The sequence below is a fragment of the Marinirhabdus gelatinilytica genome (assembly GCF_003353425.1).
Lineage (GTDB): Bacteria > Bacteroidota > Bacteroidia > Flavobacteriales > Flavobacteriaceae > Marinirhabdus > Marinirhabdus gelatinilytica.
In genome coordinates, this window is record NZ_QRAO01000001.1 from 173,015 (window position 1) to 288,357 (window position 115,343).

Consider the following 115,343-nt stretch of genomic DNA (forward strand, 5'->3'; position numbering starts at 1 on the left):
TGAACAGCGTATTTCACAAGAAATGAACGAGAACCCTGCTCTGGAAGGCGGAAAAGAGGACACCGACAAACTGGATGATGAGTTTAACAATGAAGACGATTATGGCGATGAAAATGAGGTAATCGAAACCGAAATTAATGTAGACGACTACTTGAGTGATGATGAGGTGCCCAGTTATAAACTCTCCGCAAACAACTATAGTGCAGATGATGAGGAAAAACAAACTCCGTACGCATCGGGTACTTCCTTTAACCAATATCTATTGACACAGTTACGCACCTACCGCTTTGACGAGGAGGAAGAGGAGATTGCAAAGTTTCTGGTGGGAAGTGTGGATGAGAGCGGTTATATACGAAGGGATATAGCTGATATATTAGACGATCTCGCCTTTACCCAAAATGTATATACTTCCGAAGAAAAAATTGAAAAGGTACTTGAAGTGGTTCAGGAATTAGATCCCGCTGGAGTTGGAGCCAGGGATTTACAGGAGTGTTTATTGCTTCAGTTATATCGAAAGAACCCAACCAGTCCCGTTTCTTTGGCCATTGAGATTTTGGATGATGCGTTTGATCATTTTATAAAAAAACACTACAGCAAGCTCATTCAAAAATTCGATATTACCGAAGACGAACTACGTGAAGCTATTCACGAAATTGAAAGTTTAAACCCAAAACCCGGCGGCTCCTATGCTGGAAACACAAAAATGGTGGAGCATGTAGTTCCAGATTTTGCCATTAAGATCGTGGATGGCGAACTGGATCTTACACTTAACGGAAGGAATGCGCCAGAGTTGCACGTTTCCCGTGAATATTCCAATATGCTCAAGGGGTATAAAGCATCCAAGGAGAAATCGAAATCGCAAAAGGATGCGGTTATGTTCATAAAACAAAAGCTGGATGCGGCTAAGTGGTTCATAGAAGCTATCAAGCAACGCCAGCAAACGCTTTTTGTTACCATGAATGCCATAATGCATCACCAAAAGGAATATTTTTTAACAGGGGATGAGCGCAACTTGAAACCAATGATATTAAAGGACATCGCCGATAAAATTGATATGGACGTCTCAACCGTTTCACGAGTTGCAAACAGTAAATATGTAGATACTCCTTATGGAACTAAATTGATCAAGGAGTTTTTTAGTGAATCCATGAAGAACGATCAAGGAGAAGATGTTTCAACAAGAGAGATAAAAAAGATCCTTGAAATCACTATAAACGAAGAGAGCAAAAAGAAGCCCCTTACCGATGATAAATTGGCCAAAATCTTAAAAGAAAAGGGCTATCCTATTGCTCGAAGAACTGTAGCAAAATACAGAGAGCAACTGGATATTCCTGTTGCAAGGCTCCGAAAAGAAATTTAATGAACTATTTTTTACGTCTTGGCGCCTACCTACTCCATCCTTTACTTATGCCCTTATTGGGCACCTTGCTGTATTTTGTAGTCACCCCTCGTTATGTAGAGACAGAGTTATTACAATCCCGTCTTGTAGCCGTTGCTATAATTACTATATGCATTCCCATTGTAGTATTTTTCCTGTTGCGGAATTTGGGCACTATCAAATCAATCCACCTAGAAAATGTACACGAACGTAGGGTCCCACTAGCCATTCAATGCGGGTTATTGGTATTGATAATAAAATTGGTTTTCGATCCCATGGACTCTCCGGAAATGTATTTCTTTTTTATGGGAATACTGTTTTCTGCTATGAGTGCCTTGATCTTGGCATTTTTGAAGTTCAGGATAAGTTTACACCAAATGGGTATTGCAGGGGTTACAATGTTCTTGATTATTGTGAGCGTTCATTTTAAAATCAATATGCTCATTTGGATCTGTATTTTTTTTATAGGAAATGGGTGGGTGGCATCTTCTAGGTTACACACCAACTCCCATACCTATCCAGAACTTATAGGAGGCTTTTTTATTGGCTTTATGCCACAGTTACTGCTAGTTCCCCTATGGTTATAAAATGTAGAAAATAAGACCCACCTTAAACGTTTTAAAGCCTACTTCCTCTTGGGTATTTGTGGTTACTGCATTTTCAAAAAATGGGTTTATGCTATAATATGCATAAAAATTAACTTTACTATAGCCAAAACTTAAAGTGGCGGCCAAGCGGGTTTGATTGAATTCCGGAATATCTGTCTGGTTCACCTCATTTCCTTCTTGACTGAAATGTGCGCGGTACCAATAGGCATATCCTATCCTAAACCCAGCATATACTCTCCAAAATCCATACTTGGTGGGGGTAGAGTTTCTCCACCGAAATTCTATTGGTGCTTCAATCACCGCCGTGCTAAACCTGTTGAAATCATACTCATAATCATCGTTGGTCAATATGGTAAAAATACTTTCTTCTTCTGGGGTCTCTCCTATAAAGAGGGTATTTCCATAAGCGTCAAAACTTAATCCTGCTCCTATTGCAATGGCTATATTGCGGCGTTTGTTTATGGGCATATCACGTAGGAAGCCAAAATGGATGCCTCCAGAAAGACCACTTAAATTCACTGCAGAAGGTACATCGGACAATATATTATAGGTTATTCCCAAATAAAATTGGTCCTCTCTGTACTTGAGATCTACAATGGTATCAGTTTTTTTTTCGCTTTCAACACTAGCTATAGATCCATCACTATTGAGATCTTCTTGGGCAAAAGAAAACAGCGTACTACAAAAGAGAATTGAAAAAACTATAAATTGTATGGTTGCATGCATTGTGATAAAGATACTTTTATTTCAAAATAAAACATAAAAAAACGCCTTGAAGTATTTTCAAGGCGTCTTAAATATAATTCTGGAAAATTATTTAGTGTCCAACTCGCTACCTGGAGCGGCAATGTAGATAATCTTTACCATGTTCAGTTCTCTCAATTCTTCTTTAATGTCCGTCACTAAGCCTGTATTGGTTTCCTTGTCCACTTTTAAGGCTACTACAACTCTATCCTGCAATTCTGGACGGAGTTTTTCACGGGCTTCAGTGAGTGCAAATTGAAGGCTGGAAATGTCGGTAAACTTATCTCCTATCTGTATTTTACCTTCGGTACCAAATTTGGCTTGGTATTGCTTACTGGGTTTACCGGCGTAGATAAATACCGAACGGTCTTTCTTAAGCTTTTCAACTTCGTTTGCCTTAGGAAGTTCGTTCTTGATCATCAATTCGTTATTACGTAGTACCGTAACAACCATAAAGAAGAATAACAGCATAAATACAATATCTGGTAACGATGCTGTATTTACTGGAGGTAATTCCCCGCCTTTTTTCTTTTTAAATTTTGACATTTTTTATACGTTTTATTCTCCTCGTTTCTTAGGTTCAGCTTCTGAAAGCTTTAATGGGAAAAGTTCCTGTATTTGCTTCAGCTTTTCTTCTGCAGCTTCAACGTTCCCTTGGTATTTTCCTTCGTTTATGGCATTTTTAACGTCTGTATAAACAAAGTCTGGTCCAAACAACCTTCTTGACTCCCTGTTACGCAGGAAATTGTACGCACCTACCAATTCGTTTTGTACGGCAATGTACATTTGGTAAGAGGTTAACCTATCGTTTTGAACAGAGATTACTGCCTTGTTAGGATTATCTGAAGAACTTGGGTCTCTTCTACCTTGACAGTAGCTACAGTACTCTGGACTACCTGAGGGAGCGCCACCATTGTCCAAAAATGCGATAGCTGCGTCCTGAAGATCCTTCAACTCCATAAGTTCCTCTTCTACCAATAACTGATCGTTCTGGTTTACGTTCACTATAAAGATGTTTTTCTCCTTTAGTGGCGGAGGCGGTATGTTTTCGTCTTGCTTGGGAGGTAGCTGACGTGCTATCCCCTTATCCTTTTCAATAGTAGTGGTTACCAAGAAAAAGATAAGCAATAGGAAGGCGATGTCTGCCATGGACCCAGCATTAACTTCTGGTGTTGCTCTTCTTGCCATTATCTATTTGTTATTTTTTTGAATCCGCTAAATACCATTAATCCAACTGCAACTACTGCAAGGATATAAAAGGTATATAGTCCTGTCCCTACCCACTTAGAACCAGTCTCTGAGGTCATCCCTCCATCATCTGGAAGCTGCATAGGGGTATTGTCTGCCAAAACGTATGAGACCAAGATAATAGCCAGAAAAACACCTAATGATATTAATGTCTTCTTGATGTCACCTTGGAACACTCCCTTGAGCACGAACAATACTACCATTACCAATGTAACAGCAAATACAATGTACCCAATATATATCAAGTAATCTTGAGCGGATTCGTTTCCGGTCAAGAGCATTGCCATAAACACAACACCCAAGAGCCCTAGAACGATTCCTATGATTTTAAAAATTTTATGTAAAGCCATGGTATATGGTTTGTTTTAAATTATTTTCTGTTTTTGTAGTCAACCAACATATCTATCAAAGTAATAGACGCATCTTCCATACTGTTTACGATACGGTCTATCTTCGCGATAATATAGTTGTAGAAAATTTGAAGGATAATTGCCACGATCAAACCAAATACGGTTGTTAAAAGTGCTACTTTAATACCTCCTGCAACCAACGATGGATTCATATCTCCAGCTGCTGCAATTTTGTCGAATGCCAAGATCATCCCAATTACCGTACCCATGAAACCAAGCATAGGAGCCAAGGCGATAAACAATGAAATCCAAGATACGTTTTTCTCTAATTGTCCCATTTGCACACCACCATAAGCAACAACTGCTTTTTCGGCAGCGTCTATACTCTCGTCCGCACGATCCAGGCCTTGGTAATATATAGAAGCAACAGGTCCTTTTGTGTTTCTGCAAACTTCCTTTGCAGCTTCTACACCACCGCTATTTAGCGCATCCTCTACCTCTTGGGCCAATTTTTGTGTGTTTGTGGTAGAAAGGTTTAGGTAAATAATTCTTTCGATAGCAATTGCTAGTCCAAGAATCAAACAAAGAAGTACTATCCCCATAAATTCTGGACCTCCCTCTACGAAACGTTCTTTTAATTTTTGATGCCAACCACGGTCATCTGTTTCCACTGCTGCATCATCTTCTTGAACGAAGGTTACTGTAGCTGCTGTTGTTAATTGTTGAACGCTGGTTGGTGTAGTGTTAGCTACCGTTGCGTTTGCGTTTAACGATCCCGCAAAAACGAGTGCGGCAATTGCCAGAATTGAAAATAATTTTTTCATTGCTATCGACTTAAAGTTTGTTTTTAGTTAAAGGTTTAAAGATATAAAATTATTATGGTATTCTGCAACAATAAATTTGCGCATCACCAATAAATACTTGTGGTTCAGCAGTTATTAATTTATTGTATTGAAATATTTTAATAGTTACGGCATCACCTTTAGATAGTGACCTAAATATAAAACCGAGTGGAAAAGTACTGCTTTTAAAGGTATCCGCCAAAATTATTTAAGATACTTTAGTTGTATTGTTCTTTGGAAACGGTAAAATACATATAGCACAATGATTGCCAACTCTGAAAACTTATTTATGTAACAAATTCAGTATCTGGCGTTAAGATTTAATCAATGACAAATCGAGGTGCGAGTTGGCACACTATAATTGCTCCGTTCTTACAAAATGTTTCGCTTTTGATGATTTTTCAAAGAGAAAACCATTGTATGTGCAACCTACTGGGTTTTCACTCTAAACAGAGAGGAAGGATTAACTCGCGTTGATCCCAACAGGACAATCTTGGGCAACCATAGAAACCGACAAGCCCAGAAAAAGGGCTTGGGTTTTTCATTTTAAAAAGGTATGCTTCGAGCAACGGGATTAACTCGCGTTGATCCCAACAGGACAATCTTGGGCAACCATAGAAACCGACAAGCCCAGAAAAAGGGCTTGGGTTTTTCATTTTAAAAAGGTATGCTTCGAGCAAGCTCGGCCTACCTTTTTAAAATGAAAAACCAGCAACACAAGTTGCTGGTTTCCTTTTGCAGAGAGGAAGGGATTCGAACCCTCGATACGCTTTTGGCGTATACACACTTTCCAGGCGTGCGCCTTCGACCACTCGGCCACCTCTCTAGTACATTTTTAAAATCCAAATGCTGTTCTGGATTTGAATGGGGTGCAAATTACGGTATTTTTATACTTTTCAGAAATAAATTTTAGGTAAAAAATCAAGTCATTTCCCCACGCAGGGATGTTTCAAATAAAGTCTTAAAGCTATTTGCCGAGACATTGCGCCCTAGCAAATACATTAATTTTGTAAGGGCTGCTTCGGTAGTACAATCCTTACCAGAGATGACTCCCATTTTTTTAAGCGCGGTGCTGGTTTCATACAGCCCCATAGCGACACTCCCGCCCGAACATTGGGTGACGTTCACCACGGGTATCCTTTTTTTCAGGATGTCCTTCAAAATAGTGGTAAACCAAGTCTCGGTGGTTGCATTACCACTACCATAGGTTTCCAACACAAGACCCTTTAAGTGTTCGTAACCCAAAATATGTTCAATCGTAGCTTGATCTATGCCGGGGAACAATTTCAACAAAATCACCCCTTTGGACATTACCGTATGCACCTTGAACTTTTTACGCCTATTGGGTTTATAGAGTGCCGCTGTATTTATTTGCAAATGTACCCCGCTCTCGGCCAAGGCCGGATAGTTTAAGGATGCAAAAGCTTCAAAATGCTCGGCATTTATCTTTGTGGTTCGGTTGGCCCGATACAACTTGTATTCAAAATAAAGGCATACCTCAGAAATGCGCGGTCTTCCTTTTTCTTGGAGCGCGGCTATCTGTATGCTGGTTATTAGGTTTTCTTTCGCATCGGTACGTAGATCACCTATAGGTAATTGGGACCCGGTAAAGATGACGGGCTTCCCCAGGTTTTCCAACATAAAACTAAGCGCCGAGGCAGTATAGGACATCGTATCACTCCCGTGGAGGACCACAAAACCATCAAAGGCATCGTAATTAACCTCAATAAGGCTAGCGAGGTCTGCCCAATATTTGGGATTCATATTAGAGCTATCTATGGGGGATGCAAAGCTGGTGGTATCAATCTTACAGTCCAAGAGTTTCAATTCTGGGATGTGCTGCAACAATTCATTAAAATTGAAGTTACGCAGGGCGCCTGTTTCAAAATCCTTTATCATCCCGATGGTTCCTCCGGTATATATCAACAATATGTTTGGCACTTCGCTCATGGGGACTATTTGTGTTTAAATTCCGAAAACCTCTTTGGAGTTCCGGGTTGTGATTTGTGCTATTTCTTCTTCAGCAACTGAATAGATTTCAGCAACTTTTTTGCATACCAGCTCTAGGTAACTGCTTTCATTGCGCTTTCCGCGGAAAGGAACAGGTGAAAGGTATGGCGAATCTGTTTCCAGAACGATATGCTGTAGGTCAATTTTATTCAAGAAGGCATCTATTTTTCCATTTTTGAAAGTTACCACTCCACCTATACCCAGCTTCATATTAAACCCAATGGCTCGTTTTGCCTGCTCTAAGGTTCCCGTGAAACAATGGAAAATCCCAAAAAGGTTTTCATCCCTTTCGGTTTCGAGCACCTCAAAAATTTCGTCAAAAGCATTTCGGCAGTGAATAACTATGGGTAGCTTATATTTTTTTGCCAATTGTATCTGTTCCTTAAAGGCTATTTTTTGGATGTCCAGCGTGCTCTTGTCCCAGTACAGATCTATCCCTATTTCGCCTACTGCATAAAATTTTCTCTGTTCAAATTGGGAATACACGTGGGCCAATTCTTCTTTATAATTGGTCTTTACAGAGGTTGGGTGCAGGCCCATCATTAAAAAAACCTCGTCTGGGTATTGTGCTTCCAGCTCATACATCGCTTGGGTATGGCTGGAATCTATGGCGGGGATGAAAAAACGGGAAACTCCTGCTTCCTTTGCGCGTTGCATCATCTGTTCTCTGTCCTCATCAAAAGCATCGCTGTAAAGGTGAGTATGGGTGTCTGTTAACATAGCTTGCAAAATTACACATTTTGTTGCCTATCTTTACCAAAAAAAAGTTGGCAACACTTCGCACCCTTTTAGAAGCATCAGGATTTTATAGGATTTTCCTCACCAAGCTCGCTACGGGGCATTATAAATTTTCAGCAAGAATAAACGGGATCGATGGTAGCTTTATTCTTGATACCGGTGCCTCTACCAGTTGTGTGGGTTTAGATCGCATCCTGCAATTTTCACTGTTTAATGAGGCCAGCGAAATAAAGGCGGCCGGTGCTGGTGCCACTAATATGGAAACCCAAATTGCTAGGAACAACCTCTTTGAAATTGGCAAACTGAAACTCTCTACCACAGACTTTGTGCTTTTTGATCTCTCCCATGTAAACCTAGCCCTCTCACAAGCAGAGGAAGCACCAATTGATGGAATTATTGGAGCAGACGTTCTAAAAAAGTACCGCGCGGTGATAGATTATGGCCGCAACTGCCTCTATTTAAAAAGATAACATGAGTTTTTTATTATTTTTGGAGTATCTTTAAATAACTCAAATGTTACTTATCCATTGAAAAATTATTTTCTCTTTTTTGCCATTTCAATTTTTTCGCTTGCCTTACAGGCACAGGAAATATCTTACTACAAGAAATTGGCTGATACCACCAAGAGCAAACAGCTCAAGTTTGAGGCGATGGACTCGGTGATATCAAAATCCTTCCGGAAGGATGAAGATACCTTTATAAAATACAGCCAAGAATATATTGCACTTGCAAAAGAAATGGATAGCATAGAAGCTGCTGCCCGAAAAGCCATGAACCTGCAAGGTAGCCTCACGCACGTAAAGCACCAGCCCGAAAGAGCCATTACCATAATTAATAGCGTACTTGCCGAAAAATATAAAATAAAGGACAGCTTTTTATTAGGTGGGCTATACCTAAAAAGAGGTGGCGCAAATTTTGGCGTAGATCTGGACAAGGCGATAGAGGATTATACACTCGCTCTTAAAAATTTTGGCGCCAAGGACTCCATCTATAGAGCCGATGCCTATTTATTTAGGGGGCAAGCCTATTCCAACCAAGGAAAATTTGTTCCTGCGGGAGAAAACTTCGATAAGGCATACCGCATTTTTGAAGCTTTGCAAGACTACCAATACATGGCACACGCCCAACAGGGAAATATTACCATGTTCAGCATGAATGGTTTTTATGATAAAGCCAAGGAAGAGCGTGACAAGCTAATAGGTAAAATGCAAGAATTGGGGCTCCAACAATTTATCACTTCTGAATATTACAACCAGGCCCTTGATTATAAGAAGATGGGCAATAGCCCCAAACACCTGGAATATTTACTGAAAGCCGAAAACAATATTACCCCAGAGGAAGAAGGAGGAATAAACCACATTACCATCTTATCTACCCTGGTAGAACACTATTGTGCACAAGGCCAAACCAAAGAAGCCGCCAAAATATTGACCCATGTAGAGGCATATTCCGATAGAATTAACGCCAATGGCTATGCAAAATTATCGTATAACGATGCAAAAGCCACCTATTTAAACACTATAGGCAAGCCCCAAGAGGCACTTACGTTTGCACAGGATAAGCTAGTAACGGCACAACTTATGGGGTATGGCGAAGAAACCATGGATGCACACCTCCTCATGTCCCAGGTATATGAAAATCTAGGCGATTACAAAGCTAGCCTGGATTATAAAAAAGAATACCAAGCTAAGAAGGATTCGCTGTTCAATACTACATCTGCCAATGCCCTGGCGTACTATCAAACACTGTACGAAACCGAAAAAAAGGAAAATGAGCTGATCTCCAAAAATGCAAATATCCTATTATTGGAGAAGGACAACGATGCCTTTAAAAAACTTATCTTTTTTGTAAGTGTAGCGTTATTGCTCACTTTCGGTTTAATTTTATTGTACCGTAACCAGCTTCATCTAAAGAAGAAAAAATTACTTCAGGAAGAATTTAGCCAAGAATTGTTGGCCTCCCAAGAAGCCGAGCGCAAGAGGATCTCAAAGGACCTACACGACGGCATAGGCCAGCAGCTTTTGCTCATAAAGAACAAGCTTATTACCACTGGCAACACCGATGCAAAAGACATGGTAGATGCCACTATTGAAGAGGTACGTACCATCTCCCGGGACCTTCATCCGTTCCAGTTACAGGAGCTGGGGATTACAAAGGCCATAGAGCATACCATTACACAAATAGACGAAAACACCTCGCTCTTTATTTCTTCAGAAATTGAGAATATTGACAACCTTTTCACTCCAGAACAGGAAGTGAATATTTATAGAATTGTACAAGAAAGCCTTAGCAATACGCTGAAACACGCCAATGCCGAGGCCAGTAAGGTTTCAGTAAAGAAAATGGCAGATAGGGTAATTATCTCCATACGTGACAACGGTATAGGTTTTGAATTTGCCGAAAAGCTGAAAAATATTAAATCCCTAGGTTTAAAAACCCTTTTGGAACGCACTAAATTTTTGAACGGACAAATGAAGGTAAGGTCAAAAGAAAAAGATGGAACCCTTCTAGAATTTCAGTTACCTATTTAATGGAACAAACTACTATTATAACCGCAGACGACCACCCACTGTTGCTCAAGGGCCTAAACGACTTTTTGCTGGAGCGAGGATATAATATTATTGGTAGTGGAAAAAACGGCAGGGAAGCATACAACCTTATTATAAACGAAAATCCCAACATAGCCATCCTCGATATACAGATGCCCTTTATGTCTGGTATTGAAATAGCACAAAAGTGCAAGACAAACTGCCCAGACACCAAGGTGATATTGATCACCCTTCATAAGGAACGTGAAATATACGAGCAGGCCAAGGAACTGAACATTTTTGGCTACATCCTCAAAGAGTTTGCACTGGAAGAGATTGAGAACTGCCTCGAACAGGTAATACAGGGAGAACACTATTTTAGTCCTAATATTGGAAAAAAACTCCAGTCGCATGGTATAGATACGGAGCTTTTCTCCAAGCTTACACCCTCTGAAAAGAAAATACTCAAGCTTATAGGCGAGGATAAGACTAACAAAGAAATCGCGTCACTATTATTTATCTCCTATCGCACCGTTGAGAAACACCGAAGCAACATAATCAACAAACTGCAATTAGAACATAAGACCAACAGTTTGCTTATTTGGGCCAAGCAAAACTACTCCAGCTTCACATAAAAATAAATTTACGTGTATATACGTATTGTTTGGAATAAGGATATTTCACAATTTTACAGTATGGAAAATCTAGCGGAGCTACCAAGCACGAACAAGAAATTAACCCTTAAGCAAAAGGTAACCTTGGGGATCCTTACCACGTGCGTAGTTGTTGTTATTTCCTTGAATATATTAAGTCTTATACTAGCACTCTAGTATTCACCTTTTTCAACCAACTAACCAAAAAACCCAGCCTAACAGCTGGGTTTTTTCAATGTTATATCTAAGCGACGCATGTTATAGCTCTAACGCTTTTTTCACATCGTTGTCCATTAAGAGCTCTATTGGGTTTTCCAAGGCTTCTTTAACGGCAACCAAAAACCCTACAGATTCTTTTCCATCGATAATTCTGTGGTCATAGGATAGTGCCACGTACATGATGGGTGCAATGGTTACGCCACCGTTCTTCACTACTGGGCGTTCTACAATATTGTGCATCCCCAAGATCCCGGATTGGGGTGGGTTTATAATAGGGGTGGAAAGCATACTCCCAAATACCCCTCCATTGGAAATGGTGAAGGTACCCCCTGTCATTTCGTCAACAGTTATTTGTCCGTCACGAGCACGTAATGCCAATCTCTTTACTTCGGACTCTACGCCACGGAAACTTAAGTTTTCAGCGTTTCTTATTACTGGAACCATCAATCCTTTAGGTCCAGAAACAGCTATAGAAATATCCTTATAATCAAAAGTCAACATTTCCTTTCCGTCTATCATACTGTTTACGGCAGGATACATTTCCAAGGCACGCACTACCGCCAAGGTAAAGAAAGACATAAAGCCAAGGCTCACGCCGTGTTTCTCTTTAAAGGTCTCTTTGTATTCTTTTCTAAGATCGAATATTGCTGTCATATCCACCTCGTTAAAGGTAGTGAGCATAGCCGTTGTGTTTTTTGCCTCCACGAGACGTTCTGCCACTTTACGGCGCAACATAGACAGTTTGCTTCTTGAGGTTCCCCTATCGCCTGTCCCAGGGGTCCCCATGGATGGTGTTGCATTCTCAGCGTCATGTTTGGTAATGCGTCCGTCACGACCCGTACCCTTTACATCATTAGCATCTATCCCTTTTTCGGAAAGTATCTTTTTTGCTGAAGGTGAAGGAGTCCCCGTTGCATAGCTTTTACCAGAATCTTGTCCCTGTCTTTGTGTAGAACTTTTTGAAGGCGTTTCGGTTTTTGCTTCGGCTTTCTTGCCTGTGTCCTTATTCTTGGCATCTTGCTTGTCCAAATCTGGAGCTGCATTGTTGCCACCTGTTTCATCTCCTGGATCATCGTAGGTATCGGTACTTTCGTCTTCTCCTCCCGGTTTTTCGGCTTCTGTATCAATTAAACATACCACTTCACCCACTCCAACAGCATCGCCTTCTTCGGCTTTTAGGGTAATGATACCGCTAGCTTCTGCTGGAAGCTCCAGCGTAGCTTTATCGCTATCTACTTCTGCAATAGCTTGGTCTTTTTCTACCCAATCGCCGTCTTCAACCAGCCATTGTGCTATTTCTACTTCGGTTATGGACTCTCCCGGTGAGGGGACTTTCATTTCTAATGCCATAATTTTATTGATTATTGAATTTCAGAAAAACCGAAATTCTATGTTTAGTTTTGGTTCATATTTTTATCGAAGACACTTTCAATCACCTTCATATGCCTTGCCTTACTGCGCACACTACTTCCTGATGCTGGTGCGGCATACATTTTTCTGCTGCATACTCTCCAGCTCCTTGTTTCCTCGAAATGAAGCATTAAATGTGAATAGGCACCCATATTGCGGGGTTCCTCTTGGGCCCAGACAACATCGTCTGCATTTTTATATTTTTTTATGATAGATTTCATCTCCTCAACAGGTAGCGGAAACAACTGCTCCACACGCACTAGGGCCACATCGTCCCTTTTCTCTTCTTCTTTCTTTTCTAATAAATCGTAATAGAACTTACCGGTCACGAATACCAAGCTCTTTACTTTTGCAACCTTAGCATCTGGATCGTCCAGTACCATCTTAAAACTACCATTGGCCAGTTCTTGTTTGGTCGAAACCGCTTTGGCGTGACGCAGCAAACTCTTGGGTGTAAATACGATCAAGGGTTTGCGGTATTTGGTCTTTATCTGCCTACGGAGGAGATGGAACATTTGTGCGGGTGTGGTTACATCTGCCACAAACATATTGTCCTTGGCACATAGCTGAAGGTAGCGCTCCATACGTGCCGAAGAGTGTTCTGCCCCTTGACCTTCGTAACCGTGCGGCAACAGCATTACAAGCCCGTTTTGTAGTTTCCATTTATCTTCTGCTGAAGAAATGTACTGGTCTATCATTATTTGCGCTCCATTGCTGAAATCCCCAAACTGTGCTTCCCAGATAGTTAGCGTAATGGGGCTTGCCATGGCATATCCATAGTCGAACCCAACCACACCATATTCTGAAAGTAACGAGTTGTATATATAAAAATGTGCCTGTTCTCCTTTCAGGTTGTTCAACAATACTATTTCTTCTTCACTGTCTTCCACCTTGGTAACGGCGTGGCGGTGGCTAAAGGTACCTCGTTCCACGTCCTGCCCTGTCATGCGCACATCGTGCCCTTCTTTTAGCAAAGAGCCATACGCCAATAGTTCGCCCATGGCCCAATCCAGTTCATTGTCCTCAAAATACATTTTTTTGCGCGCTTCGATAAGTCGTGAAATCTTGCGCAGGAATTTCTTGTTCTCAGGAAGCTGGGTAATCACTTCGGCTATTTCGGTGAGCTTATCCAAGTTGTAGGTAGTATCTACCGTTTGGATCATCGTGTCTTCTTCGGCATATTCATAGCCCTCCCATTCGTCTTGCATGAATGGGGTGATCCTCGTTTTATCCTCTTTACGGGAATCTTCAAGGTTTTCTTCTAGTTTATCTTTGTATTCTTGTTCAAGCTGTTTGGTAAAACCTTTCTCTATCACACCTTCCTTAAAGAGTTTTTCGGCATAAATGTCACGCGGGTTGCTATGTTTGCTTATGGCCTTGTAGAGTTTAGGTTGTGTAAAGCGTGGCTCGTCCCCTTCGTTGTGACCGTACTTACGGTACCCCAACAAATCTATGAATACATCGCGCCCAAACTCCATACGGAAATCCAGTGCAAACTTCATGGCGTGTACCACGGCTTCGGCATCATCAGCATTAACGTGCAGTACGGGGGATAGTGTTACCTTTCCTACATCGGTACAATAGGTAGAGGAACGACCGTCCAAGTAATTGGTGGTAAAACCTACTTGATTGTTTACTACAATGTGGATAGTCCCTCCAGTTTTATATCCCTCTAGTTGTGCCATTTGCACGATCTCGTACACCAAGCCCTGTCCTGCAATGGCGGCATCACCATGCACCACTATGGGCAATACGGCTTTTGGATTGTCTTTATGGTGGTCGTCTTGCTTAGCACGGGCAATCCCTTGTACCACAGCTCCCACTGTTTCAAGGTGGGATGGGTTTGGAGCAATATTCAGGTTTATTTCCTTACCGCTATCTGTAGCGCGTTTACTGGTCCAACCCAAGTGGTATTTTACGTCACCATCAAAAATATCTTCGGCATAATCCTTTCCGTCAAATTCTGAGAAAATATCCTTGGCGCTCTTTCCAAAGATATTGGTAAGCGTACTTAAACGGCCACGGTGTGCCATTCCCATTATAAATTCTTCAACTCCTTGCTCTGCTGCATTTTCAATCAAAGAATCCAAAGCAGGAATTAAGCTTTCACCCCCTTCCAGAGAGAAGCGCTTTTGGCCCACGTACTTAGTATGCAAGAAATTCTCGAACGAGACGGCCTCGTTCAATTTCTTTAAAATCTGTTTCTTTTTTTCTGCTGAAAAATTGGGTTGGTTGTCGTTAACGTTAAGCTTATCCTGAATCCATTGAATTTCCTCAGGCTTGCGTATGTACATATACTCTATCCCAATACTATCGCAATAGATACTGTTAAGGTGTTTCAGGATTTGTTCCAACGTACTTGGCCCCATTCCCAGCACTTCACCTGCTTTGAACGTAGTCTGGAGGTCCTCTTTTGAAAGACCGAAATTTTCAATATCCAAGGTAGGCTCGTACTTTCTGCGCTCACGAACGGGGTTTGTCTTGGTGAACAAATGGCCACGAGTGCGGTACCCATCTATGAGTTTTATAACCTGAAATTCTTTTAGAACTTCTTCGGTAACTACGGCACCACTGGGGGCCTCGATGCCCAGCCCTTCAAGCGAACCGCTTTCAACCCCAAAGTCGAAACCTTGGAAAAAAGCACGCCAACTTGGCTCAATGCTATCTGGAAATTGTAAATACTTGTCGTAAAGATCTGCTATCTGTGCAGGGTGGACGGCGTTCAAGAAGGAATATCTATCCATAGTGGATGCTGAAAAGTTCTATTTAATAAAACGGTACAAAAATACAATAAATCCATGAACCACAGTGCTGGGTTTTTGTATATTTATAGTGCTAACTATTAAAATTTTCCTAATGAAAATGCTCACCCAAGGCTTTTTAAAACTTTTGTTTCTCTTTGTTTTTATTGCTTTTTTCCAAAAAACAGCCCAAGCACAAGAAACGCAAAACCTTTTTTGGCAAAAAGTTCAGATTGGTGGTGGGCTGGGCGTTAGTTTCGGGAATGGCAATTTTAGCGCTACCATCGCCCCGAGTGCCATTTATAATTTTAACGACTATGTTGCCATGGGGCCATCGCTCATCTTTAGCTACCAGAGCAATGATTTTTTTAAATCTACCCTATACGGCGGGAGCTGGATAACACTTTTTAATCCTATTCCAGAAATACAACTTTCTGCAGAGGTTGAGCAGCTGCGCGTGAACCAAGAACTTGAGTTTATAGACGGCACCACACAAAAGGACAACTTTTGGAACACGGCACTTTTTGCTGGAGCTGGCTATCGTGCAGGCGCAGTTACCGTAGGGCTTCGTTATAATTTGTTGTTTAGCGATGATGACCGTGTTTATGCCACAGCTTGGAACCCGTTTGTAAGGGTGTATTTCTAGTCCATCCCAGTCTCACAGAAGGGAAGGATCCATGGAGCACTATACTGTACGCTTCATCAACCAAGTACCGAACTCACGGAGTTTTTGTTTTTTATCTTCAGAAAGCTGAAGGGTTTCCAATACTTTATTTGCCTTTTGTGTATAGGTCTCAATTTCTGAAACAGTAGCGGTAGCGGCTCCACTGTTTATGAAGATTTCTTTTACTGTTTCAATTTTATCTTCAGGGTCCACAGGATGTATGCTGAAAAGGTGCTCCAGTGTTTCTACATCTCCCGGCACGCCATTTTGGAGCGCCGTGAGATATAAAAATGTTTTTTTGTTGGCAATGATATCCCCCCCAACCTGTTTGCCAAAAGTTTCAGGGTTTCCGAAGGCGTCCAAATAATCGTCCTGTAATTGAAAGGCAATCCCGAGGTTTCTTCCAAATTCGTAAATACCCTCACAACAACTTTCTGAAGCTTCAGCAACAATGGCTCCCATCTTCATAGCAGCACCAATAAGGACGGCGGTTTTGTAATCTATCATTTTTATGTACTCAGGAATCGTTACATCGTCGCGGGTTTCAAAATCTACATCGTACTGTTGGCCCTCGCACACCTGTAAAGCTGTTTTACTGAACAACTTTGCCAATTCTTGAAATTGTGCCGGCTCATAGGCTTCAAATAATTGGTATGCTAAAATAAGCATGGCATCGCCACTTAAAATCCCCGCATTTACATCCCACTTTTCATGTACTGTTTCCTTGCCACGACGCAGTGGGGCATTGTCCATAATATCGTCATGAATCAAAGAGAAATTGTGGAACAGCTCTACGGCAAGGGCTGCATTCATTGCTTCTTTGAAATTATCTCCAAAGAAATCGGCAGTCAATAAGGTAAGCACGGGACGCAATCTTTTTCCCCCCAGCGTAAGTATATATTTTATGGGTTCGTAAAGCTGAACAGGCTCTTTTACCGTAACTGCTTTGTGTAAGTGGGCAGACAGGGCGTTTCCATAGGTTGTGAGCAATTCCATTTTTTTAATTTGATGCAAAAATAAGCTTTCCAACTAACTGTTGCCCAAAAAAACAAGCTTTCTAATAGGCAATACCTCCACAAAAAGTACGCTCCAGTGTTAAATAATTGTAAAAACTAAGGAAACTTTTATTGTTTTTAAAGTTTCCCTGCCTATATTTGCGCCATTCAAAATAAAGAGTATCAGTTTTAAGATTTAGGTTGGATTTTTTTATGAAAGATAAAATAATTGAAAAAGCTTCGGAAATGTTCTTAACTCTTGGGTTCAAGAGCGTGACCATGGACGATATTGCCAGTGAGATGGGTATTTCAAAAAAAACCATCTATGCACATTTCAACAATAAGGAAACTATTATTGCGGTAGTGACAGATTCTATTTTTGAAGAGGTCTCAAAAGATATAGACTGTATATGTGCCCTTGAACAAAACCCTATTGAAGAAATTTATGAAATAAAAAAGAGGGTCCTGGAGCATATGCGCAATGAAAAAACATCACCCTGGCACCAACTGCAAAAATACTACCCAACTATTTTCCAAAACATTAAAAATCGCCAGTGCAGTTTCATGCAGGAATGTGTGGTGAAGAATTTGCATCGAGGAATCGAACAGGGTTTGTTCAGGAACAATATAGACGTTCAATTTGTGTCCCGCATTTATTTTAATGGGGTCACGGGCATAAAAGACAGTAATTTGTTCCCTATTTCTATGTTTAACGGTTCTCATCTTTACGAAATGTTCCTAGAATACCACCTCAGGGGAATTGTGACTCCAGAGGGACGTAAAATACTAAACAACCTAATTCACTCAAACCAAGATTAATGAAACAGTTTTTAATCACTGCTCTCCTTTTAACCTCGCTTGTAGCTACAGGTCAAAACAAGACCTATTCCTTCAGCTTGGAGGAGGCCATTACATTTGCACTGGATAGCAATTATACCGCTTTAAATGCACGTCGAGACATAGCAAAGGCCATAAAACAAAAATGGGAGACCACAGCCACTGGGCTGCCTCAATTGAGCGGAAACATTACGTACCAAAACAACTTGAAACAGCAAGTGACCCTAATCCCAGCCGAGTTTTCTGGTGGCGAACCGGGTACCTTTGTGCCAGTGATCTTTGGAACCAAGCAAAATGCCAGTGCCGTTGCCACGCTCAATCAGTTAATTTTTGATGGCAGTTACCTCGTGGGGCTGCAGGCCGCCAAGGCGTTCTTGGATTTTTCTGAAAATGCTGCCGAAAAAACCAACCTAGAGGTTCGGAAAGGCGTTATAAATGCCTACGGTAGCGTACTGCTTTCTGAAGAGCTTATCACCATATTTGAAAGGAACAAAGAAAACCTAGAAAAAAACCTCTACGAGACACGTAAGATTTTTGAAAACGGCCTCACAGAAGAAGAAAGTGTAGAGCAACTTGAAGTGACCTTGCTGGATATTGAAACACAGTTAAGCAACGCCCAAAGGAGCAGTACCATTGCCAGACAAATGTTTAATGTAGCGTTGGGAATCCCTGCTGAAAGTGAAGTTTTTTTCGAAGACAACTTGGGTACTTTGGCTGCACAGGGCAACAACCTCCAGTTACTGGACGAGAACCTGGATATTGAAAAAAATGCTGACTATAAAATTGCCTACAACCTCACCGAGCAGAGAAGTTTAGAGATGAAACTGGAAAAGAGTAGGGCATTGCCCAGTATTTCAGCCTTTGTGAACTATGGCACATCTGCCTTTAGGAACGATTTTGACTTTTTGGACACTAGCGAACCGTGGTTTCAATCGTCGTTACTGGGGGTGAGTATGAATATTCCCATTTTTAGCAGTGGGATGCGAAGCGCAAAGACACAGCGCGCAAGGATTGCACTGGATCAAGCCAAAACACAACTAGAAGAGACAAAGCAAAATGTAACCCTGCAACTAAACACGGCAAGGAGCAACTATCAATTTGCGATAGAAAAGTTTGAGAACGCCAAAAAGAACAAAGCCTTGGCAGAGCGAATCGAAACTAAAAACCAGGTCAAGTTTACCGAAGGCCTGAGCACTAGTTTCGATTTGCGCCAAGCACAAACACAACTCTATACCGCACAGCAGCAATACTTCCAGAGCATGTTGGATGTAATAAATGCAAAAGCCGAGATAGAAACCGTGCTCAATACGCCCGAATTGAGAATTGAGTCCGAAGAAATAAAGGGCAAATACTAAACCAACCATAATGCGAAAAAACATATTCACAACACAAAACACACCTTTTACCGGGTGTTTTATTGCCACCAAAAACAACCCTATTATGAAACAGCTATCATTATTATTCTTTGCAACCCTGCTGCTCACCTCGTGCGGCAATAGCGAGCCTTCTTCGGTAGACACTATAATTGCTTCTGGCAATGTAGAGGAGCTTCAGCAAAAAAGGAACGAGCTTACCACAGAAGTTCAGGAAATAAATGCCAAGATAAAACTGTTGGACGAAAAGCTAAAGGAAGTTAGCCCAGATGCCAACGTCCCCCTTATTACCTCCTTTATTGCCAAGGATACCATATTCAACCACTTTGTAGAATTACAGGGAAGCGTAGAAACAGACCAAAATATAGTGGTAACGCCAGAGATGGGCGGTGTGCTAACCAATGTTTACGTAAAAGAAGGACAACGGGTACGTAAAGGGCAAACATTGGCCAGAGTGGACGATGGCGGGATGAGCCAGCAATTGGCACAATTAGAAGTACAAGCAGATCTTGCAAAAACAACTTTTGAACGCCAAGAACGCCTTTGGAACCAAAAAATAGGCAGCGAGATACAGTACTTGCAAGCAAAGTCCAACTATGAGGGAATGCAAAAAAACATAAACTCCATGAAGCAACAATTGGCAAAAGCCACCGTAAGAGCTCCTTTTTCGGGAACTATAGACGATATAATTACCGAGCAGGGAAGCGTGGTCTCACCAGGACAAACACCTATTCTACGCATTGTAAGTTTAAACGACATGTATATCTCGACCAATGTCCCAGAAACCTACATTACCGATGTAGTTGAAGGGAAAGAGGTAAAAGCCTTTTTTCCAGTTTTGAACAAGACCATAGACGCTAAAGTGAGCCAAACGGCAAGCTACATTAATCCAGATAACAGAACCTTTAAAGCTGAAATCGATGTCCCCAACAAGGAAAATACCATTAAACCAAACCTTACCGCAAGGCTACAGATTAATGATTATACCAACAAAAATGCAATCCTTATACCACAGAGTATTATTAGCGAAAATGCACAAGGGGAGCAGTATGTGTATGTGTTGAAAGAAAAGCAGGAAAACAAAGCCGTTGCCAGCAGGGTAATTATTGAAACAGGTAAAACACAAGGCGACCAAATTGAAGTCTTGAGCGGTTTGGAAAATGGCGCAGAGCTTATTGAGGAAGGTGCTAGAAGTGTAAAGGATGGACAAACCGTAAAAATAATCTCCTATTAATCTTTAAAGCCCAATAATATCACTATCTACAACGGTGAGCAGCCTAAATTAACAGCACAAACTTGAACAACATGGCAAAAAAGAAAAAAAATACCGAAAAGGAGTTTAAACTCTCCTCTTGGGCCATTAACAATAAAACCACGATGTATGTTGCCATGGCACTTATCCTTTTTTTGGGGTACAGCGCCTACAATAGCATGCCCCGTGAGAGTTTCCCCGAAATAAAGGAAACCAAAATTTATGTGAGCTCTGTATTCCCCGGAAACACTGCCGAGGATATTGAAAAACTCATTACCGACCCACTCGAAGATAAATTGAAGATAGTGAGCGGCGTGGTAGAGCTCACCTCAACTTCGCAAGAAGACTACTCCATGATCGTGGTGGAGTTTGATGATGATATTCCTGTAGAGAACGCTAAACAGTTGGTAAAGGACGAAATAGATAGCGAGACCTCCAGTGAGGACTGGCCCACATTTAACGGCGCTAAAATTGAACCCAATGTTTTTGAATTGAGTATGAGCGAAGAAATGCCCATACTCAACATTAATATTTCTGGAAATTACCCTGTACCTAAACTAAAGGAATTCGGGGAATACCTACAAGACGAAATTGAGAACTTAACCGAAATTAAAAAGGTTGATATTCGTGGTGCACAAGAAAAAGAAGTTGAGGTAGCAGTGGACATCTACAAAATGATGGCAAGCAATGTTAGCTTTAACGATATTGCTGGTGCCATTGCCAATGGTAATATGACCATGTCCGCAGGAAACTTTAAGGCCAGCGGGCAGCGCCGTACCATTCGTATTTTGGGAGAAATTGAAGACCCACAGGAATTGAACAATTTTGTGGTGAAGTCTGAAAGTGGTAACATAGTGTACCTAAAGGACGTAGCAGAGGTTAGCTTTAAACCTGAAGATAAAACTACCTACGCAAGGGAATTTGGCGAAGATGTAGTGATGCTGGACGTAAAAAAACGTTCTGGCGAAAACATGGTGGCAGCCGCCGAAAAAATTGATGCTATCGTTAAAAATGCTCGAGAGAACGAGTTTCCGTCAGACCTTCAACTGTCCATCACCAACGACCAATCTTCAAAAACCATTGGCCAGGTGGACGATTTGGTGAACAACATCATCTTCGGGATTATTTTGGTAGTTACCGTTTTAATGTTTTTCCTGGGCTTTAAAAACGCCCTGTTTGTAGGGTTTGCCATCCCAATGTCCATGTTCATGTCGCTTATGATCTTAAGTTGGTTTGGCTACACTATGAACACCATGATATTATTTGGGCTTATTATGGGATTGGGTATGTTGGTGGACAACGGTATCGTAGTGGTAGAGAACGTGTACCGCCTTATGGACGAAGAGGGGCTTAGCCGTGTCGAGGCTGCAAAGAAAGGAATTGGCGAGATTGCATTTCCTATCATTATTTCTACAGTAACCACCGTGGCAGCATTTGTTCCTTTGGGGCTATGGCCAGGGCTTATGGGACAGTTTATGATTTATTTCCCCATTACACTTTCGGTTGTATTGGGATCCTCATTGTTCGTAGCAATATTCTTTAACTCGGTACTTGTTTCAAAATTCATGAGGGTTGAGGATAAGAACATGCCTAAAAGAAACCTGGTTATCATTTCAGCAATTGTAGGGGGTATCGGTCTAATCATCATGCTTATTGGTGGAGCCTATCGAGGTCTTGGAACGCTCATGATAGTAGTTGCCGGAATGCTTTGGGTATATAGGTTGGTACTTCGAAAAATGGCCAACAATTTCCAAACGGGCACCTTGGTAAGACTGGAAAATTGGTACGAGCGCAACTTAACAAGAGCCTTTAAAGGGAAGAGGCCATACCTTATTTCTGCCGGGGCATTTTTTCTTCTGTTTGCCTCAATTATTTCTTTTGGAGTTTCAGTAATACAGCAACGTACCAAGATTGAATTTTTCCCAGACAACAAACCCAATCAGATCATTGTCTATCTTGAATACCCGCAAGGTACGGCCATTGAAAAAACAAATGCCATTACAAAGGAAATTGAAAAAAAGGTCTTTGAGATTTTAAATGATGACATGTATATGGACAACGGCTATAACTACATGGTAGAGAGCGCCGTATCCCAAGTAGGTGAAGGGGCCGGAAACCCACAGACTGATGGTGGTAGTGCAGCCGAAATGCCCCATAAGGGAAAAATTACAGCCTCTATGCGAGAGTATAAGTACCGCCGTGGCAAGGATAGTGAGGAATTGCGGAAAAAAGTACAGGAAGCGCTGGAAGGTATTTATCCAGGGTTGCTCATTTCGGTTGAAAAAGACGCCAATGGCCCGCCACAGGGAGCACCTGTAAATATTGAGTTGGAAGGTGACGACTATAATGAGCTTATTGCAACTGCTGAAAATATGCGTAAGTACCTTAACTCAAAAAACATCCCGGCCCTGGACGAACTGAAGATAGACGTGAACAAGGACAAACCAGCCATGCAAGTGGAGGTAGACCGAGAGAAAGCAGGAGAACTGGGCGTGAGCGCTGGGCAAGTGGGACAGCAATTGCGCAATGCACTCTTTGGAACCAAAGCAGGAGTGTATAAAGAAGATGGGGACGATTACGATATTTATGTTAGGTTTAACGAAGAAAGCCGCTACAACACCAGTGCCCTGTTCAACCAAACCATGACCTTTAGGACCAATACGGGGCAACTGCGAAACATTCCAGTTTCGGCCGTTGCTACCAGAAAAAACAGCTCTGGTTTCAGTGCCATAAAGCATAAGGAGACCAATAGAGTGGTTACTGTATATTCAAACCTAAAGCCAGGCTATACCGATGCTGGAGCTGCAGTAGCCGAAGTACAAGAAGCCATGAAAGGTTTTGACGGTATGCCGGAGGACATAAAAATTGACTATACGGGCCAACTGGAAGAGCAAAATAAAGAACAAGCCTTTTTAATGAGTGCGTTCTTTACGGGGCTTGGTCTTATATTTTTGATTCTCATCTTTCAGTTCAATTCCATTTCCAAACCAGCTATAATTATGGTTGCGATTTTCCTGAGTTTAATAGGAGTGTTTGGCGGGATTGTAATTTCTGGAGCTCCATTTGTAATTTTAATGACCATGATGGGAATCATCTCCCTTGCCGGTATTGTGGTGAACAACGGGGTGGTGTTGCTGGATTATGCACAATTACTTATTGATAGAAAAAAGAACAAGTTAAACATTGATGAGGATGAATATCTTGAAAAAAACGATCTTTTGGAAGCTATCATCAAATCAGGAAGAGCGCGATTGCGTCCCGTACTGCTTACTGCAATAACCACCATTTTAGGGTTAATCCCGCTTGCCACTGGTCTTAATATCGACTTTTTCTCGCTCTTCAGTGAGTTTGATGCCAATATCTATTTTGGTGGAGATAACGTGATTTTTTGGGGACCCCTGGCGTGGACGGTAATCTATGGATTAGTGATTGCCACTTTCCTTACCTTGATTGTGGTGCCGCTGTTATTTTACATAGCAATGCGATTGAAAATGTGGGTACATAGCAAACGCAAACAAAACGAAGTGGTTTCTAACGCAAAAGACGAGCCTATAGTTATTGCAGCCGCAGAGTAAGGCTTCAATAATTAACGAAAACCAAAAGCCCTTTCAGCAAGACTGAAAGGGCTTTTTTTCTGATGGCTTATTCAAATAAATTAGTTGCTCTCAGAAAGTGGAATTGGGAGCACATTAAAAATTTGGTCTCCTGGTCTATCTATAGGTAACGTATTGGAACGTCCGTATCTTCTAAGATCGAACATCCTATGGTTTTCTGCCCATAAAGAATAGCGTCTTTGCATTAAAAGCTCGTCTACTAGTTGCTCTGAAGTTGGATTACCACCATAATCCTTTGCTTCAAGGCCTGCAGAAATTCGTATAACATCCAGAGCATTTTGTGCAACGCCCAAGTTACCTGCTATAATGTTCGCTTCGGCAAAGAGTAATATAAGCTCTTCATTCCTCAACAAATCTATAGGGGATACATTAGATTCATATAATGTACTTTCAAAATTACTGGTTAGGCCGTCCTGAGTGGATGGGTCCGGTCGTTCAGCAGTTTTATTTTCAACTCTCAAATCTCCGTCTTCGGCATCATCAATAAAACTAGGGTGTACAATTATCTGGTCACCGTTGTTTGGATTGTCTTCGGTAGATGCTGGTCTAAAAACTGGGTTTGCCTGATCCCCACTACCCAATCCAAATATGTGTTTAGGTCCTGTATTTAAATCCCCTGCAATATCGAAATATGAGTTAGAGAACAAATTCAAGGAGCCAGAACCATCACCATCATAAACTGCTGCCATAGCTGCAATCGCTCTATTGTATTGTGCAAATGTTGAAGGGGTATCGAAGCCTGAAAACCCTTCACTCAAAGAGAAAGGAAATTCTCCTCCTGCCCCATTTAGATCGTCCAAGGCGTCATCCAGCATTCCTCGAATGGCATCCATAGCTGGTCCAAAGTCTAAAATTGGACCAAGATTGTCCGGATCTTCTATATCAATTCTTGCCATACCATAGGATTTGAGTACCTGTATAAGCTCATAGGCCATCATGGTTTTTGCATATCCTGTATAAGCATTAGCCTCGGCAGCGGTAACTGCGCTTGTGTTATTTGCTGCATTTATAAGTATGCTTGCATTTTTAACACATCTATAGTTTCCGTTCCATTGTGCAACACTGTAGAACGAGTTGTTGTCTAATCCAATTCCATTTTTACCTAAAAGGTCTCCAGTATTCCTAGGGTCTGCATCAAACAAATACAGCTCTCTTGCCATAGTTCCACTAGCGGTGGTTTCAATACCCAAGCCATTTCTTTTGGTGGCCTCGATACCTACCACTAGTTCATTAAGCTGTCCTTTGGAAGCTTCTTCCTGTACACCGTCCAAACTTGGCCCATTAGGGTCTATCACCTCTTCAAAGGTACAAGATGAGAAAATTGCTAGGGAGAAAGCAATCAAAGTCAACTTTGTTATATTCATTATAGTTTTTTTCATCATCAATTATTTTTAAAAGTTAACATTAAGGTGGAAATACACCTGTCTAGAACTTGGGAAAGGAGTAACTTCAATACCGCTTGAAAGCCCGGCACCTCCATTTACAGAAACTTCTGGGTCATAACTAGAATAATCTGTTACTGTAAAGATATTTCTTCCTGAAGCTCCCAGTTTAACGCTTTCTACATTATCACCAAAAACCCTGTCAACAAATTTTGAGGGAACCCTATAATAAAGGGCTGCTTCCCGCAGTTTCAAATAACCTGCTGGCTCTACAAACCTAGCCGCATTTGCTGGTGTTTCTAAACGAGCTTGTCCTTCTGGAGTTTCAAGATCGGGAGTTGTTTGCCCCAAGTCAGTTAAGAATTTTGACAAGTTCAGGTTTTCGCCACCTTCTTTAAGCTGAAATAGAAAAGAAAGATCAAACTGTCTAAAGAGAGTAAGAGTATTGCTCATTGCCATTTGAAAATCTGGCTCGACATCTCCTACTTGGGTAAGCTCTCCATCAATATTACCTACCAATTGGGTTACTGGTTTCCCTTCTTCAATAAAGAAAGTTCCCAGGCCTGTTCCAAATCCTGCTCCCGGCTGGGCAAAGGCTGGTACATCTAAACGGGTAACTTCGGACTGGTTTTTATAAAACTGAACTCTCGTGTTCCAGCTAAAACGTTCTCCGCGTATAACATCTGCCGTCAGGGCCAGTTCAATACCTTTGTTCTCTAGATCTGCCAAGTTGGTTGTTTCTTGGGTAAAACCAGAAGCGGCAGGCAATGCTCTTGTAAGTATCAAGTCATCTACTTGTTTTTTGTAGTAGGTCGCCTCAAGTGAAATACGGCTATTGAACAATCCTACATCCAATCCAACCTCAAGCTCTCTTGCTGTTTCTGGCTCAATGTCTGGATCACCTTTTGCTCCTAACAAGGATTGACCAATGTCTCCCCCAATATTTGCTGTAGTGAGACTGGTAAAAGTCGCTCCAAAACCAGCAGGGTTTCCAGTTTCACCATACGCACCTCTTAATTTAAATTGGTTTAGGGCATCTAAGTTCCAAAAGTCAAAATTTGCTAAGTTAAGTGCTAACGAAGCTTTTGGGAACCCATAGAGTTCATTTGGATCTCCGTTTCTTGTAGATTGGTCTAAACGATAACCAACCGTAGCGATAATCTGGTCTCTATAGTTTCCTTCAACTTGTCCAAAGTATCCAAAATCCTGCTCTTCACGCAATGTTTGTCGAATGGTTTGGTTTACTGAATTTGAAACATTTGTCTGGCCAGCAGCCAATTGTGCACCTGTGCTCAACACAGCATCTGCATCCTGGTATAAGTAGGTAAGACCTGCTTGGGAGGTTATTCCTAAATCATTGTCCAATGCATCGTGGTTCCAAACGAATATGGCTTGTGAATTAAACTGAGTAAAGTTGTTTTTCCCAACACCTATAAAGCCTTCTTGACCATTTATTTGTGCTTGGTGGGTTTCTGGCACATATACGTATGTCTCGTTGGATAGATAATCTATACCACCACTGGTTATAAGTTTTATCCTGTTCTTATCAGTGTTAAGAAGTTTTGTGGTCAAGGATAGACCTTGGACAAACCTGTTGTTGTCATCTTCATTTTTTGCATTGTCCCTTACAAAAATGGGGTTTCCAGGATAATTTGGATTGTTGGGATAGTTTCCTTGTGCATCGGGGAACAAATCATTCCAGGGTCTTGTAAATGCGAGGGTATATCCGTAACTTAAACCTCCTTCGTTCTCATTACCCGTAAAGCTTCTACTTGAGCTGCTTCTCACGTAATTAGAATTAGAAGAGAAACTAAATGTTTCAGAGATTGTATGATCTATATTGGCCCGTAACGAAAGCCTTTCAAAACCAGTATTTTTGATTATACCTTCTTCATCTCTATACCCAACACCTGTGTAAAACTTTGTTTTTTCGTTTCCTCCAGTTACACTTACGCGCGTCTCAGTAATAAAACCATCGTTACCGTAAATTATATCTTCGAAATCGTATAATTCGCCTCTGGAGTTAATAGTGTTTTCATATTTTATTCTTTCATCTGTACCAAACACCTCTTGCACGCTCTCGCGTGTCCATGGTCTGTTACCCAATCTGTTTTGGATTGTATTGATACCAGTGTCTTGACTAAAACTAACCTTGGTCTTACCTCTCTTACCTTTTTTCGTAGTAATAATGATAACACCTGCATTTCCTCGTTGACCATAAATAGCCGCTGCTGAAGAACCTTTGAGGATTTCTATATCCTCAATATCGTTAGGATCAAGGTCTGCCAAACGGTTCCCCGAGTTTTCTTCGTTACCAGCATTGGCACCAGAAGCAAAACGCAGACCTGACGGGATCTCTACATTGTTATAGTAAACACCATCTACAATAATCAAAGGTTGGTTGTTACCATTAATAGAGGATACCCCACGCAGTCGAAGTGCAAAGCCACCTCCAGGTGCTCCAGATGATGATGTAATATTTACACCCGTCACTTTACCATAAAGTGCTCCATCCACTGTGGCCTGGGCGGTTGTTCCTACCAGTTCTTCGGCACTTACGCTGGATACTGCATTGGCAGCATTCTCACGTTTAATAGAAGTTCCAAGACCCGTAATTACTACTTCATCCAATGCCTGAGCAGATTCTTTAAGGGTAATATTGGTAACCCCTAATACGGTCACTGTTTCCTCCCAAGTAGCGAAACCTAAAGAAGAAAAAACCAAGGTTGTGGGAATAGATGGCACATCAATAGAGTAGTTTCCATCAATATCAGTAGTTGTACCCACTGTGGTTCCTTTTACTATTACATTTGCAAAGGGAACTGTCTGCCCACTTTCATCTGTTACCTTACCAGAAATAGTGTTCTGTGCAAAAACAAAGCACGGTAACAAAAATAAAAACAGCAGGAGTCTCCCGCGATAAAAGTTGTTTTGTTTCATAGTTTATGATTTAAGTTATAGTTCGTCTAAATTAATGTTAAATAATCAAAGTTTGTAGGCTTTTTTTATAAATATTTCAACATTAACAATATTGCATTAAATATTTTTATCAATATCTCTGAAAATCACAACTATACAATATTTTATAGTCCATCCCATATTATCTTCCTAAATTTGCACCTTTAAATTTCAGCAGAAATGTATAGATCACACACCAACGGAGAGTTACGTGAATCGCACGTAGGGCAACAAGTTACATTAGCAGGATGGGTACAAAAAACCCGTGATAAAGGGTTTATTGTATGGGTAGATTTAAGAGATAGATATGGCATCACACAACTTGTGTTTGATGAAGAGCGAACCCCTAAAGAAATGATGGAAACCGCCTCAAGATTGGGTCGAGAGTTTGTAGTACAGGTTTCTGGGGAAGTTATTGAACGAGAGTCCAAAAACCCCAATATACCTACGGGCGCTATTGAAATTTTGGTGAAAGAAGTAGCCATACTAAACCAATCCCTTACCCCCCCTTTTACTATTGAAGATGAAACCGATGGCGGTGAGGACCTACGCATGAAGTACCGCTATCTGGACATTCGCCGCAACCCTGTGCGCGAAAATCTAGTGTTTCGCCATAAAGTGACCATGGCTGTGCGCAACTATCTGTCCGAGAAGGATTTTGTTGAAGTTGAAACTCCCTACCTCATAAAATCGACCCCAGAGGGAGCACGTGATTTTGTAGTGCCAAGTAGAATGAACGAGGGCCAATTTTATGCACTCCCCCAATCACCACAAACCTTTAAACAATTGTTGATGGTGGGCGGAATGGACAAATATTTCCAAATCGTAAAATGCTTCCGCGATGAAGACCTACGTGCCGATAGACAACCTGAGTTTACACAGATTGATTGCGAAATGGCCTTTATAGAGCAAGAAGATATCCTGAATACATTTGAAGGCCTCACCCGCCATTTGCTGAAAGAGATAAACGGGGTTGAAATAGGCGAATTCCCAAGGATGCAGTACGACGATGCCATGCGCCTGTACGGAAACGACAAACCGGACATTCGCTTCGGGATGGAATTTGGCGAGCTCAATGAAGTAGCACAACACAAAGATTTCAATGTTTTCAACAAAGCCGAGCTGGTAGTGGGTATTGCCGTGCCAGGTGGAAACAAATACACCCGTAAAGAAATAGACAAACTCATTGATTGGGTAAAACGTCCACAAGTAGGTGCATTGGGAATGGTATATTGCCGTGTGAACGAAGATGGAACCTATAAATCATCAGTAGATAAGTTTTACGATCAAGAAGATTTGGCTTCATGGGCCGAAGTCACGGGTGCAGAGAGAGGCGACATCGTTTTTGTGCTTTCGGGCGAAACCAATAAAACGAGAGCGCAACTTTCAGCCCTACGAATGGAACTGGCAGAACGTATGGGCCTTCGTAGAGCAGACGAGTTTGCACCCCTTTGGGTGGTAGATTTCCCGTTGTTGGAACTGGACGAAGAGACAGGTCACTACCACGCAATGCACCACCCCTTTACTTCTCCAAAACCGGGGCAACTGGAATTGCTGGATACAAAACCCGACGAGGTAAAAGCAAACGCCTACGATCTGGTCTTGAACGGAAATGAGATAGGTGGTGGCTCCATACGTATCCACGATAAAAAAACACAGGCTATCATGCTGAAACATCTTGGCTTTTCTGAAGAGGAAGCAAAGGCACAGTTCGGCTTCTTGATGGATGCTTTTGAATACGGCGCACCGCCCCATGGCGGTATCGCATTTGGTCTGGACAGATTGGTCGCTATTTTGGGTGGCCAAGAAACCATACGCGATTTTATTGCTTTTCCAAAAAACAACGCAGGCCGAGATGTAATGATAGATGCACCAGCACCTTTGGATCAAGAACAACTGCAGGAGTTGAACTTAAAACTGGATTTATAATTGTTTTAATTTGAGGTACGTACTTATTATATTGTTCATATTGATCGCCGCTTCGGTAGGTTTTGGCTTTTATATTAAGTCCGAAGATCTTAAGACAGGGGAGTTTTGTATTGGTATAGGCATTGTTGCCTTATTTTTTGTGTGGATGCCACTTTTTATCTACCACCGCTGGCGAAAACGGAGTTTTAAGGACTATATGCTCACCAAGGAAAACTTAGATAAAATGCGTGAAGCAGGGAAAGACAAAAAGCTGTAAGTTGCTTGCCCTTAAAAGGTTCTCTCCGTTTTTTCAATAATGAAACCTATTGATTTTCAAAGAGTTTTTTTTCAAATAGTTACAATTTCATAACCTGTGGTTCCATAAAAAACGTAACTTTGCCACTTATTAATTATATTTTTTTATTACAATGGAAGGAACAGTAAAGTTTTTTAACGAATCAAAAGGTTACGGATTCATCACCAACGATGAAACTGGAAAAGACATTTTTGTACACGTAACCGGACTTAATGGCGAAGCCCTTAACGAAGGTGACAAAGTAGAATATGTTGAAGAAGAAGGAAGAAAAGGAATGGTAGCAGGTCAAGTACGCGTGCTCCACGACTAAGATATATATTCGTACAACCAACCATCAAATCCTCCAAGGCCTTACGCTTTGGAGGATTTTTTATTGAGTTTTATTTTGCCCTAGGCTTAACACCCCCTAGTCCCCTCAAGGGGACAATTCACCCCCCCTTGAGGGACTTTAGGAGTGTTCCTTCACTAGTGTCAATTCAAATTCCGTTTTTCTATAAAAAAGCGTTTTAAAAGCGTTGAGGCCTCCTCAGCCAAGACACCGCCCTCCATTTTTGTTTTGGGATGTAGTTTGGTCCCCATCTCAACACAACCCCTTTGCTCGTCTCTTGCACCATATACAATTCTGGAAATCTGGCTCCAGAACAACGCTCCGGCGCACATTTGGCAAGGCTCAATAGTTACATACAGGGTACAATCCAGTAAATACTTTCCGCCCAGATAATTGGCAGCAGCTGTGATGGCCTGCATTTCGGCGTGGGCAGTCACATCGTTTAGTGTTTCCGTGAGGTTATGGGCCCTGGCTATAATCTGGTTCTTCACCACGACCACAGCACCAATGGGTATCTCGTCTTTATCATAGGCTGCTTCTGCTTCTTGAAGCGCTTTTTTCATAAAGTAGGTGTCGTCGAAGGGTTGGATCATTTTTTGAATCGTTTAGGGGTTTAACGCCAATGTGTTTAGCCTCATTACAAAACTTTAATTCATTTGCCACTACGTTGGGATTTGTACAACCCGTCTAACATAGCTGTAATATCCGTAATGGATACTCTAATTTCATTATAATCTGAAGCATCCAATAATTCCAGATCGTTTGCTAAAATTGATTGATTTAATAATTCTAATGCCGAGCTATAAGCTATTTCCGTAAACCTAGCTTTATCTTTTGAGGAGTGCCTTCCTGTACCTTCAGCAACATTTGAAGAAATTGAAACAGCACATCTTCTCATTTGACTTGTAAGCCCAAATTTTTCTTCAGAAGGGAAACCCTTGGTGCATTTATAAATTTTAACAGCTAATTGTCTTGAATGTTGCCAAACCCTCAATTTTTCAAATGCATACAGTCTCATAATAAAATAATCTGGTGTTAAAATAACTAAACTTTTAAACACTAAACGCCTTAACCTTTGCAATTTCTATAAAAAATCAAACTCTAGATAGCAAAATGATTTTAGCAAAACAGGAGAAAAGCTAATTAGCTTCGGAGTACGTATGGCGTAACACTATAAAAGGTCTATAGGATTATAGTAAACAAATCTAAAATCTAAAACCCTCATTTGGTATCTTTGTTCCAATGCCTAAAAACCTGCTACATACCATACAACTTCCCAAAGACCTTCGGAAACTTCCTGAGGACCAACTCCCGCAACTTACACAAGAATTACGCGATTTTATCATCAACGCCGTAGCCACAAAAGAAGGGCATTTGGGCGCTAGTTTGGGCGTTGCAGAATTAACGGTTGCGCTGCATTTTGTCTTTAACACACCCAAGGATCTATTGGTGTGGGACGTGGGACACCAAGCCTACGGACATAAAATATTGACCGGTCGTAGGGATAATTTTCATACCAATAGGCAACTTGGAGGATTGAGCGGTTTTCCAAAACGTTCCGAAAGTGAGTACGACACTTTTGGCGTTGGACACAGCAGCACGGCAATCTCGGCAGCGTTGGGCATGGCCATTGCCAATAAGCTTAAAGGCGACACCACTACACAGCATATTGCCGTAGTGGGCGATGCGTCCATTGCCAGCGGAATGGCCTTTGAAGCCCTGAACCACGCTGGGGTTACCAATACCAATCTGCTTGTAATACTGAATGACAATGCCATTGGGATAGACCCTAGCGTTGGTGCATTAAAAAACTATTTGACCCAAGTAAATCTGGACGGCGCCCCTGAGACCGATACCATTTTTGAAGCCTTAAGTTTTAATTATTCGGGACCCGTAGATGGGCACGATCTTTCAGTCTTGATTGCTGCATTGGAACGGTTGAAAAACATTGAAGGTCCCAAGGTGTTACACGTGATCACTAAAAAAGGAAAAGGCTTGCGTCAAGCCGAAGAGGACCAGGTAAAATACCACGCGCCAGGAAAGTTTGACGCCAAAACAGGCGATTTGCATCCAAGATCCAATGAAGTACTGCCTCCAAAATTTCAAGATGTATTTGGAAAAACATTGGTGGAACTCGCTGAAAAAAACAAGAACATAGTAGGAATCACCCCCGCCATGCCTACGGGCAGCTCCTTAAAGTTTATGATGGAAGCATTTCCAGATAGGGCTTTTGACGTGGGTATTGCCGAGCAACATGCCGTAACATTTGCGGCAGGGTTGGCAACACAAGGAATGACCGTGTTTTGCAACATCTATGCTACCTTTTTACAACGCGCCTACGACCAAGTGATCCATGATGTTTGTTTGCAAAAGCTACCGGTGATTTTTTGCTTGGACCGTGCCGGAATCGTTGGCGAGGACGGCGCAACGCATCATGGTATATTCGATTTGGCACATTTACGTAGCATCCCAAACCTTATTGTTTTTGCGCCGCGAAACGAAATTGAACTTAGAAACATTTTATATACGGCCCAACTAGGATTAGAGCTGCCCATCGCCATTCGGTATCCGCGTGGGAGAGGCAACATTTTGGAATGGGAACATCCTTTTCAAACCATTGAGATAGGGAAAGCGGCCCCGTTAAAGAATGGTGGTGACATTGGCGTTTTAAGTATTGGCACAGTGGCAAACAATGTAACTGAAGCTATTACTGAAATCGAAAGTTCTTCAGCAGAAAAAATTGCACATTACGACATTCGGTTTTTGAAGCCTTTGGATACTGGATTAGTACACAAAATTTTCAGCAACCATAAGCACATTATCACTGTAGAGGATGGCGTAAAAAAAGGAGGATTGGGAAGTACCATTCTTGAATTTGCCGCCGAAAACAATTATGAGAATCCCGTCAAAATACTTGGTATCCCAGATGAGTTCCCTGAGCAAGGGACTGTTGAGGAATTGCAGGATATGGTTGGGATTTCATCTAGTAAAATCGTTGAAGCAATTCAAAGCCTACTTCCAGCAGTGTGATTTCTCGCTACGCTTCGAAACGACTACTGAAGACACTACAAATTCCCTTTAATTTTCTGAAACAATTGTAGTGCCTGTCCATCGGTCAACATGGAGACGTGGTTGCAACACAGCATAAGATAACCGTATGTGCTGGACGGAATAGGGGTCCCCTCAAAACTCTTCAACATCAATTTATCATAGTGACGCAGGGTGCCGTTTGCTTCGTTTTCAAAAGCTGCTGTATAAGCATCCAATAACGTGGAGAGAATTTGATATCCCGCCAACTCTTTTTCAACAACTTCTGGGCTTTGGTAAATCTTGGAAATACTTTCTTTTATAATGTCTGTAATCTGTGCCCGGTAACGGCTCCTGTCCAACAATGCTTCGGTAAATTCCCCTTTTAAAATGCTTTCTTCATTTTCAATAAAAATTTGGACTGCTTCAGAAATAAGGGTGTTGATGGCGAGCGACCTGAGATATGCCAACCTATCCTTGGATTGCGAGAGGCCTGCATATTTTTCTTTGTTGATCGAGTCTTTTACCAATTGAAGCAGATATTCCAAAGCGGTTTCCTCGGGAATCCAGCCCAGGTTTATACCATCTTCAAAATCTATGATGGTGTAGCAAATATCATCTGCGGCTTCCACGAGAAAACACAGTGGGTGGCGGTGGTAGCTCATGTTTTCTTCGGCCCCACGTTTCATAAGCCCTAAAGTTTCAGCGACCTCTTTAAAAAAGGCAACATCATTCTGAAAAACTCCGTATTTTTTATCTGCTATGTGCTTTGTAGGTTTCTTGGGAAGGCTTTCTTTGGGATACTTCATAAAAGCACCCAGTGTTGCAAAAGTAAGCCTAAGTCCGCCGTACACACCGTTCTTGCTTTCGGTCAAAATTTTGAACCCGTTGGCATTTCCTTCAAAATCTACAAGATCTTGATACTGTTTTGGTGTGAGTTTGGACTTGAACCGTTGCCCCTCCCCACTTAAAAAATAGGTGCCAATCGCCTTTTCACCACTATGCCCAAAAGGGGGGTTTCCAATATCGTGTGCCAAGGCTGCCGCTGCCACGATGGCACCAAAATCGGTAGACTGGTACCCGTGTACCTTATACAAATGTGGGTGTTTTTCCAAGATCGCTTTACCCACTTGCCTGCCTAAGGAACGTCCCACAACACTTACTTCCAAGCTGTGGGTAAGACGGGTGTGCACAAACGATGTTTTAGAGAGTGGGATTACCTGTGTTTTGTCCTGCAAGCTCCGAAATGCCGATGAAAATATCACCCTGTCGTAATCTACTTCAAACCCTGTGCGGGATTCGTTTTCTTCTATTCGTAATCTTTTTTTAGTATCACCCTGCTTTTGTAGCGAGAGTAAATCTTCCCAGTGCATCATTGTGTAACATTGAGCAAGCAAGATACCAAATTAGCTAAAATTTCAGACTACAAAAACAGATCAATTCCTTAATCTGAAATGAACACTTATCCTATAAAACCGGTATAGTTTTGATGTGCAAACCGTATGTAAACTCCATAACATTAAGGTAACATAAACCTTACATAATGCTAAAGGAACGGTAACATTCAGGTAACTGCATCTCGCAATAATGTGGGTTTATTTGCATCATAAAATTGAAATAACACTTAATTTAAAACTAAAATGAAAAAATTCTTTCTTTCCCAAGTTGCTCTTGTAGCATTCTCATTGTTACTTATAGGATGTAGCAGTGACGATAATGACCCTATTGACGTTAGCGATGACGTTGACCCTGTAGATAGTGTAATTACAGGACAAATAACTGAAGACATAACATTAACCAATGATGTTATATGGACCTTGGATGGTCGTGTAACAGTAGTAGATGGGGTTACCTTGACCATTGATCCTGGAACTATCATCAAGGCATTGCCAGGACAAGAGGCAAATGCTTCAGTATTGATTATTGCCCGTGGTGGTAAAATCCAAGCGAACGGAACTTCAAGTGCTCCGATTATCTTCACGTCTAGCACAGACAATATTGAACTTGGACAAACTGCCGGAACCAACCTTGACGAAAACGACAGAGGTCTTTGGGGTGGCGTTATCGTTCTTGGACGTGCAAGAGCTTCTTTATCAGGTGACGCTCCTGAGAACCAAATCGAAGGTATCCCTGCAAGTGACACTAATGGATTGTATGGAGGCACAAACGATGCTGACGATTCTGGAGCTATGAACTACGTTTCTATACGTCACGGAGGTACGTTGATTGGTGAAGGTAACGAAATAAATGGTCTTACCCTTGGCGGTGTAGGTTCTGGAACCACTATTTCAAACATTGAAGTAGTAGGAAATGTAGACGATGGTATTGAGTGGTTTGGTGGCGCTGTGAATAGCTCTAACCTTTTAGTCTGGGCACAAGGTGATGATGGTCTCGATATAGATGAAGCCTACTCTGGAACTATTTCAAATTCTTTGGTGATCGCTGGTGATGTTTCAGATCACGCCCTTGAAATAGACGGTCCTGCCGGATCTTTTCAAGCAGCTTTCGAAATTGACGGATTGACCCTTATAGGAAATACCACTACTGAAAACGGTGAGTATGCAGATTTTAGAGATGGTGCCTTAGGAACCGTAAGAAATGTATATGCAACAGGTTTCAAAGCTTCTGCAGATGTAGAGTTGGACAACAACGAGGTATCACAAAATTTCTTGGATGGATTGATCACTTTTGAAAACTGGGTATTGAACGGAGCGGACAACACCATTTTTGTTGAAAAAGTGGCTTGTATCGAAAACTGTGACGATAACGACCCCAACAACGATGTTACCGAAGAAATAATCATCCTAGACCCTACTTTTACCGAAAGAGCTGCTAACTGGACTACAACTGGTACCAGCGGTGGTGCTAACACAGGGGTGTTCTCTTGGACATACGCTAGTGCGAAGGGAGCTTTCTAAACAGTATATTCTCATAAATATACCACATAAATATCAAAATTAGCCAAACTTGCTCGTCTCGTAAATTTTACTAGGCGAGCAAGTTTATATAAAATACAACAATGAAAAATTTCCCGCTTTTATTATTAAGCATTTTCTTTTTCCAAGCCACTTTTGGCCAAACGGGAGTAACCGGAACCATTAATGATGGTGAATTTAACGATGTACTTCCTTTTGCAAACATTCTGGTAAAGGACACCCAAAAAGGGACCACTTCAGATTTTGAAGGAAAATACACCCTAGAATTGGAACCTGGAACCTATACGCTGGTCTATTCCTTCGTGGGATATCAAACCAAGGAGATTACAGATATCGTGGTAACCGAAGGCCAATTAACCAGCACCAATGTAACCTTGAGTGCCAGTACTGGCCAGCTGGACGAAGTGGTAATTACTACCACGGCACGCCAAAATACCGAAGCTGCTGTATTGAGTTTCCAAAAAAATTCGGTGAACCTACTCGATGGACTTTCGCTAGAAACCATAAAAAAAACTGGAGCGAGCGACATCGCTACTGCCGTAAAGAACGTTCCCGGCGTATCAGTACAGGGAGGGAAATTTGTGTACGTAAGAGGATTGGGAGATAGATACACCAAATCTATCTTAAATGGTGTAGATGTCCCTGGATTGGATCCAGACAGGAACACCCTTCAGCTGGATATTTTCCCAACCCAAATATTGGAGAATGTTATTGTAATTAAAGCCGCTACCGCAGACCAACCTGCTGATTTCACGGGAGGTGTTATAGACATTGTAACCAAGGACATTCCAACTCGAGAGGAATACAGCCTTTCCGTTGGTGCTACGTACAATTCAGATTTTCACTTTAAGGATGATTACCTAGCTTCAGAAAAAAGCCAGACAGATTTCCTTGGCTTTGACGATGGTTTACGGGACAACCCTTTAGCCAGCAACCAAGTTGTACCATTACCGCAAGAAAATGGTGAAATCGTAGAATTGATCACCCAACGTTTTGAAGAACGTTTGGCAGCACAGCGCGAGAACAGTTTTATGGATTTCAACTTCTCTGCCACCGCGGGAAATCAATATGATATTGGCGAAAACAAATTTGGCTATCTGGCTTCACTTTCTTATCGTAACGAAACTACGTATTACGACGAATATATTGACGGACAGATTTTCAGAAAAGATGAAGCAGACAAATCCAACTTCGACTTGCTTGCAGACCGTACCCAAAACGGCGAACTAGGAAGCAATAATGTCCTTGTAAGTGCTTTGGCCGGTTTATCGCTGAAATCTGAAAAATCGAAATACCGTTTCAACGTATTGCACGTACAAAATGGCGAGTCCCAAGCCTCCATTTTCAGGCAGAGTAACTTTATTATAAGCAGCAACAACATTAAAAAGGACAACCTGATCTATACACAGCGTTCTATAACCAATGGCCTTTTAAGTGGTAAGCACAGTCTTGGTGAAGAAAGCGACTGGACTGTGGAATGGAGCTTGTCCCCAACCTTGGCGCGTATAGAAGACAAGGATTTTAGAGTGACCCCGTTTAGAATAACCACAGACCCTGATACCGGTGAAGAAACATTTACCATAGAGCCCAGCGAGTCCGGAATTCCTTCGAGGTTCTACAGGGATTTGGAAGAAATAAGCCTGGCCGGTAAGTTGGACATAGAAAAGAAACATTCTCTTTTTGGCTTTGATGCAAAAGCTAAGTTTGGCGGAGCCTATACCTTCAAGAACAGAACCTTCGAGGTGCTAAAGTTCTCGATCCCTTCGTTGAATTTCCCTTCTGCAACACTCAATGGAAACCCAGATCTTCTCTTGGCAGACGAAAATGTGTATGATCCAGATACCAATAGCGGTTTCTATATACGCCAGGACTCGAACGATTCCGATTCGTTTGACTCGGATATGTCGATAGCTGCCGGGTATGTTTCGGAAGAATTTAAGGTTACCGATTGGCTCAACTCTATCGTTGGGGTTCGTTTTGAGCAATTCACACTAAATTATACTGGTGAAAGACAAGACGGTTCCTCGCTTGACAATGCTGAAATCTTGAACACACCGGATTTCTTCCCTTCAGTGAACTTAATTTTCGATCTTAATGAGGACGGTGACAAAAAAATACGTACGTCCTATTCTCGTACCACGGCTAGACCTTCGTTCAAGGAAGCCTCGCTGGCAGAAATTTTTGATCCTATAAGCAGTACTACATTTATTGGAAATATAGATCTGCAACCTACGTACATCAACAACTTCGACCTGCGTTTTGAAAAGTATGGGGAGTCCGGAGACTTTTTTGCCCTGAGTGGTTTTTACAAATCGTTCAAAGACCCAATCGAGCTTTCGTTCATTAGGAGGGCCTATGGCCAGTTCACACCTTTAAACCTTGGTGATGCCACTGTTTTTGGAGGAGAGATCGAAGTACGAAAGAACTTAGGGTTTATTAGAGGTCTTGACAATATGAACTTTAACGTAAACTTCTCCCTAATTGAATCGCAACAGGAATACAGCGAGGACGAACGGGAAGGAAGGCTGGACAACTTAAGGGAAGGTGAAACCCTGGACGATACACGACAGTTACAGGGACAGTCCCCATTTCTTATCAACCTTGGCCTGAATTACGAAGATGAAGGTTGGAACGCCGGTTTGTTTTACAACTCGCAAGGTAAAACTCTGCAAATTGTAGGCGCGGGTGATGTAGGAGATGTATTTACATTACCATTTCACAATGTTAAATTGAATCTTTCCAAGAGTTTTGGGGAGAACAACAATTCAACTATTTCCCTGAAGTTTGAAAACCTATTGGATGATGATATTGAGAGTGTATACCAATCCTTCGGTACCGAGGACGAGCTGTATTCCAGATGGAATCCCGGACAGGACATTAGCTTAAGTTATAGTGTGCGGTTTTAATTGTTTTAATTGAATAAAAAAAGGGCGGTCAAAATTGTTTTGACCGCCCTTTTTACTTATAAAATGTTTAATTATTTATAGGAAACCACACGGGTATCTTTTGCCTCCCAAGTGTTTACTTTAGCAATTTTTGAATTTGCATAGGTAACCTCTTTCATTGTATCTCCCTGGTAAAATTTCCAGGTTCCTACTTTGTTACCATTGTCGTATTGGGCTACGGCCAGTTTTTTTCCATTGGCGTCGTAGCTTACCCATTCCCCATGTAATTTATTTTCCTTGGTATAAAATCCAGTTTGGGCTATGGCACCGTTATCATGGTATTGTACGGTTTTTACAAGCGCTCCATCAATAGTTAGTTTTTCTTTATTATCAGTCTGTGCTAGCGCTATTGAAAGGCTAAAAAAACAAACTAAAATTAATACTGCATTTTTCATATCGGGACAATTTATTAATGTTTACGTTACAAATATATGTTATATTATACATTAAAGCAACTATTTGGTAACATTAAGTTAACATTAAGACTTTATTAATCTAATAATCAAGTTTTTATACTGACAGTCTTAATGTTAAGTTTTACAGAGATTATGGTTTTGCCGTTAGTATAAACTGCTATCGTTTCAATTTATTTATCTGAAAGTATCACTTCATAACATTTTGGTAACATTTGCTTCAAAAATAAATTTCAATTTTGCCTGTACCGTATTTTTCTCCTATGGATAACATTTATTTGATTATGTTGATAGCGCTTGCCGGACTTGCTATTGCAGATTTGGTAGTGGGCGTGAGCAACGATGCCGTTAATTTCTTGAATTCGGCTATAGGTTCAAAAGCTGTTACATTCAGAACCATCATGATCGTTGCTAGTATAGGGATAGCCTTTGGAGCACTGTCTTCTAGTGGTATGATGGAAGTAGCCAGAAAAGGTATCTTTATGCCAGAAAAGTTCTATTTCGATGAGATCATGATCATTTTCATGGCCGTCATGATTACCGACATCCTCTTACTGGACTTCTTTAACAGCATCGGCCTCCCAACCTCCACTACCGTGTCCATCGTATTCGAACTATTGGGGGCGGCAGTTTGTATGTCGCTTATCAAGATATCGAACAACAACGACAACATCCTTCAGCTTGGTGAGTATATAAATGGCGACAAGGCAACCGAAATCATCGTAGGGATTTTGCTGTCGGTCGTCATTGCCTTTACCGTAGGTGCCATTGTACAATTTATATCTCGTTATTTGTTAAGTTTTAATTTTCAAAAAAAACCGAGCTGGGTTGCAGCATTTTTTGGAGGCGTATCCATCACTTCCATTGCCTATTTTATCATTATCAAAGGATTAAAAGGGGCCGATATCCTTCCAGCAACTTTTAGTGCTTGGGCCAGCAATAACCTATGGCAATTCTTAGCCGCGAACTTTATTGTATGGTCGCTAATTTCGTTTTTAGTTATTTCAGCTTTTAAGACGAATATCTATAAGATAATCATTATCCTAGGAACATTTGCCTTGGCCATGGCATTTGCGGGCAATGACCTGGTAAACTTTATAGGGGTACCTATCGCTGCTCTTAACTCCTACGAAAGCTGGGTTGCCTCTGGTGTACCGGCCTCAGAATTCAGCATGGAAGGCCTAGCGGCCAAAGTGCCCACACAACCCCTGTTGTTGCTTTTGGCAGGTGTGATTATGGTACTCACGCTTTGGTTCAGTGAAAAGGCACGACGGGTTGTAAAAACATCTGTAGATCTTTCCCGACAGGACGAAGTAAAAGAGCGCTTTAAACCCAATTGGCTCTCACAATATCTGGTACGAGGTGTTAAGTATATAAACATAGGCGTTTCCAAGATATTGCCAGACACTGCCAAACGAAGCATCGAAAAAAGGTTTGCGGTACCCACGGCAAAGCGCATCATTGAAAAAGACGCACCAGCTTTCGATATGGTACGCGCTGCAGTAAATTTAATAGTAGCCAGCGTACTTATCTCTATTGCCACAGGAATGAAACTGCCCCTTTCCACTACCTATGTAACATTTATGGTGGCGATGGGAACATCATTGGCCGATAAGGCTTGGGGCAGCGATAGTGCAGTATATCGAGTAGCGGGCGTAATCAATGTTGTTGGAGGTTGGTTCATGACGGCCATTACTGCATTTATATCAGCTGCAATATTAGCATACCTTATCTATCAATTCGGAGCTGTAGCCCTTGCAATTCTCCTCCTGGCAGCACTATTTTTTATCATTCGCAATTTTGTTAAAGGGAAGAAGAAAGCTACAGAGCTTAAAGAAGAAATGAATTTCAAGAAAGCTGAAAGTTCCTCTTTGATAGGGGTGATAGAAGAAAGCTCCAACAATGTAGCGACCGTAATGAAGCGTGGTACCAAATTACTCTCCTACAGTATAGAGAACTTGGGCAAACAAGATCTCTCTGGGCTTAAAAAGGGACAAAAGCAGGCCTATAAGCTGAGTGACGAGATGGAGGATTTGGGCAACCACGTATTTATCTACATGAGGAATCCAGATGAAACACAAGAGGGCGCCAGCCGTTTCTATCTTTTGGTACAGGATATTTTGCAGGACATCGTACAATCGCTCACCCTTATTAGCAACAAAAGCTACAAACACGTGAAGAACGGGCACAAAGGTTTAAAGTACAACCAAATTAAAGGATTAAAACAGGTTGAAGAAAAGCTATCCGCCCTTTTCGAAAAGGTACGGGTTGAATTTAGTAACAACACGCTAGAAAACCTGCCAAGTATCATAGACGAAAAGCAAGCCTTTTTGGACTATATAGGCCTTGAGATTGAAAAACAGATACAGCGCACCAAAGAGGGTGATTCCAGCCCAAGGAACAACTCGTTGTACTTCTCTATCCTACTAGAGTGTAAAGATTTGGTGGAAAGCACTACCGAACTTTTAGAGCATTACTACCTGGAGAACGACAAGGCAAAGAAAGCGGATTTATTGTAAAATACATTATCTATGTTTTTGTAGTCTAGCATTAGTAGCCATAGTGAAAATTATTAGTTGAAGTAAATATCCCAATAAAAAAAGAGCCCTTCGGCTCTTTTCCAATATTGCTTATAAAAACTATTTAAGCTACGGTACTCCAAAGGGTTTTGATTTCTTTGCAACTTTCTTCCAACTCACTCATCATTTTGGATGTGCGTTTCGGAGCTATTATATTTGTATTTTGAAATACGTCTACCATAACACACATTTCTTTCGTTACAATTTCACCCTCCTTGGCGACAATCTCATCTAAATATTTATAAAGTAGTGTGGCTATTCTTCGAGACTGCTTAGTGGTAAAAGATGTGCTTTTAGCAATTCTTATTTTTAACGCCCCCAAATAAATTCTTCCGTCAATTTTTACACGAACTATAATATCTGGTGACACTATAACTCTTACTCCTTCAATGCTAATTGAGGTGATTTTTGGTCTCTTAACTATTTCGTAAGAATAATCTTCTAGAAAATCTGGTAGCTTCATCCTGAGAAACCTTGTTAGAGCCTCAATCGATACCAATTTGTCATTTCGCTTCCAATCTGTATCTGGCACCTTTTTCTTCAACTCTTTTATCCCTTCAAGTATTGGAGCCAATTCTCCAGAATTCGAATAACTTTTTTTAATTCTCGAACGTGCCATAGAATATCGTGCTACAATAATTGGATTTGGTTTTTTTTGTTGAAGTATTATTCGTCTTTTCCTTGCATCAGATCCCTCAGGGAATGTAGCTAACTGATTAGCTGAAATTTTAATATCTTTCATTTTACTGATATTTTGTTATTAAAAATTGTGAATAAGTGTTGTTAATTACTTGTTCACTATATTAAAAAATACAGAACATTTTGTCTTGTTAAGAAAGATTCATTTAGCTACTTTTGAAATAGCAAAATGGAGATAGAAATTACTTCAATCTTTCATATTTGTTGTTTAATGGGGATACTAATCCATAAACTTTTACAAAACGAGGGATGTTCTGCAAAACGTCCCTTTTTTTATTCTCTATTATTAGCTTTTACTCTTATATAAATTCCTGTTTATTCTTATCTCATAATAAATGTGGCTCTTCAAATAGAGCCACATTTGTATTAACACCTTCGAAATTTTACGATCCGCACATCAAGCAATCTTCGTCATTCTCGGCCGCGTTCTTGGATTGTTCCATGAGATCGCGCAGTTCTTTTGCCGTGAGTGGCTTGTCGTTTACAGCCTTGGTTGCCGTAACCGTTGCCGTAGCAGCTTCGGTTGCAGGTACAGGTTGTTCTTTTTTGTTGTTCTTGAGCGTAAACTTAATCGCATCTACAGCGCTCTTGGTACGCAGGTAGTACATTCCTGTTTTTAGGCCGCTCTTCCATGCGTAAAAGTGCATAGAGGTCAACTTTGCCATATTCGCATTTTCCATAAACAGGTTGAGCGATTGTGATTGGTCTATAAAGTAGCCTCTGTGGCGGGACATATCAATAATGTCCTTCATACTCAACTCCCAAACGGTTCTGTACAGTTCTTTCAAATCCTGTGGTATGGCCTCCACACCTTGGATAGAACCGTTGGCACGCATAATTTCCTCTTTTAGGTCGTCGTTCCATAGGCCTAATTCTACCAGGTCTTCCAACAGGTGCTTGTTCACTACAATGAACTCACCAGAAAGTACACGCCTGGTGTAAATGTTAGAGGTGTAGGGTTCAAAGGCTTCGTTGTTCCCAAGGATTTGAGAGGTAGAAGCAGTAGGCATAGGTGCTACCAACAGGGAGTTTCGTACTCCATTCTTTTTTACGTCCTTACGTAATTTTGCCCAGTCCCAACGGCCGCTCAATTCTTCATCTTTTATGTTCCAGAGATTGTGCTGGAACATGCCTTCTGAAATTGGAGACCCTTTGTAGCTCTCGTAAGGGCCATCTTGTTTGGCTTCTTCCATAGAGGCAGTAACTGCTGCGAAATAGAGCGTTTCAAAAATCTCTTGGTTCAGTTTTTTGGCCTCGTCGCTGGTAAACGGCAACCGTAGCTTAATGAACGTATCGGCCAATCCCTGAATTCCCAAACCAATGGGGCGGTGGCGCATGTTACTGTTTTCGGCTTCTTTTACAGGGTAATAGTTTCTATCTATCACCTTGTTCAGGTTTTTGGTCACCCGCTTTGTTACCTTGAAGAGTTCTTTATGGTCAAACTCTCCATTCTTAATAAACATGGGCAACGCAATGGAAGCAAGGTTACATACCGCTACCTCATCTGGTGAGGTATATTCCATAATCTCGGTACAGAGATTGGACGAACGGATGGTTCCCAGATTTTTCTGGTTGCTCTTACGGTTTGCCGCATCTTTGTACAACATGTAAGGCGTTCCCGTTTCAATTTGGGATTCTAAAATTTTCTCCCACAATTCACGAGCCTTGATGGTCTTTCTTCCTTTGCCTTCAGCTTCGTATTTTGTGTATAGTGCCTCAAACTCTTCAGAATGCACATCGCACAGCCCAGGACATTCGTTAGGGCACATCAAGGTCCATTCCCCGTCTTCCTGTACGCGTTCCATGAACAAATCTGAGATCCACATAGCGTAGAAGAGATCTCGGGCACGCATTTCCTCCTTACCGTGGTTTTTCTTCAAATCGAGGAAATCCATGATATCGGCGTGCCAAGTTTCCATATAAATAGCAAAGGACCCTTTACGTTTTCCACCCCCTTGGTCTACATACCTTGCCGTATCGTTGAACACACGGAGCATAGGTACGATACCGTTGGAAGTACCGTTGGTTCCGGCAATGTAAGACCCCGTTGCGCGAATGTTGTGGATAGACAACCCGATTCCCCCAGCAGATTGTGAAATTTTAGCCGTTTGTTTCAGCGTGTCGTAGATACCGTCAATACTGTCGTCCTTCATGGTAAGCAAGAAACATGAGGACATTTGTGGTTTTGGCGTCCCACTGTTGAACAATGTAGGCGTTGCGTGTGTAAAGTACTTTTTGGACATAAGCTCATAGGTTTCTTTTGCCGCAGCGAGATCGTTCATGTGAATCCCTATGGAAACACGCATGAGCATGTGTTGTGGACGCTCGGCTATTTGTCCGTTCAATTTCAGCAAATAAGAACGTTCCAAGGTTTTGAAACCAAAATAATCATACCCAAAATCTCGATTGTAGATAATGGTAGAATCCAGCTCGTCCGCATTCTCCTTTATTACTTTGTACACCTCATCACTCAACAAAGGTGCTTTTTTTCCGGTACGTGGGTTTACATATTCGTACAGGTCTGTCATTACCTCAGAGAATGACTTCTTTGTATTTTTATGTAGGTTAGAGACGGAGATACGTGCGGCAAGACGGGCATAGTCCGGATGTGAGGTGGTCATAGTGGCGGCGATCTCTGCGGCCAGATTGTCCAATTCGCTGGTTGTTACGCCGTCGTACAATCCTTCTATCACTCTCATGGCCACCTTTACGGGGTCTACGAGTTCGTTGAGGCCGTAACACAGTTTACGTACCCGAGAGGTAATCTTATCAAACATAATGGGCTCTTTGCGGCCGTCTCTTTTTACTACATTCATTGTTCTTGCTTTTTAGGGTTTCTTATTGTTTATTCTGAAAAAGGGTGCTTGTGCGTGTTTTATAGAACACACATTATCAGCATATTAATGTCGAAAAGCCGCTTGTTGGGGAGCAAGCGGGACCTTTCTAAAAATCTGCGTCGAAACTAATCTTGTTACTTTCTTTGTCTTTGTTTGTCACGCCTGCTTTTTGATACTCAGAAACACGCTTCTCGAAGAAGTTGGTCTTTCCTTGTAGGGAAATCATATCCATAAAGTCGAATGGATTTGTGGCGTTATATTCTTTCTCGCATTCCAGTTCTACCAAGAGTCTATCGGTAACAAACTCGAGGTATTGGGTCATGAGTTTAGCGTTCATCCCTATTAAACTTACCGGGAGGGACTCTGTGATAAACTCTCTCTCGATATTTAGGGCATCTACTATAATTTCACGAATGCGCTCTTTAGGTACTTTGTTCACCAAATGGTGGTTGTGCAGGTGTACGGCAAAGTCGCAGTGCACGCCTTCGTCACGGGAGATCAACTCGTTGGAGAAGGTAAGTCCTGGCATCAGGCCTCTTTTCTTTAACCAAAAGATAGAACAGAATGCTCCAGAAAAGAAGATTCCCTCTACCGCTGCAAAAGCGATCAAGCGCTCTGCAAAGCTTGGGCTGTCTATCCATTTCAGCGCCCAGTCTGCTTTTTTCTTGATGGCCGGGAAGTTTTCTATGGCGTTAAAGAGTTTATCTTTTTCGGCTTCGTCCTTCACGTAGGTGTCGATAAGGAGCGAATAGGTCTCGCTGTGGATGTTCTCCATCATGATCTGGAAACCATAGAAGAATTTTGCTTCGGAATACTGTACTTCGTTCACAAAGTTCTCGGCCAGGTTCTCGTTTACGATACCGTCGCTGGCAGCAAAAAACGCAAGAATATGTTTAATGAAATAACGTTCGTCGTCACTCAACTTATCTTTCCAGTCTGTAAGATCTTGGTGCAGGTCTATCTCTTCGGCCGTCCAAAAACTGGCTTCCGATTTCTTGTACCAGTCCCAAATGTCATGGTGCTGAATTGGGAAGATTACAAATCTGTCTTTATTCTCTTGTAAAATGGGTTCTACTGCGCTCATTGTCCTTTCGTTTTTAAAATTTGGAAAATTTTCCCGTTACTAGGGACTAACAAATATGGAAAAAAATGCTTCCAAAAACTGAGGAATGCGATCATGGTTTTCAACAAAGTTTTCAACATCACGGTTTTACGGCTGTTCTTATTGTTTTGTTAATTATATGTCTTAAACAATTGATTTTCAATTTATTATAATTTTAAAAAACGGTTATCAACAAAATTGGATTTGGCCGTTAAAAACCCTCGAGGGGGTATATAGAATAGTGTCTGGATACGGTTTTTGGGTTGAAATTATCAACAGTAATTTTCAACAAATTTTAAGGTTGAAAATTTTGAAAAAAAAGTTTCAGAAAAGCAGATTGAGGTTTTTTCTTACGCTAAAAAATTAAAAAAGCGGACCGGGAATTACTCCCCGATCCACTTTCAGCAATTATTATGAAAAAGGATTAACTACTGTTTTACTACTTTATAGGTTCCAACTTGCGATCCTGCTATGACCTTGAGCACATAAACGCCCGAGGCCAAATTGCTAGTGTTCACCGAAATAGCATTGGCGTTGTCGTTGTTGTGCATCGTGAGAACCTTTGCTCCCGTTATGCCGTATATCTCTACGCTATCCAACGGTGTGCTGGCCTGTACGTTAAGTATATTGCTTGTTGGGTTGGGAAAATATGTAAGACCGATAATAGTGTTTTGAGCTACGGTCAATACCTCCGCACGAGTGTCAAAAAACAGTCCATAGCCAAAACCACTGTTGGTACCGGCAAAGGCCATACAGGGTTCTTGGTCTGCCGTTTCGGCCACGACCGAAGGGAATCCATCAAACACATCTACAGTTGTATCTGCCACTGGTTCAAAAGTATCGAAATTGGCACCGTTGAAATTTAGGTGCCTGTTCACGCTGTTTTCAGAATTATCAATATTATCCCTAACATACGTAAACCGTATATCTTCAACGCCTACTTCTCTCCGTATCCAACCATCGGTATGCGCAATGTTCCAATTGGAACCGCCAGAAGAAAAATTTGAGAACACACTGAATGCACCGCCACTTTCTTTTAAGTAGCCTACACCACTAAAGTTTCCTGTAGAGCCATCTGCCCTATCGCTGGCCCACACTACTACTTTCTCACCATCTGCTATGGACAACCTTGCTGCCCTAACGGTTGGGTTTAAGGTTTCCCTTACGTTACCCATCTCCAATGTTTCGCGAGGATTCCAAGCGGTAGGATCGTTAAATACCTCGTTTGAGTTTACATATAAATTTCCTGTAACACCTCCTGTATAGGTTACAAAAGCGTCTCCGGCCCTAGCGTAAGCAAAGTCTACTTGGTCGCCACAAACTCCATCTACAGACACCTCATCTACCCAGTTAAATCCATATTCGCCTGCGGTACTTCTTGCTGAAAACACTTCCGTGGGGCAAAATCCGTCTTTCAAATAGGTTGCCAATGCACGCATACTAGCGGTATCGGTTGGGAAATTTCTGTCCACGGCAAAATCTGCCACATCGCTCGCCACCGAGTCGAAAGTAAAGGCTGCTGTAGCCATATCCCATCTACCAACTTGAAACAATCCGTTATCGAACATAAGGAACGCCAATATATATTGGTCTCCCGTACCATCGAGTGAAAGGAGCTGTATCTTACGAATGGGATCGAAAGCTTCTTGTGTATCGAACAGTGACCATGTAAGGCCATCATCGGTAGATCTATAGATATATATCTTATCTGAAGTCCCTCCAAAGTCTAACTCATTTTCGTACATACCTATGTACAGATCGCCTGTGTTTAGGGTAGCCGTCATATCCAGTCCATCCACAAAATCATCTCGAATCAAGATATCATCTCCCCAATCCCTGGTTGGCAAAAGAGGCTCAGGGCGCTCTATAGTTTCACTGGCCACATAAGGTGTTGGCCCTTCTCCCAGTCTTTCGTATTTAGGGGCATTTGTAGGTTTGTACAGGGCACCAATTTCTGGGTCTACAGCGGTCCAGCCATCCTTTATGGCAAGCCTGTTTGCCTCAATTTGTTGGGCCGTACCGTTCTCAGCCAAATAGCGTTCTTGCTCAAATAGGTTTTCTAAGTGAGCTGTACGTGCCGGGATTTGTATGGTTTGGCCAGCAGCATCTGCATTTACTTGTTGTGCTGTCGTGGCCAAAACGCCTAACAAGCACAATGATAATGTAATTAATTTTTTCATGATTTCTAAAAATTTATGTTTTAAATGTCCCTACTCTTTGTTGGGCTTTTCGGGTTGCGCCCCAGTAAGCTGCATTGTGGGTTCAAAAGTAGGGTGGCACAATATTTTAAATCGAAGGTTTTCACTCCAAAAAACCAGGTGGAACAGCTGTTTTCCAAAGGGTTAAAACACCCTCACTTTTAAAAACAAGCTTAGATTAGAGCGCTATCCTACTCAATGAACATGCTAAAAGTAATAGCGATAGTGGAGGGGGGATGAGATATATGTGCCAAACAATACAACAAATGTAACAACACAAAAAAACCGAAAGCGTTTAACTTTCGGTTTGGTTATAAAAAGGGGTGTCGTTGTGGCTATCCCAGATCGTCAAGATCCAGATCGTCAATGGCGTCCCAGGTTTCATCTACATCCATATTGCTGCCATTGGCCTGTATGTAAAATCTTTTGCCATACATTAACTGTATGTTGGTCCTATTGTTGTTCTTTCTGTATTCTTCAATAGCTTTAATGTCGCCTTTTTTTACGGTTCGCTTGGTCTTGTTCTCGTCTTCTTCTTCCATATCCATAGACAGCATCATACGTATCCCTGCGGTGGCAGATGCGCCCATCTCGCCCGCACCATCCAAAACGTTCACTTTAAAAGTCTTGCTTTTGTCCTCGTTGCTATAGGTGCCCTCAATACTAGCTATTTTAATGTATGCGGTTTGTCCTGCCTTGTAGCCAGTACGTTTCATTCCATTAATCTCATCTGGAAGCCACTCTTTCATTTCTTCATTGGTAAGGGGCTCTACGGATTGCAGTTCTTTTATATCATCGCCCATTTTGTTGAGCTCTTTAGTAGCCTTCACGGTATTGGAGACTCCATCTTTGGCTTCCTTTATTTTTTTGGAAACGGGATTCTCGCAGGCAAAAAGAGTTGCAAGTACTAAAGAAAGGGTCAGTAATTTTTTCATTGTAAAATATATTTTGGTTACTATTTACAGCTAATATACTAAATATCAAATACATGAAATCTACCCAAATGGGTAATTTCATTCATAGTAGTGATTTGTCGTGTAGTTACTGGATGTGCTGCGCCACCTTTTCCAATTCGGCATACCAATGTTCGCCAAACCTGCGCACCAGGGCGTCTTTTACAAATTTGTACACAGGGACTTGGAGTTCTTTACCCAAGGTACAAGCATCGTTACATATAGGCCATTTGTGGTAGTTCACTGCTGCAAACTCACTATAATCCTGTACTCGAACGGGATATAGATGGCAGGAAATGGGTTTCTTGAAAGTTACCTCTCCAGCGTTGTAGGCATCCTCTATACCACAACTGGCGGTACCATTTTCGGTAAATGTAACGTAGGCACATTCGGCACCGTTTACAAGAGGTGTTTCAAGTTCGTCCTTTGGTGAGACTATGTGTGTTCCCTGCGCTTCTATTGCAGCAATTCCCTCAGGACGGAGAAAGGGCTTCACTTTTGGATAAATTTCCTTGAGGGTAACCACTTCTTCCTGGGTTACAGGGGCCCCAGCCTCTCCCTCTATACAGCAAGCTCCTTTACATGCGCCAAGGTTGCACACAAATTCCTTCTCGAGGACATCTTCTGAAACTATTGTTTTACCTAGTTGAAACATGCTGCAAAGCTATGCTTTTTGAAATCGAAATCGAAATCGAAGCTGAAAATGAATCTGAAATGAAATTACCCCTTAAAGGGGGGGGGGTTAGAGCAATGTTCGCCCCAATTCCAAAAATAAAACAACCTTTAACACACTTTAAGTACCTATAACTTTAGACACTCTACTAAAAAGACTAATTTTGCAAACTGAAACAACTTATAAAAACCCGTGCTTGACGGATTCGTATGGACTTCAATTTTAAGGAAATAGCAACGGCCACCATGGTACTTTTTGCGGTAATCGATATTATTGGGAGCATACCAATTATCATTTCGCTCAAGGAGAAATCTGGCACCATAAAGAGCGGACGTGCCTCTATTATCGCGGCTATCGTACTTACTGTGTTCTTGTTCATTGGTGAGGAGATCCTGAAACTCATAGGCATAAACGTTTATGAATTTGCCGTAGCGGGTGCCTTTATCCTATTTTTTATTGCGCTGGAGATGATCCTTGGTATAAAACTGTTTAAACAGAACGACACCAACCTGGAAATGGCCACGGTGTTCCCCATTGCTTTCCCCATTGTAGCAGGGCCGGGTAGTTTGACATCGCTGCTTTCCCTACGTGCCGAATTTGAACTACAGAATATCATCGTTGCCATTATCATTAATGTAATTGTAGTGTTTATTGTGCTAAGAACTTCTGGGAGCTTACAGCGTTTCCTGGGGAAAAACGGAATTGCGATCATAGAAAAGATTTTTGGGGTTATCCTATTGGCAATTGCCGTAAAGCTGTTCACATCGAACATTCAGGAATTGTTCAACTAATACCCCGATACAACTTTGTGGTTTGACTATACTCAATTTCCGTGTTACTTTTGCCTCAAAATCAAACGGCAACCTCGATTACCCAAGTAACACTAGTCGAGCAAATAGTTTTCAATTAGCTAAAAAAAGACTACATCACTATTAAAAAATAAAGCTTATACCTATGAAAATCTTTATTTACATCCTTATGGCGTTGGCAGCTGGACTGCTCGTGTATAACACTACCAAAATAGATTTTGAAGCACCGCTGGAAGGTGACAGTACCGTGGCGGTGATTTGTGTGCTGGCAGCCGCCTGTGTTATCGTATTGCTCTGGATATTGATAGCCTCTAGAACAATAAAAAAAAAGATGAAGTGATTTTGATTGGGTGGAGTTTATGAAAACCTTTACACAAAAGCATGGCTTTGAAAAACGCTCATACACTATCCATCAAGAAGAAGGGGTTGTTGATGTGCACCATAAAGACTTAAAGAAACAGCAAAAGTTTCAAATTGAACTTCTAGACATAGGTAACAAAATACAGTATGAGCAAGACAATACCCTCCCTGGCAAAATAACCCTTGTCATTTTCATCGCAATCGCGCTGAGTTGCACCATATATTATTTTTATGCCCCGCCAGACGATAAAGGCTCCATGGTAGTGGGCGGCATTGTGTTCACGGCCCTTGCCCTCTTCGGGTATTTTAAGCCCCATACGGACGATTTGATAATTGCCGGCGGGAATAAAACAATACGCCTGTTCAGAAAACAACCAAACCAAAAGATCGTTCTGGATTTTGCTAACTCCCTTATTGCTTCAGCAAATGAAAAAAGGAAAGAAATTGCAATAAACTTTACACTGGAAAAGTATGAGTTCGAGGCCAATTTAAAGTGGTTGCTTGCAAATAAAATAATTGACCAAGAAGAGTACGAGAGTTTGTTGCAGGATTACGAGATAAACAGGATTATAATGCGTCCGGGCAATTAAGAGATTAATACAGCTGTACATTACTCCCCTTCTTCTGAAATAAGCAACCCTTCCAACTCCAGTACTTTTTGAAGCATAGGATCGCCTTGGTTCAAGATAATCTCGAAGGCATTAGGGCCATACAATTGCTGTGCTATGTTTGCTTTAATAGCTTTTTTAAGGTCTTCTGAATAGGCACTTAAATCTATCCTTGCTTCCCCCAAACGGGCGTATTCAACAAAATCTTGGGCCAGTTCATCATCCACCTCGTAGCTTCGGTTAAATTCCTCGAAAGAAGCATTCTTGAAAAAATCCCTGTTCTCTTCCAAGAACTCGAACACAAAATAGCCCATATACCCACTCCTGGACACAAACTGAAGCGTCTCGTTGGCTATACTGGTATCCTTGGGTACGAATACATCTGGGATAATGCCACCACCACCATACACCACTTTACCTTTGGGCGTAACGTATTTGAGGGAATCTGCCACTTGTATGCTATCGGCACTAAGTAGTTCGCCGTTACGGTATCGTTTTTCGTAGTCGCTATAGTAGGCTTCGTTACCGTTTCCGTAGGGCTTTTGGATGGAGCGTCCCGTGGGGGTGTAGTAGCGAGCAATGGTCAATCGCACGGCACTACCGTCTCCCAAGGCCATCTCGCGCTGTACGAGCCCTTTTCCAAAAGAACGGCGCCCAATAATGGTTCCCTTGTCATTGTCCTGTAAAGCTCCGGCAACTATTTCGCTGGCCGAAGCGGAGTTTTCGTTTATGAGCACATAAATCTTTCCGTCCTCAAAATCGCCTCTTCTAGTGGCATAGCTCTTGGTTTCCTCGCCTTTTTTGTTTCGGGTTATGAGCAGTAGCTTGTCTTTACCCAAGAACTCATCCAGGATTTCTTCGGCTGTGTAAATGTAGCCGCCAGGATTGTCGCGTAGGTCCAGCACCAATCTGGAGATTCCTTGATTGGTCAATTTTTCCAAGGCATCATCAAATTCTTCGCTAGTAGTTTCGGCGAATCGGTTTATTTTAATGTAGCCCACATCATCGGCCAACCTATAGGAAGCATCTACACTTACCAAGGGGACATCCTTTCGTTTCACCTTAAAGGTAAGCAGGTCTTTTTCGCCTTTTCGGTACACCTTGAGCGTAACCCTACTGTTCTTTTCGCCTTTTAGGTATGCTGAAATACTATCCCTATTAAAATCCTCACCAAACAAAGGCCTGTCATCTGCGTACAAGATACGGTCGCCACCACGAATGCCCACACGGTCTGCAGGGCCATCTTCCAAAGCGCGTATCACGGCAATGGTATCGTTATAAGGGTAAAAGCTTATGCCTATACCTACAAAATTACCACGCATATCCTCGGCATTTTTTTCGTAGGCATCAACCGGAATGTACACCGAGTGCGGGTCCAAGTTTTCCAAAATTCCGTTTACGGTAACATCTACAATGCTATCGGTGTTCACTTGGTCTACGTACTCGTAGTCTATATAATCTATAAGGCGGTTAAGTTTGTCTTTTTTACTGTTGGTGGCAAATATTTTCTCGGTAGTGTCTTCAAAATTCAGTTTTGAGCCAATAACTACCCCCATCGCTATTGCGATCCCAAAAAGCAGGGGAAGGTAGTTTTTGTTAATGCGCATCTTTTATAGATTCAATTCTGAAAGGTGTGTTATTGTAACGCCAGCTTTCTTTAAAAATTTTACACCAGAGTTGTCTTTGTATTCGTGGTGGTACACCAATCTTTTTATACCTGCCTGGTGTATCAATTTACTGCATTGCTGGCAGGGCGACATGGTGATATACAAAGTGGCCCCTTTGCAGGATTGTGTGGAGGATGCCACCTTTAAGATAGCATTTGCCTCGGCATGCAGGACGTACCACTTGGTGTAGCCCTCTTCGTCTTCACAAATATTTTCGAAACCGCTGGGTGTACCGTTGTACCCATCACTTATTATCATTTTATCTTTAACAATAAGCGCGCCAACTTGCCTGCGCTTGCAATAAGAGAGCTTGCTCCACTCGTATGCCATGCGTAAGTACGCAATGTCGTACTGTCTTTGTTTGCTTTCCTTCATAAAAGTAGTTGAAAATGCTAAAGTAACGGGAACTAATTAGCTGATAAAAGATTGGTTGTTAAATCTTACTGAAAGTTACAGCAATGCGTTAAAAATTCCGATTTTCGATAAGCATGGGGGTGGCGAGCACCATCACCAATATTGAAACTGCGATAACCCAATACTTCTGTTTCAGTTTAAAGGTACGCTGAAAAATGTACCCAAAAACTACTACCGCTAGTGCAATGATTACCTGTGCCAGCTCAATGCCCAATGCAAATTCCAGCAGGTGTGCAAGGATATTTCCATCATTTATCATATTGAAATAACCCGCAAAGCCAAAGCCGTGGATTATTCCGAAGAAAAAAGTAAGCAGGCTGAACACCACCCCTGTCCTAACCAATGTCCCCTTAAGGGCATTACTTATGGACACCAAAGCGGTTACCAAAATGGTTGCGGGAATTAAAAATTCTATCCACCCGCTGTCTACAGAGAGTACATTGTAGCTTGCCAGGGCGAGGCTCACGCTATGGCCCAAGGTGAACATGGTAACGTGCAGCACCATCTTTCGCCAGGTTTTAAAAGTGTGGGTGGCACAAAGGGCTACGATGAAAAGTGTATGGTCGTACCCGTTCCAATCCAAAACGTGTTCAAAACCAAGGGTTACGTAGAGCCAAAAATCGGACATATTCGTTTTTTTTGTAAATTTAAGGGTATTTCAAAAAAATTACGGTTATGGGGAGAACTTTACTTTTACTTGTTTCACTACTTTTCTTTTCAAAAAGCTTTGGGCTAGATCCAGATTTAATCAATAACCAATGGCACCTCGAAAAGATAGTAGTTTCAGGTGAAGAAATAGTTCCTCCCGTAAACGAAGAACTGCCCAATGTTCTATTGTTTTTTGAAGATTCTGGCACAGGACTTAATTTTTGGTCATTCGTTTGCAATGTACTCAATGGTGTTCCTGAGTTTAGCGGTGGAGATTCTTTTTCTTTTTCAGAATTATATCAATCACTAGGGGGTTGTGACGATCCTACAAATACCCCTTTTGAGTTGCAATACTTTCAATTTTATTTCTCGAATGACATAGGCGAACCGTATGTATATGAAATTGTGGATGAAGGGATTGGCGGAATGCGTATGACAGTAACTGTGCAAAATGGAGACGTTGCTTATTATCAAAATTCTGTTTTAGGAATACACAGTGTACAAGCTATACCAATACTTATGTATCCCAACCCTGCCAACGACCAGATATATATAGAAACAGATTTGCCCTTAAACAAGCTTGAAATATACACGACAACGGGCAAGCTATTGCACTCTCAAAACAACCCGACACCGTCACTGGATATCTCGACATTGCCCACGGGACTATATTTCATGAAGGTGTACCAAGGGGACCGCGTGTCGACACAAAAATTTGTAAAAAGGTAAAATATAGAGCTCATGAAAAAATTATTACATTTTGTTTTTGCAACCTTTTTTTGCTCTACTCTATTTTCGCAAAGTCAAGGTTTTTGGTATCTTACTCATTATCTAGATTCAAATGGAAATGTAAGGCCGCTTACTTTTGTAGACCCCTATATAACTTCAACTATTGAAATAGACGCAAACACTAATTTCACTGGCACAGCAGCGTGTAATACGTTTATTGGCACGGTATCATATAATCCTACAACTTTCAATTATACCTTAACATCATTCACACATACAAATACTATATGTGAACATCCATCTCACCTTGTTTTTGAGGATGACTATTTCTCTTATTTTAACAATGCAATAGGTGATGAGATTAGTGTAATCCGCCTTTGGGATGACAATTTCGAATATGTAGAGATTGATTTTGGAAATAATAAATTGTACCAATATCGAGACTCGCCGTTAGAAATATTAAATACAGAAAAGTTTAACTCAAAAATCTTCAAAATTGTCGTTAATCAAAATTTAAAACAACTTTTAATTTTTTCAAATGCAGAAGATCTAATTGACAGTTTTGTAATTTTAAATGCTTCGGGGCAGACATTGATTCAAGAAACTGGAAGAAAATCAAGTATTGACGTGTCAACGCTCACATCAGGAGTCTATTTCTTAAAAGTTCTTTCCAAAGAAAATACTCTTTTAAAAAAATTTATAATTCTTTAATTCTTATAACAAAACATTTATATAAAAAAGCTCCAGCATAAAACTGAAGCTTTAAGATAGGGAAACTACGTAGGCTATAACTTTTCAAAGGTGAGGAAGTCTGTCCCTCCGTTACCTCCGCTTACGTCGGTTAATTCAATTTTGTTTGCGGTTACGGAGATAACATCCCAATCGTCGTTCAAATCTTCAAAATCGTTGTCTTCCGGCACAGGGAAAAAGATATTGAAATCGTCATCGTCGCTCGAGTTTCCATCGTCGTCGCTAGACGAGTTGCTATTGTCATCCAGTATCGACCAATCTCCTGTTACCGTAGTAGACCCGTTGGTTGCGGTTACAATGCCGTTTTCGCCAAAGGTAAATGTATACCCGTTAAAATTTGAAGTTTCGTCCTCATCGGTATCAAAAAAGTAGGAGATGCGCCACGTACCATCGGTTGCTATTTGCCTAATTTGGTCTGCACTGTTTTGGTTATTGGTATCGTCATTGTTGCCATCGTCTTTTGAACAGGAAAAAGCAACAAGTGCTATGGTTACCAATACTGCAATTTTTTTCATTCTTTTCATAGTTTTAAAAATTAATAGTTGTTGAAATCTTGGGTGGTAGCCAGCCTCTACAGTTTTTATTGATGCAACATTTCTCTTTCATAGTTACCTGCTCTCCAACTTGTGGGGACAATTGGGTCTCTGCACGGATTTACACGTGTTGCTTAGCACTGTTTTGAGACTGGCCTATTACACCAACCAAAAGCTTATGTATCTTTTTATTGTTTTTCAAAAATGAGCACATCGGTGCCACCGCCTCCGCCACTCACATCTTGTAATTCTACCCGAGTAGCAGATACCATAAGCACATCCCATTCGTCATTAAATTCGTTAAAGGGAGTACCGCTGAAATTGAGTAGCAGTTCATCGCCTCCAGCTAATACTTGCCATGTCCCGTTATTGGTATTAGCCCCATTGGTAGCCACTACGGTACCGGCACTATTCCAGTCTAGTGTATAGCCGGCGTAGGTTGCCGTTTGGTCGTCACCATCGTCAGTATAGGTTTCTACGAACCATATGCCTTCTGGAAGGATGGTTTCTAAATCTGTACCTCCGCCTCCGGTGAAAGGCGTTCTCTCAAAGGTCAGGAAACTCTCAGAGCCATTCCCGCCGCTTATATCTTTTAAGCGAATGATATCATTGGTCACTTCTAATACGTCCCAATCGTCGGCCAATTCGTCCAAAGGCACCGTAACGCCAAAGTTTAGGTTGAGTTCAAGCTCGGTCTCATCTCCAGCTCCTGTAGACCAGGTTCCGTTGGTGGTTCCATTGGTATCTGTAGCAGTAGCGGTGTTGTCGCTAGCGAAGTTGAAGGTATAATCTGCATAGGTTGCGGTTTCATCTACATCATCAAAAAAGTAGGTTATATACCAATCTCCCATGGTAAGGGCGTTTACTAGAGCAGCATCATTTATTCCGCCACCGCCAGTAGTACAATCACTCTCAAAACGTAGGCGGTCATCGCCCAAACGCAGATCTACTTTGCTTTCTCCAGGTGCTTGCTCAATTTCGTGGAGGTTCCAAGTATCGTTCACATCAGGTAAACCTGGAATATTAATGACCACTTCAATATCGTTTCCTGTTCCTGAAGCAGACCAAGTTCCATTAAATGTGCTTCCGTTGGTTGTTGCCACTAAATTCCCCGAGGTATCAAAATTAAAGGTGTACCCAACATACACGTCCTCAAGATCCTCATCATCCCGTTCTAGTTTATCAATTGTCCAATCTTCGCACCCTGTTAGCACATCGGTGAGCTGCTGTGGTGTACAGTTGTTACAATCATCATCGTTAGGATCGTTATTATCATCTTCGTCACAAATATCTTCGGCATCGGCTATTGCTGTTGCCAATTCAGTAAAATTATTTACTTGTATGGTCGTTCCATCAAAGAGGATTAGGGTAATAGGAAAATCGAAAGTAACTACTGTACTTGGGTCTAGATTTTCAAGAAAACTGTACAATTCCTGATCGTTGTTCAGCACAACGGTTTCAATAATTTCATTGTTTTGGTTAAAAACCGAAGCAGTAATGGGGTATACTATATCAATACATTCTATATCATCATCGGTCACATTTTCACCAGGGCACTGGAGCGCGGCGTTTTCAAGTTCCGCTTGGCTGGTAATTAAGACTTCTGTGTAATCTTGTAAAATAATGGTGATGGGGAATAGAATCTCCAAGGTGTCTATATCATCATCAAACTCATCAAAAATAGCCTCTACAATAGCTATATCGGCTTCGGTCTCTATCACTACTTCAACACCATTTGCTATTACGGTAACAGGCAGTTTTATATTAAAACAACTAGCACCGTCCAAAATATTGTCGTACGACCCATCGTTTGTTGCCGTTCGTAACAACAGGTTTGCTACAGTCCCGGCAAGCACTTCTTCCTCAGGTGGTTCAATAATTTCCATTTCCTCCTTTCGGCAAGAAAACAATGTAAGTGTAAGCAATAATGCTATTACAAATTTGTATCGTAGGATTCTCATAGTTTTTGGGTTCTCTGCTAATAAAACAACTGTGAATGTAAATATCCTGAAAAAGAGTTTTAATTTCTTTGTAGCTTTGTTCAAAATTAAGTTAAGTGCCTAAAGAATTACACAAAAATGTATGCCAGGAATCGGTTTTTGCAAAGCTTTATGAGCAGTATGCAACCAGCCTGCATGACTTTTTATACTATAAGTATGGGTTGGGCACACAAGCTAACGACATGATGCAAGAGGCGTTCGTAAGCCTTTGGGAGGCATGTAAAAAAGTCGCCCCATCCAAGGCAAGATCGTTTCTGTTTACAGTGGCCAACAATAAGGTGCTGAATGAGCTGAAGCATCAAAAAGTAGTCTTGAAGTATCAAAAAATAGCTCCAAAAAACTACACAAACGAAACTCCAGAGTTTTTACTTCGTCAGGAAGAATTCCTACAACAATACCAAACAGCGTTGGGCAATTTAACCGAAGAACAACGTGTTGCTTTCACCTTGAGCAAGATAGAAGGGAAAAAACATCGAGAAATAGCCGAGCTTTTGGATGTGACCCAAAAAGTTGTAGAATACCGAATTTACAGTGCTTTTGATGCTCTTAAAAGCGAACTGAAAAATTTCAAGTTAAAATAGTCAGGAGTTTTTAAAGGTAAGGTGTTTTATAAGTAACAATACCGTCATGGAAAAAGATTACCTACTTAAAAAATGGTTGCTCAATGGGTTGACCGAAGAGGAACAACGCACTTTTGATGCGTTGGAGGATGCGCCTCTTTACAAAGCAATAGCAGCAAGCGCATCCCACTTTAAAGCATCTCACGTTTCTTCCCCCGAAGCTTTTGAGACACTAAAGGAAAAGCTCCCCAAGCAAGAAACCGCTATAAAAAAAGTATCATGGAAAAAAACCTTGTTGCAAATCGCAAGTGTTTTGGTGATCGGTCTTGCAGTGTATTACGGCTTTTTTAATACCCAGGCAACACACATTAAAACGGTTGCCGCCCAGAAAACTACTATTTCCCTACCAGACAATTCAACAGTATTGTTAAACACAGCCTCCACCATAACCTATCACGAAGACAGTTGGGAAAAAGAACGTGAACTGCAACTGGACGGGGAGGCTTTCTTTAAGGTTGCCAAAGGGAAAAAGTTTGATGTTAAAACTTCCCAGGGTATTGTATCGGTATTGGGAACACAGTTTAATGTTAAACAGCGGGGCACCCTTTTTGAAGTAAGCTGCTATGAGGGTATAGTACAGGTCTCATACGCCAAAACAGTTAAAAAACTTCTCGCAGGAGATACTTTCCGCATAGATGCTGGAATAGAATACAGCGGCACCACGAACCATGAAGCTCCACAATGGACAAATAATAGGAGTAGCTTTAAATCGGTTAAGTTCCAATATGTTCTTGAAGAACTGGAGCGGCAGTATAACATCAAGGTGGTTTACGAAGGAGATAAACAGACCCGGTTTTTCACAGGTGCCTTTGTACAGGACAATCTAGAGAACGCCTTACAGTCGGTTACCGCCCCGTTAGGGTTAACCTATACATTTGAAGGAACCAACAAAGTGATCATACTCGATTAGTGAAAGGTATTAAAGCCCATACTTGCTTCGTTTTCCTTTTTTTATGGGGCAGCCTTTGCTTTGCACAAGACAAAATATCCCTTAAAAAAGCTATTGATGAAATAGAGCAACAACATGGTTATACGTTCAACTATGCCGAAGAAACCATTTCGGGCTATACCGTAACACAAATAGATCCTTCCCTATCTTTTGCTGAAAAAATCACACAATTAAAATCGCAAACCAAGTTGCTTTTTACCCTCTTGGGCAATAAGCTTGTTACCATTTCCTTACCAGAAAGCAATTTGGTTTGTGGAAATGTGAAAGACGAAGAGACCGGACTTCCCATCGCTTTCGCAACAGTTCAAGCTGCCAAAAAGGCCGTTGTCACAGACGAGAACGGCTACTTTAGTATAGACGCTCCACCAACCGAAAACATCAAGATCCGGTTTTTGGGTTACAGAACAGCTGAAATAACCATCAACAATCTTGAAACCGAAAATTGCAACCCTATTTTTTTATCGCCCTTGCGCGAGCAACTGGATGCAGTACTTCTTTCCTCATACTTGGTACAGGGTATGAGCAAAATGAGCAATGGTGCCGAAAGAATAGATTTTAACAACTTTACTGCGCTACCAGGGCTTATTGAGACCGATGTGTTACAGTCTGTCCAATCCCTCCCAGGGGTGCACAGTACAAATGAAACGGTTTCAAATATTAATATCCGTGGTGGCACTAACGACCAAAACCTAGTGCTGTGGGACGGTATAAAAATGTACCAGACGGGACACTTTTTTGGGCTTATTTCAGCCTTCAACCCACAAATTACAGAGCAGGTTAGCATACAAAAAAATGGAACGAGTGCAACCTTGACAGATGGTGTTTCCGGAACTATTGCCATGGAAACCGAAAAAGAAGTGAGCAATACATTTTCAGGGAGCCTTGGTGCAAGCCTTATTGATGCAAATGTGTTTCTGGACATTCCTTTGGGAAAAACCTCCTCTCTCCAAATAGGTGGAAGAAAATCCTTGAGCGACGTAGTAACTACCCCTACCTACGATGCCTATTTTACCCGTATTGCACAAGACACCGAGGTTGAGACAAATGTCGAAACTGTAAGAAACACAAATAGGTCTTTCGATTTTTATGATGTCTCGCTACGCTGGCTGTATCAAATTGGCGAGCGCGACAAAATTCGTGTCAACTTTTTGTATGTGGACAATATTCTCGCATTCAACGAAAACGCGACCATAAACAATACTGCTTTTTCTAGGGAAAGCAGTGTTGCACAAAACAGCTTGGGTGCTGGAGCACTATGGCAGCACCAATGGGGAGAGCACCTAAACACCACATTACATGTGTATGAGTCTGACTATACCTTAAGGGCGATCAACGCAAATATCTTGGACCAACAACGTTTTTTACAGGAAAACAGTGTTTCTGAAACAGGTATCAAAACCGCTGGTATCCTCTCCTTAAAGGAAACCCAAAAACTTACCTTTGGGTATGAACTTATTGAAACAAAAGTGACCAATCTAGATGATGTAGATGTCCCACTAGTACGCACCTTAGTTGCCGAAGTGGTACGAACCCACAGTGGTTTTGGGGAGTATTCCATTCGGTTTAATGATTACAAGAGCATACTAATCGCTGGATTACGCTATAATTATTTGGACAAGTTCAACGAGTCTATAATAGAACCCAGATTGCAGTTTTCCCAAAAATTCTTGGAACATTTCAGCCTTCAGGTTGCGGGCGAATTTAAACACCAGATCACATCGCAGGTAATTAATTTCCAGAATGATTTTTTAGGGATTGAAAAGAGGCGCTGGCAACTCTCCAACAATTCCACAATTCCTATCATAAAAAGTAAACAAGCATCCTTAGGTTTTAATTATAGCAACAAAGGATGGCTGTTAAGCATAGAGGGCTATTACAAGTTCGTAGACGGTATAACAAGCCAAGAGCAAGGATTTCAAAACCAATTTGAATTTGTTAAGACCAGTGGCAGTTATGAGGTTCTGGGGGCCGATGTGCTTTTCAGAAAACGGTTCAGGGATATTTCCCTATGGATAAGCTATTCTTTTATGGACAATGCCTATTCTTTCGAAAGTCTTTCCGAAACCGCTTTCCCAAGCAATTACGATATTCCGCACAGCGTAACTTTTGGTAGTACGTATGTTTACGACACGCTAAAGATAACCGGTGGGTTTAATTGGCGCTCCGGCAATCCTACAACATCTCCTGTGGAAGGGAACGAAGTTGTAGGTGGAGCCATCAATTTTGACCCACCCAATAGTGAACGTTTTGAAGATTATATAAGGGTGGATGCTTCGGCATTGTATGAGGTTTCCCTTGTAAACGCAATGTTTGAGGCTGGCATTTCGGTTTGGAATATTTTGGACCAGACCAACACCATAAGTACTTTTTATAGGGTAAATGAAAATGGCGATATTGTTGAAAACAAACAGACGTCATTGGGTTTTACACCTAATGCTGTATTAAGGGTGATTCTATAATGAAACCTCTCGTCCTTTGTCAAAGAAATAGTACTATTAACAGCATATTTTTAACATACGCCAAGCTATCTTAATTTTTTTGAAATATGAATACTGGGGTGGTGTTAAGCTATATTTATATTATATTAAAATTATCTGTTGGCTTTCAAATACAATTTCCATCTATGTACGAATAAGAGATGTTTTAAACCTAAGAGTAAAAATATAGACCAAACCAAAGGGATAGCTATATTACCGTTAAGCAAGAAAGCGGTGGAGATATTATAAACCAAGAACCCGGAAACAATTGCTACCAAAACGAAGCCAATAGCTATTTGGAAAGGTGACCAAAATTTTACTTTTTTTGGTTGTATTGCATCATTTTCAATGTTAGCCATCACTTTGTCAACAAAATACCTATCCGTTTTCACTTCGCTTCTCTCTACAATTTTTTTTAACTTTTCTTCTTTCATAGCAATGTATTTATTTCTTCTCCCAATAATAGCTTGAGTTGTTTTTCCATGTTTTTTCGGCCTCTGTGTAAATCTACCCTGATTTTAGAAACGCTATAACCAGAAATGGTCTCTATTTCCTTTAAACTCATTTCGCAAAGATAGAACAGCCGCAATACCAATGCTTCATCTGTCTTTAATTGTGCCATAGCCATCTGGATATATTTTTGTTGGTCTTTATATGCTAGTGTCTTGTCTCTGGTCTTGGTTACGGCTTGTTCTAAAATATTGGATGCTTCAATAGCTACTTTCGGTCTCTGTTTTTTTAATTCATTATAGCAGCTGTTCACAACAATACGGTACAGCCACGTTGAAAACTTTGATTTAAATTTAAACTTCTTGATGTTTTTGTAGACCTTGATGAAAACATCTTGAAGAATGTCTTCAGCCAATGGTTCGTCTCTTACAATAGATACTGCCAAAGACAATGATTTGTCCTTGTACAAATTCACCAAAATGCGGAAGGCACCTGTATCACCATCCCGTACCCTGTGAACAAGTTCAGTATCTTTATCCTTTATCCTAGTTACCAAACTTATCTCCCAAAAAGTTTGCGACAATAAGCCCTAAGCCCCCAAATAGTACAATGGTTCCCCAAATAAGCAGATCGGCTGTGGTTTCGGTTAAATCCAGCATTGTGAAGATTGATGAGACCATCAATCCTATGCCGAGGCCAATCAATATACCGCCAAAATGTAGTAATCGGCCTTTTGTAATGGCCTTTGGAGTTTGCAGTCCATTTTCTGCCATAGCTTTTCGTATAAGGTAGGTGTAGCGGGCTATAATAAATATCACTGTGGTAATGAGCAAAAAAAATACTACCCCAAAAATCACTTCCTGTGTTATTGTATTCATAACTTGAGATTTATAGTTTTTAAAAAATTGGTCCAATGATGGTGTTCAACCCCTGGATAAATGGAATGGCTTTATTACTGTTAGTAAAGAAAACTATTCCAAATTTTTTTTCTGGCAATACCATCATATACGCTTGAAAATCGTGGTTGTTACCCGTGTGCATATGCATCATTCCGTATTCAGTGGGCTTCTGCGCCATTCCTAATCCCCAGCCTGTTTGCCCTATTTGCTGCTTTAAAGGATTATCGTCCTTGAAGCGAGTATGTTCTTTCAACATTATAGCAAGGGTTTCTTTTTTCAATCCTTGCTGTTGCAGCAAAGCAACTAAAAACTTGGCATATTCCTTTGCCTCACTATGCAAGCTGGAATATGCATTGAAGCTCTTACCACTCCAACCACCATAGGAAGGATTGTTCTGGGTGGGTTTTCCCTCGTCATCGTGGCCAAAAGCTTTGTGCTTTTCAATATATGAATTCCAAACGAAGGTAGTGTTGGGCATACGCAGTGGTTTGGTAACTTCTTTTTGAAACAGTGCATTAAGATCACTTTTATACCCTACACCATTTAATTTTCCAATAACAGCGGCCAAGTACTGAAATGCCTCTCCTGAATACATAAAATCGGTATCCGGTTTAAATGCGAGCTTTATTTTCTTCCCCTTTGAGTGATTGGGAAACCCTGTTCGATGGGATAGCACCATACGTGCTGTAATCAACCTGTAATCTTCTTTTGAAACCTCCGCTATTCCTGGATGCGCTAAATATTTATACAGTGGCTCGTCAAGATCCAGTATGCCCTTTTCTACCATTTTCATCACAAAATAGGCGAAGATGGGTTTGCTCAACGATGCGCCCTCAAATATGGTCTTTTTATTGACAGGCTCCTTTGTTTCAGAATTAATTACACCAAAAGTATTGTGGTACACCAACTCGGAATTATTGACTATTGCAATGGACAGTCCTGGCATATCTATGGACTTCAGGATACTGTCAATCTTAGTGTCAAGTACGGTTGATGGAACTGTATTTCCTGAAACTGAAGTTATCAAGGTTTTATTTTCTTGGGAGCAACAGCTAGGAAAAGAAAACGAAATGAGCAGTAGGGCAAATAGTGATTTGATTTTTGTTTTTGATTGAATCATCTTATTGTTTTTTATTGCGAATTAATCTTTTGTAATCTGTCTTGAGCGCGTCGAAAGGCTCACATTATTTGGACAAGATGACTTTGAAAAATGTTACAAAAAATTTTTGGGTCGCTCTAGAGTACTTTCAATATATACTTCGAGATCATCTTATTGGGTGGTGTGCTTTTTCCATAAAGTTGATATGAGTTATAGTTTCCGAGGCAACCATCTGGATTTCCTGTCCGTTAAAGTATTCGTAATAGCCCTCGTGTGAGGGTTCAAGTTTATATTCTTCTTCTTTTTATGGAGAAGCGCATCCAATGAAAAACAGAAGTAGAAATAGAAATTTCTAAATACAATTTTTGGTTTCTTAAAAAACGAATGATATTAAAAATGTGGCAAAAGAAAAGCTCCCTAACAGAAACTGCTTGGGAGCTTTGAAGTACCTTGGGTGGGAATCGAACCCACACGACCGAAGTCACTGGATTTTGAATCCAGCGCGTCTACCAATTCCGCCACCAAGGCATAAACGGACGGCAAAAATAAGAAATTCTCCCAATACTCATCTACTTTTTTCTGTGAAATTGCCAAAACCACTTTTTGGTGACAAAATGTTAACTACTATTTTAGGATGCATCGTTGTATTCTTTATTTTTGTGGCACATAAATAAGCCAATCATGTCCGTTCCAACACCAGAGTCGAAGATATTTGCCTGTAAACAATCCCAACATCTCGCTGAAGCCATTGCAAAAGCCTATGGCCAGCCTTTAGGAAACGTAATCACTTCTACCTACAGCGATGGCGAGTTTCAACCCTCATTCGAAGAATCGGTTCGCGGGAGCAGGGTTTTTATTATAGGATCCACACACCCCAACAGCGACCACCTTATGGAAATGCTGTTAATGCTGGATGCCGCCAAGCGTGCTTCGGCTAGACACATAACAGCCGTGTTACCTTATTTTGGTTGGGCTAGGCAGGACAGGAAGGACAAGCCCCGTGTTCCCATTGCTGCGAAACTGGTGGCAAAAATGTTGGAGACCGCTGGAGCTACCCGTATTATCACCATGGATTTACACGCAGATCAAATTCAAGGCTTTTTTGAAAAACCTGTGGACCATTTGTTTGCCTCCACCATATTTTTACCCTATCTCAAAAGCTTAAATCTAGATAACCTTACCATCGCCTCGCCAGATATGGGAGGTAGCAAAAGGGCCTATGCCTATTCCAAAGCCCTGGAAAGCGATGTGGTAATTTGCTACAAACAAAGGGAAAAGGCCAATGTGATTTCCCACATGGAACTCATTGGCGATGTAAATGGAAAAAATGTAGTCTTGGTAGATGATATGGTAGACACAGCAGGTACCCTCACAAAAGCCGCAGACCTTATGATGGAACGTGGAGCCCTTAGCGTACGTGCCATTTGCACTCACCCTATTCTTTCAGGAAATGCTTTTGAAAAGCTGGAAAATTCAAAACTGGAAGAATTGATCGTAACAGACTCCATCCCACAAACCACAAGCCATCCAAAATTAAGGGTGCTCACCTGTGCCAATCTCTTTGCAGACGTGATGCTACGGGTAAACGAGAACCGAAGTATCAGCTCCAAATTTTTAATGTAGGGTAGGCACATCAAACGAGCAGGTTCCACGCTATTTCAGCAAGGTATTTCTTTTACCTTTCGTACCAAGAACACGATTTTTAATTTAACTAAAAAGTGATTGTGCTTGAGTGGTTTTTTCAAAAAAGCTTCATTTTTCAAAAAATGTACCGAAGGCACTTTGTTCTATTTCCCAAAAGCATTACATTTGCACCCCTCAAAATGAGGAATTTATTAATTTTTAAAAATCAAGATGAAATCAATTACAATTAACGGATCTAAAAGAGAAAGCGTGGGCAAGAAAGCAACCAAAGCCCTACGTAATGCTGGAAAGGTTCCTTGCGTCGTGTACGGAGGAGATGAGCCTATTCACTTTTCAGCAGATGAACTGGCCTTCAACAAACTAGTGTACACACCAGACGTGCACACAGTTGTGGTTGAGCTAGAAAATGGTACCACTGTGCGTGCCATTTTGCAAGACATACAATTTCACCCTGTGACAGACAGGATTTTACACGCAGACTTCTATCAAATATTTGATGATAAGGAAGTAATGATGGAAATCCCTGTACGTATCACAGGAAATTCACGTGGTGTTAGAAACGGTGGTGTACTTCGTGTAGTTAACCGTAAACTTCGTGTAAAGGCAGTACCGGACAAATTACCAGATTTTATTGAGGTAGATATTACAGAGATGAAAATTGGAGATATCCGTACCGTGGCATCTGTACTCAATGACGATTACAAGATTCTGCACGAAGAATCCAGAACCATTTGCCAAGTAAGAACATCTCGTACCGCAATCGCAGATCTTGAAGATGAAGACGAAGAAGAAGGAGAAGAAGGAGAAGTGGCTGCAGACGAAGTTCCAGCTACCGAGGTTAGTGACGAAGCTGCAGTAAAGGAATAATACTGCAAAAACATAAAGTTTCAACAAAGCATCCTGTACTTCGGGATGCTTTTTTTATTTTTACTGAAGTTTAAATGAACTTATGATTTCTTTCCTTCAGAAGTTATTTGGAAATAACCAGAAAAACAAACAACCCCTTTTGGAAGGTGACGACGCTATGAAAAAATTCCTAATCGCCGGTCTTGGAAATATTGGCCCAAAATACCACAATACCCGCCACAACATAGGCTTTAAAATGTTGGACTTTTTAGCAGAAGAAAACGACCTAACTTGGGAATCGGCCAGGCTTGGAGATATTACCGTACACAAAAAGAAAGGCCGTTCGTTTTTGTTACTGAAACCTAGCACCTATATGAACTTGAGCGGAAAAGCCGTTAAATACTGGATGGACCAAGAAAAAATACCGCTGGAAAACCTCTTGGTAATCACGGACGACCTTAACCTCCCCTTTGGCACCCTACGAGTAAAGACCAAGGGTAGCGATGGCGGCCACAACGGTTTAAGGGATATCCAACAGGTGTTGCAAACCACAAAATATCCGCGGTTCAGGTTTGGGATAAGCGATGCCTTCAATAAAGGACGGCAGGTAGATTATGTACTTGGCGAATGGTCTCCCGAAGAGGAAGCAAAACTCCCCGAAAGACTCAAAAAAGGTTCAGAAATCATCGAATCTTTTGGATTGGCCGGCATAAACAACACCATGAACACCTATAACGGAACCTAAATGCAAGAACACCGTCCCGCTTCAGCATATACTAACGAGACACCTTCGGTACTTACCATTGGCACTTTCGATGGCGTACATATTGGGCACAGGGCCATTTTGAACCGTTTGGTTACTTCAGCACAAAAAGAGGGGTTGCAATCGGTTTTGCTCACGTTTTTCCCACATCCCAGAATGGTGCTTCAAAAAGACACCAACATACAAATGCTCAACACGCTTTCAGAAAAAAAAGCATTACTGGAACAAACTGGCTTGGACCATTTGGTCATACATCCGTTTACCAAGCAGTTTTCAAGAATGACCGCCGTTGAGTACGTTCGGGATTTCTTGGTAAATAAGTTAAAAGCAAAAAAAATAATTATTGGCTACGACCATCGCTTTGGCCGCAACCGCACCGCAAATATTGTAGACCTCAAGGAAATGGGCATAACCTATGGTTTTGAAGTGGAAGAAATAAGCGTACAGGAGCTGGACGATGTGGCGGTGAGTTCCACAAAAATCAGGAAAGCACTCTGGGAAGGAGATGTCACTACCGCAAACAACTATTTAGGCTACCCGTACATGATTACTGGAACCGTGGTAAAAGGTAAGGGAATAGGAAAAACGTGGCACTATCCCACCGCAAACCTACAACCGTCCCAGGAGTATAAACTCATCCCAAAAAACGGCGTGTATGTTACCAAAGCACTTATGAAAGGCGAAAAGAAATACGGCATTACCAGCATAGGCACCAATCCCACTGTGGGTGGGAAAAAAAGGACCATTGAAACTTTTTTCTTGGATACTGAAGCAAATCTGTACGGGGAAGGTTTACAGCTCGAATTCCTTAAATTCATTCGTAACGAAGCCACTTTTGAAACTGTGGAGAAACTAAAAGATGCCATTAAAGAGGACGAAACGTTTGCCAGGAAATACATAGCCGAGAATGGATAAATTTCTCTTCAAACATATTGACAATACAGGACTCGTTCTTTGGCGAGTAGTGTTTGGTGCACTAATTGCCATCGAGGCATTTGGGGCCATTGCTACCGGATGGTTACGGCGCACCCTTATCGAGCCTACGTTTACCTTCAATTTTATAGGTTTGGATTTTTTGCAGCCGCTTCCTGGAAATGGGATGTATTACTACTTCGTGCTTATGGGAATCTTTGGGCTGTTGGTCTTGGTGGGCTACAAATATCGCTTTAGCATGGCCTGTTATGCCCTTATGTGGAGTTGTGTGTATCTCATGCAAAAAACCTCTTATAACAACCACTATTATTTAATGATGCTGTTATGCTGGCTTATGGTGTTTCTACCGGCCAACCGTTGGTTTTCCTTGGATGCAAAACTCAATCCGGCTCTAAAATCGCCTTCTGTCCCACGGTGGACATACCTGGTCGTGATATTTCAGGTGTGGATCGTGTACACCTATGCATCGGTAGCCAAGTGGTACCCAGATTGGCTGGATGCAACCGTAACCGAACTATTTATGAAAGGCAAAGCGGACTATTGGCTCATTGGTCCGCTATTGCAGTTGGATTGGGTACACTGGGCCATTGCCTATGTGGGTATATTCTTCGATCTGCTCATCGTGCCACTCATGCTCTGGAGACGTACCAGACTGCTCGGTTTTATTGTTTCGGTGTTTTTTCACCTTTTCAACTCCATTGTTTTTCAAATTGGTATTTTTCCGTATATGAGCATGGCGTTCGCCCTATTCTTTTTCTCTTCTGAAATTTTACAGAAACGTTTCCTTCCAAAGAAACCATTATATACTGCTGGCGAGGTAAAAGTGCCCAACTACAAACCGCTGCTCATTAGCGTATTCTCCATATTCTTTATAGTCCAGATAGGACTGCCCCTGCGCCACTGGGCATTTAAGGACGACGTGCTCTGGACCGAGGAAGGTCACCGTTTGAGCTGGCGCATGATGCTGCGTAGCAAAGGTGCCAGCCTCATCGTGTACACAAAGGACAAAAATGGCGGGGAGAGAAAAGTATACCCCTACCAAAAATTATTGAGCAAAAAACAACGCCGTTCTGTAAAGAGCAAACCCGATATGCTGTGGCGCCTGGCACAGGAGGTCAAAAAAGCCGAGGCAGAGGAAGGCAGGGACGTGCAGGTATTTATGGATGTAAAGCTGAAGGTAAACGGAGGCGTATACCACCAATTTATAAAGCCCGATGTAGATATCGCCGCGCAAGATTGGCACCCCTTAAAACACCACGAATGGCTGGAGCCTTCCCCTGCAGATTATCACAAAAAATAGGACAAAAAAGAACGGCATTGAAAATTGCCTTAAAACCTCCAATTTAGCTAACTTTACACCCTTAAATTCTTTCTGAAAATGCTACAAGTACACGACATACGCGCAAATAAAGATGCTTACATCAATGCTCTAAAAAAAAGAGGGCTGGATGTTTCCGAAGACATTGAAAATATATTGGAGGCAGACGAAAACCGTCGTGCTACACAAACCAAGTTGGACGAAACCCTTGCCCAGAGCAATACATTTTCCAAAGAAATAGGGATGCTCTTTAAAAGTGGCGAGACCCAAAAAGCAAACATCCTAAAAGAAAAAACCAGTAAACTGAAAGAAGATTCCAAACGTTTTCAGGAAGAACTGAATGCCGCAGTAGAAACATTGGACAATTTGCTGTACACCATTCCCAATATTCCCCACGAGCTGGTACCCGCTGGCACGGACGAGAACGACAACGAAGAAGTCTTTGCCGAAGGGGACATACCTACACTTGACAATGAGGCCCTACCACACTGGGAACTGGCTAAAAAATATGATCTTATAGATTTTGAATTGGGCGTAAAGGTAACGGGTGCAGGCTTTCCAGTATACAAAGGAAAAGGTGCTCGCTTACAACGCGCTTTGATAAGCTATTTCCTGGACAAAAACACCGAAGCGGGCTACACCGAATACCAAGTTCCCCATTTGGTGAACGAGGATTCTGCCCGTGGCACAGGACAACTGCCAGATAAAGAAGGCCAAATGTATCACGTAACGGGAGACGATCTCTACCTTATCCCTACTGCCGAAGTGCCGGTGACCAACCTTTTTAGGGGCGATTTGTTACCCCATACCCAACTGCCCATTACCTGCACGGGCTACACGCCCTGTTTCCGTAGGGAAGCTGGCAGTTACGGCGCACACGTAAGAGGGTTGAACAGATTGCACCAATTCGATAAAGTTGAAATTGTACGTATTGAGCATCCGGACAACAGCTACAAAGCCCTGGATGGAATGGTGGAACATGTAAAGAACATACTACGCGAACTCAAACTCCCGTACCGTATCCTTAGATTATGTGGAGGGGATTTAGGGTTCACCTCAGCACTCACCTACGATTTTGAAGTGTTCAGCACTGCGCAGGATAGATGGTTGGAAATCTCTTCAGTATCTAATTTTGAAACGTTCCAGGCCAATAGATTGAAGCTTCGTTTCAAAGATGGGGACGGAAAGAACAAACTGGCACATACCCTTAACGGAAGCGCACTGGCACTACCAAGAGTATTGGCCGGGATCCTAGAAAACTACCAGACCGAGAATGGTATAAACATACCGGATGTATTAGTGCCCTATTGTGGGTTCGATAGGATTGACTAGCTTATTTTAAAGCATAAATTAAACAGTAGTATACATACCATTTCAAAATTTATACCGTAAAAAGGTTTGGCGCAATAGTTGTAGCTTCAAAGAAAGTTTTACTAATCTCTAATTCCTCGCATCTCGTACCTAAATTTGTATATTTACCCCTATGCGTATCCTATTGTTCATATTGTTGTTAACCTTTTCAGTGGGTAGCTTTGCCCAAAGTGAGGCTTTGGCCAAAAATTATTTTGAGCAGGGTGAGTATGAAAAGGCACTCTCCATCTATAAAAAACTGTTGAAATCCAATCCCGAGAGGCTTAACTACCTTACTGCAACTGTGGAGATTTACCAACAACTGGAGCAGTTTGAAGAAGCCGAGATACTCCTGCGCGACCAATTAAATTCAAGACGAAGGCTCCCACAGTTATACGTAGAACTGGGACACAACTATACATTGCAGGACAAAGATTCCCTAGCAACCCAAGCCAATAAACAGGCCATAGCCTTTTTACAGCAAAACCCCCACTACGCGTTCAACATTGGCAAAGCGTTTGAGTCGTATAGCTTGTTGGACGAAGCCGTACAAACCTACGAGATTGCCATGCAGTTGGAGCCGGGGATCAACCTCAATCCGCAGTTGGCAAGGATCTATGGCGAGCAGGGCGAACTGGAAAAAATGTTCAGCGCCTATTTGGATTTAATGCAGGAAAAACCTTCCTACCGAAGCATTGCACAGCGTAATTTCAGCCTCTACGTTTCAGAAGACCCCAATTACGAGGCAAATACGATCCTTCGGAAGACACTGCTGGAAAGGCTTCAGGAAAATCCTGATATACTCTATAACGAGTTGCTAAGTTGGTTGTTCATTCAGCAAAAGGAATACAAGAAAGCATTCATCCAAGAAAAGGCGATTTACAAACGAAAGGGCGAAGATCTTTCGGGCATAGTGGATTTGGGTTTTATAGCCTTGAATGACGAAGATTATAAAAATGCCGAAGTTGCCTTTAACTATGCCATAGAGAACAGTGCCACACCCGAGGAAAAACTGCGCAACAACCAATATTTAATGAAGATAAAGCTGGAAACAGCAACCGAAAAAGAGTATCCAGCCATTGCACAAGGGTTTGAAGCGCTGCTGGATACCTACGGAAGGGGAAAACAAACCTATATGCTCCAAATAGATTACAACCACTTTCTGGCCTTCAATATGGGTAAAAAGGACGACGCCATCGCCAACCTAAAAGAACTGGCAAAGGAACCCATGAGCAGGTATCAGGAAGCCCGTGTAAAGATGAAACTGGCAGATATCTTGGTGTTCAGCGAGCAATTTAACCAAGCACTCATTTACTATTCACAAATTCAGAACAAGGTTAAAAACGACGTGCTAGCACAGGAAGCCCGCTTTAAGGTAGCCAAAACAAGTTATTATAAAGGAGATTTTGAGTGGGCACAGGTACAACTGGACGTACTTAAAAAATCGGCATCACAGCTCATTGCAAACGATGCTATGCAACTTAGCTTGATGATTCGCGACAACTCACTGGAAGACTCTACACAAACCGCATTGAAGAAATTTGCAAAAGCCGAATTACTTTCCCTACAGAACAAAGACCAGCAAGCCATTACAGCCTTGGCCGATATCCTGGAAAACCACAAGGGTGAAAAAATTGAGGACGAAGCCTTGCTGAAACAAGGAAAAATGTATGAAAAGATTGGCGTACTGGACAAGGCAGAGGCCAATTACCTAAAGCTCATTCAGTTTTACAAGGAAGATATCCTCGCAGACGATGCCTATTATGCCCTCGCAAAACTTTACGAGAACAAGCTCGCTCAACCTGAGAAGGCCAAGGAATACTACGAGCAGATAATCTACGATTTTGCCGATAGTATTTACTTTGTAGAAGCTCGTAAACGCTTCAGGACGCTTCGGGGCGATGCTATTGAATAATACGTATAAATCATTTCCTATTTTGTAACTTTAACCCATGCGGGGAACCAAAAAAATAGACTGGCTGAACCATTTTCTCGAGTTTATCGTTGTGGTGATTGGTATTCTGTTGGCATTTCAGCTCAACACCTGTCGCGAGGCAAAAAAGGAGGATAATCTTGTGGAAAGCCACGTAAAAAATGTGGTAGAAGAGACACAATTCAACAAACAACAAATAGAGGGGAGCCTTGAAACGTCTAAAACCCTGTTGCAAAAGCTAGACACCCTTATCAACTTAACAGCACAGAAGGAACTCGACCGAAATTCAGCACACATCCTATCCATGGAACTGATGTCGCTGGACTATATGTACTTAAAGAAGAACGCCTACAACTCGTTGGTGGAAACTGGGGATATCCGGTTTATGGATAATTCACAACTTCAAAAAGACATTATTAGCCTGTATGAATATTATACTTGGCTAGAGGGATTGGACACTTCCACCAGAACTTCATATCTTGAAAATTACCTTCCCTACGCCACCAAAAATTTCGATTTAATACACTACCAAGCCCAAGCTGCAGAGGTGTACACCAATAAGTTGTTCCGTAACTATCTTTCGGTTTACAGGTATTCGCTTCGATACAGGCAACAAAAGCAAGAAGACCTCTTGGCCATTGTGGATGAATTTTTGATAAAATACACACCCTAACAGTACCTTATGATTATATACAACGTAACCGCAAATATAGATGCCAGCATTCATGATAGATGGTTGGAATGGATTAAAGAACACATCCCCCAAGTTCTGGCTACTGGTCACTTTACCGAAGCAAAGCTCACTAAAGTATTGATAGATGAAGAGATGGGCGGGACCACCTACTCCATTCAGTATAGGGCAAAATCGAGAGAAGATCTTGAAAACTACTATAAAAACCACGCCGAAAAACTTCGAAATGAAGGGCTTCGTCTATTTGCCGACAAAATGCTGGCTTTCCGTACCGAGCTTGAGGTACTCGACGAATATTCAGTTAATTTTCCTTCTTAAATGAGCGTTAGAGCAAAAAAACACTTAGGGCAACATTTCCTGAAAGATGAGAACATAGCCCAAAAAATTGCCAATACACTTACCTTGGACGGGTATAGGCATGTACTGGAGATTGGACCCGGAATGGGCGTACTCACAAAATACCTCATTGAGAAACCTGTTGATGTCGTGGCGATGGATCTGGACAGCGAGTCTATTACCTACCTCATCGAGAAGTATCCAAACGAAAACTTACAGATACTCGAAGCAGATTTTCTGAAAAGAGATATTTCTGAAATATTTGGCGACCAGCCCTGTGCCATCACGGGTAATTTCCCGTATAATATTTCTTCCCAAATTGTTTTTAAGGCGATCGAAAACCGTGCGAAAGTCCCTGAATTTACAGGGATGTTCCAAAAAGAGGTCGCCCAACGTATCTGCGCCCAGGAGGGTAACAAAACCTACGGAATCCTTTCAGTATGGGCACAGGCGTTTTATGATGCCGAATATCTCTTTACCGTAAAACCTGGGGTTTTCAATCCGCCACCCAAAGTAGATAGCGGAGTGCTTCGGTTAACCCGAAAAAAAGATTTCAAGCTTCCCTGCGATGAAAAACTACTGCTCAAAGTACTCAAAACCGGATTTCAACAACGCAGGAAAACACTTCGCAATAGTTTAAAAATCCTTAAACTTTCAGATAAACTGAAAGAAGATAGTATCTTTGGGCAACGACCCGAGCAGCTTACCGTTGCCCAATTTATCTCGCTCACCCAAAAGATAGAAAACGATGCAGTTTCAACTCACGACTGATTTTCTCTCCACCATAGAACAGCTTATTAGCGTCAAGGACGGGAACAAGCTGCGCGAGCTATTGCAGGAACTCCACTTTGCCGATATTGCTGAGATATTAGAAGAACTGGGCAGTGATGACGCCACCTATCTTATTAAATTACTGGAAAGCGACCTTACTTCGGAAGCGCTCATGGAATTGGACGACGATGTGAGGGAAAAAATCCTGAACCGTCTCTCCCCCTTGGAAATTGCCGGGGAGCTCCAAGAAATGGATTCCGATGATGCCGCCGATGTGGTAGCCGAACTGGATGACGATATCCAAAAAGAGGTGATAGACCAGATTGAAGACGAGGAGCTAGCGGCAGATATCGTGGACCTGCTCCGATATGACGAGGATACAGCGGGTGCCCTTATGGCCAAGGAGCTCGTGCAAGTAAAGGAAACATGGACCGTCGCCGGTTGCGTACGGGAAATGCGCCGCCAGGCCGAAAATGTGACGCGGGTACATTCCATTTACGTAACCAACAAAGAAGGAAAACTTACGGGAAGACTCTCTTTAAAGGACCTCCTCACCGCTGGCGAAAAAACGAAGATTGCCGAGGTATTTATACCCAAGGTAGACTACGTGACCGTGCACACCGAAAACGAGGAAGTAGCCCGAATCATGCAAAAATACGACTTGGAGGCCATCCCTGTTGTAGATGAGGACGGTGTATTGGTAGGCCGGATAACGATTGACGATATTGTAGATTTTATTAAAGAAGAAGCCGAACGTGACTACCAGATGGCGGCCGGTATCTCCGAAGACGTAGAGGCAGACGATAGTGTGTGGCAACTCACCCGCGCCCGCCTACCTTGGCTGGTGCTGGGACTGTTTGGAGGACTGGGCAGTGTGTATATCATGAAAGGTTTTGAAGAGGCTCTCAACTCCTTTCCCGTATTGTTTTTCTTTACACCGCTTATTGCAGCGATGGCGGGGAACGTTGGGGTACAGTCCAGTGCCATTATCGTGCAGGGACTTGCGAATGATAATGTAAAGGGGAGTTTGTTCAATAGGCTTGTAAAAGAAGTTGGCCTCGCTCTCATTAACGGTTGTGCGTTGGGACTGCTCGTAATTTTGTTTGGATACGCCGTGGGACAAGATGATTTGGTGAGCATAACCATTGCCGTTTCCATGCTATCGGTCATCATTGTAGCGGCGCTCATTGGTACCTTTGTGCCTATAATTTTAGACAAGCGCGGCATAGACCCCGCCATTGCCACAGGGCCTTTTATCACTACGAGTAACGATATTTTTGGGATTTTCCTGTTTTTCTATATCGCAAAACTCATCTTAGGATTTTGAAGGTTTTTTCAGAAAACATTACGGTACCCAAGACGGCTATTGACGAGAACGGCCACGTAAACAACATTATCTATTTACAATGGTGTATTGATACTGCTGAAAAGCACTGGTTCGCCAAATCCCCACAACACTATCAAGAGAGTCATTTTTGGGTGGTGCTGGAACATACTATTACCTATAAAAACCCAGCGTTTGAAGGTGAAGAACTATTGGTGGAAACCTGGGTAACCGTTGCCGAAGGCGTAAAGAGTGAAAGGCATTACAAAATAAGCAGGCCCAAGGATGGAATGGTTATGGTAACCGCAAAAACACTCTGGTGCTTCGTGGAGCTGGACACACAAAGGCCGGCAAGGATTCCGGAGGAGATTTGTAGGTTGTTTGTGTAATGGTCCCCTTGAGGGGGGAATAAATGTTTTAATAAACATATCTATCTGAAAGCGTAAAACATTCTTTCGCACATTTTTTCGGTTTTCCAGTTTTGATTTTCTACTTTTAAGAAATGAAAATCCTCCACCTAGACCAAAACCATCCGTTACTCCTAAAACAACTGGAGCAGGCAGGGTTTTCGAATACCGAGAACTATACGGGAAGCAGGGCCGAAATTGAAGGAATCATTGCTCCCTACCACGGGATCGTGATCCGTAGCCGCTTTAAGATTGACAAACAATTTCTGAACGCTGCCAAAAACCTGAAATTTATCGCACGTGTGGGCGCAGGGCTGGAAAGTATCGATATCCCCTATGCCGAAAAAAAGGGCGTCCAACTCTTTGCTGCCCCCGAAGGAAACAGAAACGCCGTGGGCGAACATACATTGGGGATGCTATTGTCACTCTTTAATAAACTGAATGCGGCAGACCAGAGCGTAAAATCTGGGCAATGGCAACGCGAGGCACATCGTGGGATGGAGCTAGATGGCAAGACCGTGGGCATTATTGGCTATGGAAATATGGGTAAAGCGTTTGCAAAGAAATTAAGCGGTTTTGACTGTACGGTACTCTGTTACGATATAAAGGAAGAGGTGGGCGACCGCAACGCTACGCAAGTTGCACTAAAAACCATTCAAGAAATGGCCAATGTGGTGAGCCTGCACACCCCGTGGACCCCACAAACCGATAAGATGGTCAATTCCAGTTTTATCAACAGTTTTCAAAACCCTTTTTGGTTTCTTAACACCGCCCGTGGCAAGAGTGTGGTGACAAAAGATTTGGTTTCGGCCTTGGAAAGCGGTAAAATTTTGGGGGCGGGACTGGACGTTTTGGAATATGAAAAATTGTCGTTCGAGTCGCTTTTCAGCAATGAGATGCCTTCAGAATTTAAAAAATTGATCGCTATGCCCAACGTACTGCTCACCCCACATGTAGCGGGCTGGACCGTGGAGAGCAAGAAAAAACTCGCAGAGACCATCGTAGAAAAAATAACCGAACATTTTCCTAACCCATAAACTAAAATTCATGCAATACCAAGCAGAAACCGTAGACGACTACATAGACCAAATCCCCGAAGAACGGCAAGGACCCGTACAAAAGTTCCGTGAGATTTTTCAAAAGAACCTCCCCGCAGGGTTCGAGGAAGGAATCCTTTACAAAATGATAGGCTTTTACGTGCCGCATTCCCTGTACCCCGATGGCTACCATTGCAACCCTAAAGACCCGCTACCCTTTGTGAACATTGCCTCACAGAAAAATTTTATAGCATTATACCACAGTGGGATTTATGCCAAAAAAGAACTGTACGATTGGTTTGTAGCTGAATATCCCAAGCACTGTAAATACAAGTTGGATATGGGCAAGAGTTGTGTGCGCTTTAAGAAAATAGACGATATCCCCTACCAACTCATTGAAGAACTGGCTGGTAAAATGACGCCACAGGAATGGATTGAAATTTATGAAACAGCCATAAAAAAGAAATAAATATGAAAAATAGAGTTACGGGAATAGGCGGTTTGTTCTTTAAGACCAAGGACCCCAACGCTACAAAAGAATGGTACAAGAAACATTTGGGCTTTAATACGGACCAGTGGGGCTGCACTTTTTGGTGGCGTGACGAGGAAGGCAACAAATGTTCCACCCAGTGGAGTCCTTTCCCGCAGGATACCAAGTATTACAAACCCAGCAAAAAGGATTTTATGTTCAACTATCGGGTGGAGAATTTGGTGGAATTGTTAAAAGTGCTGAAGAAAGAAGGCGTAGAGGTTATAGGCGAGATCCAAGAGTTTGAATATGGTAAGTTTGGTTACATTATGGACAATGATGGCAACAAGATAGAACTTTGGGAACCCGTAGACAGTGCTTTTGAGTAATACATGGATTATTACGTCCATTTTAAAAATTATTTATACATTTAACCCTCAACCAAATACAAACAATTATGTCTGAAAACAACACTGAAGGTTACGATAGCACGAAGAGCAGTGCCGAACGTGCCGCAGAAAACCTAGGAAACGAAGCCAACAAAGCCGCAAACGAATTCAAGGAAGGGTGGAACCAAGCAACCCATACCGAAGAGAACAAAAAAATGCTCGCAGGTATTTTGGGAATTGTAATAGGTTCTTTGGGGATTCATAAATTTATTTTAGGGTATACCCAAGAAGGGATTATCCAAATAGTAATAACAGTTGTTACTTGTGGCATAGGTGGAATCATAGGATTGATTGAAGGTATCATCTATCTCACCAAAAGTGACGAAGAGTTTTACCAAACCTACCAAGTAGGTAAAAAAGGATGGTTCTAAACTAAGTCTATGGAAAATCAACAATCAAATAGTAGTTTCGACAATACCCCACCAGTAGAGAACAAAAAGATGCTGGCTGGACTATTGGGAATTTTTCTTGGCGGCTTTGGAGCCCACAAATTTGTTTTGGGATATACACAGGAGGGACTTATCCTGTTGGGCATATTACTGCTCTCTTTCCCGCTTATGTGTATCGTTATTGGCGCATTTACTATGTATATACCCATAATTATAGGTCTTGTTGAAGGCATCATCTACATCACCAAAAGTGATGAGGAGTTTTACCAAACCTACCAAGTGGGCAAGAAGCCTTGGTTTTAAAAGTAACCCTATCACCTGATTTATAGTTACTCGAACGATTAAAGCTTTCAGAAAAAACACTGAAAGCTTTTTTATTTCATAATTACATCGTAATATTGCAATAACAAAATTATATATCATGGGCGTAACAAAAAGACATATCCATCCAATGCAGGCCAACAAGCTGGCAGACTATGCAAAGGTGCTTAGCAATCCCGCACGCGTGGCCATTCTCAACTATATAGGCGACTGCGAAGGTTGTTTGTGCAAGGATATTTCAGAAAAAATTAGACTATCGCAACCCACCACCTCCCAGCATTTGCAGGTAATTAAAAAGATAGGCCTGCTTAAAAGTAAGTTTGAAGGCAAGAGCCAATACTACAGAATCAACGTGGACAAACTGAATGAGCTAAAATCATTGTTTCAGGAATTTTTTGAAACTACCGAATCCAAATGCTGTTAACACAACCTTAAAACAAATCATTATGAATATCTCACAATTTTTAGAACTGCTACAACAACACAAAAGCAAATCGTTGTTGTTTCAATACGCACCCCAACAATTGGTGGGGGCCAACTACCATATTACCGAGGTAAAGCACGTGCAAATAGACTCGGTAGATTGTGGTGCACAAACCGACTCGTGGAACGAAACCATCATTCAACTTTGGGAAAGTCCTTCTGAAATAGGGAAAACCGAATATATGTCCGTCACTAAAGCATTGGGCATCCTCAACAAGGTAGGAAAAATGAAGTCTTATGATACAAGCAGCGAAGTTAAGTTTGAGTACAGCAATGCGCTCTTCCACACTGCGCAATTGTTTGTGAACGATTACGAAATCTACGGAAACAACTTAGTGATGAACCTCGCCATCCAAAAAACCGATTGCAAGGCCAAGGAGCTCTGTGGTGTGCCAGAACCTGCAGCAGCTAGTGCGGGAAATTCTAACAGCTGTGCACCTGGAAGTGGGTGCTGCTAGTTTCTTTTAACAACAAAAAATAAAACTATGAAAAACGTACTCGTACTGTGTACCGGAAACAGTTGCCGAAGCCAGATGGCACAGGGTTACCTTAAAAAATTTGCAGATAACAAAGCCAAAATCTATAGTGCAGGGATAGAGACCCACGGACTCAACCCAGGTGCTGTGGCCACGATGCAACGTGATGGGATAGACATTTCAAACCAAACCTCTAACCATGTAGATGAATACGAAGGCATTGATTGGGATTACATTATTACCGTTTGCGACCACGCCTACGAGAACTGTCCGTTTATTCCTGCCCCCAACGCCAAACGCTTGCACCACAATTTTTACGATCCTTCAAAATTTGAAGGTTCCGAAGAAGCGACCAAAGCTGCTTTTGACAAAGCGAGGGATGAAATAAAGGAATATTGTCGTAGCTTTACAGAAGACCATCTGTAAACTATGTCGCTTGTTGTAAACATCCTAATTGCCGTAATCGCTTTGCTGCATCTCTACTTCCTATATTTCGAGATGTTTGCCTGGACTACCAAGGGACCTAAGATTTTTCGAGGATTTCCCAAACCACTTTTTGCGCAGACCAAAGCCATGGCGGCCAACCAGGGATTATACAATGGTTTCTTGGCGGCAGGGCTCATCTGGACATTTTTTATTGAGAACGAAGCCTGGCGCCTGTACATTTCAATTTTCTTTTTAAGCTGTATTATGGTCGCTGGTATATACGGTGCATTCACGGTATCGAAGAAAATTTTCACGATACAGGCGCTTCCAGCAATCATCGCTTTGATTTTGCTGCATCTGTAAAGATTATTTTGTATCTTTTCAGTAGAAAAATTGCCCGATGAAAACCCCCCAAAGATTTGAAACGGCCATACATAAATTGTACACTGCCTTCCACAACAACAGCTTGCATCCACAATGTTGCAAGCAGTGTGCCGTGGGAACCTTGTTGGACGGTAAGGAATTCTGGAAACATTTAAGTGACGACCATGGGAGCTACCAATTAAATTATGTGGGCCGCGTACACGAAGCAATGGGTAGGACGTTCAATGGGTATTCGCCTTCACAATTGCTTCAAATTGAAAGAGCTTTTTTACGTGGCTGTGGGTACCAATTACCATTGCACCACTCCCATTTCACACCAACCCAACCCAAGGACACAGATGTTCTTTTCGAAGGGCTCCAGGCAGCTATACAAGTATTGTACGCTATGGAAGGGTTGGACTACGACACCTCTCATCTCTATGGTATTCCTTCAGAAAAAATTACTGCCAAGGCATATTCAATACAGTAATACAGTGGTTGCGCCAGTATACCAAAACACATACGTTTAACAAAATTTTGTGCAAAACCCAGCCTATTGCTTTGTATATTAGTAATGTAACAAAAAACCATACATTCTCATGAAATATTTAGTACTATCGCTCCTAGCCATTTCACTTGTTTTTACATCTTGTGAAGACAAAGAAAAAACCGACCTGATGGCGCAATACGACACCCTTTTGAACCAACGTGATAGCATTATGACACATCACGAAAATTTTGTGGAAATGCACGAGAGTCTCTCTGCTGCACACAAAAAACTGAGCCAACAATTGGAAGGCATGACTATAAACGACTCCACAGTTCTGGAAAAACTAGCACGACACGAAGCTATTTTTGCTGAACACGAAGCCAATATGAAAGGACATGCTTCCTTAAAGGACTCTCACAAAGACCTAAAATCCAACTTTATGGACGGGACCATGAGCAAAGATGCAATGAAAGCACAAATTGATGAAATGAAAGAACAACATGGAACAATGATGAACCATCATGATAAAATGATGCGGGAGCATGAGGCCATTAAAGAGGAGCATGAGGAAATCATGAAAAACCTGAATAGCTACGGCACCAAAGACGAAAGCTAGATTTTAAATAGTAAAAATGATAACTCTATGGACAGTTTAAAGTTACAAACTGTCCATTTTTAATATAATTGATATGGATAAACAACCCAAATTCAGTAATTTAAAAGCATTGTACATTAACTGTACCCTCAAGAAAACACCCAGAATGAGCCATACCAAGGCATTAATGGATGTCTCTATAAACATCATGCGAAGCGAAGGTGTAACGGTAGAGTATTTACGCTTCGTAAACCACGATATTGCCTATGGGGTATATCATGATATGACGGAGCACGGCGCCGATAAGGATGAATGGCCCGAAATCTGGGAAAAAGTGGAAGACGCCGATATTTTGGTAATCGGGACCCCTATCTGGTTGGGTGAAAAATCCTCTGTGGCCACAAAACTCATTGAGCGACTCTATGCCGAAAGTGGAAAACGTAACGAAAAAGGCCAGTATTATTTCTACGGAAAAGTAGGTGGATGCATCATAACCGGCAACGAGGACGGTATTAAACATGTAGCTATGGGAACACTCTACGCACTCCAGCACATAGGCTACAGCATCCCCCCACAAGCCGATTGTGGATGGATTGGCGAGGCAGGGCCAGGCCCCAGTTACAATGATGAAGAAAGCGGAGCCAAGAACAACGATTTTACCAACCGTAACACTACTTTTATGACCTATAACCTATTACACTTGGCCAAAATGTTGAAAGACCAAGGAGGCTATCCCTCCTATGGAAACTCCCGTGGCGATTGGGACGATGGCACCCGCTGGAATTTTGAAAACCCAGAATATAGATAAGTTTTTAAAAAAGATCGAATATGTCTAAACGAAACAAATTTGCCCGCATAGGGATGGCAACCAAAGGATTGGTCTATTTACTATTGGGTGGGCTCACGGCTTTTTCGGCATTTGGTTGGGGTGGTGAAAAGGCGGGCAGTAGTGCCGCTATAGACTTTCTATCCAATAGGATATTTGGGCAAGTACTCTTGGTAGTTACCGCCATAGGGCTGTTGGGATATCTGTTTTTTCGTTGGAGGGAATCTTTTATTGGTGACTTTGAAGACAAGAACAAAGCCGTGGCTATCGTTACCAGGATAGCATATTTTGGAAGCGGTCTGTTTTACGGTCTCCTTGCATTTTCGGCACTTAAAAGTGTTATTGGTATGCAAAGTTCAGACAAGAGTAGTTTTGGTTTAACCGACCTACTCAACTCAGAATACGGATTATATATAGCTATTGTAATTGGGGTTATAGTGACCGTAAAGGCTGGTTATGAATTTTACCGTGCATTTTCAGGTTCTTTTAAGGAAAAAGTGAGTAAGGCAGAACTTTCAAAAAGCGAACATGACAAAGTGTTGAAAGCTGGTTTAGTGGGCCATACGGCAAGGGGTGTTGTTTTTGGGATTTTGGCTTTTCTTTTCTATAAAGCGGCGTTTTCTAGAAGCCGTGACGGTATGGGGCAGGAAGAAGCATTTTCTTTTATTGAAGATACTTTCGGCTGGGTTATCTTGGCGGTTATTGCTTTGGGTGTGGTTATCTATGGAGTGTTTATGATGATTTCAGCAAGATATAGCGCTATTGAATAGTTATTCCTCTTCTGAAGATTTTGACCCATTGCTATATTTTTTCTCCAATTCGGCCTGAAACTCCTCCATCACAGGTTTAACGGTACTCTCGGGCAAATCGGCAATACGAATGTACATCAACCCATCCACCGCATTGTTGAAGAGCGGATCTACGTTGAACGCCACCACTTTTGCATTCTGTTTTATGTACTTTTTAATGAGCACGGGAAGCCGTAAGGCACCTGGCTCTACCTCATCGATGAGTTTATCAAATTTGTTGAGGTCTGCTTCACTTTCGTCAAAAATAAAGTCCTTGTCGGCATCCTTCAGCTTTACTTTATATTCCTTTTTCGGTTTAATGTACTGTGCTACATAGGGATCGTAATAGTTGGATTTCATAAACTCGATCATCAAACTCTTACTGAATTCTGAAAACTTGTTGCTTATGCTCACCCCGCCAATTAAAAAACGGTGCTCTGGGTAACGCAAAGTGGTATGTACAATACCCTTCCACAATAGGAACAACGGCATAGGGCGCTGTTGGTATTCCTTGATGATAAAAGCGCGGCCCATCTCAATACTTTTGCTCATCATATCATGCAACTCTGGTTCGAAACGGAACAGATCCTGCAAGTAAAAACCATCTATCCCATAAGCGGCATAAATCTTAGAACCCAAGCCCATGCGGTATGCCCCAGCAATTTTCTTTGCATCATTGTCCCACAGGAACATATGGTGGTAGTGGTTATCAAACTTATCTATGTCTATTGCATTGTTGGTCCCTTCACCCACTTCACGGAAAGTAATCTCTCTTAAACGACCTATTTCCAAGAGAATATTGGGAATACTCTCGGTAGCGGCAAGAAAGACTTCATAATTTTTACTCTCTAACAATCGCTTATCATTAGAGCGGAGTACCTTTATCTCTGCTTCAATATTGGTAACAGGAACGGGACCAGCTATTTTTTTAGGCAGTTTGGGAAGTTTTATGGTTTTGGGGAGGGTATTGAGCAGTTTTTTCTTTTGGAATGGATTGGCGAGTACATACGTTTTCTTCCGCAAAAATTCTGTATAGCTTTCTAAAGACTCATGTTCTTTTTGGTCTTGGATTGAAATAGGGTTACCAATGCGCACTTTTAGGGTTCTTTCTTTTTGGGAGAGCAGTTCGCTAGGTAATTTTGCCGTGCGCAGGGTATCGCTCACCTTGGCCCAACGATAAAAGGACTTGCTGTTCCTTCCGTGGAAATAGATGGGTATTACCGGAACTTCTGCTTTTTTTATAAGTTTCATTGCAGCTGGCTCCCAAGACCTGTCTATAATAATATGGTCTTCCTTTTGTGTAGAAACCTCCCCGGCGGGAAATACCCCAAGGGGTTGTCCGTCCCCTAAATGTTGCAGTGCCGTTTTAAAGGCCATTATACTATTATGTGCCTCTTTGTGGTCCTCAAAAGGGTTCACGGGCATTACATAAGGTTTCAATGGCTCGATGCGGTGCAATAAAAAATTTGCTATAATCTTATAGTCCGGACGGTGTTCCAAAAGTAGTTTCAGCAATAAAATCCCGTCAATTCCCCCTAAAGGGTGGTTGGAAATGGTGATGAACGGACCGGATTTTGGAATACGCTTTAAGTCTTCTTCGGGAATTTCAAAATCTACTTCAAACTCTTCCAAAAGTGCATCTATAAATTCAAGACCGCTTAAATGCTTGTTGCGGTCGTAAATTTTATTACATGTGGAAATGTTCAGCACCTTCATGACGGACCAGCCCATTAAGGTTCCAAAAAAGCCAAATTTATCGACTTTTAATGCTTTGGCAATTTCTTTTGAAGTGACTAATCCCATCTGGTTTGGTTGTTGTGCGTAACAAAGATAGCGAAACGCCCGCTATTCTTTAACAACCAATTGTACCGTGCCACGGCTTTCCTGTTTCAATAAAAGCTCCTTGTCCTTGACCAGTGCCTTGATTTGTTTTGGCTGGGCATGCCGTATGGTGTAGAGTGTCACGTTTTCGTTCCACCGTACCTTAAAGGTGCTGCGCAGTTTATTCAGCAAAGGTTCTAAGGTATCGTATTTATTGTCCACACAAACCGAAAAACTGATCGCAGAATTCTGGATGAGCTCTACCTTCATCTTAAATTCGTGCAACCATTTAAAAACGTTACCAATATGGTCTTCCATCATAAAATTAAAATCCAACGAGGACAGTGAAATAAGCACTTGGTTTCGTTTTAAAATGAAACAGGACACCATAGGCTCCAGGGTAACGCCCTTCCCTACACAAGTACCCTCATCCAACGGATTGAGAAACGATTTTACAAAAAGTGGTATTTCCTTTCGCTGGAGCGGTTGCAACGTTTTGGGGTGAATTACCGAGGCCCCGTAGAAAGCCAACTCTATGGCCTCACGATATGAAATCTGGTTTAAAAGTGTTGTCTTGCTGAAATATCTCGGGTCCGCATTGAGCACCCCAGGAACATCCTTCCAGATAATAACACCGTCCGCATTTAAGCAATAGGCAAAAATGGCCGCTGTGTAGTCGCTCCCCTCACGCCCAAGGGTTGTAGTAAAGTTATTGTTTCCCTCCGCACCCAAAAAACCTTGTGTAACGGTGATTCCCTGTTTTGAAACTTTGTTTGAAATATTCTGTTGTGTAACCTCCCAATCTACCTTCGCGTCCCGGTATTTGTTATCGGTAATAATACAATTACGCACATCCAGCCAGGTATTTGCAATACCAACGTGGTTTAAATATGCTGAAACAATAGAGGTTGAAATAAGCTCGCCAAAACACACTACTTGATCGTACACAAAAGCATGGTTTGTAGATTTGTTCTGCTGAAGGAACTGGCCTAATTCGGTAACCAATTCTTGCAATCTAGAGAAGATAGGGTGTGATGCATTGTTGAACAACTCTTTCAGGATAGGTAGGTGATAGTCCAGTAAGAGTTGTTGCGATTCTCTATAAGAACCAGGCTCCTTAAAATATCTGGTCACCACGCCTTCTAGGGCATTTGTCATTTTACCCATAGCCGATACTACCACTACTAGATCCTCTTCTTCTGTCTTTTGTAAAACAGTAGCCACGTTTTTTACACCCTGGGCATCCTTTACCGATGCACCACCAAATTTAAATACCTTCAAGAGTTATATTTTTTGAGTTCTTGTTCGTTCATTTCAACCAGCCACCAATCTTTATGAAAAATGGCTTTGTGTTTTTCATACATAGCAATAGCTCCCTTGTTCCAGTCCAACACAATCCACTCGGCTCTTCGTACGCCTTGCGCTCTTGCATAGCCCATCACTTTTTTGAACAGTTCACTACCTATTCCGTTACCACGATACGCCTTATTAACCACCAAATCTTCTAGGTGTACTGTTCTTCCTTTCCAAGTAGAAAACCTAAAATATACCAGTGCCATCCCAACAATATTGTTTTCAACCTCAGCTACAAAACAAGTAAAAAGATTGTTCTCAAAACCTTCTCGTTCCAGTTCTGCAACGGTAACTTCAACTGCATTGGGTTCATTTTCAAAAGCTGCAAGTTCCTTGATAAGCTCCAAAACCTGGGGCATATCCTGTTTTTCGGCTTTACGTATTGCAGTGTTCATTTGTTGGTTTTAGAGTGCAAATATCGGTTGTATTTCTTAAAATTCCCGATATTTGTGGCAAATCTAAGCATCACGGGCACTCATGGGAAAACAAAACAAAACCTTAGGCGAATTTATAATTGAAAATCAAGAAGAGTTCAAGTATTCTTCTGGTGAGCTTTCAAGATTGATCAATTCGATTCGGCTGGCCGCAAAGGTGGTGAACCACGAAGTGAACAAAGCAGGCCTGGTAGATATTTTGGGTGCCGCCGGTGAAACTAACATCCAAGGAGAGGATCAGCAAAAACTGGATGTATATGCAAATGAGGCCTTTATAAAAACACTTACCAATAGAGAAATTGTGTGCGGTATTGCAAGTGAGGAGGAAGACGATTTTATTACCATTACAGGTCGAAACCAAAAAAACGACAACAAATATGTAGTGCTCATAGACCCGTTGGACGGTTCTTCGAACATTGATGTAAACGTATCGGTAGGGACCATTTTTTCAATATACAGGAGAGTTACACCCACAGGGACTCCCGTTACTTTGGAAGACTTTCTGCAGCCCGGGAAAAATCAGGTAGCGGCAGGCTATATTGTATATGGCACCTCTACCATGATTGTGTATTCCACAGGGCATGGGGTAAATGGTTTTACGCTAAACCCAGCAATTGGCACCTATTATCTTTCGCATCCCAATATGGAACAACCTGAAGATGGTAACATCTACTCAGTCAATGAAGGCAATTATGTGCATTTCCCACAGGGGGTGAAAAACTACATTAAATACTGCCAAAAAGAAGAAGACAATAGACCCTATACAGCACGCTATATTGGTTCTTTGGTTTCCGATTTCCATAGAAACCTAATAAAAGGGGGCATTTACATTTACCCGAGCACTTCCAAGGATCCTGAAGGAAAGCTCCGCCTTTTATACGAGTGCAACCCCATTGCCTATCTTGCCGAACAAGCCGGTGGGAGCGCCAGTAACGGATTTGAACGAATCTTGGACATACAGCCCACAAAATTACACCAACGCGTTCCTTTTTTCTGCGGAAGTAAAAATATGGTATCCAAGGCCGAAGAATTCATGAAAAATTCATGACCTCCAAGTTTATGGGGAGCCTAAGTGTTTTTTTCTTACATTTAACATAATAAATTAAACCAAATGGCAAAGAAAAATACTCCTACAGAAAACAACAATCCTCTAGACTCAAACTCAAAGATCGAGGCTATTAAAAACCTCATTTTTGGAGAGAACATCCAAGAAATCGACAGTGAGTTCAATACCCTAAAAAAAGCGGTAGACGAGCAAAAGGCCCAACTTGAAAATTATATAGACGAGGTTCGTAACGAGCTTATGCAATCCATAGACTCGCTTAGCACAGACGTTAACATACGCATTACAGATGTTGAAGATGCAATGACCGCCAAAACTGAAGCGCTGGCAGAGAGCAAGGTAGACCGCAAACAACTGGGACAGCTCCTTATCTCCCTTGGGGAAAAGATTAGCAATTAAAAAATCTTACACAATATGGTAAAGGAAGAGGACAAGCTGCAAATGCTACGTGACATCCTGTTGGTGGACGACAGGCAGGTAGCCAATGCCGTGAACCAGCGCCTCGATGTAATTACCCAAACCATTGAAGAACGTGCAAAACTGTCTGAAAAAGTAGACCCAATTATTCAGGAAAAGCTAGATGAATTTGTTGCCGAAATCCCCGTTACCCTAGGTCCCACAATTACAAAAACACTTAAAAAGGAAATTGCAAACTCACAGGATGCCGTGGTGGAGGCCCTCTATCCCATTATGGGAAAGATGATAAAACGGTATGTGCAAAACGAAATAAAAGTGCTTTCCGAAACCATCAACAAAAAGGTGAACAATACCTTCTCGCTCATTAGTCTAAAGAGAAAGATGCGGGCACGTTTTACAGGTGTAAAGGAAAGCGACCTCATCCTTGCGGAAGCAAATCCCCCAGCAATAAACGAAGTCTTCTTGATACAAAAAGGCTCCGGTATTCTGTTGGGCAACCATAGCACTACCGAGACGGTGGACAAGGATATGATCTCTGGGATGCTCACTGCCATTAAGAGTTTTGTCGAGGATGCTTTTACCGGGGGTAACCAAAACCTCGAGAATATTGAGTACGAACTTTATACAATACACATTCAAAATTTTTATAATTTCTATATCGCCGTGGTGGTTTCAGGAAATTATACCCGCTCTTTCGAGAGCCAATTGGAAAACAAATTATTTAAACTTTCAAAAAAACTCTCCCCTAGCGTTTCACATCTCTCAAGAGAAGAAACCGATTCTTTTTTGGAAAAATTCTTCAAAAAATGAAAATTTCAAAAAAAATAGTGCTGCTGGGGCAGTTTGGAGTAGGAAAGAGCTCACTTTTACGTAGGTTCTTGGAAAATGTATTTGAGACAGATTACAAGCCCACGCTAGGCGTGCAGATAAAGAAAAAAATGCTGGATTTACCAAGCGGTGACAAACTATCTATGATAATTTGGGATCTAGAAGGGTTTATGGCCATAGCAAAGGCAAGAGCATCCTATTTATTGGGATCAGAAGGTTTTATATATGTATTTGATGTAACTAGACCTATCACGTACGAAAACCTTGAACAAGAACTAGATTTCATAGCACTTAAATATAACAATGTAGCATTACAGGTTATTGGAAACAAGTGCGATCTTGAAAATCATGACATAGCAAAAAACCATCTTGAAAAAAAAGGAATAATGGTACACAGTTATGTTAGTGCCAAAACAGGGGAGGGTGTCCAAGAAGTATTTACAGACCTAGCCAAAAAACTATCGAAATGAGCAACCAAAAGTCATTTTTCTCGAAGAAAATCCAAGAAATCCACGCAAAACCCGAAGGAGAGATTCTAGAGAGCAGTAATACCATATTTAAATTAAATACGGCAGAAAACCTCTATGAGCTACACCCCTTTTTCGAGAGTTTGCAAACCGAGCTGCAAAACCAAGAAGTATTTGGCACAAATCTAGCATTCCCGTGCGTACATTTAAACATTAATGGGAAAGAGGCAATCTGCGATATTACCATAAAAAAAGAGCCAGAATTTCTTGCCATATTACTGTTTGACTACTCCCAACATTATGAGCATTTACACGAAGCGGCCCAAGAAAAGAAGTCTGCCATATTACAAGAGCAAGAACACAACCTGAGAAGAAAACACCTTGAAGAAAAAGAGGCCTATTTAGGTTTCATGAAAGAACGAATAGACGATAAAATAATAGGAGGGCTAGAATACATAATCTTAAAATTAGGAAAACTAAAAACTAGCGAGCCTACTCCAGAACAACTACAAATGATTGAGGAAATAGAAAAAAGTGTAGGGAAATTCCATTTAAAAGCTATACAGATAAGGGAAGAATTGGATTTCGATTTTGATTCTTAAGACAGTTTGTCTTCAATAAAGATTTTTTTAGCAGATCAATCTCTAACTTATGGCGCCTATTTCTTTTATATTTGTGGCCAATTTACTGAAGAATGTCTCAATCTAGAAAAATAGCACTCGTTGGTCACTTTGGCGTTGGCAAGACTAGTCTTGTACGCCAATTTGTGGAAAGTGCTTTTAGTGAGGATTATTTGGTAACGGTTGGTGTGCACATCAAGAAAAAAACAATAACCATAAATGCCCAGGAAATACAGTTGTTGCTTTGGGATTTAGAAGGTAATACTTCTTTGAACAAAGCACGAAAGAGTTATCTGTTGGGGACACACGGTTTTATATACGTATTTGATGTTTCGCGCCCAGAAACCTATGAAAACCTAGAGGATGAAATGGAATTCCTGTCCCAAAACTTTCCTGATGCACCTGTATGCCTCATAGGGAACAAGGCCGATCTATTTACCAAAAATTTCAACAAAGATTTTTTTAAAGGCGAACTTTTTAAGGAATGCTTTTTTACGAGTGCCAAAACTGGTGACGGGGTTGATAATGCATTCGAGAGTCTTGCCGTAGAAACGCTACTAAAATGAGCAGCGCAACACAACTTAAAGAAGAGTTCCTTCACACTAGGATACAGCAAATAGAAATAAGCGATCATGGCGAGGTTATTGCCAGCGATGATGTTCTGTTCAGCATTTCCGCAACGAAGAATATTTCAGAATTCCACCCCTTTTTTGAAACCCTCGTAAGTTTGATCCCCTCCATCTCTGGGACCCTCACCTATCCCTGTGTAAATATTTACGCAGAAGGTTCTAGCAAGATTCTCGATATTACCATAGTACAAAGAGAAAGTTCCGTTTACATTTTATTGTTCGATTTTACCGAGCATTACCAGTATGCCCACCCCTTGGTGCAGGAAAAAAACGAAACCGCCATCGCTAAGAACAAATTGGCTTTCGAGAAGAGATTGTTGCAGGCAAAGGAACAGTTTAAAAATAATTTTTTGGCAAATCTCAATCACGAGATACGCAACCCCTTGAACAACTTATTGGGCTTTATGGAGCTGCTCAAAAAAACCAAACTCTCCTACGACCAGAACGAAACGCTTAAGGTCATGCAGCGAACAGGGCAACAAATTAAACTGCTCATGGACGATATGCTGGACATCTCTAAAATTGAACGCGGTGCGATAAGGATACAAAGCGTACCCTTTAACCTAGGGCACATAGTTAAAAACCTCCAGCAACATTACAAACTGAAAATTGGCAAAAACAACGTAGCGTTCGAAACCGTTGTAGAAGAGGATGTACCCAAAAAACTAATTGGAGACCCTGTACGGTTAAATCAAATACTTTTCAACCTACTCGAGAACGCCTACAGGAATACCGAAAGCGGTACTATTACTCTCAAAATAGTGCTAAAGGAAAAGATAAAGGAGTCTTTTGTGCTTCATTTTTTTGTCTCAAATACCGGTAAAGAGATTCCAACAGAAGAAATAGATCGTATATTCGATTCGTATTACCAATTTAAAGAAAATACCATTAGTCCAATTGGTGAAGGCTTAGGGCTCAAGATCGTAAAGGAACTTGTTGTGCTGCAAGAAGGAAACGTCTCGGTAAACAGCAATGCAAACGGCACCACCTTTAGTTGCGAACTGCCCTTTAAGAAAAGAGTTAAAAAAACTAAGAGAAGCACGGTCCCCAAAGGTTCTGGCGTGCTGTTGAGCAAACGTATTTTGGTGGTTGAAGACGAGGAAACCAGCCAAATGCTTTTTATGCGCACCTTTCTTAACAACGACAAGGGATATATTCTAGAAATTGCTAAAAACAGCTCACAAGCTTTCAAGTTACTTGAAAAGAAAAATTACAGTCTGGTCATTATTAAAAACGCAATGCCAGATAGTTCTAGTGTGGATTTTATAAAAGAATTAAAAAGCAACAAAGATCTTCGGGGCATTCCCATTTTAGTTGCAAGTGGCAGCACACTATTACAGGAGCAAGAAGAAATTCTAAAAGCAGGTGCTAATGCCTTTTTGCCAAAGCCCTATACGCAAAAAGAGCTTTTCGACAGTATCGAAAAGCTCTCCACATAACACTTAAAATATAAATTACTTTTTATTCAAAAGGTAACGGTAATCTTCTAGGTCCAAGCCGCCACTATAAATCTCAACAGATCTTTTTATGAGCTTCTGGGCCAGCTCGGTAGTATACCCCAGGCCAATGGCATAACGCTCAATTAAAAATCTTTCGTGGTCGTCTATCTCGTGGTCTGCAAAGATCATCTCGAACAAATCGTGCATACGCTCCAGTCTTCTGTCCGCATCATTAGGAGGGTTGATTGGATAATTCCCTGGGTTTTTAAGTACCTTTTCGTACTCATCCTCATTAATATCAAGCTTTTTCGCAAAACGGCGCAACAACTTTTCCTCTTCGGCATTAAGCTCCCCATCTATCGAAGCTATGTTCGCAATGGATGCAAAGTGGCCAAGGTTTCTTTTGTGTTCCCCACTCTCAAATAAATCTGTAAATGACATAGTTCTAATTTAGACTACAAATATAATCCAAGTGGTAAAAATTTCCGAAGAAAGAACAAGAATCTTTTTTCTGCAAACTGTAAATGCTACCCTTTAAACTTTTCTTAATTCTGAAATTTTAAGCGTTCAATCCTGTAATTTTAAAAGTATTTTCCTAAAACCTGGATTGAACCTTTAACCTTGCACCCTACAATGCCCAAAATACCACTACTTCAATTTAACACCAAAGGTCTGTACTGCAAGCAAGCAAATGTGTATATAGATGCTTGGAAGCCCGTAGATAGGTGCATCGTTACCCATGGCCATGCAGACCATAGCCGTTGGGGACACAAACAATACATTACCCACCACAATAACGTACCTATTATAAGGCACCGTTTGGGCGATATTGAAGTTAGTGGAAAGCAGTGGGATGAAACCTTCAACATAAACGGTGTTACCTTTAGTCTGCATCCTGCCGGGCATATTGTAGCATCAAGCCAAGTTCGTGTGGAGTATAAGGGTGAAGTCTGGGTATTTACGGGCGATTTTAAAACCGAAAACGACGGTATTGCAGAGCCATTTGAGCTTGTAAAATGCCACACATTCATTACCGAATGTACCTTTGGCCTCCCAGCCTTTAAATGGATACCACAGGCTGAAGTTTTCCATGACATCAACAACTGGTGGGCTACCAACCAAACTGAGAACAAAACCTCAGTTCTCTTTGGTTACAGTCTAGGAAAAGCACAACGTTTACTAAAACACCTCGACACCAACATTGGAAAAATATACACTCACGGAGCCATTGAAAACATGACCAATGTGCTACGGGAAAACTACAATTTTCCTGAAACCATACGAATTACCCGAGAGACCAAAAAAGAGGAACTACTGGGTAATATTGTGTTAGCCCCACCCAGTGCCCACGGGGGTACGTGGATACGGAAAATGGTGCCCTATGTTACCGCGAGCGCCAGTGGTTGGATGACTTTTCGCGGTGCGAGGAGGCGCAGGGCCATAGATCGTGGGTTTGTTTTGAGCGACCATGCAGACTGGGATGGATTATTGCACACCATAAAGGAAACGGGCTGTGAAAAAGTAATTGCTACCCATGGTTATACCGAAATTTTTGCAAGATACCTCCGTGAAGAGATGGGCCTAGATGCACGTACCGAAAAAACCCAATACGAAGGAGAACAAGGTGAGTTGGAAACCAAAAAAGATGAAGAAAAAGAATGAAGGAATTTGCTGCGCTCATAAAAACCCTGGACAGTACCAATAAAACCAACCTAAAAGTTGCTGCACTTGCCGAATATTTTAACCAAGCAAGTGATGACGATAAACTCTGGACCATCGCCATCCTTTCGCACAGGAGGCCCAAACGTCCGGTAAATACAACGCTGTTACGGCTATGGGCTACAGAAATTAGCGGAATCCCGTCATGGTTATTTGAGGAAAGCTACCACATTGTGGGCGATTTGGCCGAGACCATTGCGCTTATTCTCCCAAAGACCGAAAACACCCTTACAGCCGCCCTCGAGGGGGAAGTAAGAAGTGTGTCCCAGTCTGTAACCCAATTAAATACCCAAAACGAAAAAAGTTTATCAACTTACATCCAAGAAATCATCACACTCCGCACACTAGCTGAAGAAGAGAAAAAAAACTATCTCCAAGAAAACTGGCTGGCAATGAGCTATTTTGAACGGTTTGTTTTCAATAAGATAATTACGGGTGGTTTCAGGATTGGGGTGAGCCAAAAATTGATGACACGCGCACTCTCCAAATCCACGGGGATTGACGAGGATATTCTTGCTTACAAGCTAATGGGCGATTGGACACCCGAGAAAACCACCTACCAAAAATTGATTCTTGAAGAAAACCCCGAGGACTACCTCAGCAAGCCCTATCCATTCTACTTGGCCTATGCCGTGGAAGATAATTTTAAGGAAGAACTGGGAGACATTGGCAATTGGAGCTTTGAGCATAAATGGGATGGTATTCGTAGTCAGGTGATCATTCGTAATGATGACGTGTTTGTGTGGTCCCGGGGTGAGGAATTGGTGACTGATAAATATCCTGAGTTTCAACGGTTTCTTTCAAAAATCCCCAACGGGACGGTGTTGGACGGTGAGATCTTACCTTTCGGAAATAATGAAATAGGAAACTTCAACGACCTGCAAACCCGCATCGGGCGCAAAAACCTTACAAAAAAATTATTGGAGAAAACACCCGTGATCCTCAACGCTTACGACTTATTGGAATGGGAAGGAAAGGACATACGCAAACGTCCTTTTTCAGAAAGAAGAAAAATTTTGGATACTCTTATTTCGGAATGCGATTGTGATGAAATTGGCTTGTATCTAAGCGCTACCATGGAATTCCAAAACTGGGAAGCAGCCGCCAAAGAACGCAAGATGGCACGTGAAAAGAGAAGTGAGGGCTTAATGATAAAGCGTAAAGACTCTCCCTATCTCGTAGGCAGAAAAAAAGGCGATTGGTGGAAATGGAAAACCGACCCTTTTACCATAGATGGCGTACTCACCTATGCAATGCGCGGACACGGAAGGAGAGCCAATTTATATACCGATTATACCTTTGGCCTTTGGGATAAGGGTGAATTGGTGACTTTTGCCAAAGCCTATTCTGGATTGACCGATGCCGAATTTAGACAAGTAGACGCTTGGATTAAAAAGAATACCTTAGAAAGGTTCGGTCCAGTGCGCAGTGTAACCCCGCACCACGTTTTTGAAATCGCTTTTGAAGGTATTGCAGAGAGTAGCCGGCATAAAAGCGGAGTGGCCACACGGTTTCCACGGATTTTAAGGTGGCGCAAGGACAAACCTATCGAAGAAGCCAACACACTGGATGATCTAAGGGCGTTGATTCCTAAATAATGAACCAAAAGGAGCTACAACATATCGCAGAAGATTGGTTCAATAATCAAAATTGGAAGCCTTTCCCTTTTCAAAAAAAGACCTGGAAGGCTTTTCTCTCGGGTAAGCATGGTTTACTGAACGCCCCTACCGGAAGTGGAAAGACCTATGCCCTTTGGATACCTATCGTACTACAATACATTAAGGATAATCCACAATACAAGACCAAAAAGGAGAAAGGCCTAAAAGCGGTATGGATTACACCTCTCCGTGCACTTTCAGTCGAAATTCAACAAGCCGCACAACGTTTTGCAGACGATCTGGGAACAGGGATGACCGTAGGAATACGAACGGGCGACACCCCCCAAAGCGAGCGGGCCAAGCAAAAACGAAATATGCCGGACCTGCTCATTACCACTCCCGAGAGTTTAATGTTATTGCTGGCCAGCAAAGGCTATGACAAAATCTTCGGTAAACTTACAGCTGTTGTAGTGGACGAGTGGCACGAACTCTTGGGAAGCAAGCGCGGCGTACAAATGGAATTGGGTCTCTCACGATTAAAGACTATTTCGCCACAGTTGCGGGTTTGGGGGATCTCGGCAACCATTGGTAATTTGGACCAAGCACAAGATGTGTTGTTGGGAATGAGCGAGCAATTGCGCAAAAACGCAGTGCTGGTGAAAGCAAGGCTGAATAAAAAAATAATCGTAAAATCAATAATCCCAAAAAAGATGGAAACCTTTCCATGGAGAGGACATTTGGGATTACACTTGCTGGATGATATTATACCAATTATAAAAAGTAGTAGAACAACGCTCATCTTTACAAATACCCGAAGCCAATGTGAAATTTGGTTTCAGAAAATACTGGAAAAATATCCTGAGTTTGCCGGTGAGATTGCGATGCACCATGGAAGTATCAATAAAGAAACTCGTTTATGGGTAGAGCAAGCAATTCGGAATGAAAGCCTGACGGCGGTTGTGGCTACTTCCAGTTTGGATTTGGGAGTAGATTTTGCACCTGTTGAGACCATCATACAGATTGGGGGACCAAAGGGGATTGCCAAATTTATGCAGCGTGCTGGGCGCAGCAACCATAGACCGGGAGAGGCTTCAGTAATTCACTTCTTACCCACGCATGCGGTGGAATTGATCGAGGCCTCAGCATTAAAAAAAGCTGTGAAAGGCGATGTGATGGAAGACCGAATCCCGTACCTGCTAAGTTTTGATGTGTTGATTCAATATCTCGTTACATTGGCGGTAAGCGATGGCTTCTATCCCAAAGAGATTTTCCCCGAAATCAAAAACACCTTTTGCTTTCAAGGAATAACCGAAGCACAATGGCATTGGTGCCTCAATTTTATCACATTGGGAAGCCAGAGCCTACAAGCGTATGATGAGTACAAACGTGTTTTGGTAAACGAAGATGGTAGGTTTTACGTGGACAGCCGCCAAACTGCTATGATGCACCGTCTCTCTATTGGGACCATCGTGAGCGATGCGATGGTTCAGGTAAAATATGTTTCGGGTGGGTTTATTGGTACAATCGAAGAATTTTTCATAGGCAAGATGAAACCTGGCGATGTGTTTGTATTTGCAGGACGAACCTTGGAATTGGTACGCGTGCGCAATATGGTAGCTCAAGTACGAAGAAGCTCTAAAAAAACCCGAAACGTAGTTAGCTTTATGGGAGGTAGGATGGCTCTCTCCTCACAGATGTCCGAAATTTTACGAAACGAATAGCAGAGCAGCTCCGATTACAAACGAAAAACCCCCGAACTAAAAGCACTCTCCCACATTTTTGAACGACAGGAAAAGGAAAGTATCGTCCCGGCAAAACACGAATTTTTAATTGAGACCTTTAAGACCCGTGAAGGCTATCACCACCTATTCTATCCGTTTGAGGGACGTTTTGTACATATGGCAATGGGCGGACTTTTGGCCTACCGTATAAGCCTGCTTTCGCCCATAACCTTTTCGCTTGCCTATAACGATTATGGGTTTGAACTGTTGAGCGACCAGCCTTTGGACATCCAAAATGTGCTGGACAACAATTTATTTTCAACTGAGTATCTTTTTGACGATCTTCAAAAAAGTTTGAACAGCACCGAACTCGCCAGAAGAAAATTTCGGGATATTGCCGTGATAAGCGGGATGGTATTTACGGGCTACCCAAGCAAGCAAATAAAGACCAAACACTTGCAGAGCAACTCGCAACTGCTTTTTGACGTGTTCCGAGACTACGAGCCTGACAATTTACTTTACCAGCAAGCCTTTCGTGAGACTTTCGAGCATGAAATGGAAGAGGGCCGTTTGCGAATGGCACTGGAGCGTATCGCCACCCAAGAAGTGGTTTGGAAACAATGCGAAGAAGCAACCCCCTTTAGCTTCCCTATTATCACAGATAGGTTGCGGGAAAAATTATCTTCAGAAAAATTAAAGGATAGAATCAAGAAAATGACGTTGAGACTGATGAAATAGCTTGTTATCTTTGTAGGGTGACCCAGCAAATTTCAGTAAAAAAACAATTCTTCACCCTCCACCCCAGCGGGGCACTATTTTGGGAAGCACAGTCTATGCTCCTTATTGCCGATGTACACCTAGGAAAAGTGACCCATTTTAGGAAACACGGTGCCGCTATTCCAGCACACGTAGCCTATGGGAATCTAGAAAAATTAACACGGGTGACCAATCATTTCAACCCAGAGACCGTTTGTTTTTTGGGCGATCTTTTTCACAGTAAGCTCAATACCGAGTGGGAAGATTTTGCAAAATGGGTGGAGTACGTTCCGGCAAAAGTGATATTGATTTCGGGAAATCACGATATCATTCCGCAGTATTTGTTTGAAGATCTGGGCGTTCAGGTTTTTGACGAATTAAAAATCGGCACATTTTTATTAACCCATCACCCAACTGAAACAGAAGGATGCTTCAATTTTTGTGGCCACATCCACCCAGGTGTAAAACTGAAGGGGGTTGGAAGGTATTTTCTCAAACTACCCTGCTTCTTTAAATCCAAAGATCAACTCATTCTCCCTGCTTTTGGAAATTTTACTGGAAAATACATTTTGAACCCTTCTAAAAATGATGCCATATACGCTATTGCCGATGGCGAAGTGGTGGAAATCTCAGCAACATAATGTAAAATATTTTACATCCTCTACATACTTTATGCAATAAAACCATGTTGTTTAAATCAAGTCCTAATATATAAGTTGTTAAATTTCAATATATTTAACTGTTCTAACGCTACACATTTACTATGGAAACGCTGCTTAATCCATCCTGTAATACAGCTACATTAGCTCCTTACACCCCCACGGGACAGAACCCTTGGGATGTTTCAAAAATTAAACACGCGTACAGGCGTCTGGGGTTTGGCGCTACTATACTGGAGATTGACGATGCCCTTGGACTAACCCCCGGACAATTTATAGACAATATTGTAGATACTGCCGAAGCCCTGCCTCCCACTCCCGCACCGTTTTGGGCAAATTATGCCATTTCAAGTTTTGGTGATTTTGAAACGGAGAATGAGCAGTATATTTTCAATTGGCGTATACAAACAGGTAACGATATTATTGCCGAGCAATTAAGGGGACGTTTGGCCTTTTTCTGGATGAACCACTTTGTTACTGAAATAGAAAGTGTATTCTACGCTCCCTTTATGTATCAATATTACAACAAAATGCAAACCTTTGCATTGGGTAATTTTAGAGAATTTACCCGTACCATGGGACTGGATAATATGATGCTCTTGTACCTCAATGGTTTTGAAAACACCAACAACAACCCCAACGAAAATTACGCGAGAGAACTTTTTGAACTTTTTACGCTTGGCGAAGGAAACGGCTATACACAACAGGATATCGTCGAGGCTTCCAGAGCATTAACGGGCTATAACCACTGGCTGGAACCCGGAGCCGATATTTACTTCGATGCCAGCACGTTTGACGATGGGCAAAAAACCATTTTTGGCCAGATGGGTAACTGGGATTATAACGATGTTATAGACATACTTTTCCAAGAAAAAGAAACTCTAATTGCAGCATATATCTGCGAAAAGCTCTACACTTTTTTCGTAAGTCCAACAGTAGACGCTCTTATTAGACAAGATATAATAGCTCCATTGGCACAAACCCTGATAAATGCAGATTTTGAAATGGTCCCCATGCTCAAACAATTGTTCAAAAGCGAACATTTTTTCGATGAGCGGGCTTTGGGCGTGGTTATTAAAAGTCCTATAGATACTATTTATAATTTCACGACCGAAGGTTCCTTCTTCTACGATGATACGCTCATAGAAGCATTTTTATACTATGCGGGCTTAATGGGACAGGAAGTATACGACCCACCGGATGTAAGTGGTTGGCAGCGGGATGAAACCTGGATTAATGCCTCTACATTAACCGGACGCTGGCAGTTAATTGAACTGTATATTGACTATCTCTTCGGAAATGGTTACGATACAACTCTCGTTGACCTTGCAAGGGAACTTTCCAACGACAGTAATGACCCTGCCTATATTACAGAAGTGGTTATAAACCATTTTGTTGCAAAAGAATTGCACACCACAACCGATTATGATGTGGCAACCGACATCTTTAAATGGGAAGTGCCACAAAACTATTACGACACAGGACAGTGGAACCTCAACTGGACCTCGGCAGCCTTTCAAGTTTCATTGTTACTGAAGCATATTGCAAGAATGCCCGAATTTCAACTTAAATAACTAAGCCAATGTGCCATCACGATACGTTCCCCAAGAAATCTGCTACCCGTGTAGATAAAAAAGAAGCTTCAAAAGAAGAGAAGCACATTCACGATCAAGAACACGCCACCTGGAACCGTCGCTCGTTTATACAAGCCCTTGGATTGGTAGGTGGAGGAAGCATGATGCTTGGCTCTGCTGCTGTTTCGGCAACCAAGGCATCCCCGCTTTCTGTTGCCTTGTCTCAAAGCGAGAACGATAACATTCTGGTAATTGTAAGACTTAAAGGAGGAAACGATGGTCTTAACACCATTGTCCCCAATTACGATTATGCTACCTATGCAAATTTAAGACCCACTATACGGCACCAACCAAACGATTTAATTAATCTAAGCCCGGATTTTGCCATCCCTGATTTTATGGAAAGCCTGGAATCTATGTGGGGTGACGGACAAATGAAAGTGGTTCATGGTGTTGGGTACCCGCAACAAAATTTGTCCCACTTTACCTCGTCAGACATTTGGGCGAGTGCCTCAACCCCAACTTATGAACCAACAGGGTGGTGGGGACGTTATTTTGAAGACCTATACCCAGATTATTTAACCAATCCGCCAGAAGTTCCACCAGCAGTACAGATAGGAAGTGTAGGAAATCTTGTTTTTGAAGGTTCCGAAAGTAATTATGCCTTTTCAGTAGCTAACATAGACCAACTATCAAATATTGTAAACAACGGTGCTGTTCACGATGTTTTAAACCTACCAGATTGTGTATATGGCGATAAATTGCTGTTTATGCGCGCCACTACAAATACAACATTTACGTATGCGCAGGTAATTAACGATGCCTATTTAGCTTCCAGCAATAACGCGAATTATACAACCGAAGAACTTTCAAAACAGCTTGCCTTAGTGGCCAGATTAATTAAGGGGGGGTTAGGGACCAAAGTATACATGGTAACCCTTAATGGGTTTGATACACACGCCAACCAGGAAATTACCCATAGAACACTTTTGGAAGATCTCTCAAATAGCATGAAAGCTTTTTATGAGGATATAGGTGCTGTTGGGATGCAGGACGAAGTGCTAACAATGACGATTTCAGAATTTGGTCGCCGTCCCTACGAAAATGGCTCCAACGGAACAGATCACGGTGCAGCATCTCCCGTAATGCTTTTTGGAAATGGCCTAAACGGTAGTAGTTTTGTAGGCGAACACCCAGACCTAAGCAATTGGGACAATAACGACAACCTTATCCCTACATCCGATTTTAGGGATGTGTATTCCACTGTGCTTACGGACTGGTTCTGCCTTGAGCCAGGCGTTGTAAACGATATTCTATTAAACGAAACTTACGAAAACCTGGATCTTGGCTTCTCTTGCGAAAGTTTAAACACACCAGATTTTGGAGATGTTACCCGCTTTACCCACGTAGCAACTTACAATAACAACACCACCCATATTGAATTCAATATGCTCCATACGGCCCATGTGGATATAAAGCTTTACGATATCATGGGTAAGGAATTAGGAACCCTAAAAAACGAGGTGATGTTCCCCGGAAAGCACAAAATAGATGTCAAAGCCACTATAAACACAAGACTGGCCTACGGGCAATATGTATACAGGATTGCAGTGGGAGGACAGTTTTATAGTCGTTCTATCTTGATAAAGTAATAACCAACATTTAATTTTTTATAAAGCCTCCTGTTGGGAGGCTTTTTGTTTTCTATAAATGTTCCAAAGCATTTATATTGTTTATTTTTGCAACTATTCTAGCGCTAACGGTTTTCAAAAATTACTATGAAGCAAGATCCTAAACGGTACACCATCACTGCCGCACTTCCTTACACAAACGGTCCCGTGCATATTGGTCACTTAGCTGGCGTGTACGTGCCTGCCGATATCTATGCCCGCTTCCAACGCCTACAAGGAAAGGACGTTGCCTTTGTTTGTGGTAGCGATGAGCACGGTGTTCCCATTACCATAAAAGCAAAAAAAGAAGGTATTACACCGCAGCAGGTCGTGGATAAATACCACGTAATCATTAAAAAAAGCTTTGAAGATTTTGGGATTACGTTCGATAATTATTCTAGGACTTCAGCAAAAATTCACCACGATACGGCTTCAGAATTTTTTAAGAAGCTATACGAGGACGGGAAGTTTATTGAGGAAGTAACCGAGCAATTGTACGATCAGGAAGCCAACCAGTTTCTGGCAGACCGCTTTATCGTAGGGACCTGTCCAAAATGCGGTTTTGAGGAAAGCTACGGAGACCAGTGTGAAAACTGTGGAACCTCCCACAACGCGACAGACCTTATAAATCCTAAAAGTGCAATATCGGGCAACAAACCTGTGTTGAAAGAGACCAAGCATTGGTTCCTCCCGCTAGACGAATACGAGCCATTTTTAAAAGAATGGATTCTCAAAAACCATAAAAAGGATTGGAAAACCAATGTGTACGGCCAGTGCAAAAGCTGGATAGACGACGGGTTGAGACCTCGAGCCGTAACCCGCGATCTGGATTGGGGCATCCCCGTTCCCGTAGATGGTGCGGAGGGGAAAGTACTCTACGTTTGGTTCGACGCGCCCATTGGATATATTTCTGCTACCAAGGAGTGGGCCCAGCGTGAGGACAAAGAGTGGGAACCGTATTGGAAAAGTGACGACACCAAATTACTTCATTTTATAGGTAAGGACAATATCGTTTTTCACTGTATTATTTTTCCCAGCATGCTCAAGGCAGACGGGGGTTACATACTGCCGGACAATGTTCCTGCCAACGAATTTTTGAACCTCGAGGGCAACAAAATTTCCACCAGTAAAAATTGGGCGGTTTGGTTACACGAATATCTGGAAGAATTTCCCAACCAACAGGATGTGTTGCGTTATGTGTTGACGGCCAACGCGCCAGAGACCAAGGACAACGACTTTACCTGGACAGATTTTCAGCAGCGGAACAATAGTGAACTGGTGGCCATCTTCGGAAACTTTATCAACCGTGTGACTGTATTGACGCATAAATATTACGAGGGTGTTGTACCAGAGCCATCAAGCTTTTCAGAAATAGACACACAAACATTAAACGAATTGCGCGCTTATCCCGCTGTTATTGAAAGCTCCATAGAACGCTATCGTTTTCGTGAAGCACAAATGGAACTGATGAATGTTGCGAGATTAGGAAACAAATACCTGGCAGACGAAGAGCCTTGGAAAACTATCAAAACTGACGAAGAGCGCACCAAGACCGTAATGTATGTCGCACTTCAAATAGCTACCGCCTTGGCAGTATTGAGCGAACCCTTTTTACCTTTCACTTCAAAAAAGCTGAAAAATATCCTGAATGTCTGTTCGAGTGATGCGACGCAGGAGCATTGTATCGAGAACTCTTGGAAAGACATTCAAATTAAAGAAGCCCTCCTACCGCCAAAACATACCATCAACAAAAGCGAGCTCCTTTTCAGCAAGATTGAAGACGAGCAGGTGCAGCAACAACTTGATAAACTACAGGCCAGCAAAAAAGCGAATGCTGCTGAAAATACAACTAAAAACACCACTGTAATACCACAAAAGGAAATGATTCAATTTGACGATTTTACCAAACTAGATATGCGCGTAGGTACCATCCTAGAAGCCGAAAAAATGCCCAAGACCGATAAGTTGATGGTGCTGAAAGTGGACACCGGCATTGATGTACGTACCGTGGTTTCGGGGATTGCCGAAAGTTTTACCGCCGAGGAAATCGTTGGCAAACAAGTAACCGTGCTGGTGAATCTTGCCCCGAGAAAACTACGAGGTGTAGAGAGCCAAGGAATGATCCTGATGACCGAAGACGCAGAAGGGAAATTGGTTTTTGTGAATCCTGCAGTCCAAGGCGTAGCAAACGGTGCGCAAATAAGTTAGCTTGTTACAAATAGCCTACCATCCCATCTACAAATATTCACTGCCAGAAGGACACCGTTTCCCTATGGCGAAGTATAATTTGCTCCCTGGGTATTTACTAAAAGAAGGTATTTGTACCCAAGAAAATTTTTTTGAGCCCGAGAAAATTCCAGCAAAGATTATTACACAGGTTCACACAAGAGACTACTACAATCGCCTGTTGGACTTGAAACTTGACAAAAAGGAAATCCGCAAAATTGGTTTCCCACTGCGTGCAGATCTGGTAGATCGCGGGCATTATATTATTGGCGGGACCATTAAAGGCTGCCACTTTGCAATAGAAAATGGAGTTTCTTTAAACATCGCCGGCGGCACCCACCATGCATACGCAGATCGTGGCGAAGCTTTTTGTTTGCTGAATGATCAAGCTGTTGCGGCGCAGTATCTTTTGGACACCAAAAAAGCTTCAAAAATATTAATTATAGACCTTGACGTACACCAAGGGAATGGTACCGCAAAGATTTTTGAGCACAATCCTTATGTCTTCACATTTTCCATGCACGGTGCCAAAAACTATCCTTTTAAAAAAGAAAAAAGCGACCTTGACATTGGCCTAGATGATGGTACGGGTGATGAGGAATATCTTGAAATCTTAAAAAACACCCTCCCTAAACTCATTGAGAAAGTACAGCCCGACTTCATATTTTACCTAAGCGGTGTAGACATAATAAAGGGCGATAAATTGGGAAGATTGGCATGCACTTTAAAGGGTTGTAAGCATCGTGACCGTTTTGTATTTGAAACAGCCAAAAACCATGACATTCCTGTACAAGTGAGCATGGGTGGTGGGTATGCTCCCGCTATTGACAGCATTATTGAAGCACATGCAAACACCTATAAGATGGCGCAGGAGGTTTACTTCAGTTGGCAAAAATGAGATAATCTACATTTTGGTGTCTATAACAAAATTGCGCCTTTTTTATAGATTGTTTATTCAATTCATAACCAGGACATTACAATAGATTCGTTGAATATCGCTAAAAATCTACTATAGAAAGGTGGGTAAATACCATATATTTATGCAACGCGTATTAACCATATTTACTATATACAACACTGTTTTATGACTAAAAAAATATTCCTGTTCGCTTTCTTTGCCATTATATTCACTTCAGTTTTTTCGCAAGAAGCTGTTTTCAGTCTCGATAAGTTAGAAGACCGAAAAAAAGACCCTGAAGGCACCTCATTCTTGAATCTGCCGGGCACAGAGAAAAATCTAGTTTTGGTAAAATATAAAAAGGGAGTAGATGCCTACCTGTTGTCCCCAGATAATGAAGTGGTTGCAAGTCTAGGAACCGACGATATACCAAGACGATACGATAAATTGGTAGGGCAAACAGTACAAGGCGATAAAATTAAGGTGTTTTTATTCAATGCTTTAGGACGCTATGCGTCTCTTTTAATAGATTTCGATACCAATACGGTAATTGAAGATCAATTCAAGATCGATTTGGGGAAAGAGTACGTAATAGGCCACACTAGCCGAGGAGACAAGTTTTATATCTTTTCATTGCAAAAGAAAAGCTCTAAAATAAATGTTCACGTTATAAACCACAACGGTACTGTCGAGAAAAAGGAGATAGATTTTTCTTCACAAGTTTTTATAGATTTTGATGGAGACGAAGGTACGGTTTACGACATTGCCAAGGGTTTCTGTGTAAATGGCTTTAAAACACTAGAGGCAGGAATTGTACAAACACAATATGCAAACCCATTGGAAACCACCAGCAAAGTTGTCAAACTATATACCGAACAAGACAACGTACGTATTACGCTGGATCCGTATGCACACACATACGTTCTAAATGTATCCTTGAGAGATTTTTCCCATGACGTACAGGTTTACAAAAAACCCATGCTTAACGAAAAAGAGTACTATAGCAGAACAAAATCGTTATTGTTCAACGACGTTGTGTTACAGTTTATGGCAGATAGGGACAAAATGGAATTCATTGCTAAAGACAGGAAGGATAGAAGTGTCATAAAGTCTTATTCCATTAAGCAAAACGAAAAGCTTACCCTGGCCAACACTCCCATACTTATGGAGGGGGGCACCTACAATCAAAACAGAAAAAGAAGGATTGAAAGAACCAGTGTGTTCTTAAAGAAAGTTGTGAAAGGAGATTTGGGAATTTCGGCTGTAGAATCCGAAGGCAATTACCAAGTTACATTTGGGAGCACTAAGCCATTGCCCAACCCCGCAAGCGGTGGTTCTATGATGAATCCAATAGGTATGCCTAGCAGTCCAAACCCTATTGGCCCTTTGTTTTTCCATTATCACGGAGGTTCTTTTGCTACGTACAGAAATTCAAAGTCGGTACATTTTGATGGATATTTCAACAAAAAATTTGAACACATTGAAGGAAAGCTTCCCGAACACGCCTTTAGAAAGATTGACGCTTTTTTGGATAAACTTAACCAAGAAGAGTTAGCAGAAACGGTAATAAGAACCGAAGACGGCTTTCTGTGTATGTATTACGATGAAGAAGCAGAAAAAATAAAAGGGTTACAGTTTTAGCATTATAAGATAACTGCCTTTGTTTTGTTTGAGATAGTACCAGTTTAAATTTGAGCTCATTGTGATGTCCAAATAAATTTTCAATCATCTAAGAACAACCCAAACTTTATTTTCCAATACGGCATCTGCTCTTCAAAATAGTCGAAGTACGGGCGCAATCCTTCAGCATCTTTTAATGCTTGTTTCGCTTTTTGTACTGCTGAAATTTCTTCGGAAGTAATGAATTGAGATAAGTCTATAGTATGGCCCAATTCCTTCATTTTCAAAAAATGACCATAGACCGTATTTTCTGAAATGCCCCTTTTGTTTGAAATCTCAGTAACCGAAAATCCTTTTTCAAATAATTGTAAACTACGTTCATGGGTTGCTACTTTACTTTCCATCGCATCCTGGTGTTTGGCGATTACCTGTAAGAACACATCGGCATATTTTTCTAGTTTGGCGCGTCCTACACCGCTTATCTCAGCAAACTCAGCCACGGTTTTGGGTGTTTTTTGTTCCATATCTTCCAAGCTGGCGTCACTAAAGACAACATACGCTGGCACCCCGGCTTCCTGGGCCAATTTTGTACGGAGGGTGCGTAGTTTTTCGAAAAGGTCCTTGCGTTTTTTAGGTGTTTTTTCCTTAGTTAGCGCTACGGCTTCTGGCTGGGTAAGATCTGCGAGGCGTACTTTTTTACCCTCAAACAAAATCTGTTTTGCTGTTGGCGTAAGTACCAATCGTCCTTTTTCGTGAAACCAGACTTCCAACACACCCTGGTTTAATAACTGGATAACGTATTGCTGTAGATCCTTCCAGGGAATCTCCTTGGCAGCTGCAAAGGTTTTAATGTTTTGATATCCTTTTTCGAAAATCTGGGCATTTTGCGAACCACGCAGTACATCAATCACCATTCCCATTGCCTCTTGTTCCTGCAACCTCGCCACTGCCGAACATATTTTTTGGGCGATCACGGTACCATCAAAATACTTTGGCGGCATCTTGCAGATATCGCAATTGCCACAATCTTGGATTACGTGCTCCCCAAAATAATTGAGCAACGCTTTACGGCGGCAACTCAACGCTTCGGCAAACTGCTGCATACGCTCCAGTTTTGCCAGTTGGAATGCTTCGGTGGCTGTGCCCGTGGCAAATTTGCGGAGTTGGACCACATCTGCAAAGCTGTAGAACATCAGTCCGTGGGCAGGCAAACCATCACGACCACTACGTCCAATCTCTTGGTAATACCCCTCAATATTCTTGGGCATGTTGTAGTGTATTACCCAGCGCACATTGCTTTTATCTATCCCCATCCCAAACGCAATGGTAGCCACGATGATAGGTATACGATCATTAACAAAATCTTCTTGGATCCGGCTACGTTCTTCGGCTTCAATACCGGCGTGATAGGCTTTAGCCTTATAGCCTTTTGCCACCAACTTTTCGGCTACTTTTTCGGTGCTTTTTCGGCTTAGGCAATAAATGATACCGCTCTGGTTTTCTTTATCTTTTAAAAACTGTAATACTTGTTGGATACGTTGTTGCCCGGGGCGGACTTCCATATACAGATTGGGCCTATCGAAGGACGATACAAATCGTTTGCCGTTTTCAATCCGTAATTGCTTCATGATATCGTCCTGCGTGGCACGGTCTGCCGTGGCGGTTAGGGCAATGATGGGGGTTTGTGGAAATTCGTCCTGCAGCCTGCTCAATTGGGTATAGGCGGGCCTGAAGTCGTGCCCCCATGCCGAGATACAATGTGCCTCATCCACTGCAATCAATGAGATTTCTGTTTTCTGAAAGTAATTGGTGAGATTCCACAAACTTTCTGGGGCTACGTACAGCAGTTGTAGTTGTCCTATCATCAAATTGTTTAGCACTTCTTCCTGTGCTTCACTGGGCTGACTGCTGTTATAGTAGGATGCCATAATTCCGTTTGCGTTCAGGGCGTCTACTTGGTCTTTCATTAAAGCAATTAATGGCGAAATTACAATCGCTGTCCCTTCCAGTGCTAAAGCCGGCAACTGAAAACACAACGATTTCCCCCCGCCCGTGGGCATAATGGCCAAGGTATGTTCCCCTGCCAATACACTTTCAATTATTTCTTCCTGGTTTGGACGAAAGCTGTCGAAACCAAAGTGTGTTTTGAGGAGCTCCCTTCTACTACGCTTCCTTCGGCTCCGCTCAGGATGCTTATTAGGTTCATTTATTGATTGTGGAATTTGTGATGCATTTTGTTCTGACATTCTGCTGCTTTTTCTAGAACTTCCGTCCAGTTCAAAATTAATGCTTCTTTCTTTTTTCTTGACCATTTCTTGAGTTGCATTTCTCTTAAATATGCTGAGTCCTTTGAGTGGTGTTCTTCAAAATAAACCAATGCTAGCGGTAATCTCTTAGAAGTATAAACCGCTCCTTTCCCAATTAAGTGTTCTTTAACCCTTTTTAATACAGATTGAGTACTACCAACATAATAACTGTCGTCTGCACATTTTAAAATATAAAAATACCCTCGTGCCATAGTATATTGTAAATTAAAGAGGGCGATGCATCGCCCTCTTGCTATTAATAAGAAATAATTTTGAGTATAGATTGTCTATCAGCCACAGACTGGGCAAATTGATAAAAAAATCAATCTTAACCCGCAGCCTGAGCGGAGTCGAAGACAAGGTTATTTACTCAACATCAGTAACTCATTACACAACACTTCTGTAACGTATCTTTTGTTACCGTCTTTGTCTTCCCATGAGCGGTTGGTTAGTTTGCCTTCAATGGCAATTTCTTGTCCTTTTACAACATAGTTTTCTACCACGTTCACAAGGCCGCCGTGTACAATCACATTGTGCCAGTAGGCACGCTCCACCTTGTTTCCGTCTTTGTCTTTGTAGCTGTCGTCCGTGGCCATGGAGAACTTGGCCATTTTGTTGCCATCTTTAAAGGTTACGATTTCTGGGTCTTGTCCCAATCTTCCAATCAACTGTACTTTGTTTCTAAGTGCGTTCATAATTTTAAGTTTTAATAATCCGCCAATCCTGGCGGACGGGTTAAACAGTTAAGATATTGTGGGACGTTCCCACATTTTTAGCGAACTGAACCGATTTACTTTTTTTACATCGATTCAACAGTGCAAATATGGGGAGGGTTGCAAATACTAGTCGGTTGGGAAGTGTTTATAGTCGTTTGTAAGTATTTACACTCGTTTGTTTCGGGCTAGTACACCATGAACACTGAAGTTTTTAATTTTACTCTCCGTTTAAAAAAAATTGTTGGGAGTTGTTTGTATCTTTATAGGGAAGTTGTGCTTAATAACTACTAAATGAAATTACTTTACTTTGCCCTACTATTTCTATTGGTATCATTTAAATATATTAATCCAGAAACGGAATCAACTCCCTCAAAATTAGTTTTTAAACAGTACAAAGCACTAACGAAAAGCGGAATCCAAGAATTATCGGAACTTAGAGATTCAATCGTTGATAAGGAATTTGCTGGAGAAGATACAGGCTCTAAATTCACTAGAGGAGTTTATAAATCTGCCGATTTGGAAAGCTATCCAATAGATACAACAAGTTTAAAAGTACATATTCAGGTTTCTAATGACTCCATTTGGAGGTATACGACTAAAAATGATTCAAAACCAGAAAAATATGTTCTTATTGATGATGCTAATGGTAAACTGATATATTTTGATCATTTAAAAGAGAACATAATTAAAAAAGTTGACCTTATAAAAGAGGCAGATTCGGATTATATGATGACAATAGACAAGAATGATACAAAAACTATCCATGGCTTTGATTGCTTTAAAATGAAATTAATCCATAAAACTAGAAATCCGATATATGGTAATACGATTTATGATTTCTACGTTACTGATCAAATTGATCTTCCATTTTACAGTGTTGTAAAAATTTCAAAAAAAATCTCCAAGCTATTCCCATTAGAGATCCGAATAAAACCTGAAAAACAAGCAAACCAATTAGAGTTGGTTTATGAATTAATAGAACTGAGGTAGTTACTAAGCACAACAACGCATATAATACAGCGGTCGCATTTGGCTTCAATTAAATTCCCTAACTTTATAAAAAAATTTGGTACAGCGGATAAATCCGGAGTGGCGGCGCCACTGCCCACGGCTGATTCGCACGCTGCGCTTCCCACTCCCGACCTGCGTCGGGATGTCGGCACTGCCGATGCTGCCGCTCAAAACCCGCCGTATCATATGCAAAACCGTTGTGTGTAATTTGAGGAATGAGACAAACGATAACCAAAAGTGATAAAAATTTAAGGATTCTGAACAAGTTAATTATGAACGGATTCTATAATGGATATATCGGAACTGAAAAGTTTGAATTAATGAGGAATCGTTTCCCGAACAATCACCGACTAATCGGAATTGTGAATGACACAGGTAATTACGATTTGAAATTTGACTTTAAGTCACCAATGAACATTTTAGCGAAAGTTTTACTCGGACTCGGAATTCTGATTTCAATAATTTCGCTGATTAAAGGAATTTGGATTTTGCCGATTGTGTTTGTTCTTTTCGGACTGATTATGTTTGCGGATTTTAAACTAAAAGAGAAAAAAGAAATTAATATTTTTACGGATAAACTATTGGAATTCCACAAAACGGAATTTGACTAAAATAAAAAACTACACACAACAATGTATAACCGCAAGTACGGCGGATTCGACTACATTCGAATCCACTCGGAATTGCTGACGTTAGTGCCAAACCCTAATTGACGGTTTTACGATTGTACCTGCGGTCTCTCCAAACGAAAGCCCAATTGCGATGGATCCCGCAAAAGACCCCCCCAGTGACAATAGCCGAGCACTTGAGAAGTCTTTGATTTTTAGTACATTGCAGCCAATTACTCAACTAACCGTACTAAAAAATGATCAACGCATTATTCGCTAAAAAACCAAAATCTACCAAGGAACAAACACTCGCCCACGACACTTTTTTTTCAACATTACGAAAACGGGAATATGCACGCTTGGACCAACAAAAGCAGGTATATTTAGATTATACCGGTGGTAATCTTTACAGTGCACAACAATTACAGTTGCACCAACAACTATTGGCAAAAAACGTGTTTGGCAATCCACATTCCACCAACCCAAGTTCGCAACTGGCCACACAACTGGTTGCCCAGGCCCGCAAGAAAGTACTTTCTTTTTTCAATGCTGAAGACTACTACTGCATCTTTACCCAGAATGCTTCGGGAGCGCTCAAGATTATAGGCGAATGTTATCCTTTTTGCGAAAATGGTCATTTTTTGTTGTTTGCCGATAATCATAACTCGGTCAACGGTATCCGCGAATACTGCAAAGGCAAAAAAGGAGACTTTAGCTACGTACCCATTCATTTTGAAGACTTGATGATCGATGGGGAAAACCTTTCCAAAGCACTGGAAAGCCACCCAAATAAAAAACACAAACTGCTCGCTTTTCCCGCACAATCCAACGTTTCGGGTGTAAAGCACGATCTGGGATGGATACAAAAAGCACAAGGCAAGGGATGGGATGTATTGTTGGACGCAGCGGCCTTCGCACCTACCTCAATCCTAAACTTACAAGAGGTACAACCAGATTTTGTGAGCCTGTCTTTTTACAAGATTTTTGGGTATCCCACGGGGTTGGGTTGCTTATTGGTAAAAAAGGATAAGTTTTCCCTTCTTAAAAAACCGTGGTTTGCTGGTGGAACGGTAAGTCTCGTAGCCGTTAAGACGCCTTCCCACTTTTTGGTGAACGATCATGAACGTTTTGAGAACGGTACCATAAATTATCTGGACATACCAGCTATTAAAATTGGGCTGGACTATATTGAAAAAATTGGGATGCAAAGGATTAACGAACGCGTACAATCGCTTCAGGATTATTTGGTTGAAAAGCTTACACCCTTGCAGCATACCACGGGTATTCCACAG

106 protein-coding genes, 2 tRNA genes and 1 pseudogene (2 of these 109 running past the window's edge) are annotated in these 115,343 nt (G+C 41.6%); 69 read left to right on the forward strand and 40 right to left on the reverse strand.

Translation table 11 applies throughout. The features are described 5' to 3' along the window. Positions 1 to 1,360: the 3' portion of an RNA polymerase factor sigma-54 gene (gene rpoN / locus C8D94_RS00700; protein ID WP_115121993.1), read on the forward strand. The gene continues 95 nt to the left of window position 1, outside the view; only the last 1,360 of its 1,455 coding nucleotides appear in the window; its start codon lies beyond the left edge, outside the window; its stop codon occupies positions 1,358 to 1,360. Then, positions 1,360 to 1,965 (forward strand): hypothetical protein, encoded by a 606-nt coding sequence (locus tag C8D94_RS00705; RefSeq protein WP_115121994.1) that lies wholly within the window; start codon positions 1,360 to 1,362, stop codon positions 1,963 to 1,965. The genes rpoN and C8D94_RS00705 overlap by 1 nt, the downstream gene beginning before the upstream one ends. Here the strand turns inward: C8D94_RS00705 and C8D94_RS00710 are convergent. From C8D94_RS00710 to C8D94_RS00745, 8 genes are all read right to left on the reverse strand, one after another. After that, a complete protein-coding gene (locus C8D94_RS00710) occupies positions 1,960 to 2,712 on the reverse strand; it encodes a porin family protein (RefSeq protein ID WP_115121995.1) in 753 nt (250 codons plus the stop codon). The genes C8D94_RS00705 and C8D94_RS00710 overlap by 6 nt on opposite strands. 87 nt (positions 2,713 to 2,799) lie before the next feature. After that, complete coding sequence (locus C8D94_RS00715) at positions 2,800 to 3,276, reverse strand: ExbD/TolR family protein (RefSeq protein WP_115121996.1); 477 nt, start codon at positions 3,274 to 3,276, stop codon at positions 2,800 to 2,802. A 12-nt stretch (positions 3,277 to 3,288) separates the two neighbouring features. After that, entirely contained in the window at positions 3,289 to 3,918 is a 630-nt protein-coding gene (locus C8D94_RS00720) for an ExbD/TolR family protein (protein ID WP_115121997.1), read from the reverse strand. After that, positions 3,918 to 4,328, reverse strand: coding sequence for a hypothetical protein (locus tag C8D94_RS00725; RefSeq protein WP_115121998.1), 411 nt, complete (start codon positions 4,326 to 4,328; stop codon positions 3,918 to 3,920). The genes C8D94_RS00720 and C8D94_RS00725 overlap by 1 nt, the downstream gene beginning before the upstream one ends. 20 nt (positions 4,329 to 4,348) lie before the next feature. Next, positions 4,349 to 5,152, reverse strand: a complete 804-nt coding sequence (locus tag C8D94_RS00730; protein WP_115121999.1) for a MotA/TolQ/ExbB proton channel family protein — start codon at positions 5,150 to 5,152, stop codon at positions 4,349 to 4,351. 756 nt (positions 5,153 to 5,908) lie between these two features. Beyond that, positions 5,909 to 5,996 (reverse strand) — tRNA-Ser (locus C8D94_RS00735). Positions 5,997 to 6,091: 95 nt separating this feature from the next. After that, positions 6,092 to 7,120 (reverse strand): asparaginase, encoded by a 1,029-nt coding sequence (locus C8D94_RS00740; protein ID WP_115122000.1) that lies wholly within the window; start codon positions 7,118 to 7,120, stop codon positions 6,092 to 6,094. A gap of 15 nt (positions 7,121 to 7,135) precedes the next feature. After that, positions 7,136 to 7,900: a TatD family hydrolase gene (locus tag C8D94_RS00745; protein WP_115122001.1), complete on the reverse strand. Its 765-nt coding sequence runs from the start codon at positions 7,898 to 7,900 to the stop codon at positions 7,136 to 7,138. 47 nt (positions 7,901 to 7,947) lie between these two features. Between C8D94_RS00745 and C8D94_RS00750 the strand changes: the two genes are divergently transcribed. The 3 genes from C8D94_RS00750 to C8D94_RS00760 are packed head-to-tail and all read left to right on the forward strand — an operon-like array spanning position 7,948 to position 11,081. Then, on the forward strand, positions 7,948 to 8,388 hold the full coding sequence (locus C8D94_RS00750; protein ID WP_115122976.1) for a retropepsin-like aspartic protease: 441 nt from the start codon (positions 7,948 to 7,950) through the stop codon (positions 8,386 to 8,388). A gap of 57 nt (positions 8,389 to 8,445) precedes the next feature. Continuing rightward, positions 8,446 to 10,449, forward strand: coding sequence for a tetratricopeptide repeat-containing sensor histidine kinase (locus C8D94_RS00755; protein WP_115122002.1), 2,004 nt, complete (start codon positions 8,446 to 8,448; stop codon positions 10,447 to 10,449). After that, on the forward strand, positions 10,449 to 11,081 hold the full coding sequence (locus C8D94_RS00760) for a response regulator (protein WP_115122003.1): 633 nt from the start codon (positions 10,449 to 10,451) through the stop codon (positions 11,079 to 11,081). The genes C8D94_RS00755 and C8D94_RS00760 overlap by 1 nt, the downstream gene beginning before the upstream one ends. 276 nt (positions 11,082 to 11,357) lie before the next feature. Here C8D94_RS00760 and odhB read toward each other — a convergent pair whose 3' ends face one another. Both odhB and C8D94_RS00770 read right to left on the reverse strand, forming a co-directional pair. Beyond that, the gene (gene odhB / locus C8D94_RS00765; RefSeq protein ID WP_115122004.1) at positions 11,358 to 12,668 is read right to left on the reverse strand and encodes a 2-oxoglutarate dehydrogenase complex dihydrolipoyllysine-residue succinyltransferase; all 1,311 of its coding nucleotides are present in this window, start codon (positions 12,666 to 12,668) and stop codon (positions 11,358 to 11,360) included. A 44-nt stretch (positions 12,669 to 12,712) separates the two neighbouring features. Continuing rightward, entirely contained in the window at positions 12,713 to 15,472 is a 2,760-nt protein-coding gene (locus tag C8D94_RS00770; protein ID WP_115122005.1) for a 2-oxoglutarate dehydrogenase E1 component, read from the reverse strand. Positions 15,473 to 15,584: 112 nt separating this feature from the next. Here C8D94_RS00770 and C8D94_RS00775 point away from each other — a divergent pair, with 112 nt between their 5' ends. Beyond that, positions 15,585 to 16,115 carry a hypothetical protein gene (locus C8D94_RS00775; RefSeq protein ID WP_245946158.1) on the forward strand — a complete coding sequence of 177 codons (531 nt, stop codon included), beginning with the start codon at positions 15,585 to 15,587 and terminating at the stop codon, positions 16,113 to 16,115. A gap of 39 nt (positions 16,116 to 16,154) precedes the next feature. On the opposite strand, the gene C8D94_RS00780 is transcribed toward C8D94_RS00775, so the two are convergent. Continuing rightward, positions 16,155 to 17,129 carry a polyprenyl synthetase family protein gene (locus C8D94_RS00780; protein WP_115122006.1) on the reverse strand — a complete coding sequence of 325 codons (975 nt, stop codon included), beginning with the start codon at positions 17,127 to 17,129 and terminating at the stop codon, positions 16,155 to 16,157. A gap of 212 nt (positions 17,130 to 17,341) precedes the next feature. Between C8D94_RS00780 and C8D94_RS00785 the strand changes: the two genes are divergently transcribed. The 4 genes from C8D94_RS00785 to C8D94_RS00800 all read left to right on the forward strand — a co-directional run bounded on the left by C8D94_RS00785 (position 17,342) and on the right by C8D94_RS00800 (position 24,165). Continuing rightward, positions 17,342 to 17,947 carry a TetR/AcrR family transcriptional regulator gene (locus C8D94_RS00785; RefSeq protein WP_115122007.1) on the forward strand — a complete coding sequence of 202 codons (606 nt, stop codon included), beginning with the start codon at positions 17,342 to 17,344 and terminating at the stop codon, positions 17,945 to 17,947. Continuing rightward, complete coding sequence (locus C8D94_RS00790) at positions 17,947 to 19,320, forward strand: TolC family protein (protein ID WP_115122008.1); 1,374 nt, start codon at positions 17,947 to 17,949, stop codon at positions 19,318 to 19,320. Before C8D94_RS00785 ends, C8D94_RS00790 begins: the two co-directional genes overlap by 1 nt. Before the next feature lie 85 nt (positions 19,321 to 19,405). After that, complete coding sequence (locus tag C8D94_RS00795) at positions 19,406 to 20,572, forward strand: efflux RND transporter periplasmic adaptor subunit (protein WP_115122009.1); 1,167 nt, start codon at positions 19,406 to 19,408, stop codon at positions 20,570 to 20,572. Positions 20,573 to 20,643: 71 nt separating this feature from the next. Further along, the gene (locus C8D94_RS00800; RefSeq protein ID WP_115122010.1) at positions 20,644 to 24,165 is read left to right on the forward strand and encodes an efflux RND transporter permease subunit; all 3,522 of its coding nucleotides are present in this window, start codon (positions 20,644 to 20,646) and stop codon (positions 24,163 to 24,165) included. Positions 24,166 to 24,245: 80 nt separating this feature from the next. Here C8D94_RS00800 and C8D94_RS00805 read toward each other — a convergent pair whose 3' ends face one another. Together C8D94_RS00805 and C8D94_RS00810 are read right to left on the reverse strand one after the other, a co-directional pair. Next, entirely contained in the window at positions 24,246 to 25,568 is a 1,323-nt protein-coding gene (locus C8D94_RS00805; RefSeq protein ID WP_245946159.1) for a RagB/SusD family nutrient uptake outer membrane protein, read from the reverse strand. A 27-nt stretch (positions 25,569 to 25,595) separates the two neighbouring features. Then, the gene (locus C8D94_RS00810) at positions 25,596 to 28,526 is read right to left on the reverse strand and encodes a SusC/RagA family TonB-linked outer membrane protein (RefSeq protein ID WP_115122012.1); all 2,931 of its coding nucleotides are present in this window, start codon (positions 28,524 to 28,526) and stop codon (positions 25,596 to 25,598) included. A 198-nt stretch (positions 28,527 to 28,724) separates the two neighbouring features. Here C8D94_RS00810 and aspS point away from each other — a divergent pair, with 198 nt between their 5' ends. From aspS to C8D94_RS00825, 3 genes are all read left to right on the forward strand, one after another. Continuing rightward, entirely contained in the window at positions 28,725 to 30,473 is a 1,749-nt protein-coding gene (aspS, locus tag C8D94_RS00815; RefSeq protein ID WP_115122013.1) for an aspartate--tRNA ligase, read from the forward strand. Between the two features lie 10 nt (positions 30,474 to 30,483). Next, a complete protein-coding gene (locus tag C8D94_RS00820) occupies positions 30,484 to 30,729 on the forward strand; it encodes a hypothetical protein (protein ID WP_115122014.1) in 246 nt (81 codons plus the stop codon). Positions 30,730 to 30,880: 151 nt separating this feature from the next. Then, entirely contained in the window at positions 30,881 to 31,078 is a 198-nt protein-coding gene (locus C8D94_RS00825; protein WP_115122015.1) for a cold-shock protein, read from the forward strand. Between the two features lie 161 nt (positions 31,079 to 31,239). Here the strand turns inward: C8D94_RS00825 and C8D94_RS00830 are convergent, their stop codons facing one another. Further along, positions 31,240 to 31,689, reverse strand: a complete 450-nt coding sequence (locus C8D94_RS00830) for a nucleoside deaminase (RefSeq protein ID WP_115122016.1) — start codon at positions 31,687 to 31,689, stop codon at positions 31,240 to 31,242. A 59-nt stretch (positions 31,690 to 31,748) separates the two neighbouring features. Next, positions 31,749 to 32,114, reverse strand: coding sequence for a four helix bundle protein (locus C8D94_RS00835; RefSeq protein ID WP_115122017.1), 366 nt, complete (start codon positions 32,112 to 32,114; stop codon positions 31,749 to 31,751). 224 nt (positions 32,115 to 32,338) lie between these two features. Here C8D94_RS00835 and C8D94_RS00840 point away from each other — a divergent pair, with 224 nt between their 5' ends. Continuing rightward, the gene (locus tag C8D94_RS00840) at positions 32,339 to 34,126 is read left to right on the forward strand and encodes a 1-deoxy-D-xylulose-5-phosphate synthase (protein WP_115122018.1); all 1,788 of its coding nucleotides are present in this window, start codon (positions 32,339 to 32,341) and stop codon (positions 34,124 to 34,126) included. Positions 34,127 to 34,161: 35 nt separating this feature from the next. On the opposite strand, the gene dgt is transcribed toward C8D94_RS00840, so the two are convergent. Next, on the reverse strand, positions 34,162 to 35,496 hold the full coding sequence (gene dgt, locus C8D94_RS00845; RefSeq protein ID WP_115122978.1) for a dGTP triphosphohydrolase: 1,335 nt from the start codon (positions 35,494 to 35,496) through the stop codon (positions 34,162 to 34,164). Positions 35,497 to 35,763: 267 nt separating this feature from the next. Between dgt and C8D94_RS00850 the strand changes: the two genes are divergently transcribed. After that, complete coding sequence (locus C8D94_RS00850) at positions 35,764 to 37,041, forward strand: hypothetical protein (RefSeq protein WP_115122019.1); 1,278 nt, start codon at positions 35,764 to 35,766, stop codon at positions 37,039 to 37,041. Positions 37,042 to 37,142: 101 nt separating this feature from the next. Continuing rightward, positions 37,143 to 39,965, forward strand: coding sequence for a TonB-dependent receptor (locus tag C8D94_RS00855; protein ID WP_115122020.1), 2,823 nt, complete (start codon positions 37,143 to 37,145; stop codon positions 39,963 to 39,965). Positions 39,966 to 40,036: 71 nt separating this feature from the next. On the opposite strand, the gene C8D94_RS00860 is transcribed toward C8D94_RS00855, so the two are convergent. Further along, positions 40,037 to 40,399 carry a toxin-antitoxin system YwqK family antitoxin gene (locus tag C8D94_RS00860; RefSeq protein WP_115122021.1) on the reverse strand — a complete coding sequence of 121 codons (363 nt, stop codon included), beginning with the start codon at positions 40,397 to 40,399 and terminating at the stop codon, positions 40,037 to 40,039. A gap of 281 nt (positions 40,400 to 40,680) precedes the next feature. Here C8D94_RS00860 and C8D94_RS00865 point away from each other — a divergent pair, with 281 nt between their 5' ends. Continuing rightward, on the forward strand, positions 40,681 to 42,936 hold the full coding sequence (locus tag C8D94_RS00865; RefSeq protein ID WP_115122022.1) for an inorganic phosphate transporter: 2,256 nt from the start codon (positions 40,681 to 40,683) through the stop codon (positions 42,934 to 42,936). A 124-nt stretch (positions 42,937 to 43,060) separates the two neighbouring features. Here C8D94_RS00865 and C8D94_RS00870 read toward each other — a convergent pair whose 3' ends face one another. The 6 genes from C8D94_RS00870 to C8D94_RS00895 all read right to left on the reverse strand — a co-directional run bounded on the left by C8D94_RS00870 (position 43,061) and on the right by C8D94_RS00895 (position 51,440). Next, positions 43,061 to 43,738: a hypothetical protein gene (locus tag C8D94_RS00870; RefSeq protein WP_115122023.1), complete on the reverse strand. Its 678-nt coding sequence runs from the start codon at positions 43,736 to 43,738 to the stop codon at positions 43,061 to 43,063. Positions 43,739 to 44,078: 340 nt separating this feature from the next. Then, on the reverse strand, positions 44,079 to 46,511 hold the full coding sequence (locus C8D94_RS00875) for a ribonucleoside-diphosphate reductase subunit alpha (protein ID WP_115122024.1): 2,433 nt from the start codon (positions 46,509 to 46,511) through the stop codon (positions 44,079 to 44,081). A 127-nt stretch (positions 46,512 to 46,638) separates the two neighbouring features. Then, complete coding sequence (locus C8D94_RS00880) at positions 46,639 to 47,616, reverse strand: ribonucleotide-diphosphate reductase subunit beta (RefSeq protein ID WP_115122025.1); 978 nt, start codon at positions 47,614 to 47,616, stop codon at positions 46,639 to 46,641. Between the two features lie 446 nt (positions 47,617 to 48,062). Further along, on the reverse strand, positions 48,063 to 49,814 hold the full coding sequence (locus C8D94_RS00885; RefSeq protein ID WP_115122026.1) for a T9SS type A sorting domain-containing protein: 1,752 nt from the start codon (positions 49,812 to 49,814) through the stop codon (positions 48,063 to 48,065). Positions 49,815 to 50,167: 353 nt separating this feature from the next. Next, on the reverse strand, positions 50,168 to 50,767 hold the full coding sequence (locus tag C8D94_RS00890; protein ID WP_115122027.1) for a hypothetical protein: 600 nt from the start codon (positions 50,765 to 50,767) through the stop codon (positions 50,168 to 50,170). Between the two features lie 106 nt (positions 50,768 to 50,873). Then, the gene (locus C8D94_RS00895; RefSeq protein WP_115122028.1) at positions 50,874 to 51,440 is read right to left on the reverse strand and encodes a DUF3109 family protein; all 567 of its coding nucleotides are present in this window, start codon (positions 51,438 to 51,440) and stop codon (positions 50,874 to 50,876) included. A 227-nt stretch (positions 51,441 to 51,667) separates the two neighbouring features. On the opposite strand from C8D94_RS00895, the gene C8D94_RS00900 reads away from it, so the two are divergent. The 3 genes from C8D94_RS00900 to C8D94_RS00910 all read left to right on the forward strand — a co-directional run bounded on the left by C8D94_RS00900 (position 51,668) and on the right by C8D94_RS00910 (position 53,217). Next, positions 51,668 to 52,249 (forward strand): MarC family protein, encoded by a 582-nt coding sequence (locus tag C8D94_RS00900; protein WP_115122029.1) that lies wholly within the window; start codon positions 51,668 to 51,670, stop codon positions 52,247 to 52,249. Positions 52,250 to 52,412: 163 nt separating this feature from the next. Then, on the forward strand, positions 52,413 to 52,607 hold the full coding sequence (locus C8D94_RS00905; RefSeq protein WP_115122030.1) for a hypothetical protein: 195 nt from the start codon (positions 52,413 to 52,415) through the stop codon (positions 52,605 to 52,607). 19 nt (positions 52,608 to 52,626) lie between these two features. Beyond that, positions 52,627 to 53,217 carry a hypothetical protein gene (locus C8D94_RS00910; RefSeq protein ID WP_115122031.1) on the forward strand — a complete coding sequence of 197 codons (591 nt, stop codon included), beginning with the start codon at positions 52,627 to 52,629 and terminating at the stop codon, positions 53,215 to 53,217. Positions 53,218 to 53,237: 20 nt separating this feature from the next. Here the strand turns inward: C8D94_RS00910 and C8D94_RS00915 are convergent, their stop codons facing one another. The 3 genes from C8D94_RS00915 to C8D94_RS00925 form a co-directional block, all read right to left on the reverse strand. Then, entirely contained in the window at positions 53,238 to 54,842 is a 1,605-nt protein-coding gene (locus tag C8D94_RS00915) for a S41 family peptidase (RefSeq protein ID WP_115122032.1), read from the reverse strand. 3 nt (positions 54,843 to 54,845) lie between these two features. Further along, the gene (locus C8D94_RS00920; protein ID WP_115122033.1) at positions 54,846 to 55,277 is read right to left on the reverse strand and encodes a deoxycytidylate deaminase; all 432 of its coding nucleotides are present in this window, start codon (positions 55,275 to 55,277) and stop codon (positions 54,846 to 54,848) included. An 88-nt stretch (positions 55,278 to 55,365) separates the two neighbouring features. Continuing rightward, the gene (locus C8D94_RS00925) at positions 55,366 to 55,944 is read right to left on the reverse strand and encodes a HupE/UreJ family protein (protein WP_115122034.1); all 579 of its coding nucleotides are present in this window, start codon (positions 55,942 to 55,944) and stop codon (positions 55,366 to 55,368) included. A gap of 47 nt (positions 55,945 to 55,991) precedes the next feature. Between C8D94_RS00925 and C8D94_RS00930 the strand changes: the two genes are divergently transcribed. Both C8D94_RS00930 and C8D94_RS00935 read left to right on the forward strand, forming a co-directional pair. Further along, entirely contained in the window at positions 55,992 to 56,693 is a 702-nt protein-coding gene (locus C8D94_RS00930; protein WP_115122035.1) for a T9SS type A sorting domain-containing protein, read from the forward strand. A 12-nt stretch (positions 56,694 to 56,705) separates the two neighbouring features. After that, on the forward strand, positions 56,706 to 57,404 hold the full coding sequence (locus C8D94_RS00935; RefSeq protein ID WP_115122036.1) for a T9SS type A sorting domain-containing protein: 699 nt from the start codon (positions 56,706 to 56,708) through the stop codon (positions 57,402 to 57,404). 74 nt (positions 57,405 to 57,478) lie between these two features. Here the strand turns inward: C8D94_RS00935 and C8D94_RS00940 are convergent, their stop codons facing one another. Together C8D94_RS00940 and C8D94_RS15400 are read right to left on the reverse strand one after the other, a co-directional pair. Next, complete coding sequence (locus tag C8D94_RS00940) at positions 57,479 to 57,967, reverse strand: hypothetical protein (RefSeq protein WP_245946160.1); 489 nt, start codon at positions 57,965 to 57,967, stop codon at positions 57,479 to 57,481. A 197-nt stretch (positions 57,968 to 58,164) separates the two neighbouring features. Next, positions 58,165 to 59,937: a hypothetical protein gene (locus C8D94_RS15400; protein WP_211308892.1), complete on the reverse strand. Its 1,773-nt coding sequence runs from the start codon at positions 59,935 to 59,937 to the stop codon at positions 58,165 to 58,167. A 95-nt stretch (positions 59,938 to 60,032) separates the two neighbouring features. Between C8D94_RS15400 and C8D94_RS00950 the strand changes: the two genes are divergently transcribed. From C8D94_RS00950 to C8D94_RS00960, 3 genes are read left to right on the forward strand one after another with little or no spacing between them, the layout of a single operon-like run. After that, positions 60,033 to 60,557 (forward strand): RNA polymerase sigma factor, encoded by a 525-nt coding sequence (locus C8D94_RS00950; RefSeq protein ID WP_115122037.1) that lies wholly within the window; start codon positions 60,033 to 60,035, stop codon positions 60,555 to 60,557. Between the two features lie 46 nt (positions 60,558 to 60,603). Next, on the forward strand, positions 60,604 to 61,506 hold the full coding sequence (locus tag C8D94_RS00955; RefSeq protein ID WP_115122038.1) for a FecR family protein: 903 nt from the start codon (positions 60,604 to 60,606) through the stop codon (positions 61,504 to 61,506). Further along, entirely contained in the window at positions 61,506 to 64,004 is a 2,499-nt protein-coding gene (locus tag C8D94_RS00960) for a TonB-dependent receptor (RefSeq protein WP_115122039.1), read from the forward strand. The genes C8D94_RS00955 and C8D94_RS00960 overlap by 1 nt, the downstream gene beginning before the upstream one ends. A gap of 131 nt (positions 64,005 to 64,135) precedes the next feature. On the opposite strand, the gene C8D94_RS00965 is transcribed toward C8D94_RS00960, so the two are convergent. From C8D94_RS00965 to C8D94_RS00985, 5 genes are all read right to left on the reverse strand, one after another. After that, on the reverse strand, positions 64,136 to 64,456 hold the full coding sequence (locus tag C8D94_RS00965; protein ID WP_115122040.1) for a hypothetical protein: 321 nt from the start codon (positions 64,454 to 64,456) through the stop codon (positions 64,136 to 64,138). Further along, positions 64,453 to 65,028, reverse strand: a complete 576-nt coding sequence (locus C8D94_RS00970) for an RNA polymerase sigma factor (RefSeq protein WP_115122041.1) — start codon at positions 65,026 to 65,028, stop codon at positions 64,453 to 64,455. Before C8D94_RS00970 ends, C8D94_RS00965 begins: the two co-directional genes overlap by 4 nt. Further along, positions 65,018 to 65,350: a DUF6249 domain-containing protein gene (locus C8D94_RS00975; protein ID WP_115122042.1), complete on the reverse strand. Its 333-nt coding sequence runs from the start codon at positions 65,348 to 65,350 to the stop codon at positions 65,018 to 65,020. Before C8D94_RS00975 ends, C8D94_RS00970 begins: the two co-directional genes overlap by 11 nt. Before the next feature lie 19 nt (positions 65,351 to 65,369). Continuing rightward, positions 65,370 to 66,491, reverse strand: coding sequence for a serine hydrolase domain-containing protein (locus C8D94_RS00980; protein ID WP_115122043.1), 1,122 nt, complete (start codon positions 66,489 to 66,491; stop codon positions 65,370 to 65,372). 425 nt (positions 66,492 to 66,916) lie between these two features. Then, positions 66,917 to 66,998 (reverse strand) — tRNA-Leu (locus C8D94_RS00985). 153 nt (positions 66,999 to 67,151) lie between these two features. On the opposite strand from C8D94_RS00985, the gene C8D94_RS00990 reads away from it, so the two are divergent. From C8D94_RS00990 to C8D94_RS01110, 25 genes are all read left to right on the forward strand, one after another. Beyond that, on the forward strand, positions 67,152 to 68,093 hold the full coding sequence (locus tag C8D94_RS00990; RefSeq protein ID WP_115122044.1) for a ribose-phosphate pyrophosphokinase: 942 nt from the start codon (positions 67,152 to 67,154) through the stop codon (positions 68,091 to 68,093). 231 nt (positions 68,094 to 68,324) lie between these two features. Further along, positions 68,325 to 68,981, forward strand: a complete 657-nt coding sequence (locus C8D94_RS00995; protein WP_115122045.1) for a 50S ribosomal protein L25/general stress protein Ctc — start codon at positions 68,325 to 68,327, stop codon at positions 68,979 to 68,981. 82 nt (positions 68,982 to 69,063) lie between these two features. Continuing rightward, positions 69,064 to 69,705, forward strand: a complete 642-nt coding sequence (pth, locus tag C8D94_RS01000) for an aminoacyl-tRNA hydrolase (protein ID WP_115122046.1) — start codon at positions 69,064 to 69,066, stop codon at positions 69,703 to 69,705. Beyond that, a complete protein-coding gene (locus C8D94_RS01005; RefSeq protein WP_115122047.1) occupies positions 69,706 to 70,638 on the forward strand; it encodes a bifunctional riboflavin kinase/FAD synthetase in 933 nt (310 codons plus the stop codon). It abuts the gene before it with no gap. Continuing rightward, positions 70,631 to 71,956, forward strand: a complete 1,326-nt coding sequence (locus C8D94_RS01010) for an HTTM domain-containing protein (RefSeq protein WP_115122048.1) — start codon at positions 70,631 to 70,633, stop codon at positions 71,954 to 71,956. The genes C8D94_RS01005 and C8D94_RS01010 overlap by 8 nt, the downstream gene beginning before the upstream one ends. A 78-nt stretch (positions 71,957 to 72,034) precedes the next feature. Continuing rightward, complete coding sequence (gene serS, locus C8D94_RS01015; RefSeq protein WP_115122049.1) at positions 72,035 to 73,306, forward strand: serine--tRNA ligase; 1,272 nt, start codon at positions 72,035 to 72,037, stop codon at positions 73,304 to 73,306. Positions 73,307 to 73,457: 151 nt separating this feature from the next. After that, entirely contained in the window at positions 73,458 to 75,239 is a 1,782-nt protein-coding gene (locus C8D94_RS01020; RefSeq protein WP_115122050.1) for a tetratricopeptide repeat protein, read from the forward strand. A 37-nt stretch (positions 75,240 to 75,276) separates the two neighbouring features. Beyond that, positions 75,277 to 75,930 (forward strand): hypothetical protein, encoded by a 654-nt coding sequence (locus C8D94_RS01025; protein ID WP_115122051.1) that lies wholly within the window; start codon positions 75,277 to 75,279, stop codon positions 75,928 to 75,930. A gap of 9 nt (positions 75,931 to 75,939) precedes the next feature. Continuing rightward, positions 75,940 to 76,266: a DUF4286 family protein gene (locus C8D94_RS01030; protein ID WP_115122052.1), complete on the forward strand. Its 327-nt coding sequence runs from the start codon at positions 75,940 to 75,942 to the stop codon at positions 76,264 to 76,266. Further along, positions 76,267 to 77,055, forward strand: a complete 789-nt coding sequence (gene rsmA / locus C8D94_RS01035; protein WP_115122053.1) for a 16S rRNA (adenine(1518)-N(6)/adenine(1519)-N(6))-dimethyltransferase RsmA — start codon at positions 76,267 to 76,269, stop codon at positions 77,053 to 77,055. It begins immediately after the preceding gene. Next, the gene (gene mgtE / locus C8D94_RS01040) at positions 77,033 to 78,382 is read left to right on the forward strand and encodes a magnesium transporter (RefSeq protein WP_115122054.1); all 1,350 of its coding nucleotides are present in this window, start codon (positions 77,033 to 77,035) and stop codon (positions 78,380 to 78,382) included. Before rsmA ends, mgtE begins: the two co-directional genes overlap by 23 nt. Further along, positions 78,379 to 78,768, forward strand: coding sequence for an acyl-CoA thioesterase (locus C8D94_RS01045; RefSeq protein ID WP_245946161.1), 390 nt, complete (start codon positions 78,379 to 78,381; stop codon positions 78,766 to 78,768). Before mgtE ends, C8D94_RS01045 begins: the two co-directional genes overlap by 4 nt. A gap of 113 nt (positions 78,769 to 78,881) precedes the next feature. After that, complete coding sequence (locus tag C8D94_RS01050) at positions 78,882 to 79,823, forward strand: 2-hydroxyacid dehydrogenase (RefSeq protein ID WP_115122056.1); 942 nt, start codon at positions 78,882 to 78,884, stop codon at positions 79,821 to 79,823. Between the two features lie 10 nt (positions 79,824 to 79,833). Beyond that, positions 79,834 to 80,292 carry a DUF1801 domain-containing protein gene (locus C8D94_RS01055; RefSeq protein WP_115122057.1) on the forward strand — a complete coding sequence of 153 codons (459 nt, stop codon included), beginning with the start codon at positions 79,834 to 79,836 and terminating at the stop codon, positions 80,290 to 80,292. Between the two features lie 2 nt (positions 80,293 to 80,294). Beyond that, a complete protein-coding gene (locus C8D94_RS01060) occupies positions 80,295 to 80,681 on the forward strand; it encodes a VOC family protein (RefSeq protein ID WP_115122058.1) in 387 nt (128 codons plus the stop codon). A gap of 68 nt (positions 80,682 to 80,749) precedes the next feature. Further along, positions 80,750 to 81,112 carry a TM2 domain-containing protein gene (locus C8D94_RS01065; RefSeq protein ID WP_115122059.1) on the forward strand — a complete coding sequence of 121 codons (363 nt, stop codon included), beginning with the start codon at positions 80,750 to 80,752 and terminating at the stop codon, positions 81,110 to 81,112. 9 nt (positions 81,113 to 81,121) lie between these two features. Then, the gene (locus tag C8D94_RS01070; protein ID WP_115122060.1) at positions 81,122 to 81,433 is read left to right on the forward strand and encodes a TM2 domain-containing protein; all 312 of its coding nucleotides are present in this window, start codon (positions 81,122 to 81,124) and stop codon (positions 81,431 to 81,433) included. A 118-nt stretch (positions 81,434 to 81,551) separates the two neighbouring features. Then, positions 81,552 to 81,875: an ArsR/SmtB family transcription factor gene (locus C8D94_RS01075; protein ID WP_115122061.1), complete on the forward strand. Its 324-nt coding sequence runs from the start codon at positions 81,552 to 81,554 to the stop codon at positions 81,873 to 81,875. Positions 81,876 to 81,897: 22 nt separating this feature from the next. Then, positions 81,898 to 82,392 (forward strand): DUF6428 family protein, encoded by a 495-nt coding sequence (locus tag C8D94_RS01080; protein ID WP_115122062.1) that lies wholly within the window; start codon positions 81,898 to 81,900, stop codon positions 82,390 to 82,392. Between the two features lie 27 nt (positions 82,393 to 82,419). Beyond that, the gene (locus tag C8D94_RS01085) at positions 82,420 to 82,836 is read left to right on the forward strand and encodes an arsenate reductase ArsC (protein ID WP_115122063.1); all 417 of its coding nucleotides are present in this window, start codon (positions 82,420 to 82,422) and stop codon (positions 82,834 to 82,836) included. Between the two features lie 3 nt (positions 82,837 to 82,839). Next, positions 82,840 to 83,199 carry a DUF1304 domain-containing protein gene (locus C8D94_RS01090; protein ID WP_115122064.1) on the forward strand — a complete coding sequence of 120 codons (360 nt, stop codon included), beginning with the start codon at positions 82,840 to 82,842 and terminating at the stop codon, positions 83,197 to 83,199. A 37-nt stretch (positions 83,200 to 83,236) separates the two neighbouring features. Next, complete coding sequence (locus tag C8D94_RS01095; RefSeq protein ID WP_115122065.1) at positions 83,237 to 83,689, forward strand: Na(+)-translocating NADH-quinone reductase subunit F; 453 nt, start codon at positions 83,237 to 83,239, stop codon at positions 83,687 to 83,689. A 109-nt stretch (positions 83,690 to 83,798) separates the two neighbouring features. Beyond that, on the forward strand, positions 83,799 to 84,305 hold the full coding sequence (locus C8D94_RS01100) for a hypothetical protein (protein ID WP_115122066.1): 507 nt from the start codon (positions 83,799 to 83,801) through the stop codon (positions 84,303 to 84,305). Between the two features lie 73 nt (positions 84,306 to 84,378). Then, positions 84,379 to 85,092: a flavodoxin family protein gene (locus tag C8D94_RS01105; RefSeq protein ID WP_115122067.1), complete on the forward strand. Its 714-nt coding sequence runs from the start codon at positions 84,379 to 84,381 to the stop codon at positions 85,090 to 85,092. Positions 85,093 to 85,112: 20 nt separating this feature from the next. Then, complete coding sequence (locus C8D94_RS01110; protein WP_115122068.1) at positions 85,113 to 85,880, forward strand: DUF1206 domain-containing protein; 768 nt, start codon at positions 85,113 to 85,115, stop codon at positions 85,878 to 85,880. On the opposite strand, the gene C8D94_RS01115 is transcribed toward C8D94_RS01110, so the two are convergent. Genes C8D94_RS01115 through C8D94_RS01125 form a run of 3 tightly spaced genes read right to left on the reverse strand, consistent with a single transcriptional unit; the run spans position 85,881 to position 89,467 of the window. Then, positions 85,881 to 87,701, reverse strand: coding sequence for a GNAT family N-acyltransferase (locus tag C8D94_RS01115; RefSeq protein ID WP_115122069.1), 1,821 nt, complete (start codon positions 87,699 to 87,701; stop codon positions 85,881 to 85,883). It abuts the gene before it with no gap. Between the two features lie 42 nt (positions 87,702 to 87,743). Then, positions 87,744 to 89,000, reverse strand: a complete 1,257-nt coding sequence (locus tag C8D94_RS01120) for an aspartate kinase (protein WP_115122070.1) — start codon at positions 88,998 to 89,000, stop codon at positions 87,744 to 87,746. Further along, positions 88,997 to 89,467, reverse strand: coding sequence for a GNAT family N-acetyltransferase (locus C8D94_RS01125; protein WP_115122071.1), 471 nt, complete (start codon positions 89,465 to 89,467; stop codon positions 88,997 to 88,999). Before C8D94_RS01125 ends, C8D94_RS01120 begins: the two co-directional genes overlap by 4 nt. Positions 89,468 to 89,549: 82 nt before the next feature. On the opposite strand from C8D94_RS01125, the gene fbp reads away from it, so the two are divergent. From fbp to C8D94_RS01160, 7 genes are all read left to right on the forward strand, one after another. Continuing rightward, positions 89,550 to 90,554 (forward strand): class 1 fructose-bisphosphatase, encoded by a 1,005-nt coding sequence (fbp, locus tag C8D94_RS01130; RefSeq protein WP_115122072.1) that lies wholly within the window; start codon positions 89,550 to 89,552, stop codon positions 90,552 to 90,554. A gap of 63 nt (positions 90,555 to 90,617) precedes the next feature. Beyond that, the gene (locus C8D94_RS01135; RefSeq protein ID WP_115122073.1) at positions 90,618 to 90,968 is read left to right on the forward strand and encodes a fructose 1,6-bisphosphatase; all 351 of its coding nucleotides are present in this window, start codon (positions 90,618 to 90,620) and stop codon (positions 90,966 to 90,968) included. Between the two features lie 15 nt (positions 90,969 to 90,983). Then, on the forward strand, positions 90,984 to 91,796 hold the full coding sequence (locus tag C8D94_RS01140) for a cell envelope biogenesis protein OmpA (RefSeq protein WP_115122074.1): 813 nt from the start codon (positions 90,984 to 90,986) through the stop codon (positions 91,794 to 91,796). Then, positions 91,793 to 92,284, forward strand: coding sequence for a Rab family GTPase (locus C8D94_RS01145; protein ID WP_115122075.1), 492 nt, complete (start codon positions 91,793 to 91,795; stop codon positions 92,282 to 92,284). Before C8D94_RS01140 ends, C8D94_RS01145 begins: the two co-directional genes overlap by 4 nt. Further along, positions 92,281 to 92,883 carry a hypothetical protein gene (locus C8D94_RS01150; RefSeq protein WP_115122076.1) on the forward strand — a complete coding sequence of 201 codons (603 nt, stop codon included), beginning with the start codon at positions 92,281 to 92,283 and terminating at the stop codon, positions 92,881 to 92,883. Before C8D94_RS01145 ends, C8D94_RS01150 begins: the two co-directional genes overlap by 4 nt. 92 nt (positions 92,884 to 92,975) lie before the next feature. Beyond that, positions 92,976 to 93,467 (forward strand): Rab family GTPase, encoded by a 492-nt coding sequence (locus C8D94_RS01155; protein ID WP_115122077.1) that lies wholly within the window; start codon positions 92,976 to 92,978, stop codon positions 93,465 to 93,467. After that, the gene (locus tag C8D94_RS01160; protein WP_115122078.1) at positions 93,464 to 94,969 is read left to right on the forward strand and encodes an ATP-binding response regulator; all 1,506 of its coding nucleotides are present in this window, start codon (positions 93,464 to 93,466) and stop codon (positions 94,967 to 94,969) included. The genes C8D94_RS01155 and C8D94_RS01160 overlap by 4 nt, the downstream gene beginning before the upstream one ends. A 15-nt stretch (positions 94,970 to 94,984) precedes the next feature. On the opposite strand, the gene C8D94_RS01165 is transcribed toward C8D94_RS01160, so the two are convergent. Further along, positions 94,985 to 95,410 carry a TerB family tellurite resistance protein gene (locus C8D94_RS01165; RefSeq protein WP_115122079.1) on the reverse strand — a complete coding sequence of 142 codons (426 nt, stop codon included), beginning with the start codon at positions 95,408 to 95,410 and terminating at the stop codon, positions 94,985 to 94,987. 192 nt (positions 95,411 to 95,602) lie between these two features. Here C8D94_RS01165 and C8D94_RS01170 point away from each other — a divergent pair, with 192 nt between their 5' ends. The 9 genes and pseudogenes from C8D94_RS01170 (at position 95,603) to C8D94_RS01210 (ending at position 109,431) form a co-directional block, all read left to right on the forward strand. Then, positions 95,603 to 96,631 carry a ligase-associated DNA damage response exonuclease gene (locus C8D94_RS01170; RefSeq protein ID WP_115122080.1) on the forward strand — a complete coding sequence of 343 codons (1,029 nt, stop codon included), beginning with the start codon at positions 95,603 to 95,605 and terminating at the stop codon, positions 96,629 to 96,631. Further along, positions 96,628 to 98,286 carry an ATP-dependent DNA ligase gene (locus tag C8D94_RS01175; RefSeq protein WP_115122081.1) on the forward strand — a complete coding sequence of 553 codons (1,659 nt, stop codon included), beginning with the start codon at positions 96,628 to 96,630 and terminating at the stop codon, positions 98,284 to 98,286. Before C8D94_RS01170 ends, C8D94_RS01175 begins: the two co-directional genes overlap by 4 nt. Next, positions 98,286 to 100,745 (forward strand): annotated as a pseudogene (locus tag C8D94_RS01180) (ligase-associated DNA damage response DEXH box helicase). Before C8D94_RS01175 ends, C8D94_RS01180 begins: the two are co-directional and overlap by 1 nt. Positions 100,746 to 100,762: 17 nt before the next feature. Beyond that, entirely contained in the window at positions 100,763 to 101,404 is a 642-nt protein-coding gene (gene pdeM, locus C8D94_RS01185) for a ligase-associated DNA damage response endonuclease PdeM (RefSeq protein ID WP_115122082.1), read from the forward strand. A 122-nt stretch (positions 101,405 to 101,526) separates the two neighbouring features. Further along, positions 101,527 to 102,996 carry a DUF1800 domain-containing protein gene (locus C8D94_RS01190; RefSeq protein WP_115122083.1) on the forward strand — a complete coding sequence of 490 codons (1,470 nt, stop codon included), beginning with the start codon at positions 101,527 to 101,529 and terminating at the stop codon, positions 102,994 to 102,996. 8 nt (positions 102,997 to 103,004) lie between these two features. Then, a complete protein-coding gene (locus C8D94_RS01195; RefSeq protein ID WP_115122084.1) occupies positions 103,005 to 104,648 on the forward strand; it encodes a DUF1501 domain-containing protein in 1,644 nt (547 codons plus the stop codon). 126 nt (positions 104,649 to 104,774) lie between these two features. Continuing rightward, on the forward strand, positions 104,775 to 106,874 hold the full coding sequence (gene metG / locus C8D94_RS01200; protein WP_115122085.1) for a methionine--tRNA ligase: 2,100 nt from the start codon (positions 104,775 to 104,777) through the stop codon (positions 106,872 to 106,874). Between the two features lies 1 nt (position 106,875). Further along, positions 106,876 to 107,790 carry a histone deacetylase family protein gene (locus tag C8D94_RS01205; RefSeq protein ID WP_115122086.1) on the forward strand — a complete coding sequence of 305 codons (915 nt, stop codon included), beginning with the start codon at positions 106,876 to 106,878 and terminating at the stop codon, positions 107,788 to 107,790. A 186-nt stretch (positions 107,791 to 107,976) separates the two neighbouring features. Further along, positions 107,977 to 109,431 (forward strand): hypothetical protein, encoded by a 1,455-nt coding sequence (locus C8D94_RS01210; RefSeq protein ID WP_115122087.1) that lies wholly within the window; start codon positions 107,977 to 107,979, stop codon positions 109,429 to 109,431. Between the two features lie 80 nt (positions 109,432 to 109,511). Here the strand turns inward: C8D94_RS01210 and recQ are convergent, their stop codons facing one another. The 3 genes from recQ to C8D94_RS01225 all read right to left on the reverse strand — a co-directional run bounded on the left by recQ (position 109,512) and on the right by C8D94_RS01225 (position 112,411). After that, complete coding sequence (gene recQ / locus C8D94_RS01215) at positions 109,512 to 111,656, reverse strand: DNA helicase RecQ (protein WP_115122088.1); 2,145 nt, start codon at positions 111,654 to 111,656, stop codon at positions 109,512 to 109,514. After that, the gene (locus C8D94_RS01220) at positions 111,617 to 111,928 is read right to left on the reverse strand and encodes a GIY-YIG nuclease family protein (RefSeq protein WP_115122089.1); all 312 of its coding nucleotides are present in this window, start codon (positions 111,926 to 111,928) and stop codon (positions 111,617 to 111,619) included. The genes recQ and C8D94_RS01220 overlap by 40 nt, the downstream gene beginning before the upstream one ends. Positions 111,929 to 112,078: 150 nt before the next feature. Then, on the reverse strand, positions 112,079 to 112,411 hold the full coding sequence (locus C8D94_RS01225) for a single-stranded DNA-binding protein (protein ID WP_115122090.1): 333 nt from the start codon (positions 112,409 to 112,411) through the stop codon (positions 112,079 to 112,081). Positions 112,412 to 112,723: 312 nt separating this feature from the next. Here C8D94_RS01225 and C8D94_RS01230 point away from each other — a divergent pair, with 312 nt between their 5' ends. From C8D94_RS01230 to C8D94_RS01240, 3 genes are all read left to right on the forward strand, one after another. Further along, entirely contained in the window at positions 112,724 to 113,422 is a 699-nt protein-coding gene (locus tag C8D94_RS01230) for a hypothetical protein (protein WP_115122091.1), read from the forward strand. A 293-nt stretch (positions 113,423 to 113,715) separates the two neighbouring features. Further along, positions 113,716 to 114,054, forward strand: coding sequence for a hypothetical protein (locus C8D94_RS01235; RefSeq protein WP_245946162.1), 339 nt, complete (start codon positions 113,716 to 113,718; stop codon positions 114,052 to 114,054). A 254-nt stretch (positions 114,055 to 114,308) separates the two neighbouring features. After that, positions 114,309 to 115,343: the 5' portion of an aminotransferase class V-fold PLP-dependent enzyme gene (locus C8D94_RS01240; protein ID WP_115122093.1), read on the forward strand. Its footprint extends 363 nt past the window's final position; only the first 1,035 of its 1,398 coding nucleotides appear in the window; its start codon is at positions 114,309 to 114,311; its stop codon lies beyond the right edge, outside the window.

Excerpts from the sequence above, each read along its gene's own strand:
- C8D94_RS00850 (WP_115122019.1), top strand. The coding sequence starts at position 35,764 with ATGAAAAAATTCTTTCTTTCCCAAGTTGCTCTTGTAGCATTCTCATTG.
- C8D94_RS00790 (WP_115122008.1), top strand. The coding sequence starts at position 17,947 with ATGAAACAGTTTTTAATCACTGCTCTCCTTTTAACCTCGCTTGTAGCT.
- C8D94_RS01100 (WP_115122066.1), top strand. The coding sequence starts at position 83,799 with ATGAAATATTTAGTACTATCGCTCCTAGCCATTTCACTTGTTTTTACA.
- C8D94_RS00810 (WP_115122012.1), bottom strand. The coding sequence starts at position 28,526 with ATGAAACAAAACAACTTTTATCGCGGGAGACTCCTGCTGTTTTTATTT.
- C8D94_RS00900 (WP_115122029.1), top strand. The coding sequence starts at position 51,668 with ATGGACTTCAATTTTAAGGAAATAGCAACGGCCACCATGGTACTTTTT.
- serS (WP_115122049.1), top strand. The coding sequence starts at position 72,035 with ATGCTACAAGTACACGACATACGCGCAAATAAAGATGCTTACATCAAT.
- C8D94_RS00995 (WP_115122045.1), top strand. The coding sequence starts at position 68,325 with ATGAAATCAATTACAATTAACGGATCTAAAAGAGAAAGCGTGGGCAAG.
- C8D94_RS00795 (WP_115122009.1), top strand. The coding sequence starts at position 19,406 with ATGAAACAGCTATCATTATTATTCTTTGCAACCCTGCTGCTCACCTCG.
- C8D94_RS01050 (WP_115122056.1), top strand. The coding sequence starts at position 78,882 with ATGAAAATCCTCCACCTAGACCAAAACCATCCGTTACTCCTAAAACAA.
- mgtE (WP_115122054.1), top strand. The coding sequence starts at position 77,033 with ATGCAGTTTCAACTCACGACTGATTTTCTCTCCACCATAGAACAGCTT.
- C8D94_RS00975 (WP_115122042.1), bottom strand. The coding sequence starts at position 65,350 with ATGAATACAATAACACAGGAAGTGATTTTTGGGGTAGTATTTTTTTTG.
- C8D94_RS01010 (WP_115122048.1), top strand. The coding sequence starts at position 70,631 with ATGGATAAATTTCTCTTCAAACATATTGACAATACAGGACTCGTTCTT.
- C8D94_RS01005 (WP_115122047.1), top strand. The coding sequence starts at position 69,706 with ATGCAAGAACACCGTCCCGCTTCAGCATATACTAACGAGACACCTTCG.
- fbp (WP_115122072.1), top strand. The coding sequence starts at position 89,550 with ATGGGAAAACAAAACAAAACCTTAGGCGAATTTATAATTGAAAATCAA.
- C8D94_RS00920 (WP_115122033.1), bottom strand. The coding sequence starts at position 55,277 with ATGAAGGAAAGCAAACAAAGACAGTACGACATTGCGTACTTACGCATG.
- C8D94_RS00955 (WP_115122038.1), top strand. The coding sequence starts at position 60,604 with ATGGAAAAAGATTACCTACTTAAAAAATGGTTGCTCAATGGGTTGACC.
- C8D94_RS00775 (WP_245946158.1), top strand. The coding sequence starts at position 15,585 with ATGAAAATGCTCACCCAAGGCTTTTTAAAACTTTTGTTTCTCTTTGTT.
- C8D94_RS00830 (WP_115122016.1), bottom strand. The coding sequence starts at position 31,689 with ATGATCCAACCCTTCGACGACACCTACTTTATGAAAAAAGCGCTTCAA.
- pth (WP_115122046.1), top strand. The coding sequence starts at position 69,064 with ATGATTTCTTTCCTTCAGAAGTTATTTGGAAATAACCAGAAAAACAAA.
- C8D94_RS01125 (WP_115122071.1), bottom strand. The coding sequence starts at position 89,467 with ATGAACACTGCAATACGTAAAGCCGAAAAACAGGATATGCCCCAGGTT.
- C8D94_RS00990 (WP_115122044.1), top strand. The coding sequence starts at position 67,152 with ATGTCCGTTCCAACACCAGAGTCGAAGATATTTGCCTGTAAACAATCC.
- odhB (WP_115122004.1), bottom strand. The coding sequence starts at position 12,668 with ATGGCATTAGAAATGAAAGTCCCCTCACCGGGAGAGTCCATAACCGAA.
- C8D94_RS00715 (WP_115121996.1), bottom strand. The coding sequence starts at position 3,276 with ATGTCAAAATTTAAAAAGAAAAAAGGCGGGGAATTACCTCCAGTAAAT.
- C8D94_RS01025 (WP_115122051.1), top strand. The coding sequence starts at position 75,277 with ATGCGGGGAACCAAAAAAATAGACTGGCTGAACCATTTTCTCGAGTTT.
- rsmA (WP_115122053.1), top strand. The coding sequence starts at position 76,267 with ATGAGCGTTAGAGCAAAAAAACACTTAGGGCAACATTTCCTGAAAGAT.
- C8D94_RS01110 (WP_115122068.1), top strand. The coding sequence starts at position 85,113 with ATGTCTAAACGAAACAAATTTGCCCGCATAGGGATGGCAACCAAAGGA.
- C8D94_RS01210 (WP_115122087.1), top strand. The coding sequence starts at position 107,977 with ATGACTAAAAAAATATTCCTGTTCGCTTTCTTTGCCATTATATTCACT.
- C8D94_RS00910 (WP_115122031.1), top strand. The coding sequence starts at position 52,627 with ATGAAAACCTTTACACAAAAGCATGGCTTTGAAAAACGCTCATACACT.
- C8D94_RS00825 (WP_115122015.1), top strand. The coding sequence starts at position 30,881 with ATGGAAGGAACAGTAAAGTTTTTTAACGAATCAAAAGGTTACGGATTC.
- C8D94_RS00725 (WP_115121998.1), bottom strand. The coding sequence starts at position 4,328 with ATGGCTTTACATAAAATTTTTAAAATCATAGGAATCGTTCTAGGGCTC.
- C8D94_RS00705 (WP_115121994.1), top strand. The coding sequence starts at position 1,360 with ATGAACTATTTTTTACGTCTTGGCGCCTACCTACTCCATCCTTTACTT.
- C8D94_RS00870 (WP_115122023.1), bottom strand. The coding sequence starts at position 43,738 with ATGAAAGATATTAAAATTTCAGCTAATCAGTTAGCTACATTCCCTGAG.
- C8D94_RS00730 (WP_115121999.1), bottom strand. The coding sequence starts at position 5,152 with ATGAAAAAATTATTTTCAATTCTGGCAATTGCCGCACTCGTTTTTGCG.
- metG (WP_115122085.1), top strand. The coding sequence starts at position 104,775 with ATGAAGCAAGATCCTAAACGGTACACCATCACTGCCGCACTTCCTTAC.
- C8D94_RS00930 (WP_115122035.1), top strand. The coding sequence starts at position 55,992 with ATGGGGAGAACTTTACTTTTACTTGTTTCACTACTTTTCTTTTCAAAA.
- C8D94_RS00905 (WP_115122030.1), top strand. The coding sequence starts at position 52,413 with ATGAAAATCTTTATTTACATCCTTATGGCGTTGGCAGCTGGACTGCTC.
- C8D94_RS00770 (WP_115122005.1), bottom strand. The coding sequence starts at position 15,472 with ATGGATAGATATTCCTTCTTGAACGCCGTCCACCCTGCACAGATAGCA.
- C8D94_RS00840 (WP_115122018.1), top strand. The coding sequence starts at position 32,339 with ATGCCTAAAAACCTGCTACATACCATACAACTTCCCAAAGACCTTCGG.
- C8D94_RS00980 (WP_115122043.1), bottom strand. The coding sequence starts at position 66,491 with ATGATTCAATCAAAAACAAAAATCAAATCACTATTTGCCCTACTGCTC.
- C8D94_RS01020 (WP_115122050.1), top strand. The coding sequence starts at position 73,458 with ATGCGTATCCTATTGTTCATATTGTTGTTAACCTTTTCAGTGGGTAGC.
- C8D94_RS01190 (WP_115122083.1), top strand. The coding sequence starts at position 101,527 with ATGGAAACGCTGCTTAATCCATCCTGTAATACAGCTACATTAGCTCCT.
- C8D94_RS01070 (WP_115122060.1), top strand. The coding sequence starts at position 81,122 with ATGGAAAATCAACAATCAAATAGTAGTTTCGACAATACCCCACCAGTA.
- C8D94_RS01195 (WP_115122084.1), top strand. The coding sequence starts at position 103,005 with ATGTGCCATCACGATACGTTCCCCAAGAAATCTGCTACCCGTGTAGAT.
- C8D94_RS01160 (WP_115122078.1), top strand. The coding sequence starts at position 93,464 with ATGAGCAGCGCAACACAACTTAAAGAAGAGTTCCTTCACACTAGGATA.
- C8D94_RS01220 (WP_115122089.1), bottom strand. The coding sequence starts at position 111,928 with ATGGCACGAGGGTATTTTTATATTTTAAAATGTGCAGACGACAGTTAT.
- C8D94_RS01105 (WP_115122067.1), top strand. The coding sequence starts at position 84,379 with ATGGATAAACAACCCAAATTCAGTAATTTAAAAGCATTGTACATTAAC.
- C8D94_RS00935 (WP_115122036.1), top strand. The coding sequence starts at position 56,706 with ATGAAAAAATTATTACATTTTGTTTTTGCAACCTTTTTTTGCTCTACT.
- C8D94_RS01170 (WP_115122080.1), top strand. The coding sequence starts at position 95,603 with ATGCCCAAAATACCACTACTTCAATTTAACACCAAAGGTCTGTACTGC.
- C8D94_RS01065 (WP_115122059.1), top strand. The coding sequence starts at position 80,750 with ATGTCTGAAAACAACACTGAAGGTTACGATAGCACGAAGAGCAGTGCC.
- C8D94_RS01095 (WP_115122065.1), top strand. The coding sequence starts at position 83,237 with ATGAAAACCCCCCAAAGATTTGAAACGGCCATACATAAATTGTACACT.
- C8D94_RS01165 (WP_115122079.1), bottom strand. The coding sequence starts at position 95,410 with ATGTCATTTACAGATTTATTTGAGAGTGGGGAACACAAAAGAAACCTT.
- C8D94_RS00880 (WP_115122025.1), bottom strand. The coding sequence starts at position 47,616 with ATGAGCGCAGTAGAACCCATTTTACAAGAGAATAAAGACAGATTTGTA.
- C8D94_RS00760 (WP_115122003.1), top strand. The coding sequence starts at position 10,449 with ATGGAACAAACTACTATTATAACCGCAGACGACCACCCACTGTTGCTC.
- C8D94_RS00835 (WP_115122017.1), bottom strand. The coding sequence starts at position 32,114 with ATGAGACTGTATGCATTTGAAAAATTGAGGGTTTGGCAACATTCAAGA.
- C8D94_RS01140 (WP_115122074.1), top strand. The coding sequence starts at position 90,984 with ATGGTAAAGGAAGAGGACAAGCTGCAAATGCTACGTGACATCCTGTTG.
- C8D94_RS00875 (WP_115122024.1), bottom strand. The coding sequence starts at position 46,511 with ATGAATGTAGTAAAAAGAGACGGCCGCAAAGAGCCCATTATGTTTGAT.
- C8D94_RS00940 (WP_245946160.1), bottom strand. The coding sequence starts at position 57,967 with ATGAAAAGAATGAAAAAAATTGCAGTATTGGTAACCATAGCACTTGTT.
- C8D94_RS00890 (WP_115122027.1), bottom strand. The coding sequence starts at position 50,767 with ATGAAAAAATTACTGACCCTTTCTTTAGTACTTGCAACTCTTTTTGCC.
- C8D94_RS00745 (WP_115122001.1), bottom strand. The coding sequence starts at position 7,900 with ATGTTAACAGACACCCATACTCACCTTTACAGCGATGCTTTTGATGAG.
- C8D94_RS01230 (WP_115122091.1), top strand. The coding sequence starts at position 112,724 with ATGAAATTACTTTACTTTGCCCTACTATTTCTATTGGTATCATTTAAA.
- C8D94_RS00720 (WP_115121997.1), bottom strand. The coding sequence starts at position 3,918 with ATGGCAAGAAGAGCAACACCAGAAGTTAATGCTGGGTCCATGGCAGAC.
- C8D94_RS00805 (WP_245946159.1), bottom strand. The coding sequence starts at position 25,568 with ATGAATATAACAAAGTTGACTTTGATTGCTTTCTCCCTAGCAATTTTC.
- C8D94_RS01145 (WP_115122075.1), top strand. The coding sequence starts at position 91,793 with ATGAAAATTTCAAAAAAAATAGTGCTGCTGGGGCAGTTTGGAGTAGGA.
- C8D94_RS00860 (WP_115122021.1), bottom strand. The coding sequence starts at position 40,399 with ATGAAAAATGCAGTATTAATTTTAGTTTGTTTTTTTAGCCTTTCAATA.
- C8D94_RS01090 (WP_115122064.1), top strand. The coding sequence starts at position 82,840 with ATGTCGCTTGTTGTAAACATCCTAATTGCCGTAATCGCTTTGCTGCAT.
- C8D94_RS00865 (WP_115122022.1), top strand. The coding sequence starts at position 40,681 with ATGGATAACATTTATTTGATTATGTTGATAGCGCTTGCCGGACTTGCT.
- C8D94_RS00800 (WP_115122010.1), top strand. The coding sequence starts at position 20,644 with ATGGCAAAAAAGAAAAAAAATACCGAAAAGGAGTTTAAACTCTCCTCT.
- C8D94_RS01085 (WP_115122063.1), top strand. The coding sequence starts at position 82,420 with ATGAAAAACGTACTCGTACTGTGTACCGGAAACAGTTGCCGAAGCCAG.
- recQ (WP_115122088.1), bottom strand. The coding sequence starts at position 111,656 with ATGTCAGAACAAAATGCATCACAAATTCCACAATCAATAAATGAACCT.
- dgt (WP_115122978.1), bottom strand. The coding sequence starts at position 35,496 with ATGCACTGGGAAGATTTACTCTCGCTACAAAAGCAGGGTGATACTAAA.
- C8D94_RS00785 (WP_115122007.1), top strand. The coding sequence starts at position 17,342 with ATGAAAGATAAAATAATTGAAAAAGCTTCGGAAATGTTCTTAACTCTT.
- C8D94_RS15400 (WP_211308892.1), bottom strand. The coding sequence starts at position 59,937 with ATGAGAATCCTACGATACAAATTTGTAATAGCATTATTGCTTACACTT.
- C8D94_RS00855 (WP_115122020.1), top strand. The coding sequence starts at position 37,143 with ATGAAAAATTTCCCGCTTTTATTATTAAGCATTTTCTTTTTCCAAGCC.
- C8D94_RS01060 (WP_115122058.1), top strand. The coding sequence starts at position 80,295 with ATGAAAAATAGAGTTACGGGAATAGGCGGTTTGTTCTTTAAGACCAAG.
- C8D94_RS00885 (WP_115122026.1), bottom strand. The coding sequence starts at position 49,814 with ATGAAAAAATTAATTACATTATCATTGTGCTTGTTAGGCGTTTTGGCC.
- C8D94_RS01080 (WP_115122062.1), top strand. The coding sequence starts at position 81,898 with ATGAATATCTCACAATTTTTAGAACTGCTACAACAACACAAAAGCAAA.
- C8D94_RS00925 (WP_115122034.1), bottom strand. The coding sequence starts at position 55,944 with ATGTCCGATTTTTGGCTCTACGTAACCCTTGGTTTTGAACACGTTTTG.
- C8D94_RS01150 (WP_115122076.1), top strand. The coding sequence starts at position 92,281 with ATGAGCAACCAAAAGTCATTTTTCTCGAAGAAAATCCAAGAAATCCAC.
- C8D94_RS01055 (WP_115122057.1), top strand. The coding sequence starts at position 79,834 with ATGCAATACCAAGCAGAAACCGTAGACGACTACATAGACCAAATCCCC.
- C8D94_RS00895 (WP_115122028.1), bottom strand. The coding sequence starts at position 51,440 with ATGTTTCAACTAGGTAAAACAATAGTTTCAGAAGATGTCCTCGAGAAG.
- C8D94_RS01225 (WP_115122090.1), bottom strand. The coding sequence starts at position 112,411 with ATGAACGCACTTAGAAACAAAGTACAGTTGATTGGAAGATTGGGACAA.
- aspS (WP_115122013.1), top strand. The coding sequence starts at position 28,725 with ATGTATAGATCACACACCAACGGAGAGTTACGTGAATCGCACGTAGGG.
- C8D94_RS01155 (WP_115122077.1), top strand. The coding sequence starts at position 92,976 with ATGTCTCAATCTAGAAAAATAGCACTCGTTGGTCACTTTGGCGTTGGC.
- C8D94_RS00965 (WP_115122040.1), bottom strand. The coding sequence starts at position 64,456 with ATGAAAGAAGAAAAGTTAAAAAAAATTGTAGAGAGAAGCGAAGTGAAA.
- C8D94_RS01235 (WP_245946162.1), top strand. The coding sequence starts at position 113,716 with ATGAACGGATTCTATAATGGATATATCGGAACTGAAAAGTTTGAATTA.
- C8D94_RS00740 (WP_115122000.1), bottom strand. The coding sequence starts at position 7,120 with ATGAGCGAAGTGCCAAACATATTGTTGATATATACCGGAGGAACCATC.
- C8D94_RS01030 (WP_115122052.1), top strand. The coding sequence starts at position 75,940 with ATGATTATATACAACGTAACCGCAAATATAGATGCCAGCATTCATGAT.
- C8D94_RS01135 (WP_115122073.1), top strand. The coding sequence starts at position 90,618 with ATGGCAAAGAAAAATACTCCTACAGAAAACAACAATCCTCTAGACTCA.
- C8D94_RS00780 (WP_115122006.1), bottom strand. The coding sequence starts at position 17,129 with ATGGAATTGCTCACAACCTATGGAAACGCCCTGTCTGCCCACTTACAC.
- C8D94_RS01115 (WP_115122069.1), bottom strand. The coding sequence starts at position 87,701 with ATGGGATTAGTCACTTCAAAAGAAATTGCCAAAGCATTAAAAGTCGAT.
- C8D94_RS01075 (WP_115122061.1), top strand. The coding sequence starts at position 81,552 with ATGGGCGTAACAAAAAGACATATCCATCCAATGCAGGCCAACAAGCTG.
- C8D94_RS00915 (WP_115122032.1), bottom strand. The coding sequence starts at position 54,842 with ATGCGCATTAACAAAAACTACCTTCCCCTGCTTTTTGGGATCGCAATA.
- C8D94_RS00710 (WP_115121995.1), bottom strand. The coding sequence starts at position 2,712 with ATGCATGCAACCATACAATTTATAGTTTTTTCAATTCTCTTTTGTAGT.
- C8D94_RS01175 (WP_115122081.1), top strand. The coding sequence starts at position 96,628 with ATGAAGGAATTTGCTGCGCTCATAAAAACCCTGGACAGTACCAATAAA.